This window comes from Enterobacter ludwigii (genome assembly GCF_001750725.1).
In the GTDB taxonomy this organism is placed as follows: domain Bacteria; phylum Pseudomonadota; class Gammaproteobacteria; order Enterobacterales; family Enterobacteriaceae; genus Enterobacter; species Enterobacter ludwigii.
Genome location: NZ_CP017279.1, coordinates 2,919,119 through 3,033,191, shown reverse-complemented (window position 1 = coordinate 3,033,191; position 114,073 = coordinate 2,919,119). Strand labels below are relative to the sequence as shown.

Genomic DNA, 114,073 nt, shown 5'->3' with positions numbered 1-114,073 from the left:
TGTGGGGGGCGCCATGGCGCACCGGCGCAAGTTCGGCGGCGGTCGCGGTGAAGCGGTTGCCAAAGCGGTTGGCGTCAAAGGAAGCTATCTTCCGGACGTGGTGGATGCCACGGCGGGTTTAGGGCGCGATGCGTTTGTCCTGGCCTCGGTAGGGTGTCACGTGCGGATGCTGGAGCGCAATCCGGTCGTGGCCGCGCTGCTCGACGACGGGCTGACGCGCGGCTATGCCGACCCGGAGATTGGACTGTGGCTGCAGGCGCGCTTGCAGTTGATTCACGCCTCCAGCCTGACGGCGCTGACCGATATCACTCCGCGTCCACAGGTGGTCTACCTCGACCCGATGTTCCCGCATAAGCAGAAAAGCGCGCTGGTGAAGAAAGAGATGCGGGTGTTCCAGTCGCTGGTCGGGCCGGATTTAGACGCGGATGGTTTGCTGGCACCTGCTCGTCAGCTCGCCACGAAGCGCGTGGTGGTGAAACGTCCGGACTATGCGCCGCCGCTGGCGGACGTGGCCACGGCCAATGCGGTGGTTACCAAAGGGCACCGGTTTGATATTTATTCGGGGACGCCGGAACAGGAAGGTTAGGGTGTGCGGTTTGATGCCGTCACCCCAACCCGCGCTGGAAAGAGGCTCGAACGGTTCCCTCTCCCGGTGGGAGAGGGAAAGCAGACTTACTCGTCTTCTTCGTCACGCAGTGGAACAATCAGCATATCCACATGAACGGTGTTAATCAGCTGACGCGCTGAAGACATCAGCTTGCTCCAGAAGTCCTGGTGGTGACCACAAACGACCAGGTCCATATCGTATTTCTTAATCGCATCAACCAGCACCTGACCCAGATCGCCGCTGCCGCTTAAGGTTTCGGTGATAGGGTAGCCCGCGTTGGTGGACAGTTCGCTCAGCGCGTGGTGTGTCTCTTCAGAGATGCGTTTCTGCATATCACCGAGATTGACGTCAATCAGACCGGTATAGAGGTCGGAGTAATTCACATCAACGTGGATAAGAGAAACTTTCGCGTTGTAAGGGCGTGCCATGGATACCGCTTTATCAACCAGCACTTTACTCTCCGGAGAGAGGTCTACCGCGATGAGAATGTGTTTGTAAGCCATAGTGTTACTCCTTCCTTAAGTTATCGATGACTAAATGGAAAAGCCGTCGTCTGATGCTTTCATTACGGCCCAGTAAAACATATTTTTCAAGCTTTGGTGTTGATAACGATTAACCTTGTGGCAAAAAAATTAACGGATCTCCTACACTATTTAATGAGCCGTTCGGATATTAAAACGCGAACCGGATCGACTTTTGTTCATTCTTTCACTGAACTGTCTGTCAGGGCACTGGAGTGCGGTAGCTCAGAGGCCTTGCTTCGTGGGCGTACGCCGGGGAGGATGTATGATTAGCACCGTCGCATTGTTTTGGGCGTTATGCGTGGTTTGCATAGTGAATATGGCGCGCTACTTCTCATCGTTACGTGCGCTGTTAGTGGTACTTCGTGGTTGCGATCCGTTGCTTTATCAGTATGTGGACGGTGGAGGGTTCTTCACCTCGCACGGACAGCCCAGCAAGCAGATGCGTCTGGTAGGGTATATCTATTACCAGCGCTATCGCGATCACCACGATGAAGAGTTTATTCGCCGTTGCGAGCGTCTTCGCCGTCAGTTCATTTTAACCAGCGCCCTGTGTGGTCTGGTTGTGGTCAGCATGATTGCCTTGATGATTTGGCACTGAGCATAAAAAAAGCGGGTCAGTTTCCTGACCCGCTTTTTTATCGCGTTCTGCCGATTAGATAAGCTTCAGCGAAATCCAGTACAACCCACCCGACAGCAGGATAGAGGCCGGAAGGGTAAATACCCAGGCCATCAGAATGTTGGTCACGGTTTTGCGTTGCAGACCGCCGCCGTCAACAATCATGGTCCCTGCCACGGAAGAGGAGAGTACGTGGGTGGTCGAAACTGGCATACCGGTATAGCTCGCCAGACCGATTGAAACCGCCGCCGTCATCTGCGCGGACATACCCTGCGCATACGTCATGCCTTTCTTACCGATCTTCTCGCCGATGGTGGTCGCCACACGACGCCAGCCAATCATCGTACCGATACCGAGAGCCAGTGCGACAGCCATGATGATCCAGATTGGCGCGTACTCAATAGTATTGAGCATATCGCCTTTCAGTTTCTTCAGCAGACGCTGGTCGTCAGCATTCACTTCTGGCAGCTTCGCCACTTTATCCGTGACATCAGAGATGCACAGCATAATGCGACGCAGTTGACCACGTTGCTCAACGGACAGTTTGTCGTAGCTTTCGATATTACCCAGCATGCCTTTGGCACGTTCCAGCGCGTTAATCGCGTTTGCCGGATGGCAGTGGAATTCGCCCGGCGCAGTGGTAGCGCCTGCTTCAGGAGAAGGGATCAACTGGTCAACGCCGGTTGCCTTCTTCAGCAGCTCAGGGTGTTGCTGGAAATAGATTTCAACATTGTTCACCGCATCACGGGTACGGGTGATTTCGTAACCGGAGGCGTTCATGTTGACCACGAATCCCGCCGGTGCGACGCCAATCAGTACCAGCATTACCAGACCAATGCCTTTCTGACCGTCGTTCGCGCCGTGAGAGAAGGCAACGCCGATAGCGGAAAGGATCAGGGCAATCCGCGTCCAGAATGGCGGCTTTTTCTTGCCGTCTTTCTTCTCACGCTCTGCCGGCGTCAGGTGAATACGGGAGCGTTTTTTCGTATTGCTCCAGTAACGACGCAGGATGAAAATCAATCCGCCTGCGACCACCAGACCCACGATAGGGGAGACAATCAGTGAGGCGAAAATTCCCAGCACTTTCGGGATGTTTAACGCATCAACAACCGAGGTACCGGTCATGAGGGCATTCGTTAACCCAATACCGATAATCGCGCCGATGAGGGTGTGAGAACTGGATGCAGGCAGGCCGAAATACCAGGTACCGAGGTTCCAGATAATTGCAGCAAGCAGCATTGAGAACACCATAGCGAGGCCATGGCCAGAACTAACGTTGAGAAGCAGATCCGTTGGCAACATATGCACGATCGCATATGCAACGCTCAGTCCACCCAGAAGAACACCAAAAAAGTTAAATACCGCCGCCATAACAACCGCGAGCTGCGATCGCATTGCGCGAGTGTAGATAACCGTTGCTACTGCGTTTGCAGTGTCGTGGAAGCCGTTGATCGCTTCGTAAAACAGTACAAAAACCAGAGCAAGCAATAATAAAAGCCCGGTATGTAAATCCAGGCCAGCAAACAAATGTAGCATAGGACGTTACGCCATTTTGAGGACATGAACGCGGCGCATTATCCAGGACAAATGCGCGGCGGGCAAAGTGAAATATAGCTTTTTTTTGATATAACTTCGGCTTTGTTGGCGTTAGGTAAAGAAATATATTTTATATTTCAAGTATATGACTGATATCTCGGTTAATTGCGCTGGTGTGACCACAGAGGAAACTTTACAATCCGCGGCAGTTAACGAAGAGGATTTTGACGTGGAAAGGTTTGATGCCGTGGTAATTGGCGCCGGTGCGGCGGGTATGTTTTGTGCGGCGATGGCCGGACAGGCGGGTCGTCGCGTGCTGTTGCTGGATAACGGTAAAAAGCCAGGACGTAAAATTCTGATGTCCGGTGGCGGGCGCTGCAACTTTACAAATCTCTATGTTGAACCCGCAGCTTATCTGAGCCAGAACCGTCATTTTTGCAAATCGGCCCTGGCGCGTTACACCCAGTGGGACTTTATCGACCTGGTGGGTAAGCACGGTATCGCATGGCATGAGAAGACGCTGGGCCAGCTGTTCTGTGATGACTCCGCCCAGCAGATTGTCGATATGCTGGTGGCCGAGTGCGAGAAGGGCGGCGTGGTGATGCGCCTGCGCACGGAAGTGCTGGAGGTGTCCCGCGATGAGCAGGGCTACACGCTGCAGTTAAACGGGGAAAGCGTCAGCGCCGATAACCTGGTGATTGCCAGCGGTGGCCTCTCCATGCCGGGGCTCGGTGCTTCACCATTCGGCTACAAGATTGCCGAACAGTTTGGCCTGAACGTGCTGCCCACCCGTGCGGGGCTGGTACCGTTCACCCTGCATAAGCCCCTGCTGGAACAGCTCCAGACGCTTTCTGGCGTCTCGGTGCCGTCGGTCATTACGGCTGAAGACGGTACGGTGTTCCGTGAAAACCTGCTGTTTACCCACCGTGGTCTTTCCGGCCCGGCGGTATTGCAAATTTCCAGCTACTGGCAGCCAGGGGAGTTTGTCACGGTTAACCTGCTACCCGATTGCGACCTGGAGGCTTTCCTCAACGAGCAACGCGCGGCGCACCCGAATCAAAGCCTGAAAAACACGCTGGCCATGCAGTTGCCAAAACGTCTGGTGGAATGTTTGCAGGTGCTGGGGCAGATCCCCGATGTGTCGCTCAAGCAGCTTAACAGCCGCGAACAGGCGGTGCTGGTTGAGACGTTGACAGCCTGGCGGGTGCAGCCCAACGGCACCGAAGGCTATCGCACGGCGGAAGTGACGCTTGGCGGGGTCGACACCCATGAACTCTCCTCACGCACCATGGAAGCGCGCAACGTGCCGGGGCTCTATTTTATTGGCGAAGTGATGGATGTGACCGGCTGGCTCGGCGGGTACAATTTCCAGTGGGCATGGGCAAGTGCCTGGGCGTGTGCGCAGGCGCTGTAAAATATGCATTAAAATGCCGGGGAGTGACTATTCCCCGGCGGTGACCTCATTCAGGCGATGTAAGAATTAATCCGGTATGATGTAATCCGCAATGCGGAAGGTGACTTTACCCGTCCAGCTGTTATCACGGTAAGAACCAATGGCTAGACTATCCTGGGTGAAGCCATTAAAGTTGCCAGCGGCAATGGAGGCGCCGAATTTTTCATACTGATTTTTACCCCAGTAGACTTTCGCAACGCCTTCACTCACCAGCGTATTAATATTGATCATGCCTTCATCGTCAGCATAATCATCAAGGCTTTTGCCGCCGTTGATCACATACACGGCCCCAACCTGAGTGCCGCTGGAGTTCAGCGCATTCGGATCGCCAATCACCAGATCCTTCTTACCGTCGCCGTTCAAATCCACATTACCAAGAATGCTATTCCCGAACCCTGCCAGTTTGCTGCCAGGTCTGTCGGCGTAGATAGCATAGCCATCTCGTACGCTAAAGTTTTTGTTGTAGTTAAGCCGGGTATGCGCCGCATCGAGGAACAAAGAGGAGGGCAACTTACTGCCATCAGTCTTACCTTTAATGATCCAGACCAACCCGGAGCGTTTTTTATCGATGCCAATGTCGGCAGGGGCGCTAATCGCAAAAGCGTTATAGTGAGTACTCAGGAGGTTACCTAATGGCGTGATGGTGCCGTTATTGGGCTTGTCCTGCGTATAGGCGCTATGATCATTACTCCCTTCTCCTCCCCCGGACTGACCACCAAGGAAAGCCGTCCCCATACCGTGAATACGGGTCGCTTGCGTCGCATTTAACGAGGCTATGTCGAGATTCCCCTGGTTGAAACTGCTACCGTAAACGAGATACGCCGTGCCGCGTCCGTTGGTGCCACTGTTATCGGAAACACGGCCTTCATTGACGGATTCCGGGTCGACGATCAGATAATCACTGAAACCATCGCCGTTAATATCTCCCACATCACTGATTTGCTGACCGAGGTTGTTATTAAGCGGTTTATCCGGACCGTTGGTGGCGGTCATCTGCGGGCGAATATAGGCGCCAGTCGTGGCCGGGATCTCCCAGTCGCCCAGGCTGTTGCGCTTAATATCGATGTTCTGCCACTGGTCGCCTGGCTTTTGGGCGCCATAGATAATGACAGCGCCGCCGCGTCCGCCTGTGCCTTCGATATCGCCGATAGCGAGATCAACCATCTTGTTAGCCACTGCAGAATTTTTATATTTAATTGGGCCGACTGCGGTGCCAAACCAACCACCGGTATTGGCAGAGCCTGAAGCAGTTACCGTACGGATGCGAATACCCAGGCGAGAGTCGCCATTGTCGATATCATTGAGGTCTATCTGATTAGAAAGACGTGCGCCCGTGCGGTGATGTGGCCCGCCCCAGATAATATAGACTTGATCATGCCAGTGGGAGGCAATGACTAAATCGTCATACCCATCGCCGTTAATATCACCAATTTTACGTACCGCGACGCCCATCCATTTTGTCGTCACTGAGCCAGGCTTATTCGCTTTATTGCTGTGGAAGATTTTAAGCGCGTTTTGCGGATCGAATTCACCTACGTTATTCACTTCCTGCATGGTTTTTCCGCCGGAGGTACCGAAAATAACGTACGCAAGCCCTTTCGCGCTATCTCCCCAGGGGGCTGTAATCACAATATCTTCGCCCGCGATATGCGAGCCATTGTCCTTATCGGAAAACTTACCGATCGTGGTCATTGTCATACCGAAATAATCTTTACTCTTTTCACCCTTGATGGCGAAAGGTGCAGAGTAGGGTTCGATATCGCTGGCAATAACCTGTGACGCCGTGAAGCCTGTACCTACTAAGGCTGCAACGTAAAGTGCGACACGCGTTTTATTTTTAAGTTTCATGTTTTATATCCTTATACAAATCCATTTTTAAATATCCGGCAACTCATTTTTAAAGTGCGATGAGTTACAGTGAAATAAGGTCTTTCTTTAGTGGGTTAAGTTTTTTCTCTATTTAAACTCGAAATCCAGCGTTGATGTGGCTTCAAATTTTCCCGGTTCTGGAGATTTTTCTCCTTGCTGCACGGGTGTTGCTATAATCGTGACATTACCCTCCTGTGTCGGTATCGCCGAACTGCTACCATCAATTTTATTACCGTTGTGTTCTAGTTTTATCCCTACATCGTTGCGTTCCCCTCCTTCTTTATTACGGGTTCTGATTAAACCCGCGTCATTGAAATCGGAGGTGCGAAATTTAATATTCGCCTTGCTGACATCCGCTTCGTCATCACAGGTAACCTTGAGCGGAATGCTTTTTTGCTTACTGCTGGCCTCAGGCGTGAATTCATTAGCGGTGATATCGCCAAACGGGATGTTAATGACTTCTCCACCATTAATTCTGCAGTTTGGTGGGATAGTAATACTCAATTCAAATTTGAGCTTAACAAACGGTTTTGTGAGGTCGAAGGCTCCGGATGCTTTCCGAGCGTAAATTGTAAGTAACTCTCGTTCAGGATATTCATGATGGCCTGTGATGTTCCTGGTTAACTCCAGTGAGACAGTGCCGACAGTGCCTGTGTTAAATGGATGATCTTCATGGACATCATCACAGTCGAAATTGATGTTGTTTTGATTACTGACACCCGTATTATTTTGCAGATCAACGGGGACAGGGTGGCCAACACTTCCACCAATGCCCACCTTAAAACCAATATTAATACCTTTCTCATTATCAAATGGATAGTAAATAAAATCGCCATTAGGTTTACCACTTCCCGCGCTCAGCACGTTACTGGTAAACTTAAAGTGTACGCTTTCTCTTTGGGATGAATCTCTACAAAAGCAAGTTCCCCTGAAATCTTCCCCATTATTCCAATCGCTTTGTACCACGCCGGGTATATGGTCAGCCGTAAGTTTTTTATTAATCATAAATTCTGCCGCCTGCCCTGAGTTTGATGTCGGCCAACAGCTCCCTTCGACAGCAGCAAAGGCAGGTGATCCTATTAATCCCCCTACTGCCAGGCACACAGCTAACGCTAATTTTTTCATATTCAATTCCTTAATTTATTAACGGGCTATTTGCAGGTCTGCATTAACTGCACAATTCCGCTAATCGTGGGTTCCTGGCCAGAAAGCTGATAGTGAACCTGACATCGTTGATCGGCCCTCTTACCCCAGCTTACGTCTAGCGTCCCTTTGTCCGCCATCCCGGTCAGGAATACGCTGCCTTCATCACCCACAATGCTGCTGATGGCGTTTTGAGAAACAACGGCGCCGAAGGGGATCGGTTTGCCCTGCGAATTTGTCAGCGTCATCATCAGGCGTTTACCTACCGCCGTGCTGAAACGTGCCCGAACGATGGCTCCCCGGGTGGGAACGACCTTATGGCTATTGCTTTCCAGTTCAACATCATCTGGGAGCGTGTCGGGACGAAGTTGGATTGTGCTCTCCTGATAAGGCGCCAGGTAAGGCACCACGGCATAGCCCCGGGAGTCGGTGCTTACGCCAGCGTGGTTACGCAAGCTGACGCCTGCCGCATCCGGCGCTTCAACCAACGCGACCGTTTCACCCAGCGATTGCGCCAGCGTGACGCCATGCGGATGAACCAGCACGCCCCCTCGCAGGTTATAATTCAGTCGCTGTGCGTCCCGGCTATAACCATACCCGGCGCCAACCTGCGCATAGCGTCCGCTATAGCTAAGCGATGCATCGCTGCTGTTTGCCTGGCTGCCTGGGTTGATGTTCTGTTGTACGCTCCAGTTAAGATTATTGTCCTCAAGGGCGCTGCCGCTCAGGGAAACGCTATGACCAGGCGCGCGGTTTTCAGCTGCGGAAAATGAGTAACCGGCGCGCGCGGAGCGGAGCCATTTGTCCAGGGGAACGCTCACGCTCAGGCTGAACAGATTGTCCTGGTTATAGCGACGCTGGTTATCCTCTTTCGTCACGTTCAGGTGATGGCTGTAATTCAGGCTATAGCTGATCCCGTTCCAGCTATTGCCATAGCCCAGCGTGGCGGAGGTGGTGCGTTTTTTGCTGGTGTGGTATTCCTCGCTCACCAGCATGGAGGAGAGGTAGCCGAGGTTATTTCCCAGGTTTTGGTTAAGCGTCAGTTCTGTACGGCTACGACGTCGTTCCGGAAGCGAGTGCTGCGAGTGATAACTACTCAGCGTTTCACCCAGCGTGTAGTAATCGGCCGTTGAGTAGCGATAACCCGCAATCGCAACGTTAGTGCCGGTAGACAGCAGATTTTTGTTATAGCGAAGGCGTAGCGACTGCCCCCGATTTTTCTCTGCCTGTTTAGTGGTTGCCCAGGCCTGGGTAATATCAAATGACAGTGCGCCAAAATCGCCCAGGTTTTTTCCCATGCCAAAGAGCAGGGACTGGTATTTACTGGCGGCCTGCATGCCGCCGTATATCGAGGTTTCCCACGGAAGACCGTAAATCAGGCTTCCTTGTGAAAACGGCGCATTTTCAGCATCGCTGCTGCTGGAACGGTAGGTGCCGCTAATGACTTCATATTTATATTGTCCTTCACGCTGCATAATCGCTAACGACGCGTAAGGCACTAAAGAGACTTGCTCGCTTCCATCCGCCTCTTTCACCACAACTTTCAGCTCGCCGCTGCTGCCAAGGTAAAGATCGTTGATGACAAACTCGCCGGGCGGTACATAGCTTTGATAAATGCTATAACCGTTCTGGAAAATGGTGACCTGGGCATTCGTGCGGGCAATACCGCGGATCACAGGGGCATAGCCCCGCAAACTGCCTGGAAGCATCTGTTCGTCGGAATAGAGCTGCACGCCGCGAAACGGCGTACTGTCAAAGACGTCAGAGGTAGAACTATTATCTCCGACAATCAGCTGGCTGTTCAGGGCGGTAATATCGCGCTGCAAATAGGTATAGATGGAGTCCCAGCGACCAGCTTGGCCCTGACTATTACTCCAGGTCGAAAAATTGCGTAAACGCCATGGACCAACATTCAGTCCCGGACGCAGGCTGAGATACTGACTATCGGTTCCTGTCCCGTTGTTCGATGTCCAGCTGGCACCGCTGTAGTTGTAGCTGAGCGTGAGGCCTGGAATACCCTGTTCCCGACGAGCAGGATCGATGTAGCCGTGAGCCTGATTGTCCAGGGCCGCCTGAGGGAGGCTGAGCCTCAATGCCTGCTCGCTGAAATCAAATTCACTGCTCGCGTGAGGAATAGCCGACAGATTCGCACAGCTCTTGGTATCGTCCTGCAGCAATGGGAAGGCCGCCGTTTTAACGCCAAGCGACTGGAGCACCTCTTTGCTAAGACATGGTGCGAGGATATTTTTATGCTGCGCGTTCTCTTCGAGTCGAAACGTGATATCGCGCGTGTCGATCATTTTATTGTTGAGGAAGAGATCAACACGATAAACGCCAGGAGTCTGGCTTTCTTTATTCTCAAAGAGAGAAAGATCGACAGCGGTACGCGGCGCGCCCCCTGTTTCCAGAAAGGCTGGGTCGAAATAATCACTGGCGTATAATGCGCTGGGTAATATCCAGGCAAAGCAAAGCACCGGACGAATGCCCCAAAATATAGTCATGAAAAATACCCCTGCGAGGTTATTGTGTTAAAATTGTTATTCTATTTTTTGCGTTATTATCTGGCTGTTGCCGCCATAATCATTGATATATTTCCAGTGTACGGTTGCGTTGTTTTTTAGTGGCGAGTTATTCAGCGTAAATGCTTTGCTGCTTTTAGGCTCCAGCATGTCAAACTCTGACCATTTTTTGTTATTGATCGTCACCTCTGCAAAAGAAATGTAATATGAAGAGTTATTGCGTACGATGAGCTCATTATTTTCAATAGACCACCGAACGTTCTTGCCGATGTCAGCCGGTTCATCCGCTAAATTCGTCGGACGATAAAATAATTTGACCCGGGTATTTACCGCTATTTGAAGTTTGTTGATATCCTCTCTTGATGAGGACGGGATCGATTTAACGTTGAGCCAGAAAAGGGACTCGCGATCCTGCGGTAACGTTGTGCCGGTATAGATAATACGTAGCGCGTTGGCTTTGCCTGCATCCATGCGGAAAAGCGGTGGCGTCACAACAAACGGGGCTTTGGTAGCCTGTGAATCATTGCCCTGTACCCAGCTTTGGACCAGAAACGGGGTTGCAGTATTATTTCTGACGTTAATATTGCTCTCTTTCTTATCAGCATCATAGACCACACGCGTGTTGGATAAGGTCACACTGGCGTGTGATATATAAGAGCCAAAGAGCAGGGCCAGCAGCGTCAGATTGCGTTTCCTTAACATAAAACATCCTTGCGTTCCGGGCTATTATTCATTGCCCGGAACTGAGTTGAGTAATTTATTTATAGATAATCGTGTAATCCGCAACCGCGTCTGCCTTACCAGGGGTCACCGCATCAGCGGATGATTTATAACGGGCTGAATACATCAGGGTGGCTGTACCCGTAGTTCCGGTACCGGTGATAGGGATAAATTTATTTGGATTCTCGCCCAATTTCAGCTGTGTTCCATCTTCATTCAGAAATTCAATCCCTAAACCGGTTGCTGCATCGTCGCCGGTTTTAAGCGCAAGGAGATCTTTATCAATAGGATCATAGGCACCGCCAAATCGTGCTCCGGCTTCTTTAAGGACGCCTGTATCGCAGTTAGACAGGTCTATCCGAATACGGTGAATACCTGCAACATCGCCTTTCGCTTTAAATGCAGAAGAAGAGATGGTGCCCATTTGAATTGTTGGGTTCCCTCCCTGTCCGTTAATATCGACATCACAGGTGCTCGCGGTAATAGTGCCCGTGAAGTTGATTTGACCTGCACCTTTTCCGGGATCTGCCGCATGGCTGGACGGGCTGGCAATTGCAGCCAATAAGATTCCCATGGTAATGACAGATTTATTCATTTTTAAAATATTCCTCAGTGTGTAAATGTTTGAACATTATTTTTCAGGTTAGTAACTCAAAAGAGTTATTGTGGCCGCGGTATGCGGATATAAAGTTATTGCGAAAAGTAAGCGCAGGTATTCATCATTGCTTATCAGTCATGGTGATTGCTTATCAGTCATGGTGGCAAACTTCCATAGTCAGAAGTCTGAATATATGTTGGAGTTAGATTAACAAGAGCCTGAGAAAAATAAAGTGAGAACGGCGTGATTTGCGTTTTGTTCATTTAAAATCAATTGGTTAGCGTGTATTCTCTCAGGGTTTTATCAGTATTTTTATTGAGATTTTTACGGCTTATTTACTATTCGCCGAATGTGGGATGCTGCCCTGATAATAAAATTTTCAGGATAGTGAACGAATAATCTACGAAAGAATGATTGTCCTTTCTGCAAGGTGTAATGGTGAGGGGGGCTCCGTCGTATTGCAGGAGGCGATATCCGCACGCTATGCGTTTTTATCTCTTCTCTCTCTGGCGATTTTTAACATCACATTTACATTGCCGTACTGGCGCGAAGAAATGTTATTATTATTCTCTTGCCCGGTGATGCGGGCGTTTTTTCTCTTTGTTGCAAACGTTGTCTCTGCCAGCGTGCAGATGAATGTTAAGGATAGATTCATGGCTTCTGCTCATCTCGGTTTCCCGACTGAAACCGTTGTTGTCTTTGTAGTGATGGCCGTCGGGGCGATGTTTATCGACCTCTTTATGCACCGTCACGATAAACCGATCTCGCTGAAAAGCGCTGCCATGTGGTCCCTCTTCTGGGTCATGATGGCCATGGCTTTCGCCGGGTTCCTGTATGTTCACCACGGCGCAGAGATGGCAAGCCTGTTCCTCACCGGTTACGCGCTGGAAGAGGTGCTCTCCGTCGATAACCTGTTTGTGATGATGGCGATTTTTGCCTGGTTCGGCGTGCCGGATAAATATCGTCACCGCGTCCTCTACTGGGGCGTGCTGGGGGCGATTGTTTTCCGCGGTATCTTTGTGGCCATCGGGACCAGCTTGTTAAGTCTGGGGCCTTACGTCGAGGTTATCTTCGCGCTGGTCGTCGGCTGGACGGCGGTGATGATGCTCAGACGTAATGAAGAGAGTGACGAGGTTGAAGATTACTCCGGCCATCTGGCTTACCGTCTGGTGAAACGCTTCTATCCTGTCTGGCCTAAAATCAGCAGCAATGCCTTTATTCTGACCCAGAAAGAGGTGGACGCGGAGCTGGAGAAACCTGAAAACCAGGACGTGATGGTTGGACGCGTGAAGAAGGTGAAACGCTACGCAACGCCGCTGCTGCTTTGCGTGGCGGTCGTGGAACTCTCTGATGTGATGTTCGCGTTTGACTCCGTGCCGGCCATTATTGCCGTCAGCCGTGAGCCGCTTATTATTTACAGCGCAATGATGTTCGCCATCCTCGGCTTGCGTACGCTCTACTTCGTGCTGGAAGCGCTGAAGCAGTATCTGGTGCATCTGGAGAAAGCGGTGGTGCTGCTGCTGTTCTTCGTGGCGTTCAAGCTCGGATTAAATGCCACCGATCACTTCTGGCACCACGGTTACAGCATTGGTGCCACGGCGAGCCTGTTTGTGGTGCTTGGCGTGCTGGCGCTGGGGATTATCACCAGCGTGATGTTCCCGGGTAAGAAAGAAGCCCATTAAAAGCAAAACGGCAACCTTTGGTTGCCGTTTTCGGGTAGACAGTGTCTAACACTTAATCGGTGAATGTCGACGCTTGCGCGGTGGATGGAAGTGCCGCCAGTGTGCATCCTGCGCCGCCGCCAGCAGTTCATGGTCACCGCGGGTATCGCCCCACGCGCGCAGGTGGTAGCTATTCAGATCGCCATACACTTTTTCCAGCCTCGCCACCTTCTGGGCACAGCGGCAGTTGTTGCCGGTGATACGTCCGGTCAGCTTGCCGTCTTTCACTTCCAGCTGTGTGCCAATCAGCTTAATCCCTAGCTTGTCAGCCCATGGCTGGAGCACCAGCGCCGGAGAGGCGGAGCAGATGGTCACTTCCGCACCGGAATTCACCTCTGCGGCGACGGCCAGTACGCCGGCAGGGCGCATCAGCTTGTCCCAGTATTTTTCGCAAAACGCTTCCGCCTTCTGGCGTAGCCAGTGTTCATCGACGCCCGTCAGGAACGTTTTAATCAGCACTTCCTTCAGCTCATCGCGCGTCAGCTTACGACGCACGCAGTGCAGCGTGGGTAAGGCCATACGCACCAGGCGGCCCGCGAAGTAACGTTTACCAAAGGCAAAACGCAGGAAAGGGATAAAGCTGTCGTGGTGCGTCAGTGTTCCATCAAAGTCGAAGACGGAGAGCACGTTGGATTTGGCCACGGCCTCGTCGGCAATCATATTGGTCATAAATACGTCTTAGCTAAAATACACATTCTGTTGATTAGTTTACCTGCTTTACCCTGTCTGTCCTTCTGTCTTGAGCATTTTTTTCGCGATCTTGCGATCGGAAAGTGAGTCCATTTTTGGTCTCAATAATAATTGGTTGAAAAGCGAGCTGTCTATATTATCGCCACATTGAGCGCTATTTCGGGGGAACGTTGGCCCCCACCGGTAAGGAAAATATTCACTCACTGAATCTATTTTGATATGACGTTTAGATCGCTTATTTCAATCCTCTCGTTAAGTCTGGCTTCGTTTTCGGCATTGAGTTTTCAACTGCCGGCGTCGATGCTGTCAATGAACCGCGAGCTCGCCCTTTCTCCGGCAAAATCCGCGTTGCTGCACCAGGAAACAGGACCACTGCGTACCCGGATCCTTGATCAATACCAGAAGTGGAAAGGCACCCACTATCAGTGGGGCGGGACCACGCATCGGGGCGTGGACTGCTCCGCGCTGATGCAGCATCTGTTCAGCGATGCGGCGCACCTTAATCTGCCGCGTACGACGGGCGAACAGATCCATCGCGGCGTGAAGGTGGCGCAATACCGTCTGAAGGCGGGGGATTTGGTCTTCTTTCAGACCGGTCCAGACCGAAGGCACGTGGGCGTGTACATCGGCAATAGCCAGTTTATTCATGCCTCACGCAGCCAGGGCGTAACCGTTTCAACCCTGACTGATGACTACTGGCAGGCGCACTATATTACTGCCCGACGGGTCACAGACCGTTCTGTCTGAGGGATCAGATGATGTCATCCACCACGCCGCCATCGACGCGCAGTGCCGCGCCCGAGGTGGCGGAGGCCTGGGGCGAGCAGACATACACCACCATATTGGCGACTTCTTCCACCGTCGCGGCACGCTGGATAACCGAGCTCGGGCGGTGAGTCATCACAAACTCTTTCGCCAGTTCCTCCAGCGATTTGCCGGTTCTCTCGATCTCGTCTTTCATCATGCCGGCAAAACCGTCTGAAAGGGTGGGACCGGGCAATACGCTGTTCACCGTGACACCGCTTCCCGCCACGAACTTCGCCAGCCCGCGAGCGAGCGACAGCTGCGCCGTTTTGGTCACACCATAGTGGATCATGTCCGCCGGAATATTGCAGGCCGACTCGGACGAAATAAACACCACGCGTCCCCAGCCTTTCTGCACCATACCCGGCAGCAGCGCACGGGAGATACGTACGCCGGACATCACGTTTGTCTGCCAGTAACGCTCCCAGGTGTCATCGTCGGTGCCATAAAAATCCTGCTGGCCGTAAATGCCGGCGTTGTTGACCAGGATGTCGACGTGGGTCGCCACGTTCAGCAGCGATTCCACCCCTTCAGCCGTGCTGAGGTCGGCAATTGCGGCGCGTACCTGCACCCCAGGCACAACCTGTTGTAGCTGCTGGATACCTTTATTCACAGACTCCGTGCTACGGCCATTGATGATCACTTCCGCACCGCTTTCAGCCAGCCCTCGGGCTATGGCGAACCCGATCCCGCCGGTAGAGGCGGTCACCAGCGCGACTTTCCCCGTAAAATCGATCTTCATCATCTGCTCCTTATCGTGTTTAACGTTCGGACCTTAAAGCGTAGCAGGTGAGGATGGCGGCTCCTGGCTAAAAAGGCGCAGCAGGGTCTCAACCTGTTCATCCAGCGGGCCGAGGGAGCGTTTCACAATCAGGTGCAGCGGCGTAGCCCGGCGTGCGCCATGGCTAAGCGGCAGGCGTTTAAGCACCCCCAGATCAAGCTGGGTCTGAATACGCTCCTCTGGCAGCCAGCCATAGCCGACCTGAGACATCACCGCCTCTATGGCTGCATCAATGGTGGAAAAGGTCCACGACTCGCCGGCCGCACGCGCGGCGGTCTGGCTGTCGGCTATCTGAATGAGCGGCCACGGGCGCAGCATATCGTCGTTAAGCGGCGCGTCGAGGCTAAAGAGGGGATGTTGATGATGCGCCACGGCAACAAAGTCGATATTCATCAGCCATTCGCCAAGACCGGTTATGTCCTGGCGGCGGGTTAACACCATCACGTCGGCTTCATCATTAATGACATCGGTGCGGCTATTTTCCAGCACTTCGGTGAGGCGGACCTGCGTTTGCGGATACAGCTGCTGGAACTGACGCAAAATAGCGAACAGGCGTCGGCGCGGGAAAATGCTGTCCACCACCAGATCTAACCGCGTGCGCATTCCATTACGCAGGCTTGCCGCACGGGTCTCAACATAGGCGAAGGCTTTCAGCAACGGTTTAACCTGGTTGAGCAGGAGTTCGCCGGCCGGGGTTAAGACAGCCCGCCGCCCCTCGGGCACCAGCAGCGCCACGCCCAGCCGCTCCTGCAGCAGCGACAGGTTATAGCTGACCGAGGACTGGCTGCGGTTGGTCTCTTCCGCTGCTTTGGCAAAGCTGCCTGCCTCGACCACTCTTTCCAGTAATGACCATTGTTCAAGCGTCGTCTTATGCATGATTAATCTAAAATTTGGATGAATTTGATTTAAACATAGCGTTATTCATTCATTTTTTGAAGGGGTACGATCGTCTCATCAAAGCAAAGGAGACACATTATGAACACCTTCGACAAACATGACTTAAGCGGCTTCGTCGGCAAACACCTTGTATATACCTACGATAATGGCTGGAACTACGAGATTTATGTCAAAAATGAAACCACCCTTGATTACCGTATTCACAGCGGGATTGTGGCGAACCGTTGGGTGAAAGATCAGCAGGCTTATATTGTTCGCGTAGGGGAGAGCATCTATAAAATTTCCTGGACAGAACCAACCGGTACCGACGTGAGCCTGATTGCAAACCTGGGTGACAAACTGTTCCACGGCACCATCTTCTTCCCACGTTGGGTGATCAACAATCCAGAAAAAACCGTCTGCTTCCAGAACGATCATATTCCATTGATGAATGCGTATCGTGATGCGGGTCCGGCATACCCCACTGAAGTCATTGATGAATTTGCGACGATCACCTTTGTTCGCGACTGTGGGGCGAATAATGAAAGCGTTATTGCCTGTGCGGCGAGCGAGTTACCAAAAAACTTTCCTGATAATTTAAAATAAGCGCGACAATTAACTAAAAAGAAAAGTTCCCGGCTATTTCTTCTTTTAAAAGAAATAGCCGGGATTTTTTTTGTTTGTTGATGTTATGTTTAAAAAATTGCAGGCAAAGGTCGAGTTTGATCACACAATAAATAATTCATAATAATTTAACTCTTTGTATTTTAAGTGGTTAATGGGAGGGTGAAGTGAATGGAATGTCTTTCTTAATTTTTCCCTAAGAAATGTTAGCTACCTTGATATAAGTTTATGGTTCGTTGAAATAAACGAGCCGGCATTTGGTTAATATCAAAAGCGTGCCATTCTTATTTCAAGGAAATTAATGATGAGTGATTTTTTGCCTTTTTCCCGGCCGTCCATGGGTAGCGAGGAATTAGCGGCGTTGCAGGAGGTATTAACCTCCGGCTGGATCACCACAGGACCGAAAAATCAGGCGCTTGAAGAGGCATTCTGTCAGCTAACCGGGAATCAACATGCGATTGCCGTCAGCTCAGCGACCGCGGGAATGCATGTCACGCTGATGGCGCTGGGTATTGGTCCAGGCGATGAAGTGATTACCCCCTCCCTGACCTGGGTATCCACACTGAATATGATTGTGCTGCTGGGTGCAACCCCGGTGATGATTGATGTGGACCGGGATACGTTGATGGTCACGCCGGATGCGGTCGACGCCGCCATTACGCCACGCACAAAAGCGATTGTTCCGGTTCATTATGCCGGCGCGCCGTGTGACATCGACGCCATTCGCGCCATCGGGGAACGTCACGGTATCCCAGTCATTGAAGATGCGGCGCATGCAGCCGGCACGTACTACCACTCGCGTCACGTGGGCTGGCAGGGCACCGCGATTTTCTCATTCCACGCCATTAAAAACATGACCTGCGCCGAAGGCGGGTTAGTGGTCACGGACGATGCGCAACTGGCGCAGCGGATCCGTAGCCTGAAATTCCACGGCCTGGGTGTGGATGCCTACGACCGCCAGACGCACGGTCGTGCGCCGCAGGCAGAAGTTATCACGCCCGGCTTCAAATACAACCTGGCGGATATCAACGCCGCGCTGGCGCTGGTGCAGTTGGGCAAACTGAAAGAGGCCAACGCACGACGTCATGACATTGCTGAACGCTATCTGCGCGAGCTTGCCGATACGCCGTTCCAGCCGCTGCGTATTCCTTCATGGCCGCACGTCCACGCCTGGCACCTGTTCATCATTCGCGTGGATGAAGCCAGCTGCGGGATTTCTCGCGACAACCTGATGGCAGCCCTGAAGGAAAAAGGCATTGGTACCGGCCTGCATTTCCGCGCGGCGCACACGCAAAAATACTACCGCGAGCGTTTTCCTGATGTATCGCTCCCGAATTCTGAATGGAATAGCGCGCGTATTTGTTCTCTCCCCCTTTTCCCGGACATGACTCATGACGACACAACCCGCGTCATTACCGCGCTCCATCAGCTTGCAGGAAATTGATATGTTCAGCGCACCGCCTGTACAAAAAGTTTCTGTGGTTATCCCCGTTTACAACGAACAGGAGAGCCTGCCCGAACTGATCAGCCGCACGACGGCCGCCTGCGACACGCTCGGCAAAGCCTATGAAATACTGCTGGTGGATGATGGCAGTAGCGATAATTCCGCGCTGATGCTGACCGAAGCCGCGCAGGCCGAGGGCAGCCATATTGTTGCCGTGCTGCTTAACCGTAACTACGGCCAGCACTCCGCCATTATGGCCGGGTTCAGCCACGTGACGGGCGATCTGATTATTACGCTTGATGCCGATCTGCAAAACCCGCCGGAAGAGATCCCGCGTCTGGTTGCAAAGGCCGATGAAGGGTACGACGTGGTCGGCACGGTGCGGCAAAACCGTCAGGACAGCCTGTTCCGTAAGCTGGCTTCCCGCACAATCAACCGTTTGATCCAGCGGACCACCGGCAAAGCGATGGGCGATTATGGCTGCATGCTGCGCGCCTACCGCCGCCATATTGTCGACGCCATGCTGCACTGCCATGAACGCAGCACGTTTATTCCCATTCTCGCGAACACCTTTGCCCGTAAGGCGACGGAAATCCCGGTACTGCACGCCGAGCGCGAGCACGGGGAGTCGAAGTACAGCTTTATGCGTCTCATCAACCTGATGTACGACCTTATCACCTGCCTGACCACCACGCCGCTGCGCCTGTTGAGCGTTTTCGGCAGCATCATTGCCGTGTTCGGCTTCGCGCTCTCCGTGCTGCTGGTGTTACTCCGCCTGATCTACGGTCCCCAATGGGCGGCGGAAGGGGTCTTCATGCTCTTTGCCGTGCTGTTTATGTTCATCGGCGCCCAGTTTGTCGGGATGGGCCTGCTCGGGGAATACATTGGCCGTATTTATAACGATGTTCGCGCACGTCCGCGCTACTTTATTCAACGTGTTGTCCGCCAGGAACACAAAGCATCTCAAGAGGAAATTCACCCATGAAAGCTGTTGTCTTTGCCTATCACGATATGGGGTGTGCGGGCACGCTGGCCCTGCTGGAAGCGGGCTATGAAATCGCTGCAATCTTCACGCATCCGGACACGGCCGGAGAGAATAACTTCTTTGGCTCGGTGGCGCGTATCGCCGCAGAGCGCGGTATTCCGGTTTACGCCCCGGACGATGTCAACCATCCGCTGTGGGTGGATCGCATCCGGGCGCTCGCGCCTGATGCCATCTTCTCGTTCTATTATCGCAACCTGATTTGCGATGAGATTTTAAGTCTGGCCGCAAAAGGGGCATTTAATCTTCACGGCTCTTTGCTGCCCGCCTACCGTGGCCGCGCACCGCTGAACTGGGTGCTGGTGAACGGCGAAACGGAAACCGGCGTCACTCTGCACCGTATGGTGCATCGCGCAGATGCCGGTGCCATCATCGCGCAGCAGCGCGTGGCTATCGACGCGGATGAAACTGCGCTGCAGCTTCATCAGAAGCTTTGCACCGTAGCGCAAAGCCTGTTACGTGATGTGTTGCCAGCGATCCTTAACGGCACCTTCAGCGAGACCGCGCAGGATGAGAGCAAGGCGAGCTGTTTTGGCCGTCGCCGGCCAGAAGATGGTCGCCTGGACTGGAACAAGCCGGCTCGTCAGTTGCACAACCTGGTGCGTGCCGTTACCGACCCCTGGCCGGGGGCGTACAGCTTTGCAGGCGTGAGTAAATTTATCGTCTGGAAATCCCGCGTACGCGACGACATTCCTGCCGCCAAACCGGGCACCGTTGTCTCGGCTTCCCCGCTGATTGTCAGCTGCGGCGAGCAGGCGCTGGAGATCGTTACCGGGCAAACCGATAACGGCGTTTACGTTCAGGGCGCGCAACTGGCTCAGTCTCTGGGGCTGGTCACTGGCGCACTGATCACCAGCGCACCGGTTGTGGCCATCAAACGCCGCACCCGCGTGCTGATCCTCGGCGTCAACGGCTTTATCGGCAACCACCTGACCGAGCGTCTGCTGAAAGACGATAACTACGAAATTTATGGTCTGGATATCGGTGCTGATGCCATCAGTCGTTTCCTCGACAACCCGCGTTTCCACTTTGTGGAAGGGGATATCAGCATTCACTCCGAGTGGATTGAATATCACATTAAAAAATGTGACGTGGTGCTGCCGCTGGTGGCGATTGCCACGCCGATTGAGTACACCCGTAACCCGCTGCGCGTGTTCGAGCTGGACTTCGAAGAGAACCTGAAGATCATCCGCGACTGTGTGAAATACGACAAGCGCATCATCTTCCCGTCCACTTCTGAGGTGTACGGCATGTGTACTGACAAAAACTTCGACGAAGATACCTCTAACCTGGTCGTCGGGCCGATCAACAAACAGCGCTGGATTTATTCCGTCTCCAAGCAGCTGCTCGACCGCGTGATCTGGGCCTACGGCGAGAAAGCGGGTCTGCGCTTTACGCTGTTCCGTCCGTTTAACTGGATGGGGCCACGTCTGGATAACCTTAACGCGGCGCGTATCGGCAGCTCACGTGCCATCACCCAACTGATCCTGAACCTGGTGGAAGGCTCGCCCATCAAGCTTATCGAAGGCGGTAAACAAAAACGCTGCTTTACGGATATCAGCGACGGTATCGAGGCGCTGTTCCGCATCATCGAAAACAAAGAGGGTCGCTGCAACGGAGAGATCATCAACATCGGTAACCCGGATAACGAAGCGAGCATTCGCGAGCTGGCTGAGATGCTGCTGGCAAGCTTTGAACGTCATCCGCTGCGCGATCGCTTCCCGCCATTTGCCGGTTTCCGTGAAGTGGAAAGCAGCAGCTACTACGGTAAAGGTTATCAGGACGTTGAGCACCGGAAACCGAGCATTCGTAATGCGAAACGCTGCCTGAACTGGACACCGACGGTGAAGATGGATCAGACCATTGATGAAACGCTCGATTTCTTCCTGCGCACCGTGGAGCTGTCGGAACAGGTCTCATGAGAAAAGTCGGTTTACGCATTGATGTCGACACCTTCAGGGGGACGCGTGACGGCGTACCCAAACTGCTGGAACTGCTGAGCAAGCACAACGTGCGCTCATCCATTTTCTTCAGCGTGGGGCCTGACAATATGGGACGTCATTTATGGCGTCTGGTTAAACCGGCATTTCTGTTCAAAATGCTGCGCTCACGCGCAGCCTCTCTCTACGGCTGGGATATTTTGCTGGCCGGAACCGCATGGCCCGGCAGGCGCATTGGCGCGGGTAACGAAGCCGTTATCCGCGACGCGGCACAGCACCATGAGGTTGGACTGCATGCCTGGGATCACCATGCCTGGCAGGCCTGGGCTGGCGTCTGGGATATTCCACGCCTGTCGCGTGAAGTTGAGCGCGGCATGCTGGAGCTGGAGGCCATTACCGGTCAGACGATTCGCTGCTCCGCCGTGGCGGGATGGCGTGCCGACCAACGCGTGGTGAAAGCCAAAGAACCCTTCGCGTTTCGCTACAACAGCGATTGCCGCGGCACCGGGCCTTTTTTGCCGCTCATCGGGGAGAATCGCCTGGGGACGGTGCAAATCCCGGTCACGCTTCCCACCTGGGATGAAGTGGTTGGGCGCGAGGTCAGTGCCGGAGGGTTCAATCGCTATATTCTGGACTGCATTCATCGCGACACCGGTACGCCCGTCTACACCATCCACGCGGAAGTGGAAGGGATTGCGTATCAGCATGATTTCGATGCACTGTTGACGATGGCCGCTCAGGAGGGCATTCAGTTTTGTCCATTGAGCGAATTGCTGCCAGAGGATCTTAGCGTCCTGCCCGTGGGCAAAATTGTGCGTAATGAACTGGCTGGCCGGGAAGGCTGGCTTGGCTATCAACAAACCGTGAGTCCGGTATCATGAAAGCAGCCCGTTATGGCTTAGCGCTTCTCGCACTGTTTATCGTTTACTACCTCATTCCGATCGATATCCGCATGCTGTGGCAGCCTGATGAAACGCGCTATGCGGAAATCAGCCGCGAAATGCTGGCGTCTGGAGACTGGATTGTCCCGCATTTTCTGGGGCTGCGTTACTTTGAAAAGCCGATTGCGGGCTACTGGATCAACAGTATCGGGCAACTGCTGTTTGGGCATACTAACTTTGCCGTGCGCGCCGGCGCCATATTCTCAACCGGGTTGACGGCTCTGCTGGTGATCTGGATGGCGTGGCGCCTGTGGCGGGATAAGCGCGTTGCCATTTTCTCCGGCCTTATCTTCCTGACCCTGTTCCTGGTGTATGGCATTGGTACGTACGCCGTGCTGGATCCCATCATTACCCTGTGGCTGGTGGCCGCTATGTGCAGCTTCTGGCTGGCCTCGCAGGCTGAAACCGTGGCCGGAAAAGCGGGTGGCTACGTGCTGCTCGGGCTTGCCTGCGGCATGGGGGTGATGACCAAAGGATTCCTGGCGCTGGCGGTGCCGGTAATAGGCGTGCTGCCGTGGGTGATTGCGCAGAAGCGCTGGAAAGAGGTGCTGATCTTTGGCTGGCTGGCCATCGTGAGCTGTGTGCTGATCGTCCTGCCCTGGGCGCTGGCCATTGCGCACCGAGAGCCTGATTTCTGGCGCTACTTCTTCTGGGTTGAGCATATTCAGCGCTTTGCCCAGAGCGATGCTCAGCACAAAGCGCCGTTCTGGTACTACCTGCCGTTCCTGCTGGCCGGCAGTCTGCCGTGGCTGGCGCTGTTGCCCGGCGCGTTTCGGCTGGGCTGGCGCGAAAGAGACAACACGGGCGGTGGCTTTTATCTGCTTGGATGGGTCGTGATGCCGCTGCTGTTCTTCAGCATTGCCAAAGGCAAACTGCCAACCTACATCCTGCCGTGTTTTGCTCCGCTGGCTATCCTGATGGCGCGCTATGCCTGCATCGCGGCGGACAAAGGGGCCAGAGCGTTACGCATTAACGGCGGGATTAACCTGGCGTTTGGTGTGATTGGCGTGGTGGCGGCGCTGGTGGTCTCGCCGTGGGGGGTTGCTAAGCATCCGGTCTGGACATCCGTTGAGCTGTATAAAGTCTTCTGCGCGGTGCTGGCGTTTCTCGTCTGGGCGGCTGTCGGCTGGTTTACCGTGCGGCAAAGCGCGCAGCGCTGGTGGCTGGCGGCGTTGTGTCCTGCTGGCGTGGCGCTGCTGATTGGGTTTGCCATTCCTAACCTGGTGGTGGATTCCAAACAGCCGCAGTCGCTGGTGGATACCATCCGTGACCCGCTTCAGAGCAGCCGGTTTGTGCTGGCGAACAATGTTGGCGTGGCCTCCGGGCTGGCGTGGGAGCTTAAGCGTAATGACATCATTCTGTTTGGTCAGAGCGGCGAGCTGAGCTACGGGCTAGCGTACCCGGATGTGAAAGACCGGTTTGTCGAGAAAGATAATTTTGCGCAGTGGCTGGCAACGCATCGCCAGCAGGGGGGCGTGTCACTGGTGATCCTGCTGTCAAAACACGACGATATTAAGCGGGCTCATCTGCCAGAACCGGACAGCCTGTATATTCAGGGCCGTCTGGCCTGGCTGCAGTATTTACCGCAATGACGACCTGGCTCTGGTTGATACTGGCAAGCCTGCTGACCTGCGCAGGGCAGCTGTGTCAGAAGCAGGCCACCCGTCCGGCGAAAGCCGGGCGGCGTGGCGCGCATATTATGCTGTGGCTGGGCCTGGCATTGCTGGCGCTGGGCAGCGGCATGCTGGTCTGGCTGGTTGTCCTGCAGCGCCTGCCTGTCGGCGTTGCCTACCCTATGCTGAGCCTCAATTTTGTCTGGGTGACCCTGGCGGCGAAAGCATTCTGGCATGAAAAAGTCGCGTTGCATCACTGGCTGGGCGTCGGGTTCATCATCATCGGCATTGTTATCCTCGGAGGAAGCCTGTGAGAGGAACGTTCTGGGCGTTATGCAGCGTAATGCTGGTCAGCGCGGCGCAGCTGGTGCTGCGCTATGCCATGCAGGCTCTGCCGCCAGTCAGCGAGCTTTATGCGTTTGTCTCCGCGCTCTGGCACTTCTCATCCGGTACTGGCGCGCTGCTGCTGGGACTCATGGGGTATGTGGCCTCGATGGGCTGCTGGTATCTGGCGTTGCATCGCATGGCGCTCAGCAAAGCGTATGCCTTGCTGAGCCTCAGTTACATTCTGGTGTGGGCCGCGGCCATTTTGTTGCCCGGCTGGAACGAACACTTTTCCTGGCACGGGCTGGCGGGGGTAGGGATGATTATTCTCGGCGTGCTGGTGATTTTTATGCCACGGACATCCCGTGGTGAGCAATCGTCCCGGCGGTAAGGGCATAAGGCGTTGAGGTGCAGACGGCAAGACTGAGCGAGCCGAACTGGAGCTGGCTTACCGAATGCGTCTGCGACGTGCTGTCGATGCTGACAATCTGCCAGGCGCTGCCGCCTCGCTGCTTCACGATGGCCTCTTTACGCGTCCAGATCCCCCAGAAAGCAGAAAGCTTTGTCTCCGGGTCTTCGCGCTCCAGCTCCGCATGTTCCGCCACGCTGAAGACGGCGTTAGCCAGCGCCTGCCAGTTTTCACGTGGGCGGATAACTTCGATATCACACCCCACTTCGCCTTCGTCGCTCAGCAGCAGCGCGATATTATCGCCGCTGTGACTCAGGTTAAACCAGAAGGGCTGCGCATCCACGAAGGCCGGCTTCCCTTGCTCACCATAGACGATCTCGGGTAACGGAGAAGGAGAAAGCGTTTTGGCGAGCAGGGTTCTCCCCGCCAGCCAGGATGCATTTCGTGCACCCGCAGGTGCCATATGTGCAAGCGTCGACGCCAGCGGGTCTGCGCTCAGGGTGGAGATCTTTCCCAGTATAAACTGGTACATAGTTACGCCCAGCGTTTGATGATTATCGACGTGTTGATGCCGCCAAATGCGAAGTTATTGCTTTGCAGATACTCGCAGTCAATCTGACGGGCTTCACCCATAATATAATCTAAAGCACCACATTGCTCATCCGGTTGTCTTAAATTGAGCGTCGGGGCAAACCAGCCCTCACGCATCATCTGCAGACTCATCCAGGCTTCCAGCGCCCCACAGGCGCCTAACGTGTGGCCAAAATAGCTCTTCAGCGACGAAATTGGCACGTTGTCGCCAAAAATGGCGGCGGTAGCCTGGCTTTCAGCGATATCACCGCGATCGGTGGCGGTACCGTGCGCGGAGATGTACCCCATGTCCCGCGCGCTTAACCCTGCTAACGCCAGCGACTGCTCCATACAAATTTGCATGGTTTCACGTTGTGGCTGGGTGATATGGGCTGCATCACAGTTGGTGGCGAAGCCAACGATCTCGCCATAGATAGTTGCACCGCGTGCTCTGGCATGCTCAAGCTCTTCCAGAATCAGGGTGCCTGCGCCTTCCCCAATGACCAGACCATCACGCTGCGTATCAAATGGCGAAGGGGTGGTTTTCGGCGCATCGTTGCGCTGGCTGGTCGCGAATAAGGTGTCAAATACCGCCGCCTCTGATGGACAAAGCTCCTCTGCTCCGCCTGCGACCATCACGGTCTGATAACCGTGACGAATGGCTTCCCAGGCGTAGCCAATGGCCTGACTGCCCGACGTACAGGCACTCGACGTCGGGATAACGCGACCCCGAAGGCCAAAGAACAGGCCGGTATTCACCGCGGTCGTGTGCGGCATCATCTGCACATAGGTCGTACCGGTGATGTTGTGGGTGTGTTTTTCGGTGAGCATGGTGGCGAATTCGCTGACTGGCCCGGTACTGCCTGTGGAGGAGCCATAGGCGATACCGGTTTGGCCATTCGTGAGCACCGCCTCGCCAATCAGCCCCGCCTGCTCCAGCGCCAGCTCGGTGGCGCGGGTCGACATCAACGACACGCGGCCCATGGCGCGAATACGCTTGCGGGTATAGTGTTCCGGCAGGGTGAAATCATCAATCGGCGCGCCCAGCAGAGTGTGCAGGCCATCGTAAACCTGCCACTCCGGCATTTTGCGTACCGCGTTGTCATACGCCAGCAGCCTGCGGGAAACGGATTGCCAGTCCTCACCGAAGGCGGTAACGCCGCCCATACCGGTAATCACCACGCGACGCGTCATAGCATTCCTCCGTTAATGGAAATGACCTGGCGGGTAACGTAGCCTGCAATATCTGACATCAGATAGCTGGCAAGTCCTGCAACCTCTTCGGCCTGGCCCATCCGTTTCATGGGAATGATGGACATTGCCTCTTTCAGCGCAGCCTCTTCCATTTCAATCATGCCGGTATCAATCAGCCCCGGCGCAATGCAGTTCACGGTGATGTTGCGTTTTGCCAGCTCAATTGCCAGTGCTTTGGTCGCGCCAATAATGCCCGCTTTTGCCGCGCTGTAGTTCACCTGACCGCGGTTGCCCATCATGCCTGACACGGAGGATAAGGTGATAATGCGCCCCCCTTTTCGGGTGGCGATCATCGGCATAATGCAGGGTTGAATAACGTTATAAAAACTGTCGAGGTTGGTATGAATGACGCTGTCCCAGTCGTCTTCGCTGAGGGCCGGAAACGCACCGTCGCGGGTGATACCGGCATTACTGACCACGCCATACCATGCGCCGTGGGCCTCGATATTCTGCTCCAGCACGTCACGGCACTGTTCGCGGTTACCTGCATCGAAAGAGAGCAGGCGACCCTGACCGCCCGCTTGTGTGATGGTATCCAGCGTCGCCTGCGCGCCTGCGGCGTCACGGTGGTAATGTACGCCTACGGTAAACCCGTCAGCGGCAAGCTGGCAGGCGATGGCACGACCAATGCCTTTGCTGGCCCCGGTGACCAGTACGGAACGACTCATGCGTGAGATCCCTGATTAAAAAGCGATGTTAATTCTTCTGCGCTCGGCTGGAAGGTATTGACCCGGCCCGTGGCCAGCGTCTCCTCACCTGAGGAGATCGTACATTCAAAACTGCCGAAGCGTTCATCCTGCATCAGCAGTCTGACGGTGATGTCCAGCGTCGCGTCTTTTGCGAAACGTCCGCTGGCGCAGACCAACTCGCGCGCACCCAGCACCATGCCCAGCGCAATATGATCTTGCCCTTTCTGCTGGCGATGCCAGCCTGACCAGACGCCAACGGTCTGCGCCATCAGTTCGAGCGCGTACCAGCCAGGCAAATCGCCCTCGGCATTTAAAAAGGGCGCCAGTACGCTTTGGCCGTTGACCGCGACACGGCATACGGCGGAATCGTCTGTGACGCGTTCAACGGATCCCAGCAGCATCATTGGCGCATCGTGCGGCAGATAGTCGACGGGTGATAAGTAGCTCATGACACTCTCCCCAGCAGGATGCTGGCGTTGTTGCCACCAAACGCGAACGAGTTAGATAAAATGACCGGTTTTTTCAGCGCGGTGCTCTGGTGCAGCACGCCGCACGGCGACAGCGTCTCGTCCGGCGCGTAGCGGGCGAAATCCTGTGGGGGTAACGGCAGGTCACGCGTCAGAATAAGCCAGCTCAACGCCGCTTCGGTGATACCGGCAGCGCCCAGCGTATGGCCGGTAAGGTGTTTGGTAGAACTGCAGGGCACGTTTTCTCCAAAAAGGTCGTGTACCACGTGTGATTCAATCTGGTCATTGAGCGGTGTGGCGGTGCCGTGCAGGTTGATATAGCCAATATCCTCCGGCTGCAGACCCGCGTCATTGAGCGCCTGGGTAATGGCGCGAATGGCGCCTTCACCCTGCGGATGCGGCGCCGAAATATGGTAAGCATCGCTGGACTCGCCTGTTCCCAGCAGCGCGACCCCGGCGGGTTCACGGCTCAACACCATCAGCGCAGCGGCTTCACCAATGGTGATACCCCGACGGTCGCGGCCAAACGGCTCGCAGAGCGTTGGAGAAAGCGATTCCAGACTGTGAAAGCCATTGACGGGCATCCGGCTCAGGGTATCTGCGCCGCCCACAATGGCAATATCCACCAGCCCGGCGTCAATCAGACGCCGGCCGCTGATAATTGCCCGCGCGCTGGAGGAGCAGGCGGTCGAGAGGGTATATGCCGGGCCCTCGAGCTGTAACCAGTTAGCAAGAAAACGGGACGGATCGCCCAGCTCCTGTTGCGGATACTGCCACCGGGTGCTGGCTTCGCCGTTGAGCGTTAATCGTACGTGCTCATCCCCTTCATCGAGGCCGGAGGTGCTGGTACCTAAAACCACGGCCACGCGGTCGCGGCCGACCCGGGCAATCGCGTCGTCAACGGTGGATTGAATCTGTGCCAGCGCGGCCAGCAACAGCTGGTTATTGCGGGTGCGGTGCGCGGACAGGGTATCCGGAATGGACGGCAATTCACCTTCCACGCCACCCAGCACGGCGTCGGGCGCATCCTGCAACCAGCCGGACCGACAATGCATGCCAGGGGCTACGCCCGCCGTCAGGTTAGCGGCAATCTCATCCAGCGAGTTACCCAGCGCGTTGACCATGCCAACAGCAGAAATGTAAATCATCTCAGTCACCCAGATATTGAATGGTGATGTGGTAGTTAAAGACGTGTTGCTCGATGCTGATTGGCACGCGCTTGCCTTTGCGTTGCAGGTAGACAATGTCAGTCACCAGCTTGCCGCTGGCATTGCGTAGCTCGCGCCGATCGCCCTTGTCTTTAAGCGTCCAGCCCTTTGGCAGTTGTGGCTGCCAGGCGCTGAGTGGCCAATGGCTGAGCATCACATCGGCCAGTACCTGGCTGGCGGGAGGCAGCTGCGGCACAACGATCGACTGTTCGGTGTGTATCCCGGTATCGTCGTAAGTCGCCAGGAACAGACGGATACCGACGGAAGAGAGCCCGGCAAGCGTCACTTTGTGATCATCCGCGTTGAGCATGACCAGCAGGGACTGCGTTTGTCCGTTGAAGGTTCCGGTCAGCAGCTGCTGCGAACTGACCGCCGGGGTAATACCGGGCGGCGGCAGCGTCACTCGGGTTCCCGGCTGAAGCCAGGCCTGCGGACGTGTCCCTTCAGTATCGGTCGAATGGCTACAGCCTGCCAGCAGCAGCGTCGCGACCAGCGCGGCTGCGCGGTAAAAAGCATTCATTTTCGTTTTCTCTCTTTCTTAACAGGCATCGCCAGCGGCGCCAGCAGGAAGGCGGTAAAAATGCCGCTCACCAGCACAATACCGAAGCTGCTGATGGCCTGCGTGGTGCTGAACACGAGCATGCCTAACGTCAGCAGCGTGGTCATCATCGCCAGCGTGATGGCCAGCATCGACGTCAGCGGCGTACCGCGCGGGTTGCCGAAAAACAGCGTGTAGTTAATGCCAATGCCGAGTACCAGGACCAGCGCCAGCAGTGAAAACAGATTTACCGGATGCCCCGTGACGGCCAGCGCGGCCAGCCCGCAGCTGAGCGACAGCACGGACGGGACCAGACTGATAAGCCCTTTTCGCCAGCCGAGGCGTACCATCGCCCCGCAGGCAATCACCGCCAGCGCGACAAATAAGAGTCCCGTTAACAGCGTGCGGTAGAGCGCAAACAGGCTGTCAAAACTGGCCTTGCGATCGACCCAGACGACGCCCGCATGACGGGCGGCTACTTCGCTGAGTGCGGCGCTGTTCCGGGCGTTGTCCACCGGCACTAACACACCGCTTTCGCCGTCAGGCAGGGTCAGCCACAGCAGACGCCAGCCTTCGCTGGCCGGGCTGGCGAGCCACGCCTCCACGCTCACGGGCATGGCATTCAGATTCGGTGTGACGGTGCTCAGCCCCGCGTTTCGCAGCGCGTTCGTTATGGCCGGCGCGGCCTGCTGCAACAGCAGCAGATCGCTTTTCTGGCGCGCCAGCGAATTTAAGGGCAGGGTCCGCCAGCGGGTAATATCCCCCGCTTTTTGGGCCTGGGCTAACGCCGGGGTAAAGGCTTCCAGCCGTTCCAGCGTTTGCTGCGGCGATGCGCCATACACCACAAACCATTTCTGATCGACACCTTGCCCGGTCAGGGCGGTAATGGTTTTCTCCTGCGCCAGAATGTCTTTGGGCAGCGCCTGTAGCTGGGCGATATCGTCGTTGACCTTCAGGGTGGCAAGCCCGGCAGCCGAGACCAGCGCCAGTACCACAGGCAGGCCCACAGAGAGTTTTTTATTGCGTCGCCAGGCGGCCAACCAGCGCAACATCAGGACCATAAACGGAACCGGGCGCACCGGCAAACCACGGCACAGCCAGGGATGCCAGAAAATCACCGTCAGGCAGGAGGCGCTCAGTCCCACCGCGGCAAACACCGCCATCTGGCGGATCCCGGGGAAGGGGGCCAGCATCATAATCAGGTAGGCGGCAACGGTCGTCAGCAGCGCCAGCAGCAGCGCATTACGCACTTTGGCCAGGCTTTGCCACGGGGAATGTTCTGCGCCGTGCACCATGCGTTCGGTCAGGTAATAGAGCGTGTAATCCGCTGAAATTCCGATGATGCTCATGCTCATCACCAGCGTCATCAAATGCAGTTCACCAAACAGCAGCAGCGTCACCACCGTGCCCGCCAGCGCACCTGTGGCAATGGAAATCAGACACAGCAGCAGGGGTTTCAGGGAACGAAACACTGCCAGGATGAGCAGGATAACCCCAAGGATCGTGACGATGCCCAGCGTGGAGATGTCCCGTTTTGCCTGCTGGCTGGCGTAATCACTGTAAAACACGGTACCGCGTGAGAGCAGCTGCGCCTGCGGAAAGCGTGTTTTCAGCGTCTCCTGCAGGGCGGTAAGGGTGGTTACCAGCTGATGGGTTTGCTGCATATCAAACGATGATCCCGCCAGCTCACCGTGCAGCATATACCAGTAATTTCCACTGGCATCCTGGGTGACCAGCCAGCCGTCCATCAGCCGTAGCTTCTGGCTGTTTTGCGCCAGCGCCAGCTGCGAGCCGCGCATCAGCATCAGGGGATCGTTTTGCAGCTCTTTGCCACTCACGCCGGAAAAGGCCGAGTAGAGCTGGGATAAAATCCACTGCGCCTGCGCCTCACCGCCGTTTTGCAGGCGGGCCCGGGTGGCCGAATCAATCAGGCCGTTGCGATGCTGCCAGAAGAACTCGCCCCAGGCCTTTTGCCCGGCGGCGTCCATCGGGCCTTTAACCTCCCTGAGCGAATGGCTGTTTTTCAGCAGATCCAGCCACTGCTGCGCCACCCGCGGATCGGGTTCTTTACCGGGACTGACCAGCCAGACAAGCTGGCGGTCAAGACGCTGTATAAACGCGTCGTTGAGTGCCGGCGGGATTGCCCCGAGCGTCTGCTTCGGCAGCATAGCCAGTACGCTGCTGTTCAGACGCGCGCCGGGCAGCAGCGACAGCAACACGCCCAACAGAATCAGGCATACCGTCGCCCACAGCAGCGCCGGGCGCAGGGATTTACGGTGCGGCAAAGCGTTGGCGTTCGTCATCGGTCAGGCTGGCGGGCGTCAGTGTGTGGCGGGAAAGGACGATATCGGTACGGTCGCCCTGCTTATCGTTGAGGCGAATCGTCTCAAGGTAGGTCGCGCCGCCCAGATCGAGGGTGGCGAAAATTTTGTCCAGCGGTGTCGTTGTGGGGGTCAGCACCAGCGACCAGCGGCCTTCGCCGAGATCGCGAAAATCGATGCGGAAGTTCTCTTCCAGCACCTTGCGGTCGGCCTGGAACAGCGCCCGCAGCAGGTGGTTGAACTGGAACATCTGCGGATTATTGTCGGCGGTAATGGTCTGCGGAGGCTGGCCGTTGATCGTCTGGATCATCCGTTTATCATCCAGCAACAACGTCATGGGGAAAGGCGCTTTTTGATCCCACAGCAGGCCGCTGTCGCGTGCGATCAACATTTCGCCCTGCGAGCGCAGCGGCTGTGGCAGATCCTTAATCGTCCGGACCTGTTCGAAATGCGCGCGCACGACAGGTTGCCCGGTAAACCGCTGCTGCAGCTCATCCAGCGTCACGGCGCTCACCAGCGGGCTGATCATCAGTGCCAGCACAGGCAACCATCTCATGGCGTAACTCCCATTCGTTCAAACAATATAGCCGGGCTGACAAAGCACATTTCACGGCTGGCTTCTTCGACGGCCACCTGGATGGTATAGCCGGTGGTGGTGCGTTTACCGGTTTGCGCGTCGAAAATTTGATAGGCGATACGCAGACGGTTTTCATACTCTTCGATGTGTGCGCGCACACGGATGCGCTGCTCAAAGGTCACCGCATCGCGGTATTTCACCCGGGTATCGACTACCGGCCAGACATAGCCTGACGCCTTCATCTGGCGATAACCGTAGTTAAACTGGTTGAGCAGCGCCTCGCGGGCAATCTCAAAGTAGCGGAAATAGTTGCCGTGCCAGACCACGCCCATCATATCGACATCGTGGAACGGAACGGTGATTTCTACTTCGGTCGTAAAGCGGGGATCGGTCAGCACCCTTTACTCCTTCTCTTTGGCATCCGGCAGGTGCCAGAAATCGAAAAAATTAAACCAGTCGAGCGGTGACATTAAGGCGTAATGCTCAAGCCGCTGTGCATAGCGATCGACGGCCTGTTGCAGCGCCTGCTGGCGCTCCCCGCGTGGCAGAAGCAGCGGGTCGGCAAACGGCTCGCAGTGTATCGTGAGCGCATCCTGCTGACGCAGGGCGTAAATCAGCACCACCGGGCAGCGCAGAATGGAGGCGAGGATAAACGGCCCTTGCGGGAACGGGGCGGGCTGTCCCATAAACGAACTCCAGATCACCCGCCAGTCGCCGCCGCGCTGTGGCGTGACCGCTATGCGATCGCCCACAATGGCGACCCATTCACCGCGCTCAAGCTTCTCTTTGATGGCGATGGCGGTATCCGGCCCAATGTCCGTCACGGGCATCAGGTTAACCCCCGCCTGGGGTGCCATCTCGGTCATGATCTGTTTAAAGCGCTGCGCGTTATCGCTAAAGACCAGCGCGTTGATGACCTTGCTGCCTTCCAGCTGAGCCAGTGCCCGGCAGGCTTCCACATCGCCAAGATGCGATGCGAGCAGCAGTTTGCCTTGCGATGCGTCAGCATCCAGCACGTCATACGCACCGGGAGCAAAGACCACGTCACGATGAAACTTCAGTTCGCCGCGCCAGCTGGCGACTTTATCCAGCATGGCGTTACCGAAGCGCATAAAATGGAAAAAGCTGTTAAGGCGTGGCGGAACAGGCATGTTCCGCTGCGTCAGCACCTGCTTCACTCGTGCTGTCCACTGCTGTGAAGCCTGTCGCGCCGGTCGGGCCGTAAGCCAGTACACCCCGATAACCGGCCACAGCAGCACGGTAAAGGCCCGGCGGCCAAACAGCTGCCAGACGCGCAGCATCAGGCGCATTCCCCACAGGCCCTTCACCTCGTCCTGCTGCGCCCAGTGCTGGCGGCGACGACGCAACAGCAGGGCGGGAATGCGGGGCAGCATGCCGAAGAACAGCCGGGTGTGCATCAGCGAGATCCGCACGTTGTCTTTGAGCGCGTCGAAATGGGATAACCCGTCCGGCGGATAGGTAACGCGGGTCGGCAGAAAATAGCTGGTATTGCCCTGCCAGTAGAGACGGACCATCACTTCGGTGTCAAAGTCCATACGTTTGCCAAGCGGCACGCGTGCGGCCAGCTGCAGCGTGGGCGAGACCGGGTAGACCCGAAAACCGCACATGCTGTCTTTAAGTTGCAGGGACAGGGTTTCAATCCATACCCAGACGTGCGTTATCCAGCGACCGTAGAGGCGGGAGCGCGGAATGGAATCATCGTAAATGGGCTGGCCAGAAATCAGCGCCTCCGGGTGACGCTCAGCCAGAGCCAGCATTTTGGGGATATCCTCAATAGCATGCTGGCCGTCGGCATCCACCTGTACGGCGTGGGTATAGCCCGCGCGGGCAGACTCTTCCAGCCCCTTAATGACCGCGGCACCTTTACCTGCGTTTTGCGCCAGACGTACCAGCGTAACCTGGGGCTGCCCGGCGGCCAGACGCTCCAGAATGCGGCGCGTCTGCTCGTCACTTCCGTCATCGACCACCAGGCAGGGCAAGCCGAACGGTGCCAGCCGCGACAGTACTTTTGCCATCATCGCGCCATGGTTGTAGCACGGGATCAGCACGCAGGGGCGGAAGGTTACTGACACAGGCGAATCTTCCCGCTGCTGGCAGTATGGCGATCGTCACCGGCATGGCGCTGGTAGCTGAAGGTCAGTATCTGACGTTCGGCATGCCAGTTAAGGACCAGCGTGACCGTGGTATCCGGCAGCAGAGGGGCCTGGAATTTCACATTTTGGATGCTGTGAAAACGGTAACCCGGCGCCAGCAGCGTGGTGGCGTAGTGCATGACCCAGTCAATCTGTGCCACACCTGGCAGCAACGGCTGTACGGCAAAATGCCCCTGGAACCAGAACAGGGAGGGGTCAAGATGCAAAACGATTTCCAGGTGCTGCGGCTGTGCCTGGTGGCGTTCGATTTCATGAATTTTCATGAAACAACTCCTGTAACTGCGCATAGACACGCTTATTCATACTGTTTACCGGCATCTCATCGATAATGCGCCAGTAGCGGGGGACGGCGACCGGCTCAAGCCAGGGCCGCAGGGCGCGGCGCCAGGCCAGTTCCTGCGTTTTTTTGCCCTGCTGATGCCAGCGCTGACGGGTCTTCTCATCCAGAACCAGCAGGACACCTATACCCTGACGACCTCCGCGGGTAACCGGTAACGCTGCGGCTTCACATATGCCCTCAAGCTCCAGCAGGCGACGTTCAATCTCGTTCAGTGAGATACGCTTTTCTTCGATTTTGACCACCCGACCACGACGTCCGGCAATGCTAAAAAAACCGTTACTGTCGAAGTGCAGGATATCGTCCAGCTGTAACCCTGCGGCTTCGTGAATGAGCGGGGAGGTCACGCGGCAGATTTCCCCTTCACTGTGGAACACCACGCCGGGGAAGGCGAGCCAGGGAACGCTGTCCGCCTGACGATGCCGCCAGGCGAGGATCCCGGTTTCGGTGCTGCCGTAGATTTCATCCGGCCAGACGTTAAGCCAGCCATGGGTCTCCGTGACATCGCACCAGGGCAGCATTCCCCCGGCGGAGATCAGCATCACGACGGGAGGGGCAGTCAGCTCGGTATCCAGCCGTTTCAGGAACGCCGGACTGCTGATAAAAAGGTACTGCCTGTCGTGAGGGAGTGCCGCCAGCTGCTCAGCGTAATAAAGCATGGCGGCGTGCAGCGGAAGCCCCATCGCCATTGGCAACATGATGCGGAACGTCAGGCCATAGAGATGTTGTGGTACGACCGAGGCCACAATGCTGCAGCCCGCCAGGCGTTCGCCAAAACGGGTCGCCAGCAGGCATGCTTCACGGTCCAGGCTGGCGATGTGCTTAATGACCCGGCGCGGGGTACCCGTGGAGCCCGAGGTAAAAAGCTCAACAAAGCGCGCGTCGTCAATGACGGGCAACGGTGCCCATTGGCACGCGCTCTGAGGGGAGGAGGTCACCACAATGACCTTTCCCTGAATATCCAGCGTCTGATCGCTCAGGACACCGCTAAACAGCGACTGCTGTTCGTCGAGCAGAGAGACCCGGCTATGGCCTGGAATGACCGGGGTTTTACCGGCATGCAGTGAGGCCAGCAGCGCAACAATAAACAGGTAGCTGTTTTCAAAGCACAGCGCCCAGCGTTCACCCTCCTGCTGTCGCAATGCTTCTACCAGCAAGGTGACATCGTGGCGCAACTCACCCAGCGTCCAGGTGCGATCGTCAAGCCAGGCGATCGGCATGTCGTCAGGGCGTGGAGCATTTAACCACTGGCCAAGCGGGAGGGGTTTATTCATCGAGCTTCTCTTTTTTCATCACCCGTTGACGCACCAGCCACTCTGTCGCCATCAGCGTGCCCATCAGAAAATAAGCCACCATACCGTTCCACACTGTCCAGACATGCATATCGCCGTGTAGCACGGTAAACAGGGCTATCGCACCGTTACCGAGGAAAAACCCGCACCACACCAGCGTCACCTTACGGGTATATCGCACACCCGCCGGAGGCAAATTCGGTTCACGCAGACGTGCCAGCCGTTCAACCAGCGGCATGGTTGTCCACAGTGAGCCGCCAAACACGGCCAGCATCACGAGATTAACCACCACCGGATAGAGCAGCAGCCACTGGTGCGCTTTCAGCAGATAGCTTGCCGCGCAGAGTGCCAGGCCTGCCAGCGCAATGCACTGCACCACATACCGCATCGGGCCTGCGTTTCGCCGCGCCTGATGCAGACGCAGCACCAGCACCAGGGCCATCAGCGGCAACAGCCAGTGCAGACTGTTGTGCGTCAGCCCCAATCCAATCAGGAATGGCCACGCCAGCAACACGACTCCCGTCAGGAGTGGGATCGCCGGAAACGCTCGTCCTCCAGGCACGGTGGTTTACTCGTCGCGCAAAAGCTGAACGACAGCGTCAACCACATCCTGCACGGTACGGACAGATTTGAAGGTTTCCGGTTTGATTTTCGTCCCCGTTTTCTTCTGCAGGTGAACAATCATGTCCACTGCATCGATACTGTCCAGATCCAGATCTTCGTACAGGCGAGCCTCAGGCGTGATTACCTGTGGGTCGAGTTCAAACAGCGTAGCCAGGAGTTCGCAGACTTCCTGATAAATGGTTTCTTGTTCAGTCATAACGGATCACATCTCAGGCGCGTTGAGCGTTGATAAAAGAAGCCAGCGTGGCGACGGAAAAGAAGTGCTGACGCATCTCTTCGCTTTCGGCAGACAGCACCACGCCATACTGGTTTTTCACGGCCAGGCCAAGTTCGAGGGCGTCGATAGAGTCGAGACCCAGTCCATCACCAAACAGCGCAGCATCGGTATCGATATCCTCGGCGGTAAGCTCGTCCAGATTCAGCGTGGTGATGATGAGATTTTTAATTTCAAGATGAAGCGCTTGCATCATTAATTCCTGACAAAGATTGAAGGCCTGATGTTAATCGATGCTGCAGATGCCGGTTTAACTGCCTTGCCGCCAGTGCCGGTTCTTGTGTCTTCGCATCGTAAAAAGCGTCGATATTCACGCAATCGCGAACATCTACGGTGAAAACAGGTTTTACGGGCGGTACGTCGTACCAGTGACTTTTTTTATCCAGCAGAGGTTCGCTGCAGTGGATCACCACGATGCGCAGGTCGCTGTGGCAGCGCACGGCAATATTTGCCGCGCCGCGCTGGAGGGAGATTGTCTCTCCCGACCGGGTTCGTGTGCCCTCCGGAAAGATTAACAGCGTGTCGCCCTGGGCCAGACGCTGCTGGCTTGCACTGAGGAGCGTTTCCGCTTCGCTGTTAATCAGGTAATCCGCTGCGCGAATGACGCCGCTGACAAAGGGGTTGCGGAGCAACGCACTTTTCACCAGACAGTCGGTTTCGGGCATGACGGACGCCAGGATCACGTAATCAATCAGCGTCGGGTGATTGGCCACCACCAGACAACCGCGATCCCCGCGAAGGGCGTCAAGATTGTGAATGCGATAGTCCAGTACCCCCGTGCCACGGGCGACATGTAAGAAAAAGCGGAAGCTGGCCGCGATACTGCGACGCGCCAGGCGACGGCGTCTGGCGCGGTCGCGCTGAACCAGCAACAGCAGATTGAACCACACCAGCGACAGCAGCAGCCCGCCCGTGCCAAACAGCACGAAGCAGAAGCCGGTCATCATCAGACGCCATAACCAGTTGATACGGGCAGTCAGGCGGCTCATTCGCGTGTCCATTGCCACAGCAGACGTTCGCCTGAAACCACAAACTGTCGTTCATCGCGGAGGTACCGTTGCAGGAACATCAGGCTCTGCGGCAGGGGAGGTTCTTCACCCGTGCTGCCGCTGCGGGTTTCGCACTGCAGTGTGCTCCCGGCTTCAATCACCAGGGCCAGTGCGTAGGGCCAGGTAGGCATCTGCGGCGGTAAACCCGGATGATAAAAATCGGGCAGGGCACCGTCAAAATCGACCAGCAAGACGCGGGAATAGCCCGCCTGAAGCAGGCTCAACACTTCACATAATGCCTGCTGGAAGGTGTCCAGCCCGGCAGAAACAGAAGACGAGACGATGGGGTGTCGCGCAGTGATCGTCAGGTTGCCCACCGCCGAATTGTGCACGGACATGGCAAAGTCTGTCGGCGAGACGGCCTGACCGGTCGCCAGGGAGTGCAGGATGCGGAAATTACGCTCCAGTTCGCCATGACGGCTGGAATAGACAACGGCATCAATCGCGTGGCGGCGAAGCAGGGTGAGTCCAAGGTCTACCGCCAGCTTACTGCCCGAGTTGAGGCGGCGCGCGGTCATCATCGGCAGTTCGGTAAGCTTAGGCAACGGCGCAGCCGGGTCGAGGGTAAGGTGCTGGCGTGACCACGCCTGCCACTCTGCGGCATCGCTCAGGCCTGGCGCTCTTGCCTGCCAGTCAATTATGTTCAGTGAAAATTTCATCTACGCGCGTCCGCGGAAAACCATCATTAAAAGACAGGCAAGCCTGCCGGGCAGTTCAACTGCTCTATTGTTCAATTTTTTGACAAATCAATAGGGTATGACCTACCCCAAGGTTGTCCAGCCGCTGTTCTACGTGGAAACCGGCCCGCTCCAGGTAGTGATAAAATTTCTCTACACTGTAAAACCGGCTGTTGCCGTTCGCCATACAGGTGAAATAAAGCGAGGTAGCATTCAGGCTGAATGAGGCGGCTTCAAATTTTTGGGCATCCCAGAACAGTTCCATGATGCACAGTCGCGCGCCGGGCTTCATAACCTGTGCAACGCGAGTCAACATGGCGACAATCTGGTCCGGAGAGAAACAATCCAGGAACTGGCTCATCCACCAGATATCGGCTTCACCCGGCAATGTCGCATGACTAAGCATATCGACAGCATGGAAGCCAATGCGATGAGATAAACCTGCTTTTTCGATGTTTTCCTGCGCCAGCGTTATCTGCTGTGGCAGGTCAAGGATCGTCACGGCAACATTGTCGTCATAGCGGCAGCAGCGTAACGCCCATTTACCCGTATTTCCGCCCACATCGTACAATTTTGTCGGCGAGCTTGCGAATATATATGGCAGCGCCGCGTCGAAAGCAGCATCAGAATAGTAATGATCAAAAGCGAACCAGCTCTCTTTTGCCTGCGCGGGTAATTGTGATAATGCCGGATAGATGGTTGGCCAGTTGCCAAACACGGATAATCCCGCCGGTTTTTCTTCCTGCAGGGCATCGGCCAGATGGAATAACCCCTGGTAACAAACATCCTGCGTGAAATCCATATTCACGCGAGTCATGGTGTCATGCAATAAGAAATGGCCCACCTTTGCCAGGAAATAGCGCCCTTCTTTACAGGTAACGATCCGTCCGCTTAATCCCATATCCAGCAATACGCTTACGCTATAACTGCTCAGGGTACTGTTTTCGGTTATTTCCTCGAGACTTGCCCCTGTTTTCCCTTTTTTATCCAGCCAGGAAAGCACGCCCGAATTACGCAGACAACGCGCGGTCTGAAACAGCATCGGCGCAAAAGCGATGCGTTGCGCTTCGGTAATGGCGTCCAGCGCGTTGAGGGTGTCCTTTTCGTACATGCGTGCGTAACCTTATGAGGCCGAGAAAAACGTTATCGGGCCATGTCGGCCCGACATGAGGAAAATATTACAGCGCGGCGCCTGCAGAGAGGTTCATCTGAATATCGTGGTCGAGGTTATGAACCCAGCGGTTATAGTTCTTGTGGATTTTACCGTCGGCGGCTTTCAGGTTCATACTGCTTTCGTAATTAATTGAATAGCTTGTCGCAGAATAAGGAATACGGATTTCGACCGAATGGTCGCGTGCCTGCAGACGGCCTTTAATTACGCCCGGGCCCGCTTCGCTCATGATCCAGTCGCGCTTCTGGCCTGCTTTCAGAATGGCGGTTTTCACCTGCTCAGCGGTGTGGCCTGTACTGACAGTAGCGTGAACCTGATCGATTGGGGCGGTACGCGCGCAACCGGCCAGTGCGCCGACGACAGCAACAGTAGCAAACCATTTAATGATCTTTTTCATCAACAACTCCGTATCAATAATAACAATTTAAATCAGAAATTTTAAAAAATTATATTTTGGCGGGGTATTATCGCTAATGAAGATAATTTTTGTCGATATAAAAGTGGGTGTTTATTTTACGTGAGGGGAGGTGTAATGCATTGAAACGAAAGGGTGAGAATTATATGCCATGTAATTTGCGTTAAATAAATATTTGCATGACGATTCATTTATTAGGGCGGAATAAATAACGCGAAATCCTCCTTAGCGAAAATGAAAATTACCGCGCGGTGAGCGTCGCGGTAATTTTCGGTGTGTTGCACAGTTACGCGTTGTGGGACCCGTTATCCCGGCAGACGGCTTTTCGGTCGCCCTGGACCCAACAGGATCGCCAGTTTGCTGCCACCTTTGGTGGTTTCCATCCAGATCTTACACACGCTGGTCAGCGGGACTGACAGTAACATCCCGACCGGCCCCAGCAGCCATCCCCAGATCAGCAACGACAAGAACACCACCAGCGTCGACATTCCGAGACGGTGGCCCATCATGCGCGGCTCAAGGATATTGCCCAGCACCATATGCACGACCAGGAACAGCGCCCCCACCAGCATGCACTCGTAAAAGCCATTGAACAGAAACGCCTGAATCATCGGCGGCACGGCGGAAAGCACCGCGCCGATGTTGGGTACGTAGTTCAGCAGAAACGCCAGTACGCCCCACATCAGCGCGAACTGCACGCCCATCAGCATCAGTCCCAGCCAGACAATCACCCCGGTCCAGACGCTTAACAGCGTTTTCAGGGCCAGATATTTGGACACGCCCTTCAGGGCCCGGTGTAAACCCGCAATATGAATTTGCGGGTTATTCAGCGCAAAGCGCAGCTTATAAGGAACATGGCGGACCTCGAACAGCATAAACACCACCGTCATCACCAGCAGCAGGATGCTGGCCATCGCGCCGGAAAGGCCGGTCATCAGGGTGGTGGCGTAGGTCATGACCTTCTCTGAATCCATGCGGCGTAACATCCGCTCGGGTGAGATATGCAGGTTAAGAAAAGGCATCATCTCCTGAAGCGAAACGATCTTACGCGTCAGCTCTTTGTTGTACTGTGGAAGCATGGTGGAGAATTCACTGAGCGACGCCGCCAGCACGCCGAAAAGCGCCGTCAGGGCAATCATCATCACGATGACCACGATAGTAATGGCTACCGGACGGCTGATGCCCCGGCGCAAAAACCAGGTCACCAGCGGATTAAGCACAATGGCAAAAAAGAGCGCCAGCAGGAGCTGGACAATGATGTCAGCGGCAGCATGGATACCTGCGAGGATAACCACCAGGCAGGCGAGTTTTAATAAGATGTGAAGTCCTGCTTTGTCGGACTGGTTCGGTATCATGCGGGTTCCTTAATGTGATAGCCCGTTAAGTGTAGTGCCCGGTGGCCGCTTCGTCTGGAGCCGATAATCTGAAAGTCAGTGCTGATTTTCTTATCCTGCCGTGGTAATAGTGAAACACTGTTGTAAAAATTCAGGTTAAACCCCATGCCAGAGCATGCCGCCGAACCGGCGCTGAGCGGATTGCGCCTCAATCTGCGCATTGTTTCCGTTGTGATTTTTAACTTCGCCAGTTATCTGACGATTGGCCTGCCGCTGGCGGTGTTGCCGGGCTATGTCCATGACGTCATGGGTTTTAGCGCATTCTGGGCGGGGCTGGTCATCAGCCTGCAGTATTTCGCCACGCTCCTGAGCCGCCCGCATGCCGGGCGCTATGCGGATCTGTTTGGGCCAAAGCGCATCGTCATTGTGGGGCTCTGCGGCTGTTTTCTGAGTGGTCTGGGCTACCTGCTGGCCGCCACCACCAGCCACTGGCCGCTGGTCAGCCTGGCGCTGCTCTGTCTGGGGCGTGTGATTCTGGGTATTGGGCAAAGTCTGGCGGGTACCGGTTCGACGCTGTGGGGCGTGGGTGTGGTGGGTGCGTCCCATATTGGCCGGGTGATCTCCTGGAACGGTATCGTCACCTACGGCGCAATGGCGCTGGGCGCACCGCTGGGGGTGATCTGTTATGCCTATGGCGGGCTATCCGGGCTGGCTATCACCATTATGGTCGTCGCGCTGCTCGCGATTCTGTTTGCCCTGCCGCGCCCGAAGGTGAAGGCCAGCAAAGGCAAGCCACTGCCGTTCAGGGCGGTGCTGGGGCGCGTCTGGCCTTATGGTATGGCGCTGGCGCTGGCAACCACCGGCTTCGGCGTGATCGCCACGTTCATCACTCTCTTCTATGACGCCAAAGGCTGGGACGGCGCAGCCTTTGCCCTGACGCTGTTTAGCTGTGCGTTTGTCGGCGCGCGTTTGCTCTTCCCGAACGGTATCAACCGTCTGGGGGGACTGAATGTGGCGTTGATCTGCTTTGCGGTAGAGATTGTCGGGCTGGTGTTGACCGGGATTGCCACCGCACCGTGGATGGCGAAAATGGGCGTTTTCCTCGCCGGCGCTGGCTTTTCGCTGGTCTTCCCGGCACTCGGCGTGGTCGCGGTAAAAGCCGTGCCGCAGCAGAACCAGGGGTCGGCGCTGGCGACCTACACGGTGTTTATGGACATGTCGCTGGGCATTACCGGGCCGCTGGCGGGGCTGGTGATGGCGTGGGCAGGGGTTCCGGTAATCTATCTTGCCGCGGCGGGTCTGGTGGTTATCGCATTGATGCTGACATGGCGGCTAAAAAAATGGCCCCCGGTGCAGGCACCGGAGGCCACGTCATCATCGTGAAGAATTACTGGATCACGATGGTGTTAATGATGTTTTCAGCAGCCGTCTGCGCTTTCTGCTGATTTTCCGCCGGCAGAGTGATCTGCAGGGTCAGCAGTTTATTATCGACCTTGCCAAGCACCACGGAAGAGTAAGCGGTCTGGCCTTTTGCTGAAATGATGCTGTCCAGCTGTTGCAGCGTGTGGCCTTTCAGTTCGATAGATTTATTGGTCACGACCTGCAGCTGCGGATCGCGGCTGCGCTGCTGATCTTCCAGACGTTTGGTCATGACGGCCAGGTCTTCGCTGGTGTCGTCGCCCACAATCACAATGACGGCTTTCTGCCCGGTTGCATCGGAGTAAACGTGCATATTGTTCGCCTGGGTACCCAGCTTGCCGCTCTGGTCAGTCATATCTGCTGGCAGAGAGAAACTGAGTTTACCGTCCAGCAGACTCACCGGCTGACCGGTGGCGTTGCTCTCTGCAGACGCGCCCTGAGCAGGCGTTTTCGTGTCGCTATTATCACAGGCTGCAAGGCCCACAACCAGCAGGCCAATCCCGACATATTTAACCAGATTGCGCATTAACTTCTTCCTTTCGATAAACGGCCATAACGGCTGATTGGTTCATCTTATCACAACTGATAAAGCGAACCCTTAACCAGCCTGCAATGCTGTGATTTCAGATTTATCTGCGAGTCTTTTCAGCAGCATATTCAGCAGGACGCCGTACATCGGCAGGAAGAACACAATGCTGATAAGCACCTTGAAGCAGTAGTCCACAAGGGCGATTTCCATCCAGTGCTGGGCCATAAATGCGTCCGGGCTACGCCAGAATGCGATAAAGAAGAAGGCCAGCGTGTCGCTGACGTTGCCGAACAGCGTGGACGCCGTGGGTGCCATCCACCAGCGATGATTTTGACGCAGGCGGTTAAACACGTGAACGTCGAGGATCTGCCCCAGCGCGTAGGCCATAAAGCTGGCGGAGGCGATACGGGCGACAAACAGGTTGAAGTGCGTTAACGCCTCGAACCCCTGCCAGCTTCCCATATAAAACAGGGAAGAGATCACGTACGAAATGAACAGCGCCGGCAGCATGACCGCAAAAATAATGCGGCGAGCCAGCGGTGCGCCGAAAATACGCACGGTCAAATCAGTGGCGAGAAAAATAAACGGGAAACTGAACGCGCCCCACGTGGTATGAAAACCAAAGATGGAGATCGGGAGTTGCACCAGATAGTTGCTGGAGGTAATCACCAGCAAATGAAAAAGCGAAAGCCAGAACAACGCTTTAACGCGCTGTGAATCAGAAAACTGCATCATGTTGTAACCTTTTTATACGTTGGGGTGAGGGAACCCAATAAAAACCGCAGCATGATACTGCTTTGGCCGGACATTGCAATGGTTAGTTTTTACGCAATCGTTAACCTGGTTGCATTGCCGACGATGGGGCGTAAACTACAGCCGTTTTTACCTGACCGAGAAGAACATGACCGATCTGTTTTCCAGCCCAGACCACACCCTTGATGCTCAGGGCCTTCGCTGCCCGGAGCCGGTAATGATGGTACGTAAAACCGTGCGCAACATGCAGACCGGTGAGACGCTGCTGATCATCGCCGACGACCCCGCCACCACCCGCGACATTCCCGGTTTTTGTACCTTTATGGAACATGAGCTGGTGGCACAGCAGACCGAAACGCTGCCGTACCGGTATGTGATCCGTAAGGGGTAAGTGCGGCCTGATGGCCTCACCCCGACCCTCTCCCACAAGGAGAGGGAGAAAACCTTTCTAAACCATCGTTTCAAAATTTCACGCTTTTGTGAGGCGCTTCACCTCCGCTTTTCCGGCCGTAGTCTAGTTTTTAAGCGTACAAAAATAAAACACTGTTTTAACGCTTATCTCACTACCCTGGAGTTGACCCGATGAAAACGACCCTCAAGCCGTTACTGGCCGCCCTGTGCCTCTCCGCTTTTGCCTGCTCTGTCGCTGCGCAAACCATCAAAGCCGCCGATGTGCACCCTGAAGGCTACCCGAACGTGGTGGCGGTTCAGCAAATGGGTGAAAAACTCAAACAACAAACCGACGGCAAGCTGGAGATTAAGGTCTTCCCCGGCGGCGTGCTGGGGGATGAAAAACAGATGATTGAGCAGGCGCAGATGGGGGCGATCGATATGATCCGCGTCTCGATGGCGCCGGTGGCGGCCATCCTGCCCGATATCGAAGTCTTCACGCTGCCCTACGTTTTCCGCGATGAAGACCACATGCACAAAGTGATCGACGGGGATATCGGCAAGCAAATTGGCGATAAGCTAACTGCCAACCCGAAATCACGACTGGTGTTCCTCGGCTGGATGGACTCCGGCACCCGCAACCTGATCACCAAAGATCCGATTGTTAAACCCGACGATCTGAAAGGGAAGAAAATCCGCGTACAGGGCAGTCCGGTGGCGCTGGCGACGCTGAAAGATATGGGTGCTAACGCGGTGGCAATGGGGGTGAGCGAAGTTTACAGCGGGATGCAAACCGGCGTGATTGACGGCGCGGAGAATAATCCACCGACCTATGTCGCGCATAACTATATGCCGGTCGCCAAAAACTACACCCTCAGCGGCCACTTTATCACCCCGGAAATGCTGCTCTACTCAAAAGTGAAGTGGGACAAACTCAGCGCCGACGAGCAGAAAAAGATCCTGACCCTGGCCCGTGAAGCCCAGTTTGAACAACGTAAGTTGTGGGAAGCCTATAACGCCCAGGCGCTGGAAAAAATGAAGGCTGGCGGGGTGCAGTTCCACGAGATCGACAAAACGGTATTTATCAAAGCCACAGAGCCGGTGCGCGCCCAGTATGGCGAAAAGCATCAGGATCTGATGAAGGCCATCGCTGACGTCAAGTAACCGGAGTACGTATGTCCGAACTCTATCTGAAGTGGATGGACCGTCTCTACCTGCTGGCGATGGCCGTGGCGGGCATCTCGCTGCTGGTGATGACGATTGTGATCCCCATCGGCATCTTTTCGCGCTATGTGCTTAACCGCGGTGAATCCTGGCCGGAGCCGGTTGCCATCATCTGCATGGTGACCTTCACCTTTATCGGCGCGGCGGTCAGCTACCGTGCCGGTTCGCACATTGCGGTGAATATGCTCACCGACCGGCTGCCCGGGCCGTTAAAAACCGTCTGCGCACGGGCCGTTGATCTGCTGATGCTGCTGATCGCTGGCCTGATGTTCTGGTACAGCTACTGGCTGTGCGTCGAACTCTGGGAGCAACCGGTCGCCGAATTTCCGGTCCTGACCTCCGGCGAGAGCTATCTGCCGCTGCCGGTGGGCTCTGCCGTTCTGATCCTGTTTGTGATTGAGCGCCTGCTGTTTGGCTCGCAGGAAAACCGTCCCGTCGTGCTGATCGGCAACCACAGTTAAGGGGTGAACAATGGATGCATTCGTTTTGTTATTCACCCTCGCCATTTTGCTGGCGCTGGGGATGCCGGTGGCCTTTGCCGTCGGGCTAAGCGCCGTCGCGGGCGCGTTGTGGATAGATTTACCCCTCGAGGCGCTGATGATTCAGATAACCAGCGGGGTGAATAAATTCACGCTGCTGGCGATCCCCTTCTTTATTCTCGCGGGTGCGATTATGGCGGAAGGGGGGATTGCCCGACGGCTGGTCAATTTCGCCTACGTGTTTGTTGGCTTTATTCGCGGTGGGCTGTCGCTGGTGAATATTGTGGCCTCCACGTTCTTCGGCGCGATTTCCGGCTCGTCGGTGGCGGATACGGCCTCCATTGGCAGCGTAATGATCCCGGAGATGGAGAAGAAGGGCTATCCGCGCGATTATGCGGCGGCGGTGACCGCCAGCGGGTCGGTACAGGCGATTTTGATCCCGCCCAGCCACAACTCGGTAATTTATTCCCTCGCGGCAGGCGGGACGGTCTCTATCGCGACGCTGTTTATCGCGGGGGTGCTGCCAGGGCTGCTGCTCGGCGTAAGCCTGATGGCAATGTGTCTGGGCTTTGCCCGCAAACGTGGCTACCCGAAAGGGGAAAAAATTCCCTTTAAGCAGGCGCTGAAAATCACGCTGGACGCGCTGTGGGGGCTGATGACCGTGGTGATTATTCTCGGCGGGATACTGTCCGGGATATTTACCGCAACGGAATCCGCTGCCGTGGCCTGTCTGTGGGCGTTCTTTGTCACCATGTTTATCTACCGGGACTACAAATGGAACGAGCTGCCGAAGCTGATGTGCAGGACGGTGAAAACCGTCACCATCGTGATGATACTGATTGGCTTTGCGGCGGCGTTTGGCGCGGTGATGACCTACATGCAGCTCCCGAGCCGTATCACCGAGTTCTTCACCTCGCTCTCCGATAACAAGTACGTGATCCTGATGTATCTCAACATCATGCTGCTGCTGATCGGCACGTTAATGGACATGGCGCCGATCATCCTGATCCTGACGCCAGTGCTGTTGCCGGTGACCAATTCGCTGGGCATCGATCCGGTGCATTTTGGGATGATCATGATGGTGAACCTGGGGATCGGGCTGATTACGCCGCCGGTTGGTTCGGTGCTGTTTGTGGCGAGCGCGGTAAGTAAACAGAAAATCGAGCATGTGGTTCGCGCCATGCTGCCGTTTTACGGCATGCTGCTGGTGGTGCTGGCGATGGTGACGTACATCCCGGCCATCTCGCTGTGGCTGCCGCGCGTGTTAGGGATGCAGTGACGCCGTTTTCCGCCCTCTCCCGGTGGGAGAGGGCATCTCGTGTTATTGTCGACGTAATAAGCGGAGCGCGTTCGCCGTCACCAGTACCGTCGCGCCGGTATCCGCCAGCACCGCCAGCCACAGGCCGGTTATACCGAGCAGCGTGGTGACCAGGAAAATTCCCTTCAGGCCCAGCGCAATCCCAATGTTCTGACGGATATTGGCCCGCGTGGCGCGCGCCAGAGCAATCATCTGCGCCAGCCCGGTCAGGCGGTTGTGGGTAAGCGCCGCGTCGGCGGTTTCGAGCGCCACGTCGGTGCCGCTGCCCATTGCAATGCCAATGGTGGCGGCTTTCATCGCCGGGGCATCGTTGATGCCGTCACCCACCATTGCCAGTGGTGCATGATTGTTCAGTTCCGTTACGGCGCGCACTTTATCCGCAGGCAATAACCCGGCTTTAAACGCCAGCCCCAGCTCACCGGCAATCGCTGCCGCGGCTCGCGGGTTATCCCCGGTGAGGATCACCCCCTGCACGCCCAGTTGATGCAGCGCGGCGACGGCGTCTTTTGCATCGTCACGCAGGGTGTCACGCAGTGCCAGCATCCCTATCGCCACGCCGTTTTGCACCACCATCACCACGGTTTGCCCGGCCTGTTCCAGCGCCTGGACTGGCTGGCTCAGCCCGGCCGCCGGAAACGTATTCGCGGCAACGATCAGGACGTTATTCCCTTCAACGTCGGCTTCAATCCCGGACCCGACCAGCGCCCGCTGTGCGGTGGCGGCAGGGATGTCCAGCCCACGCGACTGCGCCTCGCGAACTATCGCCTGTGCCAGCGGGTGGGTGGAGCCTTGTTCGACGGCAGCGGCCAGGGCGAGCAGCGTATTTTCACTGACCTCCTGAGGATAAATGCCCGTGACCTGCGGTTTACCCACCGTCAGCGTACCGGTTTTATCGAAGGCGATATGTTGCACCTGGCTCAGCTGCTCCAGCGCCGCACCGCCTTTAATCAGCGCTCCACGACGCGCCGCGGCTGCCAGGCCGGAGGTAATGGCCGCCGGCGTGGAGATCACCAGCGCACACGGGCAACCAATCAGCAGCAACGTCAAACCTTTATAAACCCAGCCCTCCCAGGCTGCGCCCAGGAACAGCGGTGGAATAATTGTCACCAGCAGGGCGACCAGCATGATGGCGGGGGTGTAGATCCGGCTGAAGCGATCGATAAAGCGCTCAACGGGTGCGCGACGCTCCTCGGCCTCTTCAATCAGCTTCAGGATGCGGTCGATGGCGCTCTCACCCGGTCCGGAGAGGACCGTGAGTTGCACCAGACGATCGACGCTGGTGGCGCCTGCAGGCACTTTCTCGCCCGCTGAGCGTTCAACCGGAATCGACTCGCCGGTGAGGGCACTTTCATCGAAACTCGCCGTGGCGGTAAGCAATTCACCGTCCGCAGGCAGACGCCCGCCGGCGGCGACCTCAATCACATCACCCGGGCGCAGCGTGTTAATTGCCACCGTCTGGCGTTCGCTGTCCGTCACCCGCGTTGCGGTTTCCGGTTTCAGCGCCATCAGCGCGCTGACCCCTTTCCGTGCCCGACTCGCCGCCCAGCCCTCAAGGCGCTCGCCAATTAAGAACAGCAGCAGCACCATGGCCGCTTCCGCCGTCGCGCCAATAAACAACGCGCCGATCGCCGCCACGCTCATCAGCGTTTCGATGGCGAACCAGCTTCCGCTTTTCATCAGCCGCACGGCCTGACGGGCAATCGGGAACAGTCCGACAAGCGTCGTGGCGATGAACGCCAGGTTACCGAACGGGTGGTTAAATTGCTCCAGACCCCAGCTCAGGGCCATCATGATGATAAGGGTGATAATGGGCAGGTTTTCTCGCAGGGCTGACGTCTTTTCGACAGGTGCGGTTTCGCTGCGCAGGCTGTAACCGGCCTTACTGACGGCGGCTTCAACCAGCGTGCTGATGTCATTATCGGCACTGACCAGAAGCTTCTCGGTGGCGAAGAGCACCTGGACGTGGCTGACGCCCGGGACCTGTTTTACCGCGTTTTCGACTTTACGGGCGCAGGCCGCGCAGTCCATACCGTTGACCACCCAGCTGTAGCGGTTTGCGCTTTCCGGGAGCGGCGGCGTGTTTTGCGTTTCGCATGCGCCGTCGCAGCAGCAGTCGTCCTTCGCGGGAACGGGGCTGAGCTTAAGTGCCGAGAATTGTGGAACTTTTTTAGGTGTTTCTGGAGTCGACATGGCAGTCTCCGGTAATGATAATTTTCTCATTAACCGCAGCATACACTCTGGAGTCGACTCCAGAGTCAAGGCTTATTTAGATATACAGCGAACGCACAATCAGGAAGTGCCCGGCAAAGTAGCAGGCGGCGGCAATCGCGTTATCCGCACGGAAGCGGCGACGATAGTGGCTGCCCAGCCAGACGATATTCCCGAGTAACAGCAGCGTGGCACCAAAGAACGCGGACATTGCCGGTGCCGTCGGACGGAAGAACCACAGTTCACCCGCCAGCCATACCATCACCAGCGTCATGGCGATAAACGTGCAGACAGGCAAGCGCATCTCTTCCAGACGCGTCCAGATCACCGCGATCAGCAGCGCGCCAATGACCAGCAGCACCAGCGGTAGCGGCCAGAAGAAGGAGAGCGTCATCTGGCTGGCGAAGTAAATGGTATAAAGCAGATGCGACAGGAAAAATGCCCCAACGGCATACAGCAGGCGCTGTCGCGGCAGCAGGGTTAAGGCATCACCAATCAGGGACGCACACAGACCGGCAAGAACCAGATAGCTGACGGCGTTAAACATGGGCGCTTGCCAGGCAAGCAGCAGGAGTAACAACAGCGTGACGGGTTTAAACAACCATCGCTGCCAGGCAGGGCCGCGATAGGATGCATCGACGTAAAGCCATGCGGAAAAACAGACAGCGATAAATGACCAAAGCATATTAACTCCCTGTAACTGTTGAGTCTGAATAATCAGTTTCTTATTCAGTGTAGTGATGGGGGCAGGCGTTTGGCAATGCCGGGAAAGGCAAGGTATCCTGAATTCCGTATAATCTGATGGGATTTTTGAATGAGCAAGATGCCGCTTTTTTTCGTTATCGTGGTGGCGATTATCGTCATTGCCGCCTCCTTTCGTTTCGTGCAGCAGCGCCGTGAGAAGGCGGACAACGATGCCGCGCCGTTGATGCAAAAACGCGTGGTGATAAGCAATAAACGCGAGAAAGCCCTCAATGACCGACGCTCGCGCCAGCAGCAGGTTACGCCGGCGGGAGCCACCATGCGCTATGAAGCGAGCTTTAAGCCGGAAACCGGCGGGCTGGAGATGACCTACCGTCTGGAGGCGCAGCAGTACCATCAACTGACGGTGGGAGAAAAAGGGATTCTGAGTTACAAGGGGTCGCGGTTTGAAGGGTTTACGCCAGATCGGTAATGTTCCCTCTCCCGCAGGGAGAGGGGTAAGCTGAGGCTTGAGGCGCCTTACTTCTTCGCCTGGGCCTTAAATTTCTTCATCCACACCAGCAGTTCAAATACGCCAAAAATAAACACGCGCAGCTGCTGCCAGCCGGTCATCTGCGGACCGTCTTTTGGCAGGCCGTTTTTCAGCATCACCATCTGCAGGGCGTGCATGAAGGTGGTAAAGATAAAGGCCACGTTCACAAAGATGTTCATCGGGCGCGGGAACGGGTGCACCAGATTGAGGAGCAGAAATGCCCAGACGCCCAGCATCAACAAACGTCCCACATTAATCAGTACTGGCATTGGATTCTCCTTGTGCCTGACGGTGATACAGACGATAAGCGACCTGACCTGCCACTTTTTCTCGGTGCAGATCCCAGTGAACCGGGACCGGCGGTAAACCATTTTCGACTTCGCTTTCGACGTAGATTAACGCGTCATCCGCCAGCCAGCCGTTGTTTTCCAGCAGGGATAACGTCTCTTCCAGCAGCCCCTTGCGGAACGGCGGGTCGACAAACACCACGTTGTGCGGCGTGCCCTTTTGCGCGAGGAAGCTCAGTGTGTTGGTATTCACTACTTTGGCGTTGGTCGCTTTTAGCGTTGCCAGATTTTGCTGCAACGTCTGCGCAACGCCGCGCTCCATTTCCAGCAGCGTGGCGCTGGCGGCATAGCGCGACAGCGCCTCCAGACCCAGCGCGCCGCTGCCCGCGAAGCAGTCCAGGCAGTGGGCATCCACCATTGAGGGGGCCAGCCAGTTAAACAGCGTTTCGCGTACGCGGTCCGTGGTTGGGCGTAGTCCGGGGCTATCCGGCACCGGTAATTTCCGGCCTCGCCACTGGCCGCCGATAATACGAATTTGACCGGCTGGGGCGCGGTTGGGTTTCTTCATCTCTGGAAAGCTCTGTTAACAATTGGCCTGCGATTGCGGGCGGTGATGTCAATTAAGTAAAGTGTTAGACTATTTCATCATTTTTTTAGCTTCCATGTATATAGCGCCGCGAGGAGTGTAGTCGCAGATGGCAAAACAAAAAAAACGTGGCTTCTTTTCCTGGCTGGGCTTCGGTGAAAAAGAGCAAGAAACAGAGCAGAAAACCGAAGAACAACAAGCCGTTGAAGAGCAGTCTCAGCCTGAAACGCCGGTAGAAACTGCCGCCGTTGTCGACGCGGAAGAGCACGCGCACAGCAAAGAAGAGACCGAAGCCTTTGCTGAAGAGGTGGTGGAAGTTACCGAACAGGTTCAGGAAAGCGAGAAGCCAGAACCCGTTGTGGTAGAAGACGTTATCGATACGCCGCAGGCGATTATCGAGCATGAAACGTTGCCGCTGCCGGAAGAGGTGAAAGCCGAAGAGGTTTCAGCGCAGGAGTGGCAAGCCGAGGCAGAAACCGTCGAAATTGTTGAGGCGGTGGAAGAAGAAGCACAAGACGAGCCAGCGCTTACCGACGAAGAGCTGGAAGCCCAGGCGCTGGCGGCAGAAGCGGCGGAAGAAGCGGTTATCGTCGTGCCGGTGGAAGCGCAACCAGAGCAGGGTGAAGAGGTTGCTCAGGAGCAGGAAAAACCCACCAAAGAAGGTTTCTTCGCCCGCCTGAAGCGTAGCCTGCTCAAAACCAAAGAAAACTTAGGTTCCGGATTTATCAGTCTGTTCCGCGGCAAGAAGATCGACGACGATCTCTTTGAAGAGCTGGAAGAGCAACTGCTGATCGCCGACGTTGGGGTGGAAACAACCCGTAAGATCATCGCCAGTCTGACCGAAGGGGCGAGCCGCAAGGAGTTGCGTGACGCCGAAGCGCTGTACGGTCTGCTGAAAGACGAGATGGGCGAAATCCTCGCAAAAGTTGACGAACCGCTTAATATTGAAGGCAAAACGCCATTTGTTATTCTGATGGTTGGCGTGAACGGTGTGGGGAAAACCACCACTATCGGCAAGCTGGCGCGACAGTTTGAGCAGCAGGGCAAATCGGTAATGCTGGCGGCAGGTGATACCTTCCGTGCGGCGGCGGTTGAGCAGCTGCAGGTCTGGGGCCAGCGTAACAACATCCCGGTGATTGCGCAGCATACCGGTGCGGATTCCGCCTCCGTTATCTTTGACGCTATCCAGGCGGCGAAGTCGCGTAATGTGGATGTGCTGATTGCCGACACCGCAGGGCGTTTGCAGAACAAAGCGCACCTGATGGAAGAGTTGAAGAAAATCGTCCGCGTCATGAAGAAGCTGGACGAAGAGGCACCGCATGAAATTATGCTGACCATTGATGCCAGCACCGGACAGAACGCCATCAGCCAGGCGAAGCTGTTCCATGAAGCGGTAGGGCTGACCGGGATCACGCTGACCAAACTGGACGGCACCGCGAAAGGCGGGGTGATCTTCTCCGTGGCCGATCAGTTCAATATTCCTATCCGTTACATCGGTGTGGGCGAGCGTATTGAGGATTTACGTCCGTTTAAAGCGGACGACTTTATTGAGGCACTATTTGCCCGAGAGGACTAACAATGATTCGCTTTGAACACGTCAGCAAGGCCTATCTCGGTGGGAGACAAGCGCTGCAGGGGGTGACATTCCACCTGCAGCCAGGCGAGATGGCATTCCTGACCGGCCATTCCGGCGCGGGGAAAAGTACCCTGCTCAAGCTTATCTGTGGGATCGAGCGGCCGAGCGCCGGGAAAATCTGGTTCAGCGGCCATGATATTAGCCGTCTGAAAAACCGTGAGGTGCCTTTCCTGCGTCGTCAGATTGGCATGATTTTCCAGGACCACCACCTGCTGATGGATCGCACCGTTTTCGATAACGTGGCCATTCCGCTGATTATTGCCGGTGCCAGCTATGATGATATCCGTCGTCGCGTTTCTGCGGCGCTGGATAAAGTCGGGCTGCTGGACAAAGCGAAGAACTTCCCGATCCAGCTGTCTGGCGGTGAACAGCAGCGTGTGGGGATTGCCCGTGCGGTGGTGAACAAACCTGCGGTACTGCTGGCGGATGAACCGACCGGTAACCTGGACGACGCCCTGTCAGAAGGGATTTTGCGTCTGTTTGAGGAATTTAACCGCGTTGGGGTGACGGTATTGATGGCAACGCACGACATCGGGCTGATTTCCCGTCGTTCGTACCGCATGCTGACCCTGAGCGACGGTCATTTGCACGGAGGCCTCGGTGAATAAGCGTGATGCAATAAACCAGATTCGGCAGTTCGGAAACCGGTTTGACCGCTTCCGTAAGCCGCAGGGCGGCGGTGACGGCAATCGTAATGCGCCAAAGCGTGCGAAAGCGGCGCCTAAGCCGAACTCCCGCAAAACCAACGTGTTCAACGAGCAGGTGCGTTATGCGTTCCACGGTGCGTTGCAGGACCTGAAAAGCAAACCGCTGGCGACGTTCCTGACGGTGATGGTGATTGCCATCTCCCTGACGCTGCCAAGCGTCTGCTACATGGTCTATAAAAACGTTAACCAGGCGGCGTCGCAGTACTATCCTTCTCCGCAGATCACGGTCTATCTGGATAAGGCGCTCGACGATAACGCGGCGGCGCAGGTTGTGGGGCAAATCCAGGCCGAACAGGGCGTAGAGAAAGTGAATTATCTCTCTCGTGAAGAAGCCCTGGGTGAGTTCCGTAACTGGTCAGGCTTTGGCGGTGCGCTGGACATGCTTGAAGAGAACCCCCTCCCGGCCGTGGCGGTGGTGATCCCGAAACTCGATTTCCAGGGGACCGACTCGCTCAACACCCTGCGTGACCGCATCACCCGTATCAACGGGATTGATGAAGTGCGCATGGATGACAGCTGGTTTGCGCGTCTTGCTGCGCTGACCGGGCTGGTAGGGCGCGTGGCGGCGATGATTGGTGTGCTGATGGTGGCGGCGGTCTTCCTCGTCATCGGTAACAGCGTACGCCTGAGCATTTTCGCGCGTCGCGACACCATCAACGTGCAGAAACTGATTGGTGCGACGGATGGCTTCATCCTGCGTCCGTTCCTGTACGGTGGCGCATTGCTCGGTTTTTCCGGCGCATTTCTTTCACTGATATTGTCAGAAATTTTGGTGATGCGGCTGTCCTCTGCCGTAACCGAGGTGGCGCAGGTTTTCGGAACGAAGTTTGATATCAGTGGCTTAGGGTTCGATGAGTGCCTGTTACTGCTGCTGGTGTGCTCGATGATCGGCTGGGTGGCAGCATGGCTGGCAACCGTGCAACATTTACGTCACTTTACTCCCGACTAATAAAAGCGTGATATAATCTTTCCCTGCACCGAGATGTTCGCTCTGCAGGGAAAGCGTCCCTGTTGTCTCTTCCCCTGTTATCATCTCCATGTCACAATTTGTGCGTAATTTATTCACCGTTGCACCTGGAACTTGTGGATAAAATCACTGTCTGATAAAAGAGTGAATGCTAATCTCGTGGCTCAAACGCTTTGGCATGGTTGTTGCCTGATGGGGACAGCCTGGACCAGAAGAAACATTGAGAGGAATGAATGACCAAAGAAATGCAAACTTTAGCTTTAGCCCCTGTTGGTAACCTGGAATCTTATATCCGGGCTGCGAACACCTGGCCGATGTTAACGGCCGAGGAAGAAAAGGAGCTTGCTGAAAAGCTGCATTACCAGGGCGATCTGGAAGCAGCGAAAAAGCTGATCCTGTCTCACCTGCGCTTTGTTGTTCACATTGCTCGTAATTATGCGGGCTATGGCCTGCCGCAGGCGGACTTGATTCAGGAAGGTAACATCGGTCTGATGAAGGCTGTACGTCGCTTCAACCCGGAAGTGGGTGTGCGACTGGTCTCCTTCGCCGTGCACTGGATCAAAGCAGAAATTCATGAATACGTGCTGCGCAACTGGCGTATCGTGAAAGTCGCCACGACAAAAGCGCAACGTAAACTGTTCTTCAACCTGCGTAAAACCAAGCAGCGTCTGGGCTGGTTCAATCAGGATGAAGTTGAAATGGTGGCGCGCGAGCTGGGCGTATCCAGCAAAGACGTGCGTGAGATGGAATCCCGTATGGCCGCGCAGGACATGACCTTCGATATGTCCTCCGACGACGACGGCTCTGACAGCCAGCCAATGGCACCGGTTCTGTATCTGCAGGATAAAACCTCTAACTTTGCTGACGGCATTGAAGAGGATAACTGGGAAGATCAGGCCGCGAACAAGCTGACTTCAGCAATGGAAGGCCTCGACGAACGTAGCCAGGATATTATCCGCGCCCGCTGGCTGGACGAAGACAACAAGTCCACGCTGCAGGAGCTGGCCGATCGCTACGGCGTCTCCGCTGAACGTGTGCGTCAGCTTGAAAAGAACGCCATGAAAAAACTTCGCGCCGCTATCGAAGCGTAATTTCCGCGATGTCCCCGATAACCCTCGAATGCAAATTCGGGGGTTTTGTTTTTTTATCTCCCGCTCTGGCGAATTCCCTCCCCCTGGCAAACACTTACAGATGCGCTAAGCAGGTGACTTTCTCAGGGGGACAGGGTGAAAAACAGTGAACTGAATGACCGGCGTTTGCAGGCGACGCCGCGCGGTATCGGCGTGATGTGTAACTTCTACGCCGATAAAGCCGAAAATGCCACGGTGTGGGACGTCGAGGGCAACGAGTATATCGACTTCGCCGCCGGGATCGCGGTGCTGAATACCGGCCATCGGCATCCAAAAGTTATTGCCGCCATCGAAAAACAACTCCACGCATTTACCCATACGGCATATCAGATTGTCCCGTACGAAGGCTATGTGGCGCTTGCCGAGCGTATCAACCAACGTGTACCCGTTGATGGGCCTGCCAAAACGGCTTTCTTCTCTACGGGAGCAGAGGCGGTCGAAAACGCGGTAAAAATTGCCCGCGCGTATACCCGTCGTCCTGGCCTGATCGCCTTTGGCGGTGCCTTCCACGGCCGTACCTTTATGACGATGGCGTTGACGGGGAAAGTGGCGCCGTACAAACTCGGTTTCGGTCCGTTTCCCGGATCGGTTTATCACGCCCACTATCCAAATGATCTGTACGGCGTCAGCACGGCAGAAGCGTTAAAAAGCCTCGAACGCATCTTCAAAGCAGACATTGCGCCGGACCAGGTGGCGGCCATTATCCTGGAACCGGTTCAGGGGGAGGGGGGGTTCAACATTGCCCCCGCCGATTTTATGCAGGCCCTGCGCGAACTGTGCGATACGCACGGAATTTTGCTGATTGCCGATGAAGTGCAAAGTGGCTTTGCGCGAACCGGCAAGCTGTTCTCGATGGAACACCATTGCGTGAAGCCGGATCTGATCACCATGGCGAAAAGCCTGGCCGGCGGGATGCCGCTCTCGGCGGTCTCTGGCCGGGCGGAAGTGATGGATGCCCCCGCACCTGGCGGGCTGGGCGGGACTTACGCCGGCAACCCGCTGGCGATTGCCGCAGCCCATGCCGTGCTGGATGTGATTGATGAAGAGGATCTCTGCACGCGCGCGGCGCATCTTGGCCATCATCTGGTGGAAGTGCTGAACAAAGCGAAGGGCGACTGTCCGTTTATCGCTGATATTCGTGCCCAGGGCTCAATGGTGGCGGTGGAATTTAACGACCCGCAAACCGGGCTGCCGTCGCCTGAATTCACGCGTCAGGTCCAGGAGCGTGCGTTGCAGGAAGGTCTATTGCTGCTGAGCTGCGGCGTGTACGGCAACGTTATCCGTTTCCTCTATCCGCTTACCATCCCCGAAGTTCAGTTCCGTAAAGCGCTGGATATTATCTCCGCGTCGCTGACACGTTAAAGCCCTGGCCCGGCGGTGATCCCTGCCGGGCTTATCATATATTCATTTCAAATTAGCTATTCCAAAATCATAAAAATGGGGTATGTTTTAGCAGAGTATGCTGAAAAAGCGCGACTGTCATACCTATAACTGAAATAAAGCGCTACACAACAACATCACGACAATCGTAATAACCATAATAATGGGGAATCTCAGGATGAATATGAAGGGTAAAGCGTTACTGGCAGGATGTATTGCGTTGGCATTCAGCACGATGGCACAGGCCGATATCAAAGTGGCTGTCGTGGGCGCGATGTCCGGTCCGGTAGCACAGTACGGCGACCAGGAATTTACCGGCGCAGAACAGGCGGTTGCAGACATTAATGCTAAGGGCGGCATCAAGGGCGAAAAACTGCAGATCGTAAAATATGATGATGCCTGTGACCCGAAACAAGCGGTTGCCGTGGCGAACAAAGTGGTGAACGACGGAATCAAATACGTTATCGGTCACCTGTGCTCCTCTTCCACGCAGCCCGCGTCTGATATCTACGAAGACGAAGGCATTCTGATGATCACCCCGGCTGCAACGGCGCCGGAACTGACCGCACGTGGCTATAAGCTGACCCTGCGTACCACCGGTCTGGATTCAGACCAGGGCCCAACCGCGGCAAAATACATTCTGGACAACGTGAAGCCGAAGCGTATCGCGATTGTTCACGATAAACAGCAGTACGGTGAAGGTCTGGCGCGTGCCGTGCAGGATGGTCTGAAGAAAGGCAATGCCAATGTGGTCTTCTTCGACGGCATCACCGCCGGTGAGAAAGACTTCTCCACTCTGGTGGCGCGTCTGAAAAAAGAGAATATTGATTTCGTTTACTACGGTGGCTATCACCCTGAAATGGGCCAGATCCTGCGTCAGGCACGTGCGGCCGGCCTGAAAACCCAGTTTATGGGCCCGGAAGGGGTTGCGAACGTTTCCCTGTCTAACATCGCCGGTGAGTCTGCTGAAGGCCTGCTGGTGACCAAACCGAAGAACTATGACCAGGTGCCTGCAAACAAACCGATCGTAGATGCCATCAAGGCGAAGAAACAGGATCCAAGCGGCGCGTTCGTCTGGACCACCTACGCTGCGCTGCAGTCTCTGCAGGCGGGTCTGAACCAGTCAGCCGATCCGGCTGAGATTGCCACCTGGCTGAAAGCCAACTCTGTCGATACCGTGATGGGTCCGCTTTCCTGGGATGCGAAGGGCGATCTGAAAGGCTTCGAGTTCGGCGTGTTTGACTGGCATGCTAACGGAACGGCGACCGACGCCAAATAAAAGCAAACGGCAACCTTTCGGTTGCCGTTTTAGTATTTGCACCCTCTCCTGTGGGGGAGGGGGGGGGAGGGCATCAGGCGGCATTCAGCAAACCTGATGTTTCTCCCACCCGTTTTCCTGCGCCGTAAACCCTAACGCCTGCATAAACGCCGCCATCACGCCGCGGTCTTCCACGCCCACGTCGGCCATCCACCAGGAGGTAACGTTCGGGTTTTCACGGATTATCTCTTCAATTAAATACTGCCCCACACCGCGACGACGGGTCACGTCACGTACGCGCAGTGAGTCCAGCGCCCCTTCGGTGCCGCTCAGAGTCACGCGAACCGCGGCGAGCAGACGCTCGTTAAAGCGCGCGGCGTAGATGCGGTGTGTCTCATCGACACGGAGCGACGAAGGGGAATATTCCGGCCAGATCTTGCCCAGGTCGATATGATCCTGGTCGCTAAAGGTCACCAGACGCACGATAGTCAGTTTCATTAGCTGCTTGTCCAAATCAAATTGAGTAGGGGCAGTGTACTCAATTTATTCCCTCAGCGGCTTCCTCTTTTTATCCCGGCTCACCAGGTGATTAGTTTTTTGGCAGCGCGAAGGGCAGTTTGAAAACACATGGATCGAAAAATAAGCAGAATTTTAACCTGAATGGCAGTGAATTATTCGGCGCTTTGTACCGTTATTTTATGCTGCAAACTGCAATTTTATTTGTTTATCTCTGCCCTATTTCAGAATATTATCTTTGCTTAATCGCCTGAAAAATAGAGATTTTAGTCTGGTTTTTATGAAAAAACTGCGCTAAACCATTAAAGGCGCTGGTAAAAATAGCGTTGTGCATTAAAAGTACAGAATGCTTTTTAACCATAATAAAACAAAATATATACACGACATCACGAATGGGGATTCAGAGATGAAAAGGAACGCGAAGACGTTAATCGCGGGGATGGTTGCATTGGCGATTTCGCATGCAGCCATGGCGGAAGATATTAAGGTTGCTGTAGTGGGTGCGATGTCCGGTCCTGTTGCCCAGTGGGGGGACATGGAGTTCAACGGTGCTCGCCAGGCAATCAAAGACATCAACGCCAAAGGCGGCATCAAAGGCGACAAGCTGGTTGGCGTGGAATATGACGACGCCTGCGATCCCAAACAGGCCGTCGCGGTCGCTAACAAAATCGTGAATGACGGCATCCAGTACGTGATTGGCCACCTGTGCTCGTCGTCCACCCAGCCTGCGTCTGATATCTACGAAGACGAAGGCATTCTGATGATTACCCCGGGCGCAACCAACCCTGAACTGACTCAGCGCGGTTATCAGCACATCATGCGTACTGCCGGTCTGGACTCGTCTCAGGGACCAACCGCCGCCCGATACATCCTCGATACCGTCAAGCCGACGCGCATCGCCATTATTCATGACAAACAGCAGTACGGCGAAGGCCTGGCGCGCTCCGTTCAGGACGGGCTGAAAAAAGGCGGCGCGAATATCGTCTTCTTTGATGGCATCACCGCTGGCGAGAAAGATTTCTCCGCGCTGATCGCCCGTCTGCAAAAAGAGAATATCGATTTTGTTTACTACGGCGGCTACTACCCGGAAATGGGTCAGATGCTGCGTCAGGCGCGTTCGGTCGGGCTGAAAACCCAGTTTATGGGGCCAGAAGGCGTCGGTAACGCCTCCCTGTCGAACATCGCCGGGGACGCAGGCGAAGGCATGCTGGTGACGATGCCAAAACGCTATGACCAGGATCCTACGAACAAGGCTATCGTAGACGCGCTCAAGGCGCAGAAGAAAGATCCAAGTGGTCCGTACGTCTGGATCACCTACGCGGCGGTGCAGTCTCTGGCAACCGCGCTGGATCGCACCGGCAGCAAAGAACCGCTGGATCTGGTGAAAGATTTAAAAGCACACGGGGCGAACACCGTGATTGGGCCGCTGAACTGGGATGAGAAAGGCGATCTGAAGGGATTTGAGTTTGGTGTCTTTAAGTGGCACGCCGACGGTTCGTCCTCGGTCGCCAAATAATTATCCCACCGCCCGGACCGCCGGGCGGGTATAAAAAGGTTTGCATATGTCCGAGCAGTTTCTCTATTTCCTGCAGCAGATGTTTAACGGCGTCACGCTGGGAAGCACCTACGCGCTGATCGCCATCGGCTACACGATGGTTTATGGCATTATCGGCATGATTAACTTCGCCCACGGCGAGGTCTACATGATCGGTAGCTATGTCTCCTTTATGATTATCGCCGCCCTGATGATGATGGGTATCGACAGCAGCTGGCTGCTGGTCGCTGCCGGGTTTGTCGGCGCGATTGTTATTGCCAGCGCCTATGGCTGGAGCATTGAACGCGTGGCGTACCGGCCGGTGCGTAGCTCCAAACGCCTGATTGCGCTGATCTCCGCCATCGGGATGTCGATCTTCCTGCAAAACTACGTCAGCCTGACGGAAGGCTCGCGCGACGTGGCGCTGCCAAGCCTGTTCAACGGTCAGTGGGTGGTCGGTGCCAGCGAGAACTTCTCTGCCTCTATCACCACCATGCAGCTGGTGATCTGGGTGGTGACCTTCGTTGCAATGCTCGCCCTGACGGTCTTTATCCGCTACTCGCGTATGGGACGCGCCTGCCGTGCCTGCGCAGAAGATCTGAAGATGGCGAGCCTGCTTGGCATCAATACCGACCGCGTTATCGCCCTGACCTTTGTGATTGGGGCAGCGATGGCGGCGGTCGCGGGCGTCCTGCTGGGGCAGTTCTACGGCGTTATCAACCCGTACATCGGCTTTATGGCCGGGATGAAAGCCTTCACCGCGGCGGTCCTGGGCGGTATCGGCAGTATTCCTGGCGCGATGATTGGCGGCCTGATCCTGGGCGTGGCCGAAGCGCTCTCCTCCGCGTATCTGAGTACGGAATATAAAGATGTGGTGTCGTTTGCCCTGCTGATTCTGGTTCTGCTGGTAATGCCTACCGGTATTCTGGGTCGTCCGGAGGTAGAGAAAGTATGAAACCGATGCATTTCGCAATGGCGCTCCTCTCAGCCGCCATGTTCTTCGTGCTGGCAGGCGTCTTTATGGGCGTCCAGTTAGAGCTGGACGGCACAAAACTGGTGGTGGATACCGCCGCCGACATTCGCTGGCAGTGGATATTCATTGGCACCGCGGTTGTGTTTCTGTTCCAGATGCTGCGTCCTGTGTTCCAGAAGACGCTGAAAAGTGTCTCCGGTCCGAAATTCGTTCTGCCGGCTCTCGACGGCTCAACCGTTAAGCAGAAGCTGTTCTTCGTGGCGCTGCTGGTGGCTGCGGTGGCGTGGCCGTTTGTGGTCTCTCGCGGTACGGTCGATATCGCGACCCTGACCATGATCTACGTGATCCTCGGTCTGGGCCTGAACGTGGTGGTGGGGCTGTCTGGCCTGCTGGTGCTGGGCTACGGTGGTTTCTACGCCATCGGGGCCTATACCTTCGCGCTGCTGAACCACTATTACGGTCTCGGCTTCTGGACCTGTCTGCCGCTGGCGGGCCTGGTCTCCGCCGCGGCGGGCTTCCTGCTGGGCTTCCCGGTCTTACGCCTGCGCGGTGACTATCTGGCGATTGTGACTTTAGGCTTCGGCGAAATCGTGCGTATCCTGCTGCTCAACAACACCGAAGTGACCGGCGGCCCGAACGGGATCAGCCAGATCCCGAAACCGACCTTCTTTGGTCTGGAGTTCAGCCGTACGGCTCGCGAAGGGGGCTGGGATACTTTCAGCAACTTCTTTGGCGTGAAGTACGATCCGTCCGACCGGGTGATTTGGCTCTACCTGGTGGCGCTGCTGCTGGTGGTGCTTACCCTGTTCGTGATTAACCGTCTGCTGCGTATGCCGCTGGGCCGTGCGTGGGAAGCGCTGCGTGAAGATGAAATCGCCTGCCGTTCACTGGGCCTCAACCCGACCCGCATCAAGCTGACTGCGTTTACCATCAGCGCCGCGTTTGCCGGTTTTGCCGGTACGCTGTTTGCCGCGCGTCAGGGCTTTGTCAGCCCCGAATCGTTTACCTTTGCCGAATCTGCCTTTGTGCTGGCGATTGTGGTGCTCGGCGGTATGGGCTCGCAGTTTGCCGTTATCCTGGCGGCCATTCTGCTGGTGGTCTCCCGTGAGCTGATGCGCGACTTTAACGAATACAGCATGCTGATGCTGGGTGGTTTGATGGTGCTGATGATGATCTGGCGTCCGCAGGGCTTGCTGCCGATGACCCGTCCACAGCTGAAGCTGAAAAACGGGCAAGCGAAAGGAGAGCAGGCATGAGCCAGCCATTATTATCCGTTAACGGCCTGATGATGCGTTTTGGCGGCCTGCTGGCCGTCAACAACGTGAATCTGGATCTGCACAAGAAAGAGATTGTCTCCCTGATTGGCCCTAACGGCGCGGGGAAAACCACGGTCTTTAACTGCCTGACCGGTTTCTACAAGCCGACGGGTGGCACCATCAAGCTGCGCGATCAGCATCTGGAAGGGCTTCCGGGCCAGCAGATTGCCCGCATGGGGGTGGTGCGTACCTTCCAGCACGTGCGTCTGTTCCGCGAGATGACGGTGATAGAGAACCTGCTGGTGGCGCAACACCTGCAGCTCAAAACCGGTCTTTTCTCTGGCCTACTGAAAACCCCGGCCTTCCGCCGTGCTCAGGATGAAGCGCTCGACCGCGCCGCCACCTGGCTCGACCGTATCGGCCTGCTGCAGCATGCGAACCGTCAGGCCAGCAACCTGGCCTACGGTGACCAGCGTCGTCTGGAGATCGTGCGCTGCATGGTGACGCAGCCAGAAATCCTGATGCTCGATGAACCGGCGGCAGGGCTTAACCCGAAAGAGACCAAAGAGCTGGACGAGTTGATTGCCGAACTGCGCGATCATCACGACACCACCATCCTGCTGATTGAGCATGATATGAAGCTGGTGATGGGCATTTCTGACCGTATCTACGTGGTGAACCAGGGCACGCCGCTGGCAAACGGGACGCCGGAAGAGATCCGCAACAACCCGGACGTGATCCGTGCATACCTGGGTGAGGCATAAGATGGAAAAAGCGATGTTAACGTTCGACAAGGTTAATGCTCACTACGGCAAGATACAGGCGCTGCACGACGTCAGCCTGCATATCAATCAGGGCGAAATCGTCACCCTGATTGGCGCGAACGGTGCGGGTAAAACCACGCTGCTCGGCACCCTGTGCGGCGACCCGCGCGCCACCAGCGGGCGGATTGTCTTTGATGGCAAAGATATTACCGACTGGCAAACCGCCAGAATCATGCGTGAAGCGGTAGCGATTGTCCCGGAAGGGCGTCGCGTCTTCTCACGAATGACGGTGGAAGAGAACCTTGCGATGGGCGGCTTCTTTGCTGACCGCGACCAGTACCAGTCCCGCATCAAATGGGTCTATGAGCTGTTTCCGCGTTTGTGGGAGCGCCGTATTCAGCGGGCCGGCACGATGTCCGGTGGTGAACAGCAGATGCTGGCGATTGGCCGCGCGCTGATGAGCCAGCCGCGTTTGCTGCTGCTGGATGAACCGTCGCTCGGTCTTGCGCCGATCATCATTCAGCAGATCTTCGACACCATCGAACAGCTGCGTAAAGAGGGGATGACCATCTTCCTCGTCGAGCAGAACGCCAACCAGGCGCTGAAGCTCGCCGACCGCGGCTACGTGCTGGAAAACGGCCACGTGGTGCTCTCCGATACCGGCGACGCGCTGCTGGCAAACGAAGCGGTGCGAAGCGCCTATCTCGGCGGCTAGATAAAAGCAAAAGCAAAAAGGCAACGTCAGTTGCCTTTTTTCATGCAGGGCACCAGACCGCACCGAACTTACCCCAACCGCCTTCACACAACCATCATCCGCCTGACGTTTTGTTGTCATCTCACTGTAAAGAAACAGTTATTTTTCTGTCATTCGAGCATGTCATGTTACCTCGCGAGCATAAAAACGCGTGATATCGCGCATCCGGCACAATAAGAGAGATGACAATGACATCGTTACGACACACAGCTTTGGGTCTGGCAATGGGGCTGACTTTTGCGGCGAACGCAATGGCTGTCACCACCATTCCGTTCTGGCATTCCATGGAAGGGGAGTTGGGTAAAGAAGTTGACTCCCTGGCGCAGCGTTTCAACGACACCCATCCGGATTACAAAATTGTGCCGGTGTACAAAGGTAACTACGAGCAGAGCCTGAGCGCGGGCATTGCCGCTTTCCGTACCGGTAATGCACCTGCGCTGCTTCAGGTTTACGAAGTCGGTACTGCGACCATGATGGCCTCTAAAGCCATTAAACCGGTCTACGAAGTGTTTAAAGACGCAGGTATCAACTTCGACGAATCTCAGTTCGTGCCGACCGTGGCGGGTTACTACACCGATTCCAAAACCGGTCATCTGCTGTCTCAGCCGTTTAACAGCTCCACGCCGGTGCTGTACTACAACAAAGACGCCTTCAAGAAAGCCGGTTTAGATCCGGAACAACCGCCAAAAACCTGGCAGGATCTGGCGGCGTACACCGCTAAGCTGAAAGCGGCAGGGATGAAGTGCGGCTACGCCAGCGGCTGGCAGGGCTGGATCCAGATTGAAAACTTCAGCGCCTGGCACGGCCTGCCGGTGGCCACCAAAAACAACGGCTTCGACGGCACCGACGCGGTACTGGAGTTCAACAAGCCAGAGCAGGTGAAGCACATCGCTCTGCTTGCCGATCTCAACAAGAAGGGCGATTTCAGCTACTTCGGGCGTAAAGACGAATCCACCGAGAAGTTCTACAACGGTGACTGCGCGATTACGACCGCCTCTTCCGGCTCTCTGGCGGATATCCGTCATTACGCAAAATTCAACTACGGCGTAGGCATGATGCCTTACGACGCTGACGTGAAAGGTGCACCGCAGAACGCCATCATCGGTGGGGCGAGCCTGTGGGTCATGCAGGGCAAAGACAAGGGCACCTACAAGGGCGTGGCCGAGTTCCTCGACTTCCTGGCGAAGCCAGAGAATGCCGCCGAATGGCATCAGAAAACCGGCTACCTGCCTATCACCACGGCCGCGTATGACCTGACCCGCGAGCAGGGCTTCTACAGCAAAAACCCGGGCGCGGATATCGCGACGCGTCAGATGCTCAACAAGCCGCCATTGCCGTTCACCAAAGGCCTGCGTCTGGGGAACATGCCGCAGATCCGTACCATCGTAGATGAAGAGCTGGAAAGCGTGTGGACCGGGAAGAAAACCCCACAGCAGGCGCTGGATTCTGCGGTAGAGCGCGGTAATCAGCTGCTGCGCCGCTTTGAGCAATCAACAAAGTCTTAATCATTTTACCCTCATCCTGTCCCTCTCCCTGCGGGAAGGGCTGGGGTGAGGGCTACCTACGCTGAGCTAAACTATGTCCTCATCCCGTCCGGTGTTCCGTTCGCGCTGGCTGCCGTATTTGCTGGTCGCGCCGCAGCTGGTCATCACCGTTATTTTCTTTATCTGGCCTGCGGGCGAGGCGCTCTGGTACTCGGTACAAAGCGTCGATCCGTTTGGGCTTTCCAGCCAGTTTGTCGGGCTGGACAACTTTACCGCGCTGTTCCATGACAGCTATTACCTCGACGCCTTCTGGACGACCATGAAGTTCAGCGCGCTGGTCACTGTCAGCGGCCTTGTCGCATCGCTCTTTTTCGCGGCGCTGGTGGATTACGTGGTGCGCGGCAGCCGTCTGTATCAGACGCTGATGCTGCTACCTTACGCCGTGGCGCCTGCCGTCGCCGCCGTGCTGTGGATCTTCCTGTTTAACCCAGGGCGCGGGCTGATTACCCATTTTCTGGCGGAGTTCGGCTACGACTGGAACCACGCCCAGAACAGCGGTCAGGCGATGTTCCTGGTGGTCTTCGCGTCGGTGTGGAAACAGATCAGCTACAACTTCCTGTTCTTCTTTGCTGCGCTGCAGTCTATTCCGCGCTCGCTGGTTGAAGCCGCGGCGATTGATGGTGCAGGGCCGGTCCGTCGTTTCTTTAGGCTGTCGCTGCCGCTGATTGCCCCGGTGAGTTTCTTCCTGCTGGTGGTCAACCTGGTTTACGCCTTCTTCGACACCTTCCCGGTGATCGACGCCGCCACGGCCGGTGGCCCGGTGCAGGCCACGACGACGCTTATCTATAAGATCTATCGCGAAGGCTTTGCCGGTCTGGATCTCTCGGCATCCGCCGCCCAGTCGGTCGTGCTGATGTTCCTCGTCATCCTTCTCACGGTAGTGCAGTTCCGTTATGTCGAAAGTAAGGTGCGCTACCAATGATCGAGAACCGTCGCGGGCTGACGATGTTCAGCCACACCATGCTGATTTTGGGCATCATCGTCATTCTGTTCCCGCTTTATGTGGCCTTCGTTGCCGCCACGCTGGACACCAAAGCGGTGTTTGATACGCCGATGACGCTGATCCCAGGCGGGCATCTTTTCGAAAACATGAAAACCATCTGGACCCAGGGCGTGGGCGCTAACAGCGCGCCATTCTGGCTGATGATGCTGAACAGCTTCATCATGGCGTTCGGTATTACGGTGGGCAAAATCACGGTGTCGATGCTCTCGGCTTTCGCCATCGTCTGGTTCCGCTTTCCCCTGCGTAACCTGTTCTTCTGGATGATCTTCATCACCCTGATGCTGCCGGTCGAAGTGCGTATCTTCCCGACGGTGGAAGTGATCGCCAACCTGAAGATGCTGGACAGCTACGCAGGTTTAACCCTGCCGCTGATGGCCTCGGCCACCGCCACCTTCCTGTTCCGCCAGTTCTTTATGACCCTGCCGGACGAGCTGATTGAGGCCGCGCGTATTGACGGAGCCTCGCCGATGCGCTTCTTCCGTGACATCGTGCTGCCGCTGTCGAAAACCAACCTTGCGGCGCTGTTTGTCATCACCTTTATCTACGGCTGGAACCAGTATCTGTGGCCGCTGCTGATTATTCAGGACGTCAATCTTGGCACCGCCGTGGCGGGCATCAAAGGCATGATCGCCACCGGTGAAGGCACCACGCTCTGGAATCAGGTGATGGCGGCGATGCTGCTCACCCTTATCCCCCCGGTCGTTATCGTTTTAGCCATGCAACGTGCGTTCGTGCGTGGTTTAGTGGACAGTGAGAAATAAGATGGCAGGTTTAAAATTACAGGCAGTGACCAAAAGCTGGGACAACAAAACCCAGGTCATTCAGCCGTTAACGCTCGACGTGGCGGACGGGGAGTTTATCGTGATGGTTGGCCCGTCAGGCTGCGGCAAATCGACGCTGCTGCGTATGGTTGCCGGGCTTGAACGTGTGACCAGCGGCGATATCTGGATCGATCGCCAGCGCGTGACCGAGATGGAGCCGAAGGACCGGGGCATCGCGATGGTGTTTCAGAACTACGCCCTTTATCCGCACATGAGCGTGGAAGAGAACATGGCCTGGGGGCTGAAAATCCGCGGGATGGGCAAAAGCCATATCGATGAGCGCGTGAAAGAGGCGGCGCGTATTCTGGAGCTGGATGGCCTGCTCAAGCGTCGTCCGCGTGAACTGTCCGGCGGACAGCGCCAGCGTGTGGCGATGGGGCGCGCCATTGTGCGTGACCCTGCGGTGTTCCTGTTCGACGAGCCGCTCTCAAACCTTGATGCCAAGCTGCGCGTGCAGATGCGCCTTGAGCTGCAGCAGCTGCACCGTCGTCTGAAAACCACCTCCCTGTATGTGACGCACGATCAGGTGGAAGCGATGACCCTCGCCCAGCGCGTGATGGTGATGAACAAAGGCGTCGCCGAGCAGATTGGCACCCCGGTGGAGGTATACGAGAAACCGGCCTCCCGCTTTGTGGCGAGCTTTATTGGCAGCCCGGCGATGAACCTGCTGGAAGGGCGGCTCAGCAGCGCCGGTACGCATTTTGAGCTGGAAAGTGGGATGGCGCTGCCCGTAAACGGGTACTATCGTGGCTATGCCGGGCGTAAGATGACGCTCGGTATCCGCCCGGAACATATTGGGTTAACCTCACAGGCGGAAGGCGGCGTGCCGCTGGTCATGGACACGCTGGAGATGCTGGGGGCTGACAACCTGGCGCACGGACGTTGGGGTGAACAAAAAATGGTGGTGCGTCTGGCCCATCAGGAGCGCCCTAAAGCAGGCAGCACGCTGTGGCTGCATCTGCCGGAAAATCACCTGCACGTATTCGACGGTGAAACAGGACAACGTATATGAGTAACTGGCCTTATCCCCACATCGTCGCCCACCGGGGCGGCGGTAAACTGGCGCCGGAAAACACGCTGGCGGCTATCGATATGGGCGCGCATTACGGTCACACGATGATCGAGTTCGACGCCAAACTATCGAAAGACGGCGAGATTTTCCTTCTGCATGATGACAACCTCGAACGCACCAGTAATGGCTGGGGCGTGGCGGGAGACCTGCCGTGGCGCGATCTGCTGAACGTCGACGCCGGAAGCTGGTACAGCAGCGCGTTCAAAGGCGAGCCGCTGCCGCTGCTGGCGGAAGTGGCCGACCGCTGTCGCCTGCATGGCATGATGGCCAATATCGAAATCAAACCAACCACCGGCACCGGGCCGCTCACAGGTAAAGTCATTGCGCTGGCCGCGCGTGAGCTGTGGGAGGGCATGACGCCACCCCTGCTGTCGTCGTTTGACATTGATGCCCTTGAGGCGGCGCAGGCGTCCGTTCCGGCGTTGCCGCGCGGACTGCTGCTCGACACGTGGCGTGATGACTGGCGTGAGCTGACCAGCCGTTTAGGGTGTGTGTCGATTCACCTGAACCACGCGCTGCTGGATGAGGCACGGGTAAAAATGTTGAAAGCGGCGGGGCTGCATATCCTGGTCTATACCGTCAACAAACCCCAGCGTGCGGCGGAGCTGCTGCGCTGGGGGGTGGACAGTATCTGTACCGATGCGATTGACGTGATCGGCCCGAACTTTAGTTCTGCGAAGAATTAAGCATCCCGCCATTCGACGGTGACTGAGACGGCAGCATATGCTGCTGTCCGCTGCCCGACGAGGTCATTCCGCCCAGCATCCCGCCGTTTGGGTTAGGCAGCGGCTGCTCACGCACCTGACCCTGCAGTATGCGCTGGGTGTTGGTGTTCATCTGGTTTTGCAGGCTTTGCTGCTGCATCTGGGTCTGCGTTTTCAACTGCTGGTTTAGCATCCCTTTCTGCTGTTGCTGCTGGCTCATCATCTCCGTTTGCATACGCTGCTGGCTTGGAATGACGTAGCCCTGCTGGTTCGGGTTGTTCATCGTATTGAGTGGCTGTGCGAGCGCGGCAAACGGAAGCAGCGCCGTAAGAATCAGTAAGCGTTTCATTGTCATCTCCCTTCTTTTGAGGCTTCTCTTAAGTTTACCCTGATTTCACCATGACGATGATTTTTTAGGAGTTGTGAACCAGGCTTAAGCGGGGAATATGGCCCTCTTCACCTGGAGAACAATAATGATGAAACCAACGTTTTTGCGCTGGATAGCGATCGCCGCGCTGATGGCAGGCGGCACATTTAGCGTGGCGGCCAACCCGCCAGCGGCTCCGCCAGTCTCGTACGGCGTGGAGGAAGATGTTTTTCATCCCGTGCGGGCAACGCAGGGTATGGTGGCGTCGGTGGATGCGCTGGCAACGAAAGTGGGCGTCGATATTCTCCGTCAGGGCGGTAATGCGGTGGATGCGGCAGTCGCGGTGGGCTATGCGCTGGCGGTGACGCATCCGCAGGCGGGGAACCTGGGCGGCGGCGGCTTTATGATGCTGCGGACCAAAGACGGCAAAACCACCGCCATCGACTTCCGTGAGATGGCCCCAGGACAGGCTTCCCGCGATATGTTCCTTGACGATCAAGGCAACCCGGACAGCAAAAAATCCCTGACCTCGCATCTCGCCTCCGGTACGCCGGGCACCGTCGCAGGCTTCTCCCTGGCGCTGGAAAAATATGGCACCCTGCCGCTCAACAAAGTGGTACAGCCTGCGATTAAGCTCGCCCGCGAAGGTTTTGTGGTGAATGACGCCCTGGCTGACGATCTTAAAACCTATGGCAGCGAAGTGATTCCGAATCACGAAAACAGCAAGGCTATCTTCTGGAAAGACGGCGAACCGCTGAAGAAGGGCGATAAGCTGGTGCAAAAGAACCTGGCGAAAAGTCTGGAGCTGATCGCGGAGCACGGCCCGGATGCGTTCTACAAAGGGGCGATTGCCGACCAGATTGCCGAAGAGATGCAAAAGAACGGTGGGCTTATCACCAAAGCGGATCTCGCGGAGTACAAGGCCGTCGAGCGTGAGCCGATTCACGGAAGCTATCGCGGCTATGACGTTTTCTCGATGCCGCCTCCGTCTTCCGGCGGCATTCACATCGTGCAGATCCTCAACATTCTTGAAAACTTCGATATGCACAAGTTCGGCTTCGGCAGTGCGGATGCCATGCAGGTGATGGCAGAGGCGGAAAAACGCGCCTACGCCGACCGTTCAGAATACCTGGGCGACCCGGACTTCGTGAAGGTGCCGTGGCAGGCGCTGACCAATAAAGCCTATGCTAAATCGATTGCTGATGAGATTGACATCAACAAGGCCAAACCGTCGAGCGAGATCCGCCCGGGCAAGCTGGCACCGTATGAGAGCAACCAGACCACCCACTTCTCGGTGGTGGATAAAGACGGTAACGCGGTGGCGGTGACCTATACCCTCAACACCACCTTTGGTACAGGCATCGTGGCAGGCAACAGCGGGATTCTGCTCAATAACGAGATGGATGACTTCTCGGCCAAACCGGGCGTGCCGAACGTCTACGGCCTGGTGGGTGGGGATGCGAATGCGGTCGGACCGAAGAAGCGTCCGCTGTCGTCCATGTCGCCTACCATCGTGGTCAAAGACGGTAAAACCTGGCTGGTGACAGGCAGCCCTGGCGGCAGCCGTATCATCACCACGGTGCTGCAGATGGTGGTGAACAGCATTGACTTTGGAATGAATGTCGCCGAAGCGACGAACGCACCGCGTTTCCACCATCAGTGGCTGCCGGACGAGCTGCGTGTTGAGAAGGGCTTTAGCCCGGACACCTTAAAACTGCTGGAGCAGCGCGGACAGAAGGTGGCGCTGAAAGAGGCAATGGGCAGCACCCAGAGCATTATGGTCGGCCCGGACGGCACGCTGTTTGGGGCCTCGGATCCGCGTTCGGTGGACGATTTGACGGCGGGGTTCTGATTTTATTGCCCGGTAAGCGTCGCGCTACCGGGCAATTTATCACTTCAGCCGCGCCATGTAATACGCGTCCACATAGTCGCCGTTACGCAGGGCGAAGTTCCTGCCGGTCCCTTCGATTTCAAACCCAAACTTCTTATACAGCGCCAGTGCCGCAGGGTTATCCGCAAAAACCGTGAGCTCAATGCGTTCAATGCGCAACCAGTTGTCGCAGAGATTGACCATTTCGCGCATGAGCGCACGACCCACACCGCGTCCCTGTACATCAGCGGCCACGCTAATGCCGAACGTTGCAACGTGGCTGCGGCGGGGATTTTCCATCACATCGAGTGCCATATGGCCAACCACTCGCTGGTCAAGACAGGCGACGAGATGCCGTCTTCCCGGTTTCGTCGCGACCCGGTCATGCCACATATCCATTGAGGGATGGGGAAGTTGTAGCGTGTCGTGATACACCCCAGGATGCGACATAATGTCACGTAACGCTTCTGCATCGCGGGCTTCGATATGGCGTATCACAATCTCACTCATTCCTTCATCCTCAGTCAGTTAAACGTCCATTCCAACATCAGTGAGATTAAAATTTGAGTCAACTGCTAATTTTTGCAAAAAAGATTGGACAAGTGCGAATGAGAATGATTATTATTGCTCTGCGTTCAGGAAGACCCCTACGGGAACCTGAAAGCACGACATTGCTCACATTGCTTCCAGTATTACTTTAGCCAGCTTTTCGCTGGCTTTTTTTTGTCTTTTTTCGCCCGCTCCCCGTGGAAGAGGGCTGGGGTGAGGGCAAAACTTGCGCTATGGTTGCACTCAGTAACCTTAAAAAGGACTGAGCCATGACATTACATTGCGCATTTATTGGATTTGGCAAAAGCACCACGCGTTACCACCTTCCGTATGTTCTCAACCGCAAAGACAGCTGGCACGTTGCCCATATCTACCGGCGTCGCGCGAAGCCGGAAGAGCAGTCTCCCCAGTACTCCCATATTCATTTCACCAGCGATCTTGATGAGGTCCTCAACGATCCGCAGGTCAAACTGGTGATTGTCTGTACCCACGCTGACAGCCATTTCGAGTACGCAAAACGCGCGCTGGAGGCGGGCAAAAACGTGCTGGTGGAAAAGCCGTTTACCCCGACAATGGCAGAGGCGAAAACGTTGTTTGACCTGGCGAAGCGCAAAGGGCTGACCGTCACGCCGTACCAAAACCGCCGCTTTGACAGCTGCTTCCTGACGGCAAAAAAAGTGATTGAGAGCGGTAAACTGGGTGACATCGTCGAGATTGAAAGCCACTTTGATTACTACCGTCCGGTGGCCGAAACGCATCCCGGTCTGCCGCAGGATGGCTCATTCTATGGTCTGGGCGTGCATACGCTCGATCAAATCATCTCTCTGTTTGGCCGACCAGACCACATGGCGTACGACATCCGCAGCCTGCGCAACAAAGCCAATCCGGATGACACCTTCGAAGCCCAGCTGTTTTACGGCGACCTGAAAGCCATCGTCAAAACCAGCCATCTGGTGAAAATTGACTACCCGAAATTTATTGTGCATGGCACCAGAGGCTCGTTTATCAAGTACGGTATCGACCAGCAGGAGACCAGCCTGAAGGCGAACATTATGCCCGGCGACCCGGGGTTTGCGGCGGATGACTCCGTGGGCGTTCTGGAGTACGTCAACGAAGAGGGCATCACCGTTAGAGAGGACGTGAAACCCGAAGCGGGTGACTATGGCCGCGTTTACGATGCGCTGTATGAGACCCTGACTAACGGTGCGCCCAATTACGTCAAGGAATCTGAAGTTATGACCAATCTCGAACTCCTTGAACGGGCCTTCGAACAGGCCTCTCCTGCCACGATAACCCTCGCCAGATAAGAAATTATGACTCCTCTTTGCTTGTTCTAAATTTTTGAACAGAGGAGTCAATTTTCACCCTCTATGATCCCAGGCCGTTTGCGTCCACACTTACTCCATCGAAACGAACTGAGGGTGAAACAATGATCTACTTACGCAAAGCAAACGAACGTGGTCACGCGAATCATGGCTGGCTGGACTCATGGCATTCATTCTCGTTTGCTGACTACTACGACCCGAACTTTATGGGCTTCTCCGCACTGCGCGTCATTAACGATGACGTGATTGATGCAGGCCAGGGCTTCGGTACCCACCCGCACAAAGACATGGAAATCCTGACGTATGTGCTGGAAGGGGCGGTTGAGCACCAGGACAGCATGGGCAACAAAGAGCAGGTTCCGGCGGGCGAGTTCCAGATTATGAGTGCGGGTACCGGGGTGCGTCACTCTGAATACAACCCAAGCAAAACGGAAAAACTGCACCTGTATCAAATCTGGATCATTCCGGAAGAAACCGGCATCACCCCGCGCTACGAACAGCGCCGCTTTGATGCTAAACAGGGCAAACAGCTGGTGCTCTCTCCGGATGCGCGTGACGGTTCGCTGAAAGTGCACCAGGATATGGAACTGTACCGCTGGGCGCTGGCAAAAGACGAACAGTCTGTCCATCAGATTGCCGCTAACCGCCGCGTCTGGATCCAGGTGGTGAAAGGCGAGGTGTCTATTAACGGCACGAAAGCTACCACGGCGGATGGTCTGGCAATCTGGGATGAGCAGGCACTGTCCGTGCATGCCGACAGTGAAAGCGAAATTCTGCTGTTTGATCTGCCACCGGTGTAATAAATCATAAATAAATGCCCATCCTTCCCTTTGACAGGGGAAGGATGGGCTTTGTCCGTGATAAACTGAGCAAATCTATCACTTACGATTTCTCAGGACGATGAAAAAGAAACGCCCCGTACTTCAGGATGTAGCCGATCGCGTCGGTGTGACCAAAATGACGGTCAGCCGGTTTTTACGTAACCCGGAACAGGTTTCCGTGGCGTTGCGTGGCAAGATTGCCGCTGCCCTCGATGAACTGGGGTATATCCCTAACCGCGCCCCCGATATTCTTTCGAATGCGACCAGCCGTGCGGTTGGCGTCCTCCTGCCTTCCTTAACCAACCAGGTTTTTGCCGAAGTGTTGCGCGGCATTGAAAGCGTGACCGATGCCTTTGGCTATCAGACCATGCTCGCTCACTATGGGTACAAGCCGGAACTGGAAGAAGAACGTCTTGAGTCCATGCTCTCCTGGAACATCGACGGTCTGATTTTAACCGAACGTACTCACACCCCCCGTACGCTAAAAATGATTGAAGTGGCAGGCATTCCGGTGGTGGAGCTGATGGACAGCCAGTCGCCGTGTCTCGATATTGCGGTGGGCTTTGATAACTTCGAAGCGGCACGCCAGATGACGGCGGCCATCATCGCCCGCGGCCATCGCCACATTGCCTACCTGGGTGCACGTCTGGATGAACGTACTATCATCAAACAGAAGGGATACGAGCAGGCAATGCTCGACGCCGGTTTAACACCGTACAGCGTGATGGTTGAGCAGTCGTCATCCTATACGTCGGGTATTGAGCTGATGCGTCAGGCACGACGCGAGTATCCGCAACTGGACGGTATTTTCTGTACCAACGATGACCTTGCGGTCGGTGCAGCGTTCGAATGCCAGCGTCTGGGGCTGAAGATCCCCGAAGATATGGCGATTGCCGGTTTCCACGGCCACGATATCGGCCAGGTGATGGAACCCCGTCTGGCGAGCGTCCTGACACCGCGTGAACGTATGGGCCGTATTGGCGCAGAACGCCTGCTGGCGCGCATACGTGGCGAGACGGTGACGCCGAAAATGTTAGATTTAGGTTTCACCTTGTCACCGGGTGGATCTATTTAAGCTGACAAATTTGAAGTGGGTCACACTTATTCACTTCGCGCACGTTTGGATATTGCTTCTCTTTTGCCCCGGCAGGACAATGTTACCGATAACTGTTACCCGTAACAATTGACTGAGGGACACCCTTTGAGCACGACTAATCATGATCACCACGTTTACGTCCTGATGGGCGTTTCCGGTAGCGGTAAATCTGCCGTGGCCAGCGAAGTGGCGCATCAACTTCATGCGGCGTTTCTTGATGGCGACTTCCTCCATCCGCGCAGCAATATCATGAAAATGGCCTCCGGCGAGCCGCTGAACGATGACGACCGCAAACCGTGGTTGCAGGCGCTGAATGACGCCGCGTTCGCGATGCAGCGTACCAACAAGGTTTCCCTGATCGTCTGCTCCGCGCTGAAAAAAACCTACCGCGACCTGCTGCGTGACGGCAACCCGAACCTCTCTTTCATCTACCTGAAAGGCGATTTCGAGGTGATTGAAAGCCGTCTGAAGGCGCGTAAAGGCCACTTCTTCAAAACCCAGATGCTGGTGACGCAGTTCGAAGCGTTGCAGGAGCCGGGCGACGATGAGAAAGACGTCTTAGTGGTTGATATCGATCAGTCACTGGAGGGTGTTGTTGCCAGCACCATCGAGGTCATTAATAAAAGGCAGTAAGTTTTGAGTACATTAACGCTAGTTTTAACAGCAGTTGGTTCCGTATTGCTGCTGCTGTTTTTAGTGATGAAAGCGCGTATGCATGCTTTCGTTGCCTTAATGGTGGTGTCTATTGGTGCAGGTCTCTTTTCCGGTATGCCGCTCGATAAGATCGCAGCGACGATGGAAAAAGGGATGGGAGGCACGCTGGGTTTCCTGGCCATTGTGGTCGCGCTGGGCGCGATGTTTGGCAAGATCCTGCATGAGACGGGCGCAGTCGACCAGATTGCCGTCAAAATGCTCAAATCCTTCGGACACAGCCGTGCGCACTACGCGATTGGCCTCGCCGGTCTGATTTGTGCGCTGCCGCTGTTCTTCGAAGTGGCCGTGGTGCTGCTGATTAGCGTGGCGTTCTCGATGGCGCGCCATACCGGCACTAACCTCGTGAAGCTGGTGATTCCGCTGTTTGCGGGCGTGGCGGCTGCGGCGGCGTTCCTGCTGCCTGGGCCTGCGCCGATGCTGCTGGCTTCTCAGATGCACGCCGATTTTGGCTGGATGATCCTGATTGGCCTGTGTGCGGCAATCCCGGGAATGATTATTGCCGGCCCGCTGTGGGGCAACTTCATCAGCCGTTACGTTGAGCTTCACATTCCGGATGACGTCACCGAGCCGCACCTTGGCGAAGGCAAAATGCCGTCCTTCGGCTTCAGCCTGGCGCTGATCCTGCTGCCGCTGGTGCTGGTGGGGCTGAAAACCATCGCCGCGCGTTTCGTGCCGGTGGGGTCTACCGCGTACGAATGGTTTGAGTTTATCGGCCACCCGTTCACCGCGATCCTGGTGGCGTGTCTGGTGGCGATGTACGGCCTGGCGATGCGCCAGGGCATGCCGAAAGACAAAGTGATGGAAATCTGCGGCCATGCGCTGCAGCCTGCGGGTATCATTCTGCTGGTGATCGGTGCCGGTGGCGTGTTCAAACAGGTGCTGGTGGATTCCGGCGTGGGTCCGGCGCTGGGCGAAGCCCTGACCGGCATGGGGCTGCCCATTGCGGTGACCTGTTTCGTACTGGCTGCGGCGGTGCGTATCATCCAGGGCTCTGCGACGGTGGCATGTTTAACCGCCGTGGGTCTGGTGATGCCGGTGATTGAACAGCTTAACTACTCCGGTGCCCAGATGGCCGCGCTCTCAATCTGTATTGCGGGCGGTTCGATTGTGGTGTCACACGTCAACGACGCCGGCTTCTGGCTGTTCGGTAAATTTACCGGTGCGACCGAAGCGCAAACCCTGAAAACCTGGACGCTGATGGAAACCATCCTCGGCACGACGGGTGCCATTGTCGGGATGATTGCGTTTACGCTGCTGAGTTAAACCCGGCTAAAAGCAAAAGGACAACGTGAGTTGTCCTTTTTTGTTTTTACCTAGCCCTTCATCCACGCGCGGATCCCGTCCAGGAACATCTGCGTCGCCATCATCACCAGAATCAACCCCATCAGGCGCTCCAGCGCGTTTACGCCTTTCTCACCCAGCAGGCGCAGGAACAACGACGACTGCAGCAGAATGATAAACGTCCCGCCCCAGGCAATCAGCAAGGCAATCACCAGATGGCTCATCTGATTGGGGTACTGATGCGACAGCAGCATCAGCGTTGCCAGAATCGTCGGTCCGGCGACAAGGGGAATCGCCAGCGGCACAATAAACGGCTCTTCCCCCGCGGGCAGGCCGCTGCTGCTGCCTTCAGCGCTCGGGAAAATCATCTTAATCGCTATCAGGAACAGGATAATCCCACCGGAAATCGAAACCGTTTCGGCACGCAGATTCAGGAAGGCGAGGATTTTCTCACCGGCAAACAGGAAGATGAACATCACCAGCAGCGCGATAAGCAGCTCGCGGATCATGATCGCCCGACGGCGTTTGGGTTCGGTGTGCTTCAGCACCGACATGAAGATAGGCAGGTTGCCCAGAGGATCCATTATCAGGATCAATAAAACCGCCGCGGATATGATTTCACTCATTAAAATTATCCCTGAAACTCTCTATGGTTATTATGATGATTAGCGCTATTTCTGATTGGCGGGCCATCATCGATTAATTTCGCTTGCGACTTTGGCAGCATTTTGTAATGTGAAGCATATCCCAGTTGAATACTGGTTTGCACAATCAGCACACACCCTCTGCAGGAAAAAAATGCTATGAAAAACGTTGGTTTTATCGGCTGGCGCGGTATGGTCGGCTCTGTTCTCATGCAACGCATGGTTGAAGAGCGCGATTTTGACGCCATCCGCCCGGTCTTCTTCTCCACTTCCCAGCTCGGCCAGGCTGCACCTTCTTTTGGCGGCAGCACCGGTACGTTGCAGGATGCTTTCGATCTGGAAGCGCTGAAGGCACTCGACATTATTGTCACTTGCCAGGGCGGCGATTATACCAACGAAATTTATCCAAAGCTGCGTGAAAGCGGCTGGCAGGGCTACTGGATTGATGCGGCGTCTTCACTGCGCATGAAAGACGATGCCATCATCATTCTCGACCCGGTCAACCAGGACGTCATCACCGACGGCCTGAACAACGGCGTAAAAACCTTTGTCGGCGGTAACTGCACCGTCAGCCTGATGCTGATGTCCCTCGGCGGCCTGTTCGCACAGGACCTGGTGGAGTGGGTCTCCGTGGCGACTTACCAGGCCGCGTCCGGCGGCGGTGCGCGTCATATGCGCGAGCTGCTGACGCAGATGGGCCAGTTGCACCACAGCGTTGCGACCGAGCTGGCAAATCCGGCCTCCGCTATTCTCGATATCGAGCGTAAAGTCACCGAGCTGACCCGCAGCGGCGAGCTGCCGGTGGATAACTTTGGTGTACCGCTGGCCGGTGGTCTGATCCCGTGGATCGACAAACAGCTGGATAACGGCCAGACCCGCGAAGAGTGGAAAGGTCAGGCTGAGACCAACAAAATACTCAATACCGCGAACACCATTCCAGTTGACGGTCTGTGCGTACGTATCGGCGCGCTGCGCTGCCACAGCCAGGCCTTCACGATTAAACTGAAAAAAGATGTGTCGATTCCGACCGTGGAAGAGCTGCTGGCTGCACACAACCCGTGGGCGAAAGTGGTTCCAAACGATCGCGACATCACCATGCATGAATTGACCCCGGCTGCCGTCACCGGCACGCTGACCACCCCGGTGGGTCGTCTGCGTAAGCTGAACATGGGGCCGGAGTTCCTTTCTGCATTCACCGTCGGCGACCAGCTTCTGTGGGGCGCAGCCGAGCCGCTGCGTCGCATGCTGCGCCAGCTGGCGTAATAATTTGTTAAACCCCGGGGGTGATTTTCACCCCCTTTTCCGCGTACTACATGGAGTAAAACGCATATGTCTTATTTTTTATCAGGAGTCATTTAGAGCGTTGGCTATGCTTTAAGGAAGAGTTATTTCTTACCTGAGGTTAGGACGGGGCTGAGAGGATGCCCGTTCAGGTCACATTAAAGTCGTCCCAGGCGCTAAAAAAGGACGACATAAAAAACAGGATGAATACCATGTCCGATCGTGTGGATAGAGACGTGATTAATGCGCTTATTGCGGGTCATTTTGCCGACCCCTTTTCCGTACTGGGGATGCACCGTACCGAGGCCGGGCTGGAAGTCCGGGCACTGTTACCGGATGCCACAGAAGTGTGGGTTATCGAACCCAAAACCGGCCGCAAGGTCGGCAATCTGGAATGCCTCGATTCTCGTGGCTTCTTTTCGGGCGTAATGCCCCGTCGTAAAAACCCTTTTCGTTATCAGCTTGCCGTTATCTGGCATGGTCAGCAAAATCTCATCGATGATCCCTACAGCTTTGGGCCTCTTTTACAGGAGATGGACGCGTGGCTGCTGTCTGAAGGTACCCACCTGCGACCTTATGAAACGCTGGGTGCCCATGCCGATACGATGGATGGCATCACCGGCACGCGGTTTGCCGTGTGGGCGCCTAACGCCCAGCGAGTCTCCGTTGTCGGCCAGTTCAACTACTGGGATGGCCGTCGTCACCCGATGCGTCTGCGCCGTGAAAGCGGTATCTGGGAGCTGTTTATCCCCGGCGCGCACAACGGCCAGCTGTATAAATTCGAGATGATCGATGCGCACGGCAAGCTGCGTATTAAGTCCGACCCGTACGCCTTCGAAGCGCAAATGCGTCCGGAAACCGCGTCAATGATTTGCGGCCTGCCGGAGAAAGTTGTCCAGAGTGAAGAACGCAAGCAGGCCAACCGCTTTGATGCGCCAATTTCCGTCTACGAAGTGCATCTCGGTTCCTGGCGTCGCCATACCGATAACAACTTCTGGCTCAGCTACCGGGAGCTTGCCGACCAGCTGGTTCCGTACGCGAAATGGATGGGCTTTACCCACCTTGAGCTGCTGCCAATTAATGAACACCCGTTCGACGGAAGCTGGGGTTATCAGCCGACCGGGATGTATGCCCCGACGCGTCGCTTCGGCACGCGCGATGACTTCCGCTATTTTATCAATGCCGCGCACGCCGCCGGGTTAAACGTGATCCTCGACTGGGTGCCGGGCCATTTCCCGTCCGATGATTTTAGTCTTTCAGAGTTTGACGGCACTAAGCTGTACGAGCACAGCGACCCGCGCGAAGGCTATCACCAGGACTGGAACACGCTGATCTACAACTACGGTCGTCGTGAAGTGGCAAACTACCTCGTGGGCAATGCGCTGTACTGGATTGAGCGCTTTGGCATTGATGCCCTGCGCGTTGATGCCGTGGCGTCGATGATCTACCGCGACTACAGCCGCAAAGAAGGCGAGTGGATCCCGAACGAGTATGGCGGCCGTGAAAACCTGGAAGCGATTGAGTTTCTGCGCAACACCAACCGTATTATCGGCGAGCAGGTAGAAGGTGCGGTGACGATGGCGGAAGAGTCCACCGACTTCCCTGGCGTCTCCCGTCCACCGTCAACCGGCGGACTGGGGTTCTGGTACAAATGGAACCTGGGGTGGATGCACGACACGCTCGACTACATGAAGCTGGATCCCGTCTACCGTCAGTATCACCATGACAAACTCACCTTCGGGCTGCTCTACAACTACACCGAGAACTTCATGCTGCCGCTGTCGCATGACGAAGTGGTGCATGGCAAAAAATCCATTCTCGACCGCATGCCGGGCGATGCATGGCAGAAGTTCGCCAACCTGCGTGCCTACTACGGCTGGATGTTCGCCTTCCCGGGTAAAAAACTGCTGTTTATGGGCAATGAGTTCGCCCAGGGGCGCGAGTGGAACCACGACACCAGCCTCGACTGGCATCTGCTGGAAGGGGGCGACAACTGGCACCACGGCGTACAGCGTCTGGTGCGGGACCTTAACCTGACCTACCGTCACCACAAAGCCCTGCATGAGCTTGATTTTGACCCGTACGGTTTCGAGTGGCTGGTGGTGGATGACCATGAGCGCTCGGTGTTTGTCTTTGTGCGACGGGATAAAGCCGGCAACGAAATTATCGTCGCCAGCAACTTTACCCCTGTACCGCGCCATCATTATCGCTTCGGGATTAACCAGGCCGGCAAGTGGCGTGAAATCCTGAATACCGATTCCACGCACTACCACGGCAGCAATGCCGGTAACGGTGGTCTGGTGCAAAGCGATGCCATTGAAAGCCACGGGCGACCGAATTCCCTGAGCCTTACGCTACCGCCGCTCAGCACCATCTGGCTGATCCGGGAGGGGGAATGACCCAGCTTACGGCAGGTAAACCCGAACCGCTCGGGGCACGTTTTGATGGAAAGGGGGTGAATTTCACGCTCTTTTCTGCCCATGCGGAGCGGGTTGAACTGTGCGTATTTGACGGCGAGGGTAATGAACATCGTTACGACCTGCCGTCTCGCACAGGAGATACCTGGCACGGCTACCTGGCCGGGGGACGGCCAGGAATGCACTACGGCTATCGCGTACACGGCCCGTGGGCACCTGCGCAGGGGCACTGGTTTAACCCGGCGAAGCTGCTGATCGATCCGTGTGCCCACCGCGTGGATGGCGAGTTTAAAGACGACCCTATTTTCCATGTCGGCTACGGTGAACCCGACCACCGCGACAGCGCCCCCGTGGCGCCTAAAAGCGTGGTGGTGAACGATCTCTACGACTGGGAAGACGATGCCCCGCCGCGCACGCCGTGGGGCAACACCGTTATCTACGAGGCGCATGTTAAAGGGCTGACGTATCTGCATCCGTCAATCCCGAAAGAGATGCGCGGCACCTACCAGGCGCTCGGTCATCCGACCATGATTGCCTACCTTAAGCACCTCGGGATCACGGCCCTGGAGCTGTTGCCCGTCGCGCATTTTGCCAGTGAACCTCGTCTGCAGCGGCTGGGGCTCAGTAACTACTGGGGCTACAACCCGCTGGCGATGTTTGCGCTCGAACCCCGCTATGCCGCTCATCCGGACAAGGCGCGGGACGAGTTTCGTGATGCGGTAAAGGCGCTTCATGCGGCAGGCATTGAGGTCATTCTGGACGTGGTGCTGAACCACAGTGCGGAAAGCGATCTCGATGGACCGACGCTCTCCATGCGCGGAATTGATAACCGTAGCTATTATTGGATCAGGGACGATGGCGATTACTTCAACTGGACCGGTTGCGGTAACACGCTCAATCTCAGCCACCCGGCGGTCATGCATTTCGCGTATGAATGCCTGAAGTACTGGGTGGACACGTTCCACGTCGACGGTTTTCGTTTTGATCTGGCACCCGTTATGGGGCGTACGCCGGCCTTCAGCCAGCAGGCGCCGCTGTTTGAAGCGATCAAAAACTGTCCGGTGCTGTCACAGGTGAAGCTCATTGCCGAGCCGTGGGACATCGGTGAAGGGGGTTATCAGGTCGGGAATTTCCCGCCCCTGTTTGCCGAGTGGAACGATCACTATCGCGATGCCGCGCGCCGCTTCTGGCTGGAACGGAATCTGTCGCTGGGTGAGTTCGCCGGACGCTTTGCCGGGTCCAGCGATCTTTTTAAGCGCGATGGCAAACGACCGTCTGCGACGATCAACCTGCTGACGGCGCACGACGGTTTTACGCTCCGGGACTGCGTTTGTTTCAATCAGAAACACAATGAAGCGAACGGTGAGGAGAATCGCGATGGTACTAACAATAACCATAGCTTCAATCATGGTATAGAAGGGTTAGGCGGAAGCCTTGATGTTATCGAGCGGCGACGCGCCAGCGTGCATGCGCTGCTGACAACGCTGTTATTGTCGCAGGGCACGCCGATGCTGCTGGCAGGCGATGAACATGGTCACAGTCAGCATGGTAACAACAATGCGTATTGCCAGGACAACACGTTGACCTGGCTCGACTGGGGTGAAGCGAACAGCGGGTTGATTCACTTTACCGCTGCGCTGATCCATCTTCGCCAGCAAATTCCCGCGCTCACCGCCGATCGCTGGTGGGAAGAGGGCGACGGTAATGTCCGCTGGCTGAATCAAGACGCGCAACCCTTAAGCGCGCAAGAGTGGCAACACGGCGTACCACGCCTGCAAATTCTGCTTTCGGAGAGGTGGCTGGTCACGCTGAACGCGACGGATGACGTCGCTGAGATTGTTTTACCTGACGGGGAATGGCGCGCTGTTCCCCCATTTGCCGGAGCGGATAATCCGGTAGTAATGGCTGTCTGGCACGGGCCTGCGCACGGAGTGTGCGTATTCCAAAGATGATAAAAAAGGAGTTAGTCATGGTTAGATTAGAGAAGAACGATCCCTTAATGTTGGCACGCCAGCTACCATTAAAAACTGTTGCCCTGATACTCGCAGGCGGGCGTGGTACTCGTCTGAAAGATTTGACCATCAAACGCGCCAAACCTGCCGTCCACTTTGGTGGTAAGTTCCGTATTATCGACTTTGCGCTCTCCAACTGCCTGAACTCAGGCATTCGCCGCATTGGCGTCATTACGCAGTATCAGTCGCATACTCTGGTGCAGCACATCCAGCGCGGCTGGTCATTCTTCAGTGAAGAGATGAATGAGTTTGTCGATCTTCTGCCTGCCCAGCAGCGCGTTCACGGTGAGAACTGGTATCGCGGGACGGCGGATGCGGTGACGCAAAACCTCGACATTATTCGTCGTTATAACGCGGAATACATCGTGATCCTCGCGGGCGATCATATCTACAAGCAAGACTACTCCCATATGCTGATCGACCACGTCGAAAAAGGGGCGCGTTGCACCGTGGCATGCCTGCCCGTGCCTGTTGCTGAGGCGACGGCATTTGGGGTGATGCACGTCGACGCCGACGACAAGATTATCGATTTTGTCGAAAAACCGGCGAACCCACCGACAATGCCAGGGGACGATACCAAATCGCTCGCCAGCATGGGGATCTATGTCTTTGATGCCGATTATCTTTACGCGCTGCTGGAAGAAGACGACAAAGACGAAAACTCCAGCCACGACTTCGGCAAAGATATCATTCCGAAAATTACCAAAGCTGGCATGGCGTATGCACATCCCTTCCCGTTGTCCTGCGTGCAGTCTGATCCGAATGCTGAACCTTACTGGCGCGACGTCGGAACGCTGGAGGCCTACTGGAAGGCAAACCTCGATCTCGCGTCGGTGACGCCTGAACTGGATATGTACGACCAGAACTGGCCAATCCGTACCCACATGGAATCGCTGCCGCCGGCGAAATTCGTTCAGGACCGCTCCGGCAGTCACGGCATGACGCTGAACTCGCTGGTGTCCGGCGGATGCATTATCTCGGGGTCGGTGGTGGTGCAGTCGGTGCTGTTCCCCCGCGTGCGCGTGAACTCATTCTGTAATATCGATTCGGCGGTGCTGCTGCCGGATGTCTGGGTCGGACGCTCATGCCGTCTGCGCCGTTGCGTTATCGACCGTGCCTGCGTCATACCTGAAGGCATGGTGATTGGTGAAAATGCGGAAGAAGACGCGCGTCGTTTCTACCGTTCGGAAGAGGGGATCGTGTTAGTAACACGGGAAATGTTGCGGAAGCTGCAGGTCAAACAGGAGCGATAATGCAGGTTTTACATGTATGTTCTGAGATGTTCCCGTTGTTAAAAACGGGCGGTCTGGCGGATGTTCTTGGCGCATTGCCTGCGGCGCAAATCGCCGGGGGTGTAGATACCCGAGTTCTGTTGCCCGCTTTTCCGGATATCCGGCGTGGTATTCCAGATGCAAAGGTGGTCACTCGTCGTGAAACCTTCGCCGGCCGCATCACCCTGCTGTTTGGACATTACAATGGCGTAGGCATTTACCTGATTGATGCGCCGCATTTATACGATCGACCGGGTAGCCCGTATCACGATACGAACCTGTTCGCCTATACCGACAACGTGCTGCGTTTCGCACTGCTCGGCTGGGTCGGTGCTGAAATGGCAACCGGGCTGGATCCGTTCTGGCGCCCGAATGTGGTACACGCTCACGACTGGCACGCCGGGCTTGCACCGGCGTATCTGGCGGCGCGCGGCCACCCGGCGAAATCGGTCTTTACCGTTCACAACCTGGCGTATCAGGGCATGTACTATGCCCATCACATGAATGACATCGATCTGCCATGGTCGTTCTATAACATGCACGGGCTGGAGTTTAACGGGCAGATTTCGTTCCTGAAAGCCGGCATCTACTACGCCGATCACATTACGGCCGTGAGCCCGACCTACGCCCGGGAAATTACCCAGCCGGAGTTTGGTAACGGTCTGGAAGGGTTGCTGCGACAGCGCCATCGTGAGGGCCGCCTGTCGGGGATCCTCAACGGCGTTGATGAGCAGATCTGGAATCCGGAGACCGATCTTCTGCTGGCGGCACGCTATGGCCGCGATTCCGTGGAAGACAAAGCGGAAAACAAACGCCAGCTGCAGATTGCGATGGGGCTGAAGGTGAACGATAAAGTGCCGCTGTTCGCCGTCGTCAGCCGTCTGACCAGCCAGAAAGGGCTGGATTTAGTGCTGGAGGCGCTGCCGGGCTTACTGGAGCAGGGGGGGCAACTGGCGCTGCTCGGTGCCGGCGACCCGGTGCTGCAGGAAGGTTTCCTTGCGGCAGCGGCGGAACACCCCGGGCAGGTAGGGGTGCAGATTGGCTATCACGAAGCGTTTTCGCACCGGATTATGGGCGGCGCTGACGTCATTCTGGTGCCGAGCCGTTTCGAACCGTGTGGCCTGACGCAGCTCTATGGCCTGAAATACGGCACGCTGCCGCTGGTACGTCGTACCGGCGGGCTGGCGGATACCGTATCGGACAGTTCTCTGGAAAACCTTGCGGACGGTATCGCCAGCGGGTTTGTCTTTGAGGACAGTAATGCCTGGTCGCTGCTGCGGGCGATTCGGCGTGCTTTCGTCTTGTGGTCCCGTCCATCTCTGTGGCGTTACGTTCAGCGTCAGGCGATGTCTCTGGACTTTGGCTGGCACGTTGCGGCGCAGTCATACCGCGACCTTTATCAACGCTTGATGTAACGAGGCGAAGTTACTGATATGAATGCTCCTTTTAGCTATTCTTCACCCACGCTCAGCGTTGAGGCGTTAAAGCACTCTATCGCCTATAAGCTGATGTTCACCATCGGGAAAGACCCGGTCATCGCCAACAAACACGAGTGGCTGAACGCCACGCTGTTTGCCGTGCGTGACCGCTTAGTGGAACGCTGGCTGCGCTCTAACCGCGCCCAGCTCTCGCAGGAAACGCGGCAGGTTTATTACCTGTCGATGGAATTTTTGATTGGCCGCACGCTGTCCAATGCGCTGTTGTCGCTCGGTATCTATGACGACGTCAAAACCGCACTGGAAGAGATGGGGTTAGATTTAGAAGAGCTGATTGACGAAGAGAACGACCCGGGCCTCGGTAACGGCGGCCTGGGGCGTCTGGCCGCCTGTTTCCTGGACTCGCTGGCGACGCTGGCCCTGCCGGGCCGCGGCTACGGGATTCGCTACGACTACGGTATGTTCAAACAGAACATCGTGGAAGGCCGACAGAAAGAGTCTCCGGACTACTGGCTTGAGTACGGCAACCCGTGGGAATTCAAACGACACAACACGCGCTACAAAGTGCGCTTTGGTGGCCGTATTCAGCAGGAGGGAAAAAAATCCCGCTGGGTTGAGACGGAAGAGATCCTGGCCGTGGCCTATGACCAGATTATCCCCGGCTACGACACCGATGCCACCAATACCCTGCGCCTGTGGAGCGCCCAGGCCAGTAGCGAAATCAATCTCGGTAAATTCAACCAGGGCGACTATTTTGCGGCGGTGGAAGATAAAAACCACTCTGAAAACGTCTCCCGCGTACTTTATCCGGACGACTCGACCTATTCCGGACGCGAACTGCGTCTGCGTCAGGAGTATTTCCTTGTGTCCGCGACGATTCAGGACATCCTGAGCCGTCACTATCAGCTGCACAAAACCTACAGTAATCTGGCGGAAAAAACCGCGATTCACCTCAACGACACCCACCCGGTGCTTTCGATCCCCGAGCTTATGCGTCTGCTGATCGACGAGCACAAGTTCAGCTGGGATGATGCGTTTGAAGTGACCTGCCAGGTCTTCTCGTACACCAACCACACCCTGATGAGCGAAGCGCTGGAAACCTGGCCGGTCGACATGCTCGGTAAAATTTTGCCGCGCCATCTGCAGATTATCTTTGAGATTAACGACTACTTCCTGAAGACGCTGCAGGAGCAGTATCCGAACGATACTGGCCTGCTGAGCCGGGCTTCAATCATTGATGAATCCAACGGTCGCCGCGTGCGTATGGCCTGGCTGGCGGTGGTGATCAGCCACAAGGTGAACGGGGTTTCCGGACTGCACTCGAACCTGATGGTGCAGTCGCTGTTTGCTGATTTCGCGAAGATCTTCCCGACGCGTTTTTGCAACGTGACGAACGGTGTTACCCCGCGTCGCTGGCTGGCGCTGGCTAACCAGCCGCTCTCCGACGTCCTGGACGAACATATTGGCCGCACCTGGCGTACCGATTTGAGTCAGCTGGGCGAGCTTGAACAGCACCTGGATTTCCCGGCGGTGAACAAAGCCGTGCGTGAAGCCAAGCTTCTGAACAAGAAGCGGCTGTCGGTGTATCTTGCGCTGCACCTGAACGTGGTGGCCAACCCGAAAGCGTTGTTTGATGTGCAAATCAAGCGTATCCATGAGTACAAGCGACAGCTCATGAACGTGCTGCACGTCATCACGCACTACAATCGCATCAAAGCCGACCCAACGGCCGACTGGGTGCCACGGGTGAAAATCTTTGCCGGTAAGGCGGCGTCGGCATACTACATGGCGAAGCACATTATTCATCTCATCAATGATGTGGCGAAGGTGGTCAACAACGATCCGGATATCGGTGACAAGCTGAAGGTGGTCTTTGTCCCGAACTACAGTGTGAGTCTGGCGCAGCTGATCATTCCGGCGGCGGACCTGTCTGAGCAGATTTCCACGGCCGGTACGGAAGCCTCTGGCACCAGTAATATGAAGTTTGCCCTGAATGGCGCACTGACCATCGGTACGCTGGATGGCGCGAACGTTGAGATGCTTGAGCATGTCGGGGCAGAAAATATCTTTATCTTCGGTAACACGACGGAGGAGGTGGAGGCGCTTCGCAGGAAGGGCTACTCGCCGCGCGAGTACTACGAAGAAGATGAAGAGCTGCGCCAGGTGTTGACGCAAATCGCCACAGGCGTGTTTAACCCTGAAGAGCCGAGCCGCTATCGCGATCTGGTCGATTCACTGATTAACTTTGGTGACCACTATCAGGTGCTGGCGGATTACCGCAGCTATGTCGACTGCCAGGACAACGTGGACGAGTTGTACCGTCAGCAGGAGAAGTGGACCAGCGCCGCGATGCATAACATCGCCAATATGGGGTATTTCTCATCAGACCGTACTATCAAAGAATATGCTGAAACTATCTGGCATATTGATCCCGTGCGGTTATAAAAAAACAGAGCCGGGTGGCGGCTTCGCCTGACCCGGCTTATGCGATCTGCAGGCCCGGGAAGCGTAACGCCACCGGGCTTTTTTACATCACGATGCTAATGACAGCTCACGCTTTCCCGCGTTCTGCGCCAGCCACTGCGCCACGCGCGACTGCTGCTCGGCATCCAGCCACATCCCTTCTTTGGTACGACGCCAGATGGCATCATCCAGGCGGCGCACCCACTCGTTCTCAACCAGATAGCGCAGTTCGGCTTCGTAGAGTTCGTGACCGAAATGTTCACCCAGGTCGGCAAGCGTTTTGGCTTCACCCAGGATCCATTCCGTATTACTGCCGTAGGTACGGGCGTAGTGACGCGCCATCCCTTCGGTGATGAACGGGTAGCGACGGCGTAGTTTCGCGGCATAATCATCGCGGTTATCCCCGATATCGCCGCCAGGCAATACGGCACCTTTAGTCCAGGCCGGGCCAATGCCTTTGTAGTACGGCACCAGTTTTTCCAGCGCGTGTTCGGCCAGCTTACGATAGGTAGTGAGCTTGCCGCCAAAGACCGACAGCAACGGTGCCTGGCCGTCCACGTCATGAATATCCAGCGTATAGTCGCGGGTGATGGCCTGTGGTGAGTCCGATTCGTCATCACACAGCGGACGCACGCCGGAGTAGGTCCAGACCACGTCATCGCGTGCCAGCTGTTTTTTGAAGTGCGCGTTATACACTTTCAGCAGGTAGCTGACTTCACTTTCGTCGATCTCGACATTTTTCGGATCGCCTTTGTACTCCACGTCGGTGGTGCCGATGATGGAGAACTCGTCCATCCACGGGATCACAAACACGATACGTTTATCTTCGTTTTGCAGGATATAGGCCTGCTTCTGGGTATGCACGCGTGGCACGACAATGTGGCTGCCTTTGATCAGGCGGATGCCGTACGGCGAAGGCAGGTGCATTCCCTCATCAAAGAACTGTTTCACCCACGGACCGGTGGCGTTTACCAGGCCGCGCGCTTTCCAGCTGAACTTCTCGCCGGTATCCACGTCTTCCGCTTCAACAATCCACAGGCCGTTTTCACGACGGGCAGCCGTGGCGCGGGTGCGGGTTTTCACCTCGCCGCCCTTTTTCACCACCATCTGCGCATTGGCAAGAACCAGACGCGCATCGTCTACCCAGCAGTCGGAATATTCGAATCCGCGCACGATTTCAGGTTTAAGGACCGATTCTGAGCCAAAACGCAAACCGGTCGATCCTGGCAGGCTGGTACGTTTGCCCAGATGATCGTACATAAACAGACCGATTCGAATCATCCACGCCGGACGCAGATGCGGGCGGTGGGGCAGGCGAAAGCGCATCGGAATCGCCAGATGCGGGGCCATTTTCAGCAGCACTTCACGTTCGGCCAGGGCTTCGCTGACCAGGCGGAATTCGTAGTGTTCCAGGTAGCGCAGGCCACCGTGGATCAGTTTGGAGCTGGCGGACGAGGTCGCGCAGGCGAGATCGTTAGCTTCCAGCATCAGCACGGATAAACCGCGTCCTGCAGCATCGGCCGCAATCCCGGCACCGTTGATGCCACCGCCTATCACAATCAGATCTTTGGTTTCCATAACACCCTCACGCACTTTCGTTAAAGCTCAGAAATGTTCGATATCGCTCATAATAGCAAAGGAACGCGCTTTTGGTAACATCAAAAAAACAATTTAGAGTGATATGGATAACATAATGGCGTTTACCCGCCGCCAGGACGTACACTACGGGGTAAAATAGTGCCGCTTGATGCCCTCGCCCAACCTTCTCACTTCAGGAGAGAGTGGGGTGAGAGGAAGCGCACCACACCTGAATATAAGATGAGAGCACCATGGATCAGTTTGAATGTATTAACGTAGAAGAAGCCCATCAGAAAATGCACCAGGGAACGGCTGTGCTGGTGGACATCCGCGATCCACAGAGCTTTGCGATGGGCCACACGCCAGGCGCGTTCCACCTGACCAACGACTCCCTGGGCGCGTTTATGCGCGATAACGATTTCGACACGCCGGTGATGGTCATGTGCTACCACGGTAACAGCAGTAAAGGTGCAGCGCAGTACCTGCTTCAGCAGGGCTACGATGCGGTTTACAGTGTCGATGGCGGCTTCGATGCCTGGCATCGTCATTTCCCGGCAGAAGTTGAATACGCGTTTGAGCGCTGATACCGCTATACTGTCCCCTTTTGTGTGGAAATAAGCGACGGCTGCCCATGTTGATGATCACCTCTTTTACCAACCCGCGCGTCGCCCAGGCGTTTGTCGACTATATGGCGACGCAGGGCGTTATTCTGACCATCCAGCAACATCATCAGACCGATGTGTGGCTGGCCGACGAGAGCCAGGCCGCGAGGGTAAATGAGGAGCTGGCGCGATTCCTTGAGAACCCCGGCGACCCGCGCTATCTGGCCGCAAGCTGGCAATCAGGCCAGACGGGCAGCGGGCTGCACTATCGTCGTTTTCCCTTCTTTGCCACCGTGCGCGAACGCGCGGGTCCGTTTACGCTGCTGCTGATGGCGGCCTGCATTATCGTGTTCATTATGATGAACGTGGTCGGCGACCAGAGCGTCATGATCGCCCTGGCATGGCCCTATGACCCTTCACTGGACGTTGACGTCTGGCGCTATTTTACCCACGCGCTGATGCACTTCTCGGTGATGCATATTCTCTTTAACCTGCTGTGGTGGTGGTACCTTGGCGGTGCCGTCGAGAAGCGTCTTGGTAGCGGGAAGCTGATTGTGATCACCGTCATCAGTGCCCTGTTGAGTGGCTATGTGCAGCACAAATTCAGCGGCCCGTGGTTTGGCGGATTATCAGGTGTTGTGTATGCCCTGATGGGCTACGTCTGGCTCAGAGGTGAGCGCGATCCTGAAAGTGGCATCTATCTGCAACGCGGGTTAATAACCTTTGCGTTAATATGGCTAATTGCCGGATGGTTTGATCTGTTTGGTATGTCTATCGCCAATGGTGCACACGTCACCGGGCTGGCCGTTGGGCTGGCGATGGCGTTTGCCGACACGCTCCATGCGCGAAAACGAACATAATTCTCAGGGATAATTGATGAAACAAACACAACGTCATGACGCCATTATCGAACTGGTTAAAAAACAGGGATATGTCAGCACCGAAGAGCTGGTCGAGCAGTTTGCCGTCAGCCCGCAGACCATTCGTCGTGACCTGAACGACCTTGCCGATCAAAACCGTATTCTGCGCCACCACGGCGGGGCGGCGCTGCCGTCCAGCTCGGTCAACACCTCATGGCATGACCGTAAAGCCACGCAAACGGCGGAGAAAGAGCGCATTGCGCGGAAAGTCGCCAGCCAGATCCCTAACGGGGCGACGCTGTTTATTGATATCGGCACCACGCCGGAAGCGGTCGCCCATGCACTGCTGGATCATGAAAACCTGCGCGTTGTGACCAATAACCTGAATGTCGCGAATACCCTGATGCAGAAAGACGATTTCCGCATCATTCTTGCGGGCGGCGAGTTGCGCAGCCGCGACGGCGGCATCATCGGTGAAGCGACGCTCGACTTTATCTCTCAGTTTCGTCTCGATTTCGGCATTCTCGGGATCAGCGGTATCGACAGCGATGGCTCCCTGCTGGAGTTTGATTATCATGAAGTCCGCACCAAGCGCGCGATTATTGAGAATTCACGCCACGTTATGCTCGTGGTGGACCACTCCAAGTTTGGCCGTAACGCGATGGTGAATATGGGCAGCATCAGCATGGTTGATGCGGTTTATACCGACGTGATGCCGCCGGCAGGCGTGATGCAGGTGATTAAGGATAATAATCTGCAGCTGGAACTGTGCTGACGTAAAAGCAAAACGGCAACCGAAGGTTGCCGTTTTTAGTTTCTGCAAAACAGGCCGGGTGAGGGCACCCACGCGCACCGGAATTACACGCCGTACCCCATCATCTTCAGCAGCTGCTGTGCATGCTGCACCGCATCCTGACGATGGGCGACGCCCAGCTTCTGATAGAGATTGCGGATATGGGTTTTGATGGTGGTCGCCGCCACCGCCAGTTCACCGGCGATCTGCTCGTTGCTGTAGCCTGAGTAGATCAGCCCCAGCACCTGCCATTCGCGCTGAGTGAGCGGGCTGGTGCGGATCAGTTCCGGTACTTCCGGATGGTTCAGCAGACGTTCAACGAAGTTCTCATCAAAGTGTGCAAACTTATGGCGATGGTGCTGGTTAATCTCGCGCAGAATACGCTGGGCACGATGCTGATCCAGCTCTGGCAGCGTATTGAGTTGAATCAACTGTCGCAGCTGCTGGGCCATCACTTCACCTTCAATGACAAAGTGGCTGATAAACCCGGTGCGGTTCGCCAGCTGCAGCGCTTCCAGCAGGACGCGCTGGGCATCGTTTTTGCGGCCCGCCTGCCAGTAGAGCTGGTTCAGCAGAAGCAGGTTACGGTTGAGATCGCTCATCAGCCGCAGGCTGCGGGCGTTTTCATTAAGCTCTTCCAGCACGATTTCGGCAGGTTCTAATTCACCGAGCAGGATCTGGACGCGGGCAATGTTGCGCCACTGGCTCTGCAGGAAGTGGTTGTTGGCAAATTCCGGTTTAGGGGTCTGACGTAACCAGTTGGCGGCGGATTTTTTGTCGCCGGTCATCTGCCAGTAAATCACCCGCACCTTATCGGCGTTGGACACCCAGTCGCTGTGGTACTGACCGTTACCGAGCAGGTTTTCCAGACGGTTAAGGTGGTTGCGGGCGTTATCAAGATCGCCACGCGCCAGCGAGCACTGAACCAGCAGCGCCAGACACTGCAATTGCTGCTGTGGCTGGAAGCTGGAGAGAACGTCCACACCCTGACGGGCGCAGCTTTCCGCTTCATCCAGACGCGACCATGCCCAAAGGAGCTGTGCACGAATGCGCAGCAGGAACTCGTGCATCGGCAGCTGTTCCAGATGCTGCTCACGAATCAGCTGGAAGGCCTTTTCCTGATTTTCCCAGGCGGCCTGCAGGAACCCCTGCGCAAACAAAATTTCACTTTGCTGGATCAGGCTCCACAGCGCGTAATGCCAGACATCGTGGCGGCGGGCCATCTGTTCAGTTTGTTGCATGAGCGAAAGGGAGCGCGTCAGCTCGCCTTTGCAGTGCAGAACTTCACCGTGTACCGAGGTGGCCACAATACGGCTGTAGAAATTGGCCAGCGGCAGTTCATCCAGCGCAACCATCGCCAGGCGCTCTGCCTCTTCCGGGTCACCGTCGTTAATCGCCACCTGCGCCCGCAGGGCGTTGAATTCGCCGTGCAGGGTGGCATCCATATCGCTTTCCATCTCCTGCTCGGCACGTGCCAGCAGGGTATTTACTTCACTGTAGCGATGCTGGCTCTGCATCAGCCAGGCCTGCAGCAGCACCAGGCGCGGATTCTCCAGCAGGCTCTCCCACGGCAGGGCTTTCAGTGACTCTTCAAGCAGCGTCAGCTCGCTGTGGTTAAACAAGCCCCATGCGTGGTTAAGGAGGATATCGCGCAGCATGCCGGCATCACCGGCGGCAAGCGCGTGGTGAATCGCCTCGCTCGGGAAACCTTGCGCCATCCAGCTTTCGGCGGCGGCGCGATGGATTTCCGGCAGTTCCGTCGCAAGCTCCCACTGACAGCGCTGGCGCAGGAAGCTGCCGAACAGTGGGTGATAGCTGAACCACTCGCCGGGATCGTCCATTCGGGTCAGGAACAGGCCCTGGCGCTCAATCTCTTCCAGCTGCAGCTGACCGTTTTCACAGCCGGTCACGCGCACGATCAGCGCGTCGTTCATGGAACGCAGCAGAGAACTTTTGAGCAGGAAATTTCGGGTCGACGGATCAACGCTGTTCAGCACTTCGTCGACGAGATAATCAGAAAGATGGCTCGCGTTAATCCCCGCCAGGCGACGCGCAGACTGGTGCGTCGGGCTGTTATTTTGCCGGGCAGAGAGGGCAATCAGCTGCAGCGCCGTCGCCCAGCCGGCGACATCATCACACAGGCGGCTGCTTTCGGAGGCCTCAATTGGCGAGTTCAGTCGACAGTCAAAGAACTGTTTGGCTTCCTGATGGGTAAAGGCCAGCTGCTGGCTGCCGACTTCCAGCAGCTGATCGCGCACGCGCAGGTTGGCAATGCCCAGTTGTGGCAGGTTACGCGACAGCACGACCAGGGTCAGGTTTTCCGGCTGATGACGCAGGAAGAAACGCATCGATTCATGGATAACCGGGTTAGTGATGAGATGATAATCATCAATCACCACGTACAGCGGGCGATGCCATTCGGCCAGTTCGATAAACAGCTGTGAGAAAAGGGAAGACAGACTGGCGTACTGGCGCTTTTGCACCATGACCTCACTGGCGACGCAGTGTCCGTTGGTTGCCTGCTGAATGGCGGCAATCAGATAGCTGGCAAAACGCTCTTGCTGGTTATCGCCCTCATCAAGGGAGTACCAGCCAAGGTCGCTCTTACCTGCGGCCCATTGCGAAATGAGCGTAGTTTTTCCATAACCTGCAGGGCTCGTAACCAGCGCCAGTCGGAAATTATGCGCGCCGGAAAGTTTAGCCAGCAGACGCTCGCGGACCACTGTATGGTCAAGACGAACCGGGCGACTTAATTTAGACGGAATCAACATAGTTTTCACTTCACTGTGGGGAACGAGAGAATTTATTTTTTTTGCGCTTCGTAATTAATAGCTATAAGGTCGGCCAGAAAGAGAACTATTGCAAGTTATGTCTGGGTTTTGTGGCTCTGAATTTGCACTCTGTCACAAAACATTCAGGCGAGTACCGGAACTTTTCCAGAATGGCTTTAACACCGCGTCAGCGCTGGCTTGTCCAAGTGTCACACGGTTACGCTGAAACTGGTTTCAGAAAGGTATAGTGACGTCAAATTTAATAAAGTTCGGGTAAAGTTGAGTGAGATTAATAATCCCCTTAGGTAAGGCCCCATTGCAGAAATATTATTCTGCGTAAGTAATCATTTCGGCGCGGATTAATTTCATCCGAAACTGTATTTCATTTTTTTGACATTCTCCCCGGTTATCTTTTTTTCTTCCTGGCACACTCACACTATGCTCTCAGAGTGGCCTTGATCACACTTTTATGCTCATCCCCGCTACTCCTCCCTGCCTAATCCCCTGCGGGATGAGGAAGAGGCGAAATGAGCCTGGCACACTAGCGCCAACATGTGTTTTCTCTCTACAGGATGCCAATTCCCTATGTCACAGCCTACCTTTAACAAAGCTCAATTCCAGGCTGCCCTGACGCGTCAGTGGCAGCGTTTTGGCCTTCACGCTGCAAACGAGATGACGCCTCACCAGTGGTGGCAGGCAGTGAGCGGTGCGCTCGCGGAGCAGCTGGATGCTCAACCGTTGGCAAAACCGGCGAAAGACCAGCGCCACGTTAACTACATCTCAATGGAGTTCCTGATTGGCCGTCTGACAGGTAACAACCTGCTGAACCTCGGCTGGTATCAGGAGGTGGGTGATGTGCTGAAAGAGCATGACATTAACCTGACTGACCTGCTGGAAGAAGAGATTGATCCGGCGCTGGGTAACGGTGGTCTGGGACGTCTGGCGGCCTGTTTCCTTGACTCGATGGCCACCGTCGGTCAATCGGCCATTGGCTACGGTCTGAACTACCAGTACGGCCTGTTCCGTCAGTCGTTTGCTGATGGTCATCAGATGGAAGCGCCGGATGACTGGCACCGCAATACTTACCCCTGGTTCCGCCACAATGCACAGCTTGATGTGCAGGTAGGCATTGGTGGTAAAGTCACGAAGCAGGGGCTGTGGGAGCCTGCGTTTACCCTGACCGGCGAAGCCTGGGATCTGCCGGTGCTGGGCTACCGTAACGGCGTGGCGCAACCGCTGCGTCTGTGGCAGGCAAAGCACGCTCATCCCTTCAACCTGACCAAATTCAACGACGGCGATTTCCTGCGTGCCGAGCAGCAGGGGATCGACGCTGAGAAACTGACCAAAGTCCTTTACCCGAACGACAACCATCTGGCGGGCAAGAAACTGCGTCTGATGCAGCAGTACTTCCAGTGTGCCTGTTCCATTGCGGATATTCTGCGTCGTCATCACCTGGCGGGCCGCAAGCTGGCGCAGCTGCCGGACTTCGAAGTGATCCAGCTTAACGATACGCACCCGACGATTGCGATTCCTGAACTGCTGCGCGTGCTGATTGACGAGCACCAGCTGAGCTGGGATGACGCGTGGGCGATCACCAGCCGTACGTTTGCCTACACCAACCACACCCTGATGCCTGAAGCGCTGGAGTGCTGGGATGAGAAGCTGGTGAAAGCCCTGCTGCCGCGTCATATGCAGATCATCAACAAGATTAACGACGCGTTTAAAAAGCAAGTGGATAAAACCTGGCCGGGCGACAAAGCGGTGTGGGCGAAGCTGGCTGTGGTACATGACAAACAGGTGCGCATGGCGAACATGTGCGTGGTGAGCGGTTTTGCGGTGAACGGTGTGGCGGCGCTGCACTCGGATCTGGTGGTGAAAGACCTGTTCCCGGAATACCACCAGCTGTGGCCGACCAAATTCCATAACGTGACCAACGGCATCACGCCGCGTCGCTGGATTAAGCAGTGCAACCCGCTGCTGGCCGGCCTGCTGGACAAAACCCTGAAGAAAGAGTGGGCCAACGATCTGGACCAGCTTATCAATCTGGAAAAGTATGCCGACGACGCGGCATTCCGCGAGCAGTACCGCGCCATTAAGCTCGAAAACAAAGTGCGTCTGGCGCATTTTGTCAAAGCGCGTACCGGGATTGAGATCAACCCGAACGCCATTTTCGATATTCAGATCAAACGTCTGCATGAGTACAAACGCCAGCACCTGAACCTGCTGCATATTCTGGCGCTGTATAAAGAGATCCGCGAGAACCCGCAGGCTGACCGCGTACCGCGCGTGTTCCTGTTTGGGGCGAAAGCCGCACCGGGCTACTACCTGGCGAAAAACATTATCCTCGCCATTAATAAAGTGGCCGCGGCCATCAATAACGATCCGAAAGTGGGTGACAAGCTGAAGGTGGTGTTCCTGCCGGACTACTGCGTCTCTGCAGCTGAGATGCTGATCCCGGCGGCGGATATCTCCGAGCAGATCTCCACGGCAGGGAAAGAAGCTTCCGGTACCGGCAACATGAAGCTGGCGCTGAACGGTGCGCTGACCGTCGGTACGCTCGACGGCGCGAACGTCGAGATCGCCGAAAAGGTGGGGGAAGAGAACATCTTTATCTTCGGCCATACCGTCGAAGAAGTGAAAGCCCTCAAGGCCAAAGGTTACGACCCGGTGAAATGGCGTAAGAAAGACAAAGTTCTTGATGCGGTTCTGAAAGAGCTGGAAAGCGGCAAGTACAGTGACGGCGATAAACATGCCTTTGACCAGATGCTGCACAGCATGGACAAACACGGCGGTGACCCGTATTTGGTCATGGCGGACTTTACGGCCTATGTGGACGCGCAAAAACAGGTCGATGTGCTGTATCGCGACCAGGAAGCGTGGACCCGGGCGTGCATTCTGAACACCGCCCGCTGCGGGATGTTCAGTTCTGACCGCTCAATCCGTGATTATCAGGCTCGTATCTGGCAGGCAAAACGCTAAGGAAGCGCGATGGAGAGTAAACGTCTGGACAGTGCCGCGCAGGCGGCGGGGATCAGCCTCAGTTACATTAATGCTCACGGCAAACCACAGTCTATTGGCGCCGACACCAAAAGACGTTTGCTGGATGCCATGCACAAGACCGACGCGAAAGCGTCGGTTGCTCCGGTGCCGAACGTGAAGGTGTTTACCGCCGGTAAAAAGATGCCGCTTACGGTAAACGGGCGCGGCGAATTTAGCTGGCTGCTCACGACCGAAGAGGGGCAACAGCACAAAGGCCACGCCACCGGTGGCAAAGCGCTTAACCTTCCGGCAAAACTGCCGGAGGGCTATCACACGTTAACCCTCACGCAGGACGACCAGCGTTTTCATTGTCGGGTGATTGTTGCGCCAAAACGCTGCTATGAGCCGCAGGCGTTGCTCGAGGGTAAAAAGCTGTGGGGGGCCTGCGTGCAGCTCTACACGCTGCGCTCTGACAGCAACTGGGGTATCGGCGATTTTGGCGACCTGAAAAAGATGCTGGCGGATGTGGGCGAGCGTGGCGGTGCGTTTATCGGCCTCAACCCCATTCATGCGCTCTATCCGGCGAACCCGGAAAGTGCCAGTCCGTACAGCCCGTCATCCCGTCGCTGGCTGAACGTGATTTACATTGACGTGAATGCCTTAGACGATTTCAAAAGCAGCAAAGAGGCGCAGGCGTGGTGGAACCTCACGACCACTCAGCAGGCGCTGAAGCAGGCGCGCGAGACTGACTGGGTAGACTATGCCACCGTCACCGCACTGAAAATGGCCGCGTTACGTCTGGCGTGGAAAGGTTTTTCGCAGCGTGATGACGAGCAGATGTCGGCTTTCCGCCAGTTTGTGGCCCAGGAAGGCGAGAGCCTTTACTGGCAGGCGGCGTTCGATGCATTGCACGCTTATCAGGTAAAAGAGGACGAAATGCGCTGGGGCTGGCCGGTATGGCCGGAAGCGTATCAATCTGTCGATACGCCCGAAGTGCAGGCGTTCTGCAAAAAGTATGCTGACGAGGTGGACTTCTTCCTCTGGCTGCAGTGGCTGGCTTACAGCCAGTTTGCCGCCTGCTGGCAGGTGAGCCAGGGCTATAAAATGCCGATCGGCCTGTACCGCGATCTGGCCGTTGGCGTGGCGGAAGGCGGGGCGGAAACCTGGTGTGACCGCGAGCTTTATTGCCTGAAGGCCTCCGTGGGCGCACCGCCGGATATTCTTGGCCCGCTCGGCCAGAACTGGGGTTTGCCGCCGATGGATCCGCACGTCATGGCTGCGCGGGCTTACGAGCCGTTTATCGACCTGCTGCGCGCCAACATGCAAAACTGCGGCGCGCTGCGAATTGACCACGTGATGTCCGTCCTGCGTCTGTGGTGGATCCCTTATGGTGAAACGGCTGACCACGGCGCGTATGTACAGTATCCGGTTGACGATCTGCTCTCGATCCTGGCGCTGGAGAGTAAACGTCATCAGTGCATGGTGATCGGCGAAGATCTCGGTACCGTGCCGGTTGAGATTGTCAGTAAGCTCCGCGACAGCGGTGTTTACTCCTATAAAGTGCTCTATTTTGAAAACGACCATGAGAAAACCTTCCGCGCGCCGAAAGCGTACCCTGAACAGTCAATGGCAGTCGCGACGACGCATGACCTTCCTACGCTTCGTGGCTATTGGGAAAGCGGCGATCTGACACTCGGTAAAACGCTGGGTCTGTATCCGGATGAAGAGGTCTTACGTGGGCTGTATCAGGATCGCGAGCTGGCGAAGCAAGGGTTGCTTGATGCGTTACACAAGCATGGCTGCCTGCCGAAACGCGCCGGGCATAAGGCATCACTGATGTCGATGACGCCTACACTCAACCGCGGATTGCAGCGCTATATTGCCGACAGCAACAGTGCCCTGCTGGGTCTGCAGCCGGAAGACTGGATTGATATGGCGGAGCCGGTGAACATTCCGGGTACCAGCTATCAGTACAAGAACTGGCGTCGCAAATTGTCCATCACGCTTGAGAAGATGTTTGCCGATGACGGGGTGAACAGGCTGATTAAGGATTTGGATAAGCGCAGAAAAGCGGTGGGTAAAACGCGGTAGTCTCACAGAGAGAAGAAAGCCGGGTAAGCGCAAGCTACCCGGCTTTTTGATATCAGATAACCATGTTCAGCAGCAGAACCCCGACCAGACCACACACCGAAATAATGGTTTCCAGTGCAGACCAGGACTTGATGGTTTCACCGATAGTCAGGTTGAAATATTCCTTGAACAGCCAGAAGCCCGGATCGTTCACGTGAGAGAAAATCACGCTACCGGAACCTACCGCGATAACCATCAGCTCAGGGCTCACGCCCGTCGTCGCAATCAGCGGCGCAACGATACCACCGGCGGTGATTGCTGCAACGGTTGCAGAGCCGAGCGCGATACGCAGCACCGCAGCGATAGACCACGCCATCAGCAGCGGTGACACATTGGTTTCATGCATCATGGCCGCGATGTATTTATCCACGCCGCTGTCGACCAGCACCTGCTTGAACGCACCGCCACCACCGATAATCAGCAGCATCATGGCAATGATTTTGATGGAAGAGGTCAGCGTGTCGTTAATCTGATCCATTGAACGACCACGGTTCAGGCCGAAGGTGAACATCGCAATCAGTACCGCAATCAGCGTCGCCATCACCGGGTCGCCCAGGAACTCGGCAACGGACAGGAACGGGTGGCCTTTTGGCAGGATCATTTCCGCCACGGCACGCATCGCCATCAGGATGACCGGCACCAGAGAGGTCCAGACGCTGACGCCAAAACCAGGCATCTCTTCTTCCGTGAAGGTTTTCGCGCTGTACAGACCTTCCGGGATAGGCTTATCAATCCCTTTCAGGAAGCGGGCATAAACCGGGCCGGCCAGGATCACCGTCGGGATTGCCAGAATCGTACCGAACAGCAGGGTTTTACCCATATCGGCATGGAAGATGGTGGCGATCGCGGTTGGACCCGGGTGTGGTGGCAGGAAACCGTGCGTAACGGACAGCGCGGCGGCCATCGGTACACCGACATACAGCAGTGGAATGTTCGCTGCCGCTGCGATGGTGAACACCAGTGGCAGCATCAGCACGAAGCCCACTTCATAGAACAGTGCGAAACCGACGGTAAACCCGGTTAACACGACCGCCCACTGAATATTCTTCTTACCAAATTTGGCAATCAGCGTGGTGGCAATACGCTGGGCGCCCCCACAGTCTGCCAGCATTTTGCCGAGCATAGCGCCAAAGCCCATGATCAGTGCCAGGCTACCGAGCGTGCCGCCGACACCGGCTTTAATGGAGCTGATGACTTTCACCAGCGGCATCCCTTGCATCAGACCGACTGCAAGTGCCACCAGAACCAGAGCGATAAACCCGTTCATTTTGAAACGGATCATCAAGAGCAGTAATAACACAACACCGATAGCAACGATGACTAATGGCATGATTTACCTGGCCTTTGAATTGTTATGGGTAACGTCATTGTTTCAACGACAAATTCCGATTGTCCCAACTGGGAACAGAGTGTTAACGGCACTAATACTGTTGCCTTGGAAACTATTAAGTTTAGTCGGCTGTTATGAAGGTGCTTAGTGCCCACGAGAATGATACGGGTAACATGTCGTGGTTGAGAATCACCCTGGGGGGCTAAATTTGAATTATGAGACGCAGGTCAACATATGGGGAGGCAAGGCAGGGAGGGGAAAGCAGGCCCGGTAAGCATAGCGCCACCGGGCAAAAGCAGGCGGACGCTTAGTAGTAAGAGTGCTCGCCGCGCTGGTGTTCGGTCAGATCGCGCACACCTTTCAGTTCCGGGAATTCGTTCAGCAGCTGCTTCTCGATCCCTTCTTTCAGCGTGACATCAACCATTGAACAACCGTTACAGCCGCCGCCGAACTGCAGGATCGCCAGGCCGTCTTCAGTGATTTCCATCAGGGAAACACGACCGCCGTGGCCCGCCAGCTGTGGGTTGATCTGAGACTGCAGCAGGTACTCGACGCGCTCCATCAGGGGGGCATCGTCAGACACTTTACGCATTTTGGCGTTTGGCGCTTTCAGGGTCAGCTGAGAACCCAGCTGATCGGTGACGAAGTCGATCTCCGCATCTTCAAGATACGGTGCGCTCAGCTCATCAACGTAAGCCGTGAGCTGTTCGAATTTAAGGGCAGTGTCAGTCGCTTCCACTGCGTCCGGAGGACAATAAGAGACACCACATTCTGCATTCGGAGTGCCTGGATTGATCACAAACACGCGGATCTGCGTCCCTTCTTCCTGATTTGCCAGCAGTTTGGCAAAGTGCGCTTGTGCAGAATCGGAAATACGGATCATAGCTTTGGCCTAATAGTTGACTAAATTACCTGGGTATAATCATACGCCCATTGAAGAAGGGCTACAAGGTACGGCACAGACACCATACCTGAACCGACGCGGCGCCGCTTTGCAAAAGCAGTCGGGAAAGTTCAGCAACGGTACTGCCTGTGGTGACGACATCATCCACAATCGCGATATGGAGGCCTTTGACCGGGAATTCAAGACGAAAGGCATTTTTGAGGTTCCTTTTGCGAAGCCGGGCCGTGAGCTGATGCTGGATAGCTGTATTATGGACGCGTTTGAGCGCACGGGCGTCGTACCGGCAACCGAGCCATCGCGCGAGCGGGCGGCAAAGCAGGTCACTTTGGTTGTAGCCGCGTCGCCAGTGTCGGCGACGGTATAAAGGCACGTTAACCACCATGTCGATGTTCGGCAGGCCGCGGGTGCGTCGCGCCTGTAAAACGGCCAGCAGTAACAGGCGGGCGAGGGGACGCGCCAGCACACTCTGGCCGGCAAACTTCAGCGCATGTATAAGGCCGCTTAACGGCGCAACATAATCATCCACAGCCACCAGGGCACACCACGGCGGCGCTTTTTTCAGGCAGCGGCCGCAGGGAGCGTCTCGCCCGGTGGCATTTAGCCCACACTGCGGACACGTCATCGCCTGCCTTTTCAGCGAGCGGGTGCAAACGGAGCAGACGCCCCATGCGCTGAGGGCAAGCGGCATCCGGCATAGCCAGCACAAGCCAGGCACTGTTAACATGTGCAACCTCCATGTGAAAAAAGAGAACAGTAACTGATGAAGACGCTGTGGTGGCAGACTGTAGGGACGGGAAATTGCCATCTTGTGCTGCTGCACGGATGGGGCCTGAATGCCGAAGTATGGAATTGCATAACCGGGGAACTCGCCTCGCAATTTACCCTGCATCTGGTGGATTTACCGGGCTTTGGCCGCAGCCGCGGCTTTGGGGCAATGTCGGTCGAGGAGATGGCGCAGCAGGTTCTGGACGCTGCGCCGCAACACGCCATCTGGCTGGGCTGGAGCCTGGGCGGGCTGGTGGCGAGCCAGATTGCGTTGACCCATCCCGAGCGCGTGCGTGCGCTGGTCACGGTAGCCTCGTCACCGTGCTTCAGTGCAAAGGACGACTGGCCGGGCATAAAACCGGATGTGCTGGCCGGGTTCCAGAAACAGTTGAGCGAAGACTTCCAGCGGACCGTTGAGCGTTTCCTGGCCCTGCAGACAATGGGAACCGACACCGCGCGTCAGGATGCCAGAGCGCTGAAGCAGACCGTGCTTTCCCTGCCGATGCCGGACGTTGAGGTGCTTAACGGGGGGCTTGAGATCCTCAAAACCGTCGATTTACGTGAGCCGCTGGCCGCGCTGGCGATGCCGCACCTGCGTATCTACGGCTACCTCGACGGGCTGGTGCCGCGAAAAGTGGTTCCAGTGCTGGATTCACTCTGGCCACAAAGTGAGTCTCTGGTGATAAACAAAGCCGCGCATGCGCCGTTTATCTCTCATCCGGCGGAGTTTTGTTCAGCGCTGATTGCGTTAAGTCAACGTTTAGACTGATTATTTTCTATCCAGCCTGGAAAAAGTTTCACACCGCAACCATACTCCAGATGTCGTTGCGGTTGTTCTGCCTACGATAATCAAAACAACAATCCTATGGAGAGTCAGGCTATGAAACTTGTTACAGGTATCGTCACTTCTCTGGTTATTGGGTCACTTTCATTTGGCGCCTTTGCGGCACAAGAGCTGGAAAAAGATAAAGTTGCCGGGATGAATCTGACCAAAGTTGGTGAGATTTCTACGTCTGACACGACCGCGCCGATGGACGCCAAAAAAGAGCTGTCTAAGAAAGCGGATGAGCTGGGTGGGAAGTACTACGTCGTCACCAGTGCAGAAAAACAGACCAAAAACGTGCGCGCAACGGCGGACGTCTATAAGTAATACGATAATGCCGGGCAGCGATGCCCGGCTTTATGCGCGCAGTGCCCACCACTCTCTGAGGCAGGCTTTTCCTTCCGGGCAGCTTTTACAACTGCCGGACAGGCAGCCCTCCGCCTCTTCCTGAATACGCACCGCTTTTCCCATGGCTTCCAGTCTTTCCAGCATGGCATCGATCATCGGCTGTGGCGTATGCAGGGTGAGGCTTAGCTGTTTCGCCTCCATTCGCCCTTGTAACGCCAGCAGGTCACGTACCTGAATCAACGATGCCATGGCTTACCCCTTAGTGACAGTCGCCCGCCGGGCTTTTGCAGCAGGTGGCAGCCGTTTTGCGGTTTGCCAGCAGGTTGATATCAACCCGGCTGCGTGCCCGGCGTAGCAGGCCGAGAACGAGCACGTTAAACAGCACAACCGCCAGGATGCACACCAGGCTATACCGCGGGTGCTGGCTAAAGTTAACGGTCTGATAAAAGAGCGTCGCCAGCGAGTACGCGATGTTGAGCCCCCACAGAATGGAGAAGCCCATCCAGCCACGGCTGGACTCGCGGGCAATCGCGCCCATGACGGAGATGCACGGAATATAGAGCAGAACAAAGATGAGGTAGCTGTAGGCCGCAGAGGCGCTGCCAAATTTCTCGCTCATCACGCCCATGGCACCCGTTGCCATTTCGCCGTCACCTTTACTGGCCTCGATAGGGTTCGCCAGCACGCTCAGACTGAAGGTGTCTTTCAGGCTCTGCCATGTCTCTTCGACGGCACCCAGCAGTTCGTTACCGAGATGAAACTCTGCCGGATTGAACGCTTGCTCCTGGATGTTCTCCGCGGTGTAAAGCGTATTCAGGGTCCCGACGACCACCTCTTTCGCCATCGCACCGGTGAACAGACCGACGGTCGCCTGCCAGTTATCGTCATGGACGCCGATCGGTTTGAAGACCGGGGTTATGACGCGGCTGACGGAGGCGAGGGCGGAGTCGTTGATGTTATCCGCAGCCTGTCCGCTCAGGGTGAAGCTGTTCAGCGCGCTCAGGAAAATACTCACGATAACAATCACTTTACCGGCACGCAGGACGAAGCCTTTCAGGCGCTGCCAGGTCTGGATCACTAGGCTTTTAAGATGGGGGACGTGGTAGACCGGCAGTTCCATAACGAACGGCGACGCTTCGCCGCGCATGATGGTGTGTTTCAGCATCAGCCCCGTGAGAATGGCCATGACGATACCCAGCACGTACAGCGAGAAGACCGCCAGCGCCCCCTGCTGCCCAAAGAAGGCCGCGGCAAAGACCGCGAAGATAGCCAGTCGCGCACCGCAGGACATAAACGGTGCCATCATAATGGTCATCAGACGTTCACGCGGCGCATCCAGCGTACGGGCACCCATAACCGAGGGCACGTTACAGCCGAAGCCCACGATCAGCGGCACGAAGGATTTGCCCGGCAGACCGAGCGCCTGCATCAGGCGATCCATGACGAAGGCGGCGCGCGCCATGTAACCGGAATCCTCAAGGAAGGAGAGGAACAGATACATCATGCCGATTTGCGGCACCAGAGGCAGTACGGTGTTGATACCACCGCCAATCCCCTGGGCAAGGAAGATGGTCAGCCATTCCGGGAAATGCAGGGTGTAACCCACCCACTGAATGCCATGAACAAAGATAGCAACGGAACCGGCATCGAAAATCGGCTGGAGTGCGCCACCAATGTTAATGGCGAGCAAGAACATCAGGTACATCACCAGCAAGAAGACCGGCAAACCGAGGAAGCGGTTAAGCACAACCTTATCCACGGCCGCGGTGAAGCGGCTCGGTTCCGCCGTCAGGGCGTTACTGACCACGTCGCAAATCGCGGCGATGGCCTGATAGCGAGCATCAGCGATATGCAGGGCCGGGTCATCCAGCTCGTCGCTCAGACGGGCGAGGACCACGTCCAGTTTATCTGCCGCATGACCAGCATAGGCGCGGCTGTAGATATCCCCTTCCAGCATTTGCAGGCCGAGCCACAGGCGCTGTTTCGCGGGCATGCTTTTGTCCATCTCTTGCGCCAGCAGATCCGCTTCGCGCAGGAGCGGCTGGGCGTAGTGCACCAGCTCAACGTTACGATTTCCCGCGTGGCGATCGATAGCCAGTTTCAGGGCATCAATACCGCGGGCGCGCGTCGACACCAGCGGAACGACCGGGCACCCCAGCCGTGCGGAGAGGGCATCGACGTCGATACGCAGTTTCTGTTTCTCTGCAATGTCGAGCATGTTGAGCGCCACGATGCAGGGAATGCCCAGCTCCAGCAGCTGCAGCGTCAGGTAGAGGTTACGCTCAAGGTTTGAGGCATCAACCACGTTGATAAGCAGATCCGCGTCGCCGCTAAGAATATAGTGACAGGCAATCTGCTCATCGAGCGAAGTTTGCGAGGAGATCGTGGTTAAGGAGTACGTGCCGGGCAGGTCAACCAGCGTGACCTGGTGATCTGTTGTTGAGAACAGGCCTTCTTTGCGTTCAACCGTTACGCCAGCCCAGTTACCGACGCGCTGGCGCGCACCCGTGAGCTGGTTAAATAGCGTTGTCTTGCCGGAATTAGGATTGCCAATTAAGCCAATAGTTAATTTTTTCATTTTTCTGGACTCACTGAAACCGCTGGCTTGTTATCGGGATAAAGCTTCGACTTCTATTAATGCGAGATCTTTTTTACGCAATACCAGATTTACGCGTCGGGTTTCGATATGCACCGGATCACCTAACGGGGCGACGCGCACGACCTGAAATGACGAGCCGGGCAGCATGCCCAGCGACAGCAGCTTTTGTCGATAGGCCGGGCTAATTTCGTGGGTAAAACCGGTAATTTTCCATGCACTGTCTGGAGTGAATTGCATAATGCCTGATTCCACGAGAGGTTAAAATATCTACTATGGGATGATAATGAGAATAGTTTTTATCAGCAATAATAAAACTGTGACGGAATGTTGTTTGCGGTATTAATTTACGGCCTGTTTGACCTTGCTCAATATTTACTGATTCTGCGGCAGGGAGAGGAACGGCTTATTTGTTAATAGTGTGATCACTGGTGGTTGAAATATAGATATACAACCGGTTTCATATTTTACAATTAATTTCGGCGGGATAACGGCCCGGTGAGTGACGCATCACCGGGCCTTTTTTATGCGGTTAGCGTTTCTTACCCATTGCTGCCGCCAGCGCATCCATCATGGCGCTGTTGCCCGCAGGCTGGGCGTCACGTCCGCGTGGCTTCGCCGCTTTTGCGGCCGGGCGCTGCTGCTCGCGTCCGCCGCCGTTACTGCCGCGGCGCGCGTTGGCTTCACCTGGCTGCTCGTCCAGACGCATCGTCAGGGCGATACGCTTACGCTGCAGATCCACTTCCATCACCTTCACCTTCACAATGTCGCCCGCTTTGACCACGGTATGCGGATCTTCAACGAATTTATCGGCAAGGGAAGAGATGTGGACCAGACCATCCTGGTGCACGCCGATATCGACAAACGCGCCAAAGTTGGTGACGTTAGTGACCGCCCCTTCGAGTACCATGCCCGGAAGCAGGTCATTCATGGTTTCAACGCCGTCGGCGAAGGTCGCGGTTTTAAACTCAGGACGCGGATCGCGGCCCGGTTTTTCCAGCTCTTTGATGATGTCCGTGACCGTCGGCACCCCGAACTGTTCGTCGGTAAAATCGACCGCCTTCAGGTTGCGCAGCGCGCTGCTGTCGCCCATCAGGTCTTTCAGCGCCTGCTGGGTTGCGGCCAGAATGCGTTCCACTACCGGGTACGCTTCCGGGTGAACGGTTGAGGCATCCAGCGGGTTATCGCCGTGGTTGATGCGCAGGAAGCCTGCGCACTGCTCAAACGCTTTTGGCCCCAGACGGCTCACCTTCAGCAACTGCTGGCGGTTCTGGAACTGGCCGTTTTCATCACGCCAGGCAACGATGTTTTGCGCCATCATGCGGGTTAAGCCCGCCACGCGGGTCAGCAGGGGAACAGAGGCCGTGTTCAGGTCAACGCCGACGGCGTTTACGCAGTCTTCCACGACCGCATCCAGCTTACGGGCCAGCTGAGTCTGGCTCACGTCATGCTGATACTGGCCGACGCCGATGGATTTCGGGTCGATCTTAACCAGCTCCGCCAGCGGATCCTGCAGACGACGGGCGATAGAAACCGCACCGCGCAGGGAAACGTCCAGGTCCGGGAACTCCAGGGCGGCCAGTTCAGACGCTGAATAGACGGAAGCGCCCGCCTCGCTGACAATCACTTTCTGTGCGGTGACTTTCGGGAACTGTTTCTGCACATCGAGGTAGAAACGCTCGGTTTCACGGGAGGCCGTACCGTTGCCGATGGCCACCAGCTCCACGTTGTATTTCTCGCACAGCGCCGCAACCACGACGGCAGCCTTCGCCGCCTGGCCGGTATGCGGATAAATGGTATCGGTAGCCACCAGCTTGCCGGTACCGTCAACCACGGCCACCTTTACGCCGGTACGCAGACCCGGATCGAGACCCATGGTGGCCCGCAGGCCGGCAGGTGCGGCCATCAGCAGGTCGTGCAGGTTACGGGCGAAGACGTTGATTGCTTCGTCTTCGGCGCGTTCACGCACGGTGCCCATCAGTTCGGTTTCGAGGTGCATCAACACCTTGATGCGCCACGTCCAGCTCACCACGCCTTTGCGCCAGCTGTCTGCCGGCGCGTTGTTCAGGCGCAGGCCGAGGTGGTCGATAATGATCTGCTCGCAGTGGCTCTCTTTTGGTGGCTCGTCAAACTGTGGATCGGCATTCAGGGAGAGCTGGAGCACGCCTTCGTTGCGGCCGCGGAACATCGCCAGCGCGCGGTGTGAAGGGGTGGTAGAGATGGGTTCGTGATGATCGAAATAATCGCGGAACTTGGCGCCTTCTTCCTCTTTCCCGCTGACCACGGTAGAGACGATGTGGGCGTTTTTCCACAGATAGTCACGCACTTTCGCGAGCAGGGCGGCATCTTCGGAGAAGCGCTCCATCAGAATGTAGCGCGCGCCGTCGAGTGCGGCTTTGGTGTCTGCGACCCCTTTATCGGCATCGATAAACTTCGCGGCTTCGGTTTCCGGGTCGTGGGACGGTTCGTTCCACAGCAGTTCGGCCAGCGGCTCCAGGCCTGCCTCAATGGCAATCTGTCCACGGGTGCGGCGCTTCGGTTTATACGGCAGATAAAGGTCTTCGAGTTCGGTTTTGCTCAGGGTGCCGTTGATTGCGGTTTCCAGATCGCTGGTCAGTTTTCCCTGTTCGCCGATGGATTTGAGGATCGCCTGACGACGGTCTTCCAGTTCGCGCAGGTAACCGAGACGGGTCTCCAGGTTACGCAGCTGCGTGTCATCCAGACCGCCGGTGACTTCCTTACGATAACGTGCAATAAACGGCACGGTGTTCCCTTCATCAAGCAGGCGAACGGCAGCTTCTACCTGTTCGGCTCTGGCCTGAAGTTCACCCGCAATAATGCGGCAGAGCGAATCTTTCATCATGGCTTTATCATCTGTTGAGTCGAAAAAATCAGGGGATAGTTATACGGGCTGACACGGCAAAATGCCAGCCGCGGAGGGCGCTCTCGGACTATTTAACGTACGTAATTTCGTTGACGTACCAGCTGGCTTCGCCGCCAGGGGTCTGAACGACGGCCAAATCGCCCACTTCCTTTTTCAGCAGCGCACGGGCCATTGGTGAGTCGATAGAGATGTAATCCTTACGACCAAAAATTTCGTCATAGCCGACGATACGAAAACGCAGGGTGTCACCATCGTCGTTCTCAATCTCGACCCACGCGCCGAAAAACACTTTGCCTTCCTGCTGTGGGGAGTAATCCACTATTTTGAGGTTCTCAAGGCATTTGGTCAGATAGCGGACCCGGCGGTCGATTTCACGTAACCGTTTTTTGTTGTACTGGTAGTCAGCATTTTCACTGCGATCGCCCAGGCTTGCGGCCCAGGTCACTTTCTTGGTCACTTCAGGACGCTCTTCGCGCCACAGGTAATCCATCTCTTTTTTGAGTTTCTCATACCCTTCGCGGGTGATCAGGGGCGTTTTCATGGGGTGACCTTAAGACTCGACATCATTGCATTCTTTGCGCACATTACGTATCACGTAGTCTAACAGACAACGTTAATAATGATTTATGTGATGAAATGTGCAGATAAGCTGCTGTTAAATATGCTTTGTAACAATTTCGACTAGAATTTATACCAGAATTAGCTGGTCGAACACGTGCACTTTTTTAGAATACGCTGTTATTAGACTATCCGAACCTTTGGGAGTACACACAATGCAAGAGAACTACAAAATTCTGGTCGTGGATGACGACATGCGCCTGCGTGCGCTGCTTGAGCGTTATCTGACCGAGCAGGGCTTCCAGGTTCGTAGCGTGGCCAACGCTGAGCAGATGGACCGTCTGCTGACCCGCGAATCTTTCCATCTTATGGTACTCGACCTGATGCTGCCTGGTGAAGACGGGCTTTCCATCTGCCGCCGTCTGCGTAGCCAGAGCAACCCTATGCCGATCATCATGGTGACGGCGAAAGGGGAAGAGGTTGACCGCATCGTTGGTCTGGAAATCGGCGCTGACGACTACATTCCAAAACCGTTCAACCCGCGTGAACTGCTGGCCCGTATTCGCGCCGTGCTGCGCCGTCAGGCGAACGAACTGCCTGGCGCACCGTCGCAGGAAGAAGCGGTGATTGCGTTTGGTAAGTTCAAGCTCAATCTCGGTACCCGTGAGATGTTCCGTGAAGATGAACCTATGCCGCTCACCAGCGGTGAGTTCGCGGTGCTGAAAGCGCTGGTCAGCCACCCGCGTGAGCCGCTTTCACGTGACAAGCTGATGAACCTGGCGCGCGGCCGTGAATACTCCGCAATGGAACGTTCCATTGACGTGCAGATCTCCCGTCTGCGCCGCATGGTGGAAGAAGATCCGGCGCATCCTCGTTATATTCAGACCGTATGGGGTCTGGGCTACGTGTTTGTCCCGGACGGCGCTAAAGCATGAGGCGAATGCGCTTCTCTCCGCGAAGCTCATTTGCCCGTACGCTGTTACTGATTGTCACCCTGCTGTTCGTCAGCCTGGTGACAACCTATCTGGTGGTGCTGAACTTTGCGATCCTGCCGAGCCTCCAGCAGTTCAATAAGGTTCTGGCATACGAAGTGCGTATGCTGATGACCGATAAACTGCAACTGGAGGACGGCACGCAGTTAGTTGTTCCCCCGGCGTTTCGCCGTGAAATCTACCGTGAGCTGGGTATTTCGCTTTACTCCAACGAAGCGGCAGAAGACGCTGGCCTGCGCTGGGCGCAGCATTATGAGTTCCTCAGCCAGCAGATGGCGCAGCAGTTAGGTGGCCCGACGGAAGTGCGCGTTGAGGTCAATAAAAGCTCACCGGTCGTCTGGCTGAAAACCTGGCTGTCACCCAATATCTGGGTGCGCGTCCCGCTGACCGAAATTCACCAGGGTGACTTCTCACCGCTGTTCCGTTACACCCTTGCCATTATGCTGCTGGCGATAGGCGGAGCGTGGCTGTTTATTCGTATACAGAACCGACCGCTGGTCGACCTGGAGCACGCTGCGCTGCAGGTCGGTAAAGGGATTATTCCACCGCCACTGCGTGAGTACGGCGCCTCAGAAGTGCGTTCCGTGACGCGGGCCTTTAACCATATGGCGGCCGGCGTGAAGCAGCTGGCAGACGACCGTACGCTGCTGATGGCGGGCGTGAGTCATGACCTGCGCACGCCGCTCACGCGTATCCGTCTGGCGACGGAGATGATGGGCGAAGAGGATGGTTATCTTGCGGAGTCCATTAACAAGGACATCGAAGAGTGTAACGCCATTATCGAGCAGTTCATTGACTACCTGCGTACCGGGCAGGAGATGCCGATGGAGATGGCCGATCTGAATGCGGTACTCGGTGAAGTGGTCGCGGCGGAAAGCGGCTACGAGCGGGAAATCGATACCGACCTGCAGGCCGGTGAAATTCAGGTGCGGATGCACCCGCTTTCCATTAAACGTGCTGTGGCTAATATGGTGGTTAACGCGGCCCGTTATGGCAATGGCTGGATTAAAGTCAGCAGCGGGTCTGAGCTCAACCGCGCCTGGTTCCAGGTCGAAGATGACGGTCCGGGCATTAAGCCAGAGCAGCGTAAGCATCTGTTCCAGCCGTTTGTGCGGGGCGATAGCGCGCGCAGTACCAGCGGAACCGGCTTAGGCCTGGCGATTGTGCAGCGTATTGTAGATAACCATAACGGCTTGCTGGAGATTGGGACCAGTGAGCGGGGCGGTTTAAGCATTCGCGCATGGTTACCGGTGCCGGTGACGCGCGGGCAGGTGAGAGAGAGTTAAAAAAGGGTGGCAAAAGCCACCCTTTTTTTTGCAGGTCGGGTCAGCTGTTACAGCTTCGGTCCCGCACTCACCAGCGCTTCACCTGCCGGGGTATCGGTATACTTCTCGAAGTTCTC

General features: G+C 56.0%; 107 protein-coding genes (2 of these 107 cut by a window edge). 56 read left to right on the top strand and 51 right to left on the bottom strand.

All coding sequences use genetic code 11. The features are described 5' to 3' along the window. Positions 1 to 586: the 3' portion of a 16S rRNA (guanine(1516)-N(2))-methyltransferase RsmJ gene (gene rsmJ, locus BH714_RS14305; protein ID WP_040018266.1), read on the top strand. Its footprint begins 176 nt before the window's first position; 586 of the gene's 762 nt are visible here — the last part of the coding sequence; its start codon lies beyond the left edge, outside the window; it ends in the stop codon at positions 584 to 586. A gap of 86 nt (positions 587 to 672) precedes the next feature. Here rsmJ and uspA read toward each other — a convergent pair whose 3' ends face one another. Then, positions 673 to 1,110, bottom strand: a complete 438-nt coding sequence (gene uspA, locus BH714_RS14300) for a universal stress protein UspA (protein WP_003861223.1) — start codon at positions 1,108 to 1,110, stop codon at positions 673 to 675. Positions 1,111 to 1,393: 283 nt separating this feature from the next. Between uspA and uspB the strand changes: the two genes are divergently transcribed. Continuing rightward, positions 1,394 to 1,729 carry a universal stress protein UspB gene (gene uspB, locus BH714_RS14295; protein WP_003861224.1) on the top strand — a complete coding sequence of 112 codons (336 nt, stop codon included), beginning with the start codon at positions 1,394 to 1,396 and terminating at the stop codon, positions 1,727 to 1,729. A 54-nt stretch (positions 1,730 to 1,783) separates the two neighbouring features. Here the strand turns inward: uspB and pitA are convergent, their stop codons facing one another. Next, positions 1,784 to 3,283: an inorganic phosphate transporter PitA gene (pitA, locus tag BH714_RS14290; RefSeq protein ID WP_014172068.1), complete on the bottom strand. Its 1,500-nt coding sequence runs from the start codon at positions 3,281 to 3,283 to the stop codon at positions 1,784 to 1,786. 229 nt (positions 3,284 to 3,512) lie between these two features. Between pitA and BH714_RS14285 the strand changes: the two genes are divergently transcribed. Further along, positions 3,513 to 4,697 (top strand): BaiN/RdsA family NAD(P)/FAD-dependent oxidoreductase, encoded by a 1,185-nt coding sequence (locus tag BH714_RS14285; RefSeq protein WP_040019065.1) that lies wholly within the window; start codon positions 3,513 to 3,515, stop codon positions 4,695 to 4,697. A gap of 66 nt (positions 4,698 to 4,763) precedes the next feature. On the opposite strand, the gene BH714_RS14280 is transcribed toward BH714_RS14285, so the two are convergent. The 5 genes from BH714_RS14280 to BH714_RS14260 all read right to left on the bottom strand — a co-directional run bounded on the left by BH714_RS14280 (position 4,764) and on the right by BH714_RS14260 (position 11,582). Further along, positions 4,764 to 6,584 carry an integrin alpha gene (locus tag BH714_RS14280; protein WP_040018265.1) on the bottom strand — a complete coding sequence of 607 codons (1,821 nt, stop codon included), beginning with the start codon at positions 6,582 to 6,584 and terminating at the stop codon, positions 4,764 to 4,766. 108 nt (positions 6,585 to 6,692) lie between these two features. Continuing rightward, positions 6,693 to 7,730, bottom strand: a complete 1,038-nt coding sequence (locus tag BH714_RS14275; RefSeq protein WP_040018264.1) for a fimbrial protein — start codon at positions 7,728 to 7,730, stop codon at positions 6,693 to 6,695. A 26-nt stretch (positions 7,731 to 7,756) separates the two neighbouring features. Beyond that, positions 7,757 to 10,249, bottom strand: a complete 2,493-nt coding sequence (locus tag BH714_RS14270; protein ID WP_040018261.1) for a fimbria/pilus outer membrane usher protein — start codon at positions 10,247 to 10,249, stop codon at positions 7,757 to 7,759. Between the two features lie 36 nt (positions 10,250 to 10,285). After that, entirely contained in the window at positions 10,286 to 10,969 is a 684-nt protein-coding gene (locus BH714_RS14265) for a fimbrial biogenesis chaperone (RefSeq protein ID WP_040018259.1), read from the bottom strand. A 55-nt stretch (positions 10,970 to 11,024) separates the two neighbouring features. Beyond that, a complete protein-coding gene (locus tag BH714_RS14260; protein ID WP_040018256.1) occupies positions 11,025 to 11,582 on the bottom strand; it encodes a fimbrial protein in 558 nt (185 codons plus the stop codon). 656 nt (positions 11,583 to 12,238) lie between these two features. On the opposite strand from BH714_RS14260, the gene BH714_RS14255 reads away from it, so the two are divergent. Beyond that, positions 12,239 to 13,267 carry a TerC/Alx family metal homeostasis membrane protein gene (locus BH714_RS14255; RefSeq protein ID WP_040019064.1) on the top strand — a complete coding sequence of 343 codons (1,029 nt, stop codon included), beginning with the start codon at positions 12,239 to 12,241 and terminating at the stop codon, positions 13,265 to 13,267. 45 nt (positions 13,268 to 13,312) lie between these two features. Here BH714_RS14255 and BH714_RS14250 read toward each other — a convergent pair whose 3' ends face one another. After that, a complete protein-coding gene (locus BH714_RS14250; RefSeq protein ID WP_080337456.1) occupies positions 13,313 to 13,975 on the bottom strand; it encodes an HAD family hydrolase in 663 nt (220 codons plus the stop codon). A gap of 240 nt (positions 13,976 to 14,215) precedes the next feature. Between BH714_RS14250 and BH714_RS14245 the strand changes: the two genes are divergently transcribed. Then, positions 14,216 to 14,743, top strand: a complete 528-nt coding sequence (locus BH714_RS14245) for an NlpC/P60 family protein (protein ID WP_020884511.1) — start codon at positions 14,216 to 14,218, stop codon at positions 14,741 to 14,743. 4 nt (positions 14,744 to 14,747) lie between these two features. Here the strand turns inward: BH714_RS14245 and BH714_RS14240 are convergent, their stop codons facing one another. Together BH714_RS14240 and BH714_RS14235 are read right to left on the bottom strand one after the other, a co-directional pair. Next, positions 14,748 to 15,542, bottom strand: coding sequence for an SDR family NAD(P)-dependent oxidoreductase (locus BH714_RS14240; RefSeq protein WP_025202822.1), 795 nt, complete (start codon positions 15,540 to 15,542; stop codon positions 14,748 to 14,750). Between the two features lie 33 nt (positions 15,543 to 15,575). Next, the gene (locus BH714_RS14235) at positions 15,576 to 16,457 is read right to left on the bottom strand and encodes a LysR family transcriptional regulator (protein WP_020884513.1); all 882 of its coding nucleotides are present in this window, start codon (positions 16,455 to 16,457) and stop codon (positions 15,576 to 15,578) included. Between the two features lie 99 nt (positions 16,458 to 16,556). Here BH714_RS14235 and BH714_RS14230 point away from each other — a divergent pair, with 99 nt between their 5' ends. From BH714_RS14230 to arnF, 8 genes are all read left to right on the top strand, one after another. Continuing rightward, positions 16,557 to 17,063 carry a phenolic acid decarboxylase gene (locus tag BH714_RS14230; protein ID WP_020884514.1) on the top strand — a complete coding sequence of 169 codons (507 nt, stop codon included), beginning with the start codon at positions 16,557 to 16,559 and terminating at the stop codon, positions 17,061 to 17,063. 322 nt (positions 17,064 to 17,385) lie between these two features. Then, a complete protein-coding gene (gene arnB / locus BH714_RS14225; RefSeq protein WP_040018254.1) occupies positions 17,386 to 18,525 on the top strand; it encodes a UDP-4-amino-4-deoxy-L-arabinose aminotransferase in 1,140 nt (379 codons plus the stop codon). Between the two features lies 1 nt (position 18,526). Next, entirely contained in the window at positions 18,527 to 19,510 is a 984-nt protein-coding gene (gene arnC / locus BH714_RS14220; protein ID WP_020884516.1) for an undecaprenyl-phosphate 4-deoxy-4-formamido-L-arabinose transferase, read from the top strand. After that, entirely contained in the window at positions 19,507 to 21,489 is a 1,983-nt protein-coding gene (gene arnA, locus BH714_RS14215) for a bifunctional UDP-4-amino-4-deoxy-L-arabinose formyltransferase/UDP-glucuronic acid oxidase ArnA (protein WP_014172052.1), read from the top strand. Before arnC ends, arnA begins: the two co-directional genes overlap by 4 nt. After that, positions 21,486 to 22,388 carry a 4-deoxy-4-formamido-L-arabinose-phosphoundecaprenol deformylase gene (arnD, locus tag BH714_RS14210; RefSeq protein WP_020884517.1) on the top strand — a complete coding sequence of 301 codons (903 nt, stop codon included), beginning with the start codon at positions 21,486 to 21,488 and terminating at the stop codon, positions 22,386 to 22,388. Before arnA ends, arnD begins: the two co-directional genes overlap by 4 nt. Beyond that, entirely contained in the window at positions 22,385 to 24,040 is a 1,656-nt protein-coding gene (arnT, locus tag BH714_RS14205) for a lipid IV(A) 4-amino-4-deoxy-L-arabinosyltransferase (protein ID WP_040018253.1), read from the top strand. The genes arnD and arnT overlap by 4 nt, the downstream gene beginning before the upstream one ends. After that, complete coding sequence (gene arnE / locus BH714_RS14200) at positions 24,037 to 24,375, top strand: 4-amino-4-deoxy-L-arabinose-phosphoundecaprenol flippase subunit ArnE (protein ID WP_014172049.1); 339 nt, start codon at positions 24,037 to 24,039, stop codon at positions 24,373 to 24,375. Before arnT ends, arnE begins: the two co-directional genes overlap by 4 nt. Further along, the gene (gene arnF, locus BH714_RS14195; RefSeq protein WP_040018252.1) at positions 24,372 to 24,776 is read left to right on the top strand and encodes a 4-amino-4-deoxy-L-arabinose-phosphoundecaprenol flippase subunit ArnF; all 405 of its coding nucleotides are present in this window, start codon (positions 24,372 to 24,374) and stop codon (positions 24,774 to 24,776) included. Before arnE ends, arnF begins: the two co-directional genes overlap by 4 nt. Here arnF and acpT read toward each other — a convergent pair. From acpT to BH714_RS14095, 20 genes are all read right to left on the bottom strand, one after another. Then, the gene (acpT, locus tag BH714_RS14190) at positions 24,733 to 25,326 is read right to left on the bottom strand and encodes a 4'-phosphopantetheinyl transferase AcpT (RefSeq protein ID WP_040018250.1); all 594 of its coding nucleotides are present in this window, start codon (positions 25,324 to 25,326) and stop codon (positions 24,733 to 24,735) included. The genes arnF and acpT overlap by 44 nt on opposite strands. A gap of 2 nt (positions 25,327 to 25,328) precedes the next feature. Further along, positions 25,329 to 26,558 (bottom strand): beta-ketoacyl-ACP synthase, encoded by a 1,230-nt coding sequence (locus tag BH714_RS14185; RefSeq protein ID WP_014172046.1) that lies wholly within the window; start codon positions 26,556 to 26,558, stop codon positions 25,329 to 25,331. Continuing rightward, positions 26,555 to 27,286 carry a 3-ketoacyl-ACP reductase FabG2 gene (locus BH714_RS14180; protein ID WP_020884521.1) on the bottom strand — a complete coding sequence of 244 codons (732 nt, stop codon included), beginning with the start codon at positions 27,284 to 27,286 and terminating at the stop codon, positions 26,555 to 26,557. The genes BH714_RS14185 and BH714_RS14180 overlap by 4 nt, the downstream gene beginning before the upstream one ends. After that, positions 27,283 to 27,756, bottom strand: coding sequence for a hotdog family protein (locus BH714_RS14175; protein ID WP_025202828.1), 474 nt, complete (start codon positions 27,754 to 27,756; stop codon positions 27,283 to 27,285). The genes BH714_RS14180 and BH714_RS14175 overlap by 4 nt, the downstream gene beginning before the upstream one ends. After that, on the bottom strand, positions 27,753 to 28,922 hold the full coding sequence (locus BH714_RS14170; protein ID WP_040018248.1) for a beta-ketoacyl-[acyl-carrier-protein] synthase family protein: 1,170 nt from the start codon (positions 28,920 to 28,922) through the stop codon (positions 27,753 to 27,755). The genes BH714_RS14175 and BH714_RS14170 overlap by 4 nt, the downstream gene beginning before the upstream one ends. Position 28,923: 1 nt before the next feature. Then, positions 28,924 to 29,502: a DUF3261 domain-containing protein gene (locus BH714_RS14165; RefSeq protein ID WP_014172042.1), complete on the bottom strand. Its 579-nt coding sequence runs from the start codon at positions 29,500 to 29,502 to the stop codon at positions 28,924 to 28,926. Next, complete coding sequence (locus BH714_RS14160; protein WP_040018245.1) at positions 29,499 to 31,823, bottom strand: MMPL family transporter; 2,325 nt, start codon at positions 31,821 to 31,823, stop codon at positions 29,499 to 29,501. Before BH714_RS14160 ends, BH714_RS14165 begins: the two co-directional genes overlap by 4 nt. After that, positions 31,792 to 32,397 carry an outer membrane lipoprotein carrier protein LolA gene (locus BH714_RS14155; protein WP_025202832.1) on the bottom strand — a complete coding sequence of 202 codons (606 nt, stop codon included), beginning with the start codon at positions 32,395 to 32,397 and terminating at the stop codon, positions 31,792 to 31,794. Before BH714_RS14155 ends, BH714_RS14160 begins: the two co-directional genes overlap by 32 nt. Beyond that, positions 32,394 to 32,816: an acyl-CoA thioesterase gene (locus BH714_RS14150; protein WP_014172038.1), complete on the bottom strand. Its 423-nt coding sequence runs from the start codon at positions 32,814 to 32,816 to the stop codon at positions 32,394 to 32,396. Before BH714_RS14150 ends, BH714_RS14155 begins: the two co-directional genes overlap by 4 nt. A gap of 3 nt (positions 32,817 to 32,819) precedes the next feature. Then, complete coding sequence (locus BH714_RS14145; RefSeq protein WP_040018244.1) at positions 32,820 to 34,511, bottom strand: glycosyltransferase family 2 protein; 1,692 nt, start codon at positions 34,509 to 34,511, stop codon at positions 32,820 to 32,822. Next, complete coding sequence (locus tag BH714_RS14140; RefSeq protein ID WP_020884527.1) at positions 34,502 to 34,855, bottom strand: ApeI family dehydratase; 354 nt, start codon at positions 34,853 to 34,855, stop codon at positions 34,502 to 34,504. The genes BH714_RS14145 and BH714_RS14140 overlap by 10 nt, the downstream gene beginning before the upstream one ends. After that, positions 34,842 to 36,203, bottom strand: coding sequence for a class I adenylate-forming enzyme family protein (locus tag BH714_RS14135; protein WP_040018243.1), 1,362 nt, complete (start codon positions 36,201 to 36,203; stop codon positions 34,842 to 34,844). Before BH714_RS14135 ends, BH714_RS14140 begins: the two co-directional genes overlap by 14 nt. After that, positions 36,196 to 36,783: a COG4648 family protein gene (locus BH714_RS14130; protein WP_040018241.1), complete on the bottom strand. Its 588-nt coding sequence runs from the start codon at positions 36,781 to 36,783 to the stop codon at positions 36,196 to 36,198. Before BH714_RS14130 ends, BH714_RS14135 begins: the two co-directional genes overlap by 8 nt. A gap of 6 nt (positions 36,784 to 36,789) precedes the next feature. Beyond that, a complete protein-coding gene (locus tag BH714_RS14125; protein ID WP_040018234.1) occupies positions 36,790 to 37,041 on the bottom strand; it encodes an acyl carrier protein in 252 nt (83 codons plus the stop codon). 13 nt (positions 37,042 to 37,054) lie between these two features. Further along, a complete protein-coding gene (locus BH714_RS14120) occupies positions 37,055 to 37,312 on the bottom strand; it encodes a phosphopantetheine-binding protein (RefSeq protein ID WP_020884530.1) in 258 nt (85 codons plus the stop codon). Beyond that, positions 37,293 to 38,108, bottom strand: coding sequence for a lysophospholipid acyltransferase family protein (locus BH714_RS14115; RefSeq protein ID WP_040018232.1), 816 nt, complete (start codon positions 38,106 to 38,108; stop codon positions 37,293 to 37,295). The genes BH714_RS14120 and BH714_RS14115 overlap by 20 nt, the downstream gene beginning before the upstream one ends. Then, positions 38,105 to 38,827, bottom strand: coding sequence for a beta-ketoacyl synthase chain length factor (locus BH714_RS14110; RefSeq protein WP_040018231.1), 723 nt, complete (start codon positions 38,825 to 38,827; stop codon positions 38,105 to 38,107). Before BH714_RS14110 ends, BH714_RS14115 begins: the two co-directional genes overlap by 4 nt. Positions 38,828 to 38,891: 64 nt before the next feature. After that, positions 38,892 to 39,956, bottom strand: coding sequence for a methyltransferase (locus tag BH714_RS14105; protein WP_014172029.1), 1,065 nt, complete (start codon positions 39,954 to 39,956; stop codon positions 38,892 to 38,894). Between the two features lie 67 nt (positions 39,957 to 40,023). Beyond that, positions 40,024 to 40,413 (bottom strand): LptM family lipoprotein, encoded by a 390-nt coding sequence (locus BH714_RS14100; protein ID WP_032679147.1) that lies wholly within the window; start codon positions 40,411 to 40,413, stop codon positions 40,024 to 40,026. A gap of 323 nt (positions 40,414 to 40,736) precedes the next feature. Then, positions 40,737 to 41,786: an AI-2E family transporter gene (locus tag BH714_RS14095; RefSeq protein WP_014172027.1), complete on the bottom strand. Its 1,050-nt coding sequence runs from the start codon at positions 41,784 to 41,786 to the stop codon at positions 40,737 to 40,739. Positions 41,787 to 41,930: 144 nt separating this feature from the next. Here BH714_RS14095 and BH714_RS14090 point away from each other — a divergent pair, with 144 nt between their 5' ends. Next, positions 41,931 to 43,148 (top strand): MFS transporter, encoded by a 1,218-nt coding sequence (locus BH714_RS14090; protein WP_020884535.1) that lies wholly within the window; start codon positions 41,931 to 41,933, stop codon positions 43,146 to 43,148. A gap of 4 nt (positions 43,149 to 43,152) precedes the next feature. On the opposite strand, the gene BH714_RS14085 is transcribed toward BH714_RS14090, so the two are convergent. Both BH714_RS14085 and BH714_RS14080 read right to left on the bottom strand, forming a co-directional pair. Then, positions 43,153 to 43,710 carry a DcrB family lipoprotein gene (locus BH714_RS14085; RefSeq protein ID WP_014172025.1) on the bottom strand — a complete coding sequence of 186 codons (558 nt, stop codon included), beginning with the start codon at positions 43,708 to 43,710 and terminating at the stop codon, positions 43,153 to 43,155. Between the two features lie 72 nt (positions 43,711 to 43,782). Continuing rightward, positions 43,783 to 44,448 (bottom strand): 7-cyano-7-deazaguanine/7-aminomethyl-7-deazaguanine transporter, encoded by a 666-nt coding sequence (locus tag BH714_RS14080; protein ID WP_020884536.1) that lies wholly within the window; start codon positions 44,446 to 44,448, stop codon positions 43,783 to 43,785. Positions 44,449 to 44,614: 166 nt separating this feature from the next. Between BH714_RS14080 and tusA the strand changes: the two genes are divergently transcribed. The 4 genes from tusA (at position 44,615) to BH714_RS14060 (ending at position 47,838) form a co-directional block, all read left to right on the top strand. Next, positions 44,615 to 44,857 carry a sulfurtransferase TusA gene (gene tusA, locus BH714_RS14075; RefSeq protein ID WP_020884537.1) on the top strand — a complete coding sequence of 81 codons (243 nt, stop codon included), beginning with the start codon at positions 44,615 to 44,617 and terminating at the stop codon, positions 44,855 to 44,857. A gap of 191 nt (positions 44,858 to 45,048) precedes the next feature. Further along, a complete protein-coding gene (locus BH714_RS14070) occupies positions 45,049 to 46,020 on the top strand; it encodes a TRAP transporter substrate-binding protein (RefSeq protein WP_014172022.1) in 972 nt (323 codons plus the stop codon). An 11-nt stretch (positions 46,021 to 46,031) separates the two neighbouring features. After that, the gene (locus BH714_RS14065) at positions 46,032 to 46,541 is read left to right on the top strand and encodes a TRAP transporter small permease (RefSeq protein ID WP_014172021.1); all 510 of its coding nucleotides are present in this window, start codon (positions 46,032 to 46,034) and stop codon (positions 46,539 to 46,541) included. Between the two features lie 10 nt (positions 46,542 to 46,551). Beyond that, the gene (locus BH714_RS14060) at positions 46,552 to 47,838 is read left to right on the top strand and encodes a TRAP transporter large permease (protein WP_014172020.1); all 1,287 of its coding nucleotides are present in this window, start codon (positions 46,552 to 46,554) and stop codon (positions 47,836 to 47,838) included. A 42-nt stretch (positions 47,839 to 47,880) separates the two neighbouring features. Here the strand turns inward: BH714_RS14060 and zntA are convergent, their stop codons facing one another. Together zntA and BH714_RS14050 are read right to left on the bottom strand one after the other, a co-directional pair. Next, complete coding sequence (gene zntA, locus BH714_RS14055; protein WP_040018229.1) at positions 47,881 to 50,067, bottom strand: Zn(II)/Cd(II)/Pb(II) translocating P-type ATPase ZntA; 2,187 nt, start codon at positions 50,065 to 50,067, stop codon at positions 47,881 to 47,883. Positions 50,068 to 50,143: 76 nt separating this feature from the next. Continuing rightward, the gene (locus BH714_RS14050) at positions 50,144 to 50,770 is read right to left on the bottom strand and encodes a lysoplasmalogenase (protein ID WP_014172018.1); all 627 of its coding nucleotides are present in this window, start codon (positions 50,768 to 50,770) and stop codon (positions 50,144 to 50,146) included. A gap of 129 nt (positions 50,771 to 50,899) precedes the next feature. Here BH714_RS14050 and BH714_RS14045 point away from each other — a divergent pair, with 129 nt between their 5' ends. Further along, positions 50,900 to 51,259, top strand: coding sequence for a DUF2500 domain-containing protein (locus BH714_RS14045; protein ID WP_040018228.1), 360 nt, complete (start codon positions 50,900 to 50,902; stop codon positions 51,257 to 51,259). Positions 51,260 to 51,306: 47 nt separating this feature from the next. Here BH714_RS14045 and BH714_RS14040 read toward each other — a convergent pair whose 3' ends face one another. Further along, positions 51,307 to 51,588 (bottom strand): DUF1145 family protein, encoded by a 282-nt coding sequence (locus tag BH714_RS14040; RefSeq protein ID WP_014172016.1) that lies wholly within the window; start codon positions 51,586 to 51,588, stop codon positions 51,307 to 51,309. Beyond that, positions 51,572 to 52,174: a 16S rRNA (guanine(966)-N(2))-methyltransferase gene (gene rsmD, locus BH714_RS14035; protein WP_020884541.1), complete on the bottom strand. Its 603-nt coding sequence runs from the start codon at positions 52,172 to 52,174 to the stop codon at positions 51,572 to 51,574. Before rsmD ends, BH714_RS14040 begins: the two co-directional genes overlap by 17 nt. Before the next feature lie 127 nt (positions 52,175 to 52,301). Between rsmD and ftsY the strand changes: the two genes are divergently transcribed. The 6 genes from ftsY to livJ all read left to right on the top strand — a co-directional run bounded on the left by ftsY (position 52,302) and on the right by livJ (position 59,291). Beyond that, entirely contained in the window at positions 52,302 to 53,768 is a 1,467-nt protein-coding gene (gene ftsY / locus BH714_RS14030; RefSeq protein ID WP_040018227.1) for a signal recognition particle-docking protein FtsY, read from the top strand. A 2-nt stretch (positions 53,769 to 53,770) separates the two neighbouring features. Then, on the top strand, positions 53,771 to 54,436 hold the full coding sequence (ftsE, locus tag BH714_RS14025; protein WP_014172013.1) for a cell division ATP-binding protein FtsE: 666 nt from the start codon (positions 53,771 to 53,773) through the stop codon (positions 54,434 to 54,436). Next, the gene (gene ftsX, locus BH714_RS14020; RefSeq protein WP_014172012.1) at positions 54,429 to 55,484 is read left to right on the top strand and encodes a permease-like cell division protein FtsX; all 1,056 of its coding nucleotides are present in this window, start codon (positions 54,429 to 54,431) and stop codon (positions 55,482 to 55,484) included. Before ftsE ends, ftsX begins: the two co-directional genes overlap by 8 nt. Positions 55,485 to 55,735: 251 nt before the next feature. Beyond that, on the top strand, positions 55,736 to 56,593 hold the full coding sequence (gene rpoH, locus BH714_RS14010) for an RNA polymerase sigma factor RpoH (RefSeq protein ID WP_014172011.1): 858 nt from the start codon (positions 55,736 to 55,738) through the stop codon (positions 56,591 to 56,593). A gap of 135 nt (positions 56,594 to 56,728) precedes the next feature. Beyond that, entirely contained in the window at positions 56,729 to 57,994 is a 1,266-nt protein-coding gene (locus tag BH714_RS14005; RefSeq protein ID WP_032679136.1) for a 4-aminobutyrate--2-oxoglutarate transaminase, read from the top strand. Positions 57,995 to 58,190: 196 nt separating this feature from the next. Further along, on the top strand, positions 58,191 to 59,291 hold the full coding sequence (gene livJ, locus BH714_RS14000) for a branched chain amino acid ABC transporter substrate-binding protein LivJ (RefSeq protein WP_072126534.1): 1,101 nt from the start codon (positions 58,191 to 58,193) through the stop codon (positions 59,289 to 59,291). Positions 59,292 to 59,375: 84 nt separating this feature from the next. On the opposite strand, the gene panM is transcribed toward livJ, so the two are convergent. Further along, positions 59,376 to 59,768, bottom strand: a complete 393-nt coding sequence (gene panM / locus BH714_RS13995) for an aspartate 1-decarboxylase autocleavage activator PanM (RefSeq protein WP_040018225.1) — start codon at positions 59,766 to 59,768, stop codon at positions 59,376 to 59,378. Between the two features lie 424 nt (positions 59,769 to 60,192). On the opposite strand from panM, the gene livK reads away from it, so the two are divergent. The 10 genes from livK to ugpQ all read left to right on the top strand — a co-directional run bounded on the left by livK (position 60,193) and on the right by ugpQ (position 70,193). Beyond that, the gene (gene livK, locus BH714_RS13980) at positions 60,193 to 61,302 is read left to right on the top strand and encodes a high-affinity branched-chain amino acid ABC transporter substrate-binding protein LivK (protein WP_040018224.1); all 1,110 of its coding nucleotides are present in this window, start codon (positions 60,193 to 60,195) and stop codon (positions 61,300 to 61,302) included. A 46-nt stretch (positions 61,303 to 61,348) separates the two neighbouring features. Then, positions 61,349 to 62,275: a high-affinity branched-chain amino acid ABC transporter permease LivH gene (gene livH, locus BH714_RS13975; protein WP_020884547.1), complete on the top strand. Its 927-nt coding sequence runs from the start codon at positions 61,349 to 61,351 to the stop codon at positions 62,273 to 62,275. Beyond that, positions 62,272 to 63,549, top strand: a complete 1,278-nt coding sequence (gene livM, locus BH714_RS13970; RefSeq protein WP_014172003.1) for a branched chain amino acid ABC transporter permease LivM — start codon at positions 62,272 to 62,274, stop codon at positions 63,547 to 63,549. The genes livH and livM overlap by 4 nt, the downstream gene beginning before the upstream one ends. Continuing rightward, on the top strand, positions 63,546 to 64,313 hold the full coding sequence (livG, locus tag BH714_RS13965; protein ID WP_014172002.1) for a high-affinity branched-chain amino acid ABC transporter ATP-binding protein LivG: 768 nt from the start codon (positions 63,546 to 63,548) through the stop codon (positions 64,311 to 64,313). The genes livM and livG overlap by 4 nt, the downstream gene beginning before the upstream one ends. 1 nt (position 64,314) lies before the next feature. Then, on the top strand, positions 64,315 to 65,028 hold the full coding sequence (gene livF / locus BH714_RS13960; protein ID WP_020884549.1) for a high-affinity branched-chain amino acid ABC transporter ATP-binding protein LivF: 714 nt from the start codon (positions 64,315 to 64,317) through the stop codon (positions 65,026 to 65,028). 227 nt (positions 65,029 to 65,255) lie between these two features. After that, complete coding sequence (gene ugpB / locus BH714_RS13955) at positions 65,256 to 66,572, top strand: sn-glycerol-3-phosphate ABC transporter substrate-binding protein UgpB (RefSeq protein WP_032679132.1); 1,317 nt, start codon at positions 65,256 to 65,258, stop codon at positions 66,570 to 66,572. Positions 66,573 to 66,645: 73 nt separating this feature from the next. Continuing rightward, on the top strand, positions 66,646 to 67,533 hold the full coding sequence (gene ugpA / locus BH714_RS13950; RefSeq protein WP_014171998.1) for a sn-glycerol-3-phosphate ABC transporter permease UgpA: 888 nt from the start codon (positions 66,646 to 66,648) through the stop codon (positions 67,531 to 67,533). Beyond that, positions 67,530 to 68,375, top strand: coding sequence for a sn-glycerol-3-phosphate ABC transporter permease UgpE (gene ugpE, locus BH714_RS13945; protein WP_014171997.1), 846 nt, complete (start codon positions 67,530 to 67,532; stop codon positions 68,373 to 68,375). The genes ugpA and ugpE overlap by 4 nt, the downstream gene beginning before the upstream one ends. Before the next feature lies 1 nt (position 68,376). Next, positions 68,377 to 69,447, top strand: coding sequence for a sn-glycerol-3-phosphate import ATP-binding protein UgpC (locus tag BH714_RS13940; protein WP_032679131.1), 1,071 nt, complete (start codon positions 68,377 to 68,379; stop codon positions 69,445 to 69,447). Further along, a complete protein-coding gene (ugpQ, locus tag BH714_RS13935) occupies positions 69,444 to 70,193 on the top strand; it encodes a glycerophosphodiester phosphodiesterase (protein ID WP_040018223.1) in 750 nt (249 codons plus the stop codon). Before BH714_RS13940 ends, ugpQ begins: the two co-directional genes overlap by 4 nt. Here the strand turns inward: ugpQ and BH714_RS13930 are convergent. Further along, complete coding sequence (locus BH714_RS13930; protein WP_040018221.1) at positions 70,174 to 70,560, bottom strand: DUF2756 family protein; 387 nt, start codon at positions 70,558 to 70,560, stop codon at positions 70,174 to 70,176. The genes ugpQ and BH714_RS13930 overlap by 20 nt on opposite strands. Positions 70,561 to 70,687: 127 nt before the next feature. Here BH714_RS13930 and ggt point away from each other — a divergent pair, with 127 nt between their 5' ends. Continuing rightward, complete coding sequence (ggt, locus tag BH714_RS13925; RefSeq protein ID WP_025202845.1) at positions 70,688 to 72,430, top strand: gamma-glutamyltransferase; 1,743 nt, start codon at positions 70,688 to 70,690, stop codon at positions 72,428 to 72,430. A 39-nt stretch (positions 72,431 to 72,469) separates the two neighbouring features. Here ggt and yhhY read toward each other — a convergent pair whose 3' ends face one another. Continuing rightward, positions 72,470 to 72,958: an N-acetyltransferase gene (gene yhhY / locus BH714_RS13920; RefSeq protein ID WP_014171992.1), complete on the bottom strand. Its 489-nt coding sequence runs from the start codon at positions 72,956 to 72,958 to the stop codon at positions 72,470 to 72,472. A 308-nt stretch (positions 72,959 to 73,266) separates the two neighbouring features. Here yhhY and BH714_RS13915 point away from each other — a divergent pair, with 308 nt between their 5' ends. The 5 genes from BH714_RS13915 (at position 73,267) to gntU (ending at position 78,216) form a co-directional block, all read left to right on the top strand. After that, positions 73,267 to 74,304: an oxidoreductase gene (locus tag BH714_RS13915; protein ID WP_040018220.1), complete on the top strand. Its 1,038-nt coding sequence runs from the start codon at positions 73,267 to 73,269 to the stop codon at positions 74,302 to 74,304. Positions 74,305 to 74,426: 122 nt separating this feature from the next. Continuing rightward, on the top strand, positions 74,427 to 75,122 hold the full coding sequence (locus tag BH714_RS13910) for a pirin family protein (protein WP_014171990.1): 696 nt from the start codon (positions 74,427 to 74,429) through the stop codon (positions 75,120 to 75,122). 100 nt (positions 75,123 to 75,222) lie between these two features. Next, on the top strand, positions 75,223 to 76,218 hold the full coding sequence (gntR, locus tag BH714_RS13905; protein ID WP_014171989.1) for a gluconate operon transcriptional repressor GntR: 996 nt from the start codon (positions 75,223 to 75,225) through the stop codon (positions 76,216 to 76,218). Positions 76,219 to 76,344: 126 nt separating this feature from the next. Next, positions 76,345 to 76,872, top strand: a complete 528-nt coding sequence (gene gntK, locus BH714_RS13900; RefSeq protein WP_020884556.1) for a gluconokinase — start codon at positions 76,345 to 76,347, stop codon at positions 76,870 to 76,872. A 3-nt stretch (positions 76,873 to 76,875) separates the two neighbouring features. Continuing rightward, positions 76,876 to 78,216, top strand: a complete 1,341-nt coding sequence (gene gntU / locus BH714_RS13895) for a gluconate transporter (RefSeq protein ID WP_014171987.1) — start codon at positions 76,876 to 76,878, stop codon at positions 78,214 to 78,216. 50 nt (positions 78,217 to 78,266) lie between these two features. On the opposite strand, the gene yhgN is transcribed toward gntU, so the two are convergent. Next, positions 78,267 to 78,860 carry an NAAT family transporter YhgN gene (gene yhgN / locus BH714_RS13890; protein WP_003861574.1) on the bottom strand — a complete coding sequence of 198 codons (594 nt, stop codon included), beginning with the start codon at positions 78,858 to 78,860 and terminating at the stop codon, positions 78,267 to 78,269. A 177-nt stretch (positions 78,861 to 79,037) separates the two neighbouring features. Between yhgN and asd the strand changes: the two genes are divergently transcribed. The 6 genes from asd (at position 79,038) to glgP (ending at position 89,740) form a co-directional block, all read left to right on the top strand. After that, on the top strand, positions 79,038 to 80,141 hold the full coding sequence (gene asd / locus BH714_RS13880) for an aspartate-semialdehyde dehydrogenase (RefSeq protein WP_040018218.1): 1,104 nt from the start codon (positions 79,038 to 79,040) through the stop codon (positions 80,139 to 80,141). Between the two features lie 230 nt (positions 80,142 to 80,371). Then, on the top strand, positions 80,372 to 82,558 hold the full coding sequence (gene glgB, locus BH714_RS13875) for a 1,4-alpha-glucan branching enzyme (protein WP_020884557.1): 2,187 nt from the start codon (positions 80,372 to 80,374) through the stop codon (positions 82,556 to 82,558). Next, complete coding sequence (gene glgX, locus BH714_RS13870) at positions 82,555 to 84,528, top strand: glycogen debranching protein GlgX (RefSeq protein ID WP_040018217.1); 1,974 nt, start codon at positions 82,555 to 82,557, stop codon at positions 84,526 to 84,528. Before glgB ends, glgX begins: the two co-directional genes overlap by 4 nt. A gap of 17 nt (positions 84,529 to 84,545) precedes the next feature. Beyond that, positions 84,546 to 85,841: a glucose-1-phosphate adenylyltransferase gene (glgC, locus tag BH714_RS13865; protein ID WP_020884559.1), complete on the top strand. Its 1,296-nt coding sequence runs from the start codon at positions 84,546 to 84,548 to the stop codon at positions 85,839 to 85,841. Further along, positions 85,841 to 87,274: a glycogen synthase GlgA gene (gene glgA / locus BH714_RS13860; RefSeq protein ID WP_014171982.1), complete on the top strand. Its 1,434-nt coding sequence runs from the start codon at positions 85,841 to 85,843 to the stop codon at positions 87,272 to 87,274. Before glgC ends, glgA begins: the two co-directional genes overlap by 1 nt. An 18-nt stretch (positions 87,275 to 87,292) precedes the next feature. Continuing rightward, on the top strand, positions 87,293 to 89,740 hold the full coding sequence (gene glgP, locus BH714_RS13855; RefSeq protein ID WP_014171981.1) for a glycogen phosphorylase: 2,448 nt from the start codon (positions 87,293 to 87,295) through the stop codon (positions 89,738 to 89,740). 87 nt (positions 89,741 to 89,827) lie between these two features. On the opposite strand, the gene glpD is transcribed toward glgP, so the two are convergent. Next, complete coding sequence (gene glpD / locus BH714_RS13850) at positions 89,828 to 91,336, bottom strand: glycerol-3-phosphate dehydrogenase (protein ID WP_025202849.1); 1,509 nt, start codon at positions 91,334 to 91,336, stop codon at positions 89,828 to 89,830. A gap of 251 nt (positions 91,337 to 91,587) precedes the next feature. Between glpD and glpE the strand changes: the two genes are divergently transcribed. The 3 genes from glpE to BH714_RS13830 are packed head-to-tail and all read left to right on the top strand — an operon-like array spanning position 91,588 to position 93,573. Beyond that, positions 91,588 to 91,920: a thiosulfate sulfurtransferase GlpE gene (gene glpE, locus BH714_RS13840; protein ID WP_020884562.1), complete on the top strand. Its 333-nt coding sequence runs from the start codon at positions 91,588 to 91,590 to the stop codon at positions 91,918 to 91,920. Positions 91,921 to 91,967: 47 nt separating this feature from the next. Beyond that, positions 91,968 to 92,798: a rhomboid family intramembrane serine protease GlpG gene (gene glpG, locus BH714_RS13835; RefSeq protein WP_032679123.1), complete on the top strand. Its 831-nt coding sequence runs from the start codon at positions 91,968 to 91,970 to the stop codon at positions 92,796 to 92,798. A gap of 16 nt (positions 92,799 to 92,814) precedes the next feature. After that, positions 92,815 to 93,573: a DeoR/GlpR family transcriptional regulator gene (locus BH714_RS13830; protein ID WP_008503060.1), complete on the top strand. Its 759-nt coding sequence runs from the start codon at positions 92,815 to 92,817 to the stop codon at positions 93,571 to 93,573. A gap of 83 nt (positions 93,574 to 93,656) precedes the next feature. Here the strand turns inward: BH714_RS13830 and malT are convergent, their stop codons facing one another. After that, on the bottom strand, positions 93,657 to 96,362 hold the full coding sequence (gene malT, locus BH714_RS13825) for an HTH-type transcriptional regulator MalT (protein ID WP_020884564.1): 2,706 nt from the start codon (positions 96,360 to 96,362) through the stop codon (positions 93,657 to 93,659). Between the two features lie 585 nt (positions 96,363 to 96,947). On the opposite strand from malT, the gene malP reads away from it, so the two are divergent. Both malP and malQ read left to right on the top strand, forming a co-directional pair. Continuing rightward, positions 96,948 to 99,341 carry a maltodextrin phosphorylase gene (gene malP, locus BH714_RS13820; RefSeq protein WP_025202851.1) on the top strand — a complete coding sequence of 798 codons (2,394 nt, stop codon included), beginning with the start codon at positions 96,948 to 96,950 and terminating at the stop codon, positions 99,339 to 99,341. A gap of 9 nt (positions 99,342 to 99,350) precedes the next feature. Beyond that, complete coding sequence (malQ, locus tag BH714_RS13815; RefSeq protein ID WP_025202852.1) at positions 99,351 to 101,432, top strand: 4-alpha-glucanotransferase; 2,082 nt, start codon at positions 99,351 to 99,353, stop codon at positions 101,430 to 101,432. Between the two features lie 52 nt (positions 101,433 to 101,484). On the opposite strand, the gene gntT is transcribed toward malQ, so the two are convergent. From gntT to gntX, 3 genes are all read right to left on the bottom strand, one after another. Beyond that, a complete protein-coding gene (gene gntT / locus BH714_RS13810; protein WP_014171973.1) occupies positions 101,485 to 102,801 on the bottom strand; it encodes a gluconate transporter in 1,317 nt (438 codons plus the stop codon). Between the two features lie 307 nt (positions 102,802 to 103,108). Further along, positions 103,109 to 103,684, bottom strand: a complete 576-nt coding sequence (gene nfuA / locus BH714_RS13805) for a Fe-S biogenesis protein NfuA (RefSeq protein ID WP_003861601.1) — start codon at positions 103,682 to 103,684, stop codon at positions 103,109 to 103,111. Between the two features lie 61 nt (positions 103,685 to 103,745). Then, on the bottom strand, positions 103,746 to 104,429 hold the full coding sequence (gene gntX / locus BH714_RS13800) for a DNA utilization protein GntX (RefSeq protein ID WP_040018214.1): 684 nt from the start codon (positions 104,427 to 104,429) through the stop codon (positions 103,746 to 103,748). A 36-nt stretch (positions 104,430 to 104,465) separates the two neighbouring features. On the opposite strand from gntX, the gene bioH reads away from it, so the two are divergent. Together bioH and BH714_RS13790 are read left to right on the top strand one after the other, a co-directional pair. Next, positions 104,466 to 105,239 carry a pimeloyl-ACP methyl ester esterase BioH gene (gene bioH / locus BH714_RS13795; RefSeq protein WP_040018212.1) on the top strand — a complete coding sequence of 258 codons (774 nt, stop codon included), beginning with the start codon at positions 104,466 to 104,468 and terminating at the stop codon, positions 105,237 to 105,239. Between the two features lie 111 nt (positions 105,240 to 105,350). Continuing rightward, positions 105,351 to 105,620 (top strand): YdgH/BhsA/McbA-like domain containing protein, encoded by a 270-nt coding sequence (locus BH714_RS13790; RefSeq protein WP_025202855.1) that lies wholly within the window; start codon positions 105,351 to 105,353, stop codon positions 105,618 to 105,620. A 30-nt stretch (positions 105,621 to 105,650) separates the two neighbouring features. Here the strand turns inward: BH714_RS13790 and feoC are convergent, their stop codons facing one another. The 5 genes from feoC to greB all read right to left on the bottom strand — a co-directional run bounded on the left by feoC (position 105,651) and on the right by greB (position 111,662). After that, complete coding sequence (gene feoC, locus BH714_RS13785) at positions 105,651 to 105,890, bottom strand: [Fe-S]-dependent transcriptional repressor FeoC (protein WP_014171968.1); 240 nt, start codon at positions 105,888 to 105,890, stop codon at positions 105,651 to 105,653. A gap of 10 nt (positions 105,891 to 105,900) precedes the next feature. After that, positions 105,901 to 108,219: a Fe(2+) transporter permease subunit FeoB gene (feoB, locus tag BH714_RS13780; protein ID WP_040018210.1), complete on the bottom strand. Its 2,319-nt coding sequence runs from the start codon at positions 108,217 to 108,219 to the stop codon at positions 105,901 to 105,903. A gap of 30 nt (positions 108,220 to 108,249) precedes the next feature. Continuing rightward, positions 108,250 to 108,477 (bottom strand): ferrous iron transporter A, encoded by a 228-nt coding sequence (gene feoA / locus BH714_RS13775; protein ID WP_020884570.1) that lies wholly within the window; start codon positions 108,475 to 108,477, stop codon positions 108,250 to 108,252. 292 nt (positions 108,478 to 108,769) lie between these two features. After that, positions 108,770 to 111,100: a Tex family protein gene (locus BH714_RS13770; RefSeq protein ID WP_040018209.1), complete on the bottom strand. Its 2,331-nt coding sequence runs from the start codon at positions 111,098 to 111,100 to the stop codon at positions 108,770 to 108,772. A gap of 88 nt (positions 111,101 to 111,188) precedes the next feature. Next, positions 111,189 to 111,662 (bottom strand): transcription elongation factor GreB, encoded by a 474-nt coding sequence (greB, locus tag BH714_RS13765; protein WP_014171964.1) that lies wholly within the window; start codon positions 111,660 to 111,662, stop codon positions 111,189 to 111,191. 232 nt (positions 111,663 to 111,894) lie between these two features. On the opposite strand from greB, the gene ompR reads away from it, so the two are divergent. Both ompR and envZ read left to right on the top strand, forming a co-directional pair. Continuing rightward, complete coding sequence (ompR, locus tag BH714_RS13760; protein ID WP_006177890.1) at positions 111,895 to 112,614, top strand: osmolarity response regulator transcription factor OmpR; 720 nt, start codon at positions 111,895 to 111,897, stop codon at positions 112,612 to 112,614. Next, positions 112,611 to 113,957 (top strand): two-component system sensor histidine kinase EnvZ, encoded by a 1,347-nt coding sequence (gene envZ, locus BH714_RS13755; RefSeq protein WP_014171962.1) that lies wholly within the window; start codon positions 112,611 to 112,613, stop codon positions 113,955 to 113,957. The genes ompR and envZ overlap by 4 nt, the downstream gene beginning before the upstream one ends. 47 nt (positions 113,958 to 114,004) lie before the next feature. On the opposite strand, the gene pckA is transcribed toward envZ, so the two are convergent. Then, positions 114,005 to 114,073, bottom strand: the 3' end of a protein-coding gene (pckA, locus tag BH714_RS13750; protein WP_014171961.1) for a phosphoenolpyruvate carboxykinase (ATP). It continues 1,551 nt past the right edge of the window; the window shows 69 of its 1,620 coding nt (coding positions 1,552–1,620); its start codon lies beyond the right edge, outside the window; the stop codon is at positions 114,005 to 114,007.

What these genes read in the sequence shown, in the direction of transcription:
- BH714_RS14160 (WP_040018245.1), bottom strand. Translation starts at nt 31,823, where the DNA reads ATGACGAACGCCAACGCTTTGCCGCACCGTAAATCCCTGCGCCCGGCG.
- BH714_RS14085 (WP_014172025.1), bottom strand. Translation starts at nt 43,710, where the DNA reads ATGCGCAATCTGGTTAAATATGTCGGGATTGGCCTGCTGGTTGTGGGC.
- glpG (WP_032679123.1), top strand. Translation starts at nt 91,968, where the DNA reads ATGTTGATGATCACCTCTTTTACCAACCCGCGCGTCGCCCAGGCGTTT.
- BH714_RS14180 (WP_020884521.1), bottom strand. Translation starts at nt 27,286, where the DNA reads ATGAGTCGTTCCGTACTGGTCACCGGGGCCAGCAAAGGCATTGGTCGT.
- BH714_RS14235 (WP_020884513.1), bottom strand. Translation starts at nt 16,457, where the DNA reads ATGCATAAGACGACGCTTGAACAATGGTCATTACTGGAAAGAGTGGTC.
- arnC (WP_020884516.1), top strand. Translation starts at nt 18,527, where the DNA reads ATGTTCAGCGCACCGCCTGTACAAAAAGTTTCTGTGGTTATCCCCGTT.
- feoA (WP_020884570.1), bottom strand. Translation starts at nt 108,477, where the DNA reads ATGCAATTCACTCCAGACAGTGCATGGAAAATTACCGGTTTTACCCAC.
- tusA (WP_020884537.1), top strand. Translation starts at nt 44,615, where the DNA reads ATGACCGATCTGTTTTCCAGCCCAGACCACACCCTTGATGCTCAGGGC.
- ugpA (WP_014171998.1), top strand. Translation starts at nt 66,646, where the DNA reads ATGTCCTCATCCCGTCCGGTGTTCCGTTCGCGCTGGCTGCCGTATTTG.
- glgX (WP_040018217.1), top strand. Translation starts at nt 82,555, where the DNA reads ATGACCCAGCTTACGGCAGGTAAACCCGAACCGCTCGGGGCACGTTTT.
- BH714_RS14175 (WP_025202828.1), bottom strand. Translation starts at nt 27,756, where the DNA reads ATGAGCTACTTATCACCCGTCGACTATCTGCCGCACGATGCGCCAATG.
- panM (WP_040018225.1), bottom strand. Translation starts at nt 59,768, where the DNA reads ATGAAACTGACTATCGTGCGTCTGGTGACCTTTAGCGACCAGGATCAT.
- BH714_RS14140 (WP_020884527.1), bottom strand. Translation starts at nt 34,855, where the DNA reads ATGAAAATTCATGAAATCGAACGCCACCAGGCACAGCCGCAGCACCTG.
- BH714_RS13910 (WP_014171990.1), top strand. Translation starts at nt 74,427, where the DNA reads ATGATCTACTTACGCAAAGCAAACGAACGTGGTCACGCGAATCATGGC.
- BH714_RS14120 (WP_020884530.1), bottom strand. Translation starts at nt 37,312, where the DNA reads ATGCAAGCGCTTCATCTTGAAATTAAAAATCTCATCATCACCACGCTG.
- arnB (WP_040018254.1), top strand. Translation starts at nt 17,386, where the DNA reads ATGAGTGATTTTTTGCCTTTTTCCCGGCCGTCCATGGGTAGCGAGGAA.
- gntT (WP_014171973.1), bottom strand. Translation starts at nt 102,801, where the DNA reads ATGCCATTAGTCATCGTTGCTATCGGTGTTGTGTTATTACTGCTCTTG.
- livM (WP_014172003.1), top strand. Translation starts at nt 62,272, where the DNA reads ATGAAACCGATGCATTTCGCAATGGCGCTCCTCTCAGCCGCCATGTTC.
- ugpB (WP_032679132.1), top strand. Translation starts at nt 65,256, where the DNA reads ATGACATCGTTACGACACACAGCTTTGGGTCTGGCAATGGGGCTGACT.
- BH714_RS14240 (WP_025202822.1), bottom strand. Translation starts at nt 15,542, where the DNA reads ATGAAGATCGATTTTACGGGGAAAGTCGCGCTGGTGACCGCCTCTACC.
- nfuA (WP_003861601.1), bottom strand. Translation starts at nt 103,684, where the DNA reads ATGATCCGTATTTCCGATTCTGCACAAGCGCACTTTGCCAAACTGCTG.
- arnT (WP_040018253.1), top strand. Translation starts at nt 22,385, where the DNA reads ATGAAAGCAGCCCGTTATGGCTTAGCGCTTCTCGCACTGTTTATCGTT.
- BH714_RS14280 (WP_040018265.1), bottom strand. Translation starts at nt 6,584, where the DNA reads ATGAAACTTAAAAATAAAACGCGTGTCGCACTTTACGTTGCAGCCTTA.
- glgC (WP_020884559.1), top strand. Translation starts at nt 84,546, where the DNA reads ATGGTTAGATTAGAGAAGAACGATCCCTTAATGTTGGCACGCCAGCTA.
- asd (WP_040018218.1), top strand. Translation starts at nt 79,038, where the DNA reads ATGAAAAACGTTGGTTTTATCGGCTGGCGCGGTATGGTCGGCTCTGTT.
- BH714_RS14080 (WP_020884536.1), bottom strand. Translation starts at nt 44,448, where the DNA reads ATGATGCAGTTTTCTGATTCACAGCGCGTTAAAGCGTTGTTCTGGCTT.
- arnE (WP_014172049.1), top strand. Translation starts at nt 24,037, where the DNA reads ATGACGACCTGGCTCTGGTTGATACTGGCAAGCCTGCTGACCTGCGCA.
- arnD (WP_020884517.1), top strand. Translation starts at nt 21,486, where the DNA reads ATGAGAAAAGTCGGTTTACGCATTGATGTCGACACCTTCAGGGGGACG.
- glgA (WP_014171982.1), top strand. Translation starts at nt 85,841, where the DNA reads ATGCAGGTTTTACATGTATGTTCTGAGATGTTCCCGTTGTTAAAAACG.
- glgP (WP_014171981.1), top strand. Translation starts at nt 87,293, where the DNA reads ATGAATGCTCCTTTTAGCTATTCTTCACCCACGCTCAGCGTTGAGGCG.
- BH714_RS14070 (WP_014172022.1), top strand. Translation starts at nt 45,049, where the DNA reads ATGAAAACGACCCTCAAGCCGTTACTGGCCGCCCTGTGCCTCTCCGCT.
- bioH (WP_040018212.1), top strand. Translation starts at nt 104,466, where the DNA reads ATGAAGACGCTGTGGTGGCAGACTGTAGGGACGGGAAATTGCCATCTT.
- uspB (WP_003861224.1), top strand. Translation starts at nt 1,394, where the DNA reads ATGATTAGCACCGTCGCATTGTTTTGGGCGTTATGCGTGGTTTGCATA.
- BH714_RS14115 (WP_040018232.1), bottom strand. Translation starts at nt 38,108, where the DNA reads ATGAGCCGCCTGACTGCCCGTATCAACTGGTTATGGCGTCTGATGATG.
- BH714_RS14110 (WP_040018231.1), bottom strand. Translation starts at nt 38,827, where the DNA reads ATGAAATTTTCACTGAACATAATTGACTGGCAGGCAAGAGCGCCAGGC.
- BH714_RS14135 (WP_040018243.1), bottom strand. Translation starts at nt 36,203, where the DNA reads ATGAATAAACCCCTCCCGCTTGGCCAGTGGTTAAATGCTCCACGCCCT.
- envZ (WP_014171962.1), top strand. Translation starts at nt 112,611, where the DNA reads ATGAGGCGAATGCGCTTCTCTCCGCGAAGCTCATTTGCCCGTACGCTG.
- livH (WP_020884547.1), top strand. Translation starts at nt 61,349, where the DNA reads ATGTCCGAGCAGTTTCTCTATTTCCTGCAGCAGATGTTTAACGGCGTC.
- glgB (WP_020884557.1), top strand. Translation starts at nt 80,372, where the DNA reads ATGTCCGATCGTGTGGATAGAGACGTGATTAATGCGCTTATTGCGGGT.
- BH714_RS13930 (WP_040018221.1), bottom strand. Translation starts at nt 70,560, where the DNA reads ATGAAACGCTTACTGATTCTTACGGCGCTGCTTCCGTTTGCCGCGCTC.
- BH714_RS14230 (WP_020884514.1), top strand. Translation starts at nt 16,557, where the DNA reads ATGAACACCTTCGACAAACATGACTTAAGCGGCTTCGTCGGCAAACAC.
- BH714_RS14155 (WP_025202832.1), bottom strand. Translation starts at nt 32,397, where the DNA reads ATGAGATGGTTGCCTGTGCTGGCACTGATGATCAGCCCGCTGGTGAGC.
- BH714_RS14270 (WP_040018261.1), bottom strand. Translation starts at nt 10,249, where the DNA reads ATGACTATATTTTGGGGCATTCGTCCGGTGCTTTGCTTTGCCTGGATA.
- glpE (WP_020884562.1), top strand. Translation starts at nt 91,588, where the DNA reads ATGGATCAGTTTGAATGTATTAACGTAGAAGAAGCCCATCAGAAAATG.
- feoB (WP_040018210.1), bottom strand. Translation starts at nt 108,219, where the DNA reads ATGAAAAAATTAACTATTGGCTTAATTGGCAATCCTAATTCCGGCAAG.
- BH714_RS14045 (WP_040018228.1), top strand. Translation starts at nt 50,900, where the DNA reads ATGAGCAAGATGCCGCTTTTTTTCGTTATCGTGGTGGCGATTATCGTC.
- ftsY (WP_040018227.1), top strand. Translation starts at nt 52,302, where the DNA reads ATGGCAAAACAAAAAAAACGTGGCTTCTTTTCCTGGCTGGGCTTCGGT.
- BH714_RS14065 (WP_014172021.1), top strand. Translation starts at nt 46,032, where the DNA reads ATGTCCGAACTCTATCTGAAGTGGATGGACCGTCTCTACCTGCTGGCG.
- livJ (WP_072126534.1), top strand. Translation starts at nt 58,191, where the DNA reads ATGAATATGAAGGGTAAAGCGTTACTGGCAGGATGTATTGCGTTGGCA.
- BH714_RS14255 (WP_040019064.1), top strand. Translation starts at nt 12,239, where the DNA reads ATGGCTTCTGCTCATCTCGGTTTCCCGACTGAAACCGTTGTTGTCTTT.
- BH714_RS14090 (WP_020884535.1), top strand. Translation starts at nt 41,931, where the DNA reads ATGCCAGAGCATGCCGCCGAACCGGCGCTGAGCGGATTGCGCCTCAAT.
- malP (WP_025202851.1), top strand. Translation starts at nt 96,948, where the DNA reads ATGTCACAGCCTACCTTTAACAAAGCTCAATTCCAGGCTGCCCTGACG.
- ftsE (WP_014172013.1), top strand. Translation starts at nt 53,771, where the DNA reads ATGATTCGCTTTGAACACGTCAGCAAGGCCTATCTCGGTGGGAGACAA.
- rpoH (WP_014172011.1), top strand. Translation starts at nt 55,736, where the DNA reads ATGACCAAAGAAATGCAAACTTTAGCTTTAGCCCCTGTTGGTAACCTG.
- BH714_RS14105 (WP_014172029.1), bottom strand. Translation starts at nt 39,956, where the DNA reads ATGTACGAAAAGGACACCCTCAACGCGCTGGACGCCATTACCGAAGCG.
- BH714_RS13940 (WP_032679131.1), top strand. Translation starts at nt 68,377, where the DNA reads ATGGCAGGTTTAAAATTACAGGCAGTGACCAAAAGCTGGGACAACAAA.
- BH714_RS14165 (WP_014172042.1), bottom strand. Translation starts at nt 29,502, where the DNA reads ATGAATGCTTTTTACCGCGCAGCCGCGCTGGTCGCGACGCTGCTGCTG.
- malQ (WP_025202852.1), top strand. Translation starts at nt 99,351, where the DNA reads ATGGAGAGTAAACGTCTGGACAGTGCCGCGCAGGCGGCGGGGATCAGC.
- BH714_RS14275 (WP_040018264.1), bottom strand. Translation starts at nt 7,730, where the DNA reads ATGAAAAAATTAGCGTTAGCTGTGTGCCTGGCAGTAGGGGGATTAATA.
- ugpE (WP_014171997.1), top strand. Translation starts at nt 67,530, where the DNA reads ATGATCGAGAACCGTCGCGGGCTGACGATGTTCAGCCACACCATGCTG.
- ggt (WP_025202845.1), top strand. Translation starts at nt 70,688, where the DNA reads ATGAAACCAACGTTTTTGCGCTGGATAGCGATCGCCGCGCTGATGGCA.
- zntA (WP_040018229.1), bottom strand. Translation starts at nt 50,067, where the DNA reads ATGTCGACTCCAGAAACACCTAAAAAAGTTCCACAATTCTCGGCACTT.
- BH714_RS14250 (WP_080337456.1), bottom strand. Translation starts at nt 13,975, where the DNA reads ATGACCAATATGATTGCCGACGAGGCCGTGGCCAAATCCAACGTGCTC.
- BH714_RS14100 (WP_032679147.1), bottom strand. Translation starts at nt 40,413, where the DNA reads ATGAAAAAGATCATTAAATGGTTTGCTACTGTTGCTGTCGTCGGCGCA.
- arnA (WP_014172052.1), top strand. Translation starts at nt 19,507, where the DNA reads ATGAAAGCTGTTGTCTTTGCCTATCACGATATGGGGTGTGCGGGCACG.
- acpT (WP_040018250.1), bottom strand. Translation starts at nt 25,326, where the DNA reads ATGTACCAGTTTATACTGGGAAAGATCTCCACCCTGAGCGCAGACCCG.
- glpD (WP_025202849.1), bottom strand. Translation starts at nt 91,336, where the DNA reads ATGGAAACCAAAGATCTGATTGTGATAGGCGGTGGCATCAACGGTGCC.
- uspA (WP_003861223.1), bottom strand. Translation starts at nt 1,110, where the DNA reads ATGGCTTACAAACACATTCTCATCGCGGTAGACCTCTCTCCGGAGAGT.
- BH714_RS14050 (WP_014172018.1), bottom strand. Translation starts at nt 50,770, where the DNA reads ATGCTTTGGTCATTTATCGCTGTCTGTTTTTCCGCATGGCTTTACGTC.
- gntX (WP_040018214.1), bottom strand. Translation starts at nt 104,429, where the DNA reads ATGTTAACAGTGCCTGGCTTGTGCTGGCTATGCCGGATGCCGCTTGCC.
- BH714_RS14185 (WP_014172046.1), bottom strand. Translation starts at nt 26,558, where the DNA reads ATGACGCGTCGCGTGGTGATTACCGGTATGGGCGGCGTTACCGCCTTC.
- livK (WP_040018224.1), top strand. Translation starts at nt 60,193, where the DNA reads ATGAAAAGGAACGCGAAGACGTTAATCGCGGGGATGGTTGCATTGGCG.
- BH714_RS14260 (WP_040018256.1), bottom strand. Translation starts at nt 11,582, where the DNA reads ATGAATAAATCTGTCATTACCATGGGAATCTTATTGGCTGCAATTGCC.
- malT (WP_020884564.1), bottom strand. Translation starts at nt 96,362, where the DNA reads ATGTTGATTCCGTCTAAATTAAGTCGCCCGGTTCGTCTTGACCATACA.
- BH714_RS13830 (WP_008503060.1), top strand. Translation starts at nt 92,815, where the DNA reads ATGAAACAAACACAACGTCATGACGCCATTATCGAACTGGTTAAAAAA.
- BH714_RS14060 (WP_014172020.1), top strand. Translation starts at nt 46,552, where the DNA reads ATGGATGCATTCGTTTTGTTATTCACCCTCGCCATTTTGCTGGCGCTG.
- BH714_RS14265 (WP_040018259.1), bottom strand. Translation starts at nt 10,969, where the DNA reads ATGTTAAGGAAACGCAATCTGACGCTGCTGGCCCTGCTCTTTGGCTCT.
- pitA (WP_014172068.1), bottom strand. Translation starts at nt 3,283, where the DNA reads ATGCTACATTTGTTTGCTGGCCTGGATTTACATACCGGGCTTTTATTA.
- BH714_RS14095 (WP_014172027.1), bottom strand. Translation starts at nt 41,786, where the DNA reads ATGATACCGAACCAGTCCGACAAAGCAGGACTTCACATCTTATTAAAA.
- BH714_RS13790 (WP_025202855.1), top strand. Translation starts at nt 105,351, where the DNA reads ATGAAACTTGTTACAGGTATCGTCACTTCTCTGGTTATTGGGTCACTT.
- yhgN (WP_003861574.1), bottom strand. Translation starts at nt 78,860, where the DNA reads ATGAGTGAAATCATATCCGCGGCGGTTTTATTGATCCTGATAATGGAT.
- BH714_RS14245 (WP_020884511.1), top strand. Translation starts at nt 14,216, where the DNA reads ATGACGTTTAGATCGCTTATTTCAATCCTCTCGTTAAGTCTGGCTTCG.
- livF (WP_020884549.1), top strand. Translation starts at nt 64,315, where the DNA reads ATGGAAAAAGCGATGTTAACGTTCGACAAGGTTAATGCTCACTACGGC.
- gntR (WP_014171989.1), top strand. Translation starts at nt 75,223, where the DNA reads ATGAAAAAGAAACGCCCCGTACTTCAGGATGTAGCCGATCGCGTCGGT.
- ugpQ (WP_040018223.1), top strand. Translation starts at nt 69,444, where the DNA reads ATGAGTAACTGGCCTTATCCCCACATCGTCGCCCACCGGGGCGGCGGT.
- ompR (WP_006177890.1), top strand. Translation starts at nt 111,895, where the DNA reads ATGCAAGAGAACTACAAAATTCTGGTCGTGGATGACGACATGCGCCTG.
- BH714_RS14125 (WP_040018234.1), bottom strand. Translation starts at nt 37,041, where the DNA reads ATGACTGAACAAGAAACCATTTATCAGGAAGTCTGCGAACTCCTGGCT.
- BH714_RS14170 (WP_040018248.1), bottom strand. Translation starts at nt 28,922, where the DNA reads ATGATTTACATTTCTGCTGTTGGCATGGTCAACGCGCTGGGTAACTCG.
- rsmD (WP_020884541.1), bottom strand. Translation starts at nt 52,174, where the DNA reads ATGAAGAAACCCAACCGCGCCCCAGCCGGTCAAATTCGTATTATCGGC.
- BH714_RS13770 (WP_040018209.1), bottom strand. Translation starts at nt 111,100, where the DNA reads ATGATGAAAGATTCGCTCTGCCGCATTATTGCGGGTGAACTTCAGGCC.
- BH714_RS14040 (WP_014172016.1), bottom strand. Translation starts at nt 51,588, where the DNA reads ATGCCAGTACTGATTAATGTGGGACGTTTGTTGATGCTGGGCGTCTGG.
- yhhY (WP_014171992.1), bottom strand. Translation starts at nt 72,958, where the DNA reads ATGAGTGAGATTGTGATACGCCATATCGAAGCCCGCGATGCAGAAGCG.
- BH714_RS13915 (WP_040018220.1), top strand. Translation starts at nt 73,267, where the DNA reads ATGACATTACATTGCGCATTTATTGGATTTGGCAAAAGCACCACGCGT.
- greB (WP_014171964.1), bottom strand. Translation starts at nt 111,662, where the DNA reads ATGAAAACGCCCCTGATCACCCGCGAAGGGTATGAGAAACTCAAAAAA.
- livG (WP_014172002.1), top strand. Translation starts at nt 63,546, where the DNA reads ATGAGCCAGCCATTATTATCCGTTAACGGCCTGATGATGCGTTTTGGC.
- feoC (WP_014171968.1), bottom strand. Translation starts at nt 105,890, where the DNA reads ATGGCATCGTTGATTCAGGTACGTGACCTGCTGGCGTTACAAGGGCGA.